Origin of the sequence: Streptomyces sp. PA03-5A, assembly GCF_033792725.1 — a bacterium.
Lineage (GTDB): Bacteria > Actinomycetota > Actinomycetes > Streptomycetales > Streptomycetaceae > Actinacidiphila.
In genome coordinates this window covers 281432-396774 of record NZ_JARAVL010000001.1, presented here as the reverse complement: position 1 = coordinate 396774, position 115343 = coordinate 281432, and the positions used below count along the sequence as shown (strand labels likewise).

Here is a 115343-nt window from a genome sequence, read left to right as displayed (position 1 = left end):
TGGACAAGATGGGCTTCAACCTGGTCGGGTACGGCTGCACCACCTGCATCGGCAACTCCGGCCCGCTGCCGGACGAGGTCTCCAAGGCCGTCAACGAGCACGACCTGGCCGTCACCTCGGTGCTGTCGGGCAACCGCAACTTCGAGGGCCGGATCAACCCGGACGTCAAGATGAACTACCTGGCGTCCCCGCCGCTGGTCGTCGCGTACGCCATCGCCGGCTCCATGAAGGTCGACATCACCAGGGACGCCATCGGCACCGACACCGAGGGCAAGCCGGTCCACCTGCAGGACATCTGGCCCTCCGAGCAGGAGGTCAACGAGGTCGTCGCCGCCGCGATCGGCCAGGACATGTTCGCCTCGTCCTACCAGGACGTCTTCGCCGGCGACGCCCAGTGGCAGTCGCTGCCGATCCCGACCGGCAACACCTTCGAGTGGGACCCGCAGTCGACCTACGTCCGCAAGCCCCCGTACTTCGAGGGCATGAAGGACCAGCCGGACCCGGTCACCGACATCTCCGGCGCCCGCGTGCTGGCCAAGCTGGGCGACTCGGTCACCACCGACCACATCTCCCCGGCCGGTGCGATCAAGGCCGACACCCCGGCCGGCAAGTACCTCACCGAGCACGGTGTGGAGCGTCGTGACTTCAACTCCTACGGCTCCCGCCGCGGCAACCACGAGGTCATGATCCGCGGCACCTTCGCCAACATCCGCCTGCGCAACCAGATCGCGCCGGGCACCGAGGGCGGCTACACCCGCGACTTCACCGCCGACGGCGGCCCGGTGTCGTTCATCTACGACGCCTCCCAGAACTACCAGGCCGCCGGCATCCCGCTGGTCGTCCTGGCGGGCAAGGAGTACGGCTCCGGCTCCTCCCGCGACTGGGCCGCGAAGGGCACCGCGCTGCTGGGCGTCAAGGCCGTCATCGCCGAGTCGTACGAGCGCATCCACCGCTCGAACCTGATCGGCATGGGCGTCCTGCCGCTGCAGTTCCCCGAGGGCGCCTCGGCGGCCTCGCTGGGCCTGACCGGTGAGGAGACCTTCTCGTTCACCGGCATTACCGAGCTCAACGACGGCACCACGCCGCGCACCGTCAAGGTGACGACCGACACCGGCGTCGAGTTCGACGCCGTGGTCCGCATCGACACCCCCGGTGAGGCGGACTACTACCGCAACGGCGGCATCATGCAGTACGTCCTGCGCTCCCTGATCCGCAAGTAGGGATCACCGCGTCCGGACCCGACGAACGGGCCCGCACCCCTGCCGGGGGTGCGGGCCCGTTCGCGTTACCGGCAGGTCTCAACTAGGGAAAGCTGTCCGTCAAAAGCGCGCATGACCTTGCCCACCTCGCGGGAAGTGGACTATACCTGTCGGCGTCCAGGAGGCCCGCTGAACGCGGGCTTGCGCGGGGGGAACAACGGGTGCGTGGCCCGTGCACAGATTCAACTCCGCACCGCATGGGTCCTGGAGAAGGTGAGGACTTGAGCATGAGATCCGACGTCAACCGGCGCGATCTGATCAAGCGGGCTGCAGCGGTGGGCCTGTTGGCCGCTCCGGCCGCGGGTCTGCTGAGTGCCTGTGCGTCCAGCGGCAGCGGCAACAACAAGGCCACCGAGAAGGGCGAGAAGTCCAAGGACAACCCCTTCGGCGTGGCCAACGACGCCCCTCTGGACGTCGTGATCTTCAAGGGCGGCTACGGCGACGACTACGCCAAGGCGTTCGAGAAGCTCTACGGGAAGAAGTTCGACGGGGCGAAGATCAGCCACCTGGGCACCCAGGAGATCACCGGCAAGCTCCAGCCCCGTTTCAACGCCGGCAACCCGCCGGACGTCGTCGACGACTCGGGCGCGCAGCAGATCAAGCTGGACGTGCTCTACAAGAGCGGCCAGCTCACCGACCTCACCCCGCTCCTCGACGCGCCCTACATCGACGACCCGAGCAAGAAGGTCAGGGACGTCCTGCAGCCCGGCACCATCGAGACGGGCAGCTTCGACGACGGCAAGATGTACCAGCTGTCCTACATCTACACCGTCTGGGGCCTGTGGTACTCCGGCAAGCTCTTCAAGGAGAAGGGCTGGACCGCGCCCAAGACCTGGGCCGACTTCATGTCGCTCTGCGCGGAGATCAAGAAGTCCGGCATGGCGCCCTTCTGCCACCAGGGCAAGTACCCCTACTACATCAACATCGTGGTCATGGACCTCATCGCCAAGCAGGGCGGTCCCGACCTGGTGAAGCGGATCGACAGCCTCGACCCGACGGTGTGGGACGAGCCCGCCGCCAAGGCGGCCGTCGAGGCGGTCTACGAGATCGCCGACAAGGGCTACCTGCTCCCCGGCACCAACGGCATGACCCACATCGAGTCGCAGACAGCCTGGAACGAGTACAAGGCGGCCTTCATCCCCTGCGGTTCGTGGCTGGAGAACGAGCAGCTGAAGGCCACCCCCGCGGACTTCGAGATGACCTTCCTGCCGATCCCCTCCCTGGACGGCGACAAGCTGCCCTTCGAGGCGATCCGGGCCGGCGCCGGTGAGCCCTTCATCGTCCCGAAGAAGGCCAAGAACCAGGCCGGCGGCCTGGAGTTCCTGCGGATCATGCTCACCAAGGAAGCGTCGAGCCAGTTCGCCCAGACGGCCAACTCGCTGACCGTGCTCAAGGACGGCGTCGGCTCCGACGTCCAGCTGCGCCCGGGCACCAAGTCCACCGTCACCGCGCTCAGCGCGGCCGGGAGCAACGTCTTCAACTACAACTACCCCAACACGCAGAGCGCCTTCGACACGGACGTGCAGAACGCCAGTGCCGAGCTGATGGCCAAGCGCATCAAGCCCGCCGACTGGCTCAAGCGGGTCAAGGCGGCGGCCGAGAAGGCCAAGAAGGGCTAAACGTTCCCACCGGCCCTTGCGCACCGGGGCCCCGGTGCCCCCTGATGGTCCAGGGGGCGTTCGGGGCCCCGGTGCGACGGTCTACCCGATGGCAGGAGCAGCGCCATGCGATACCGCAAGTACCCGTTCATCGCGGGATTCCTCTTCATTCCGGTCGTGCTCTACGTCGTCTTCGTGATCTGGCCGTACCTGCAGACGTTCGGGTATTCCCTGACGGACTGGTCCGGGCAGTCCCAGGAGATGCATTTCGTCGGTCTGAAGAATTACACGACGCTCTTCGGGGACCACGTCTTCCTGCAGGCGCTCCAGCACAACGTGCTGCTTCTGGTGTTCCTTCCGGTGATCACGATCCTGCTGGCGCTCTTCTTCGCCTTCATGCTCAACGTGGGCGGCCGCGGCGGCACCACGGGTGTCCGCGGGGTGCACGGATCCGCCTTCTACAAGGTGATCTTCTTCTTCCCCCAGGTGCTTTCCGTCGCCATTCTCATCGTGCTCTTCCAGGCGGTCTACCGAAGTGACGGAAGCGGCCTGCTGAACGGCATCCTGATCAAACTGCACCTCGAGGACCCTCAGGCCCCGATCGAATGGCTGAACAGTCCCAACCTGGTGATGTGGTGCCTGCTCGGCGTGCAGATCTGGGCCGGTGTGGGTTTCTACCTGGTGCTGTTCTCCGCGGCCATGCAGTCCGTTCCCAAGGACATCTACGAGGCCGCCCTGCTGGACGGCGCCGGCCGCCTGCAGACCTTCTTCAAGGTGACCCTCCCGCTCCTGTGGGACAGCGTGCAGACGGCCTGGGTGTACCTCGCCATCGCCGCGATGGACTTCTTCGCCCTGGCCTCGGTCCTCACTCCGGGATCGAACTTCGGCGGCGGTCCCGACTACCACGGTGAGGTCATGGCGACCTACCTGATGCGCAACTTCCTCACCTTCGGAAAGAGCGGCTACGCCTGTGCGATGGGCGTCGTCATCCTCTTCCTCACCCTGATCCTTTCCGCCATCGCGCTGCGGGTCTCCCGCCGCGATCGCATCGAGTACTGAGCGGGGAGCGCATCCCATGGCCACTCCCATCAAGCAGCCCACTCCGGTACCGGTCTTCAAGGGGCAGCCCACCACCATCGGCAGCAAGAAGACGGAACGGGAACGCTTCGCCGACGGCGGCGCGTCGCTGAACGTCTTCTCGCACGGTTTCCTGGTCCTGTGGGGCGTGCTGATCCTCCTGCCCCTGGGCTGGATCATCCTCGGATCCTTCAAGAACAATTCCGAGATCGGCGCGAGCGCCTGGTCCTGGCCCTCGCACTGGTCCTTCGACGCGTTCTCCCGGGCCTGGGAGAAGGGCATCGGCGACTTCTTCGTGAACACGGTGATCGTGCTGGTGTTCTCGGTGCCGCTGACGATGCTGCTCGGGTCGATGACGGCGTACGTGCTGGCGCGCTACGAGTTCCCCGGCAACCGGATCATCTTCTACCTGTTCGTCGGCGGCGCGATGTTCCCGGTGTACCTCGCCCTCGTGCCGCTGTTCTTCATGGTCAGCAACCTGGGCATGCTCAACACCTACCAGGGCCTGATCCTGGTCTACGTCGCGTACTCGCTGCCCTTCACCGTCTTCTTCATGCACTCCTTCTTCAGGACCCTGCCCACGGCGGTGCACGAGGCGGCCATGATCGACGGCTGCTCCCACTCCCGGGCCTTCTTCCAGGTGATGCTGCCGATGGCGAAGCCGGGCCTGATCAGCGTGGGCATCTTCAACGTGCTCGGCCAGTGGAACCAGTACATCCTGCCGATGACCCTGCAGCAGCAGCAGTCCAGCAGCGACCCGGACCGCTCGATGCTGGCCCAGGGCCTGGTGAACCTGGCGCAGCAGCAGGGGTACTCCGGTGACTACCCGGCGCTCTTCGCGGGCATGACCATCGCGATGCTGCCGGTGCTCGTGGTCTACCTGTCCTTCCAGCGGCAGGTGCAGGCGGGTCTGACGGCCGGCACCTTGAAGTAACCGGAAGGTCACTCCACGTGGCCCGCCGTCCGTTCGCCCGGACGCCGGAGCGGAAGCGGTCCCGCCGTATGCGGGGCCGCTTCTGGATTTTTCGGGCATTACGTCAGCGGTCTGGTTCTGCCCCTTGACGGGAAGCGAGCCTAAAGGCTTGCTTAGAGTTCACATGTTGTAGACGACGGGGTCTCATCGGCGTGGCTCCCGTCCGGTTCGGCAGGAGTGGAATGGTCGTGGAGACTCCGGGGTCCCAGTCGTCGCTGCACCGGGCCAACCTCGAGCGGGTGGTCCGGGCCGTACGGCTGGCGGGTTCGCTGACGCAGGCGGAGATCGCCCGTACGACGGGGCTGTCCGCGGCGACGGTCTCCAACATCGTCCGCGAATTGCGCGACAACGGGACCGTACAGGTCACGCCCACCTCCTCGGGAGGCCGCCGGGCCCGTGCGGTGGCGCTGTCCGGCGACGCGGGCGTCGTCGTGGGTGTCGACTTCGGGCACTCCCACCTGCGCGTCGCGGTCGGCAACCTGGCCCACCAGGTGCTGGCCGAGCAGTCGGAGCCGATCGACGTGGACGCCTCGGCCTCCGAGGGCTTCGACCGGGCCGAGCAGCTCGTCGCGCGGCTGATCGAGTCGAGCGGCATCGACGCCGACAAGGTGATCGGCGTCGGCCTCGGCGTCCCGGGCCCGATCGACGTGGAGACCGGCGCGCTCGGGTCCACCGCCATCCTGCCGGGGTGGGGCGGCATCAACCCGCGCCAGGAACTGGCCGAGCGGCTGCGCATGCCCGTCCAGGTGGACAACGACGCGAACCTCGGTGCCCTCGGGGAGCTGGTCTGGGGCGGCGGCCGGGGCGTGAAGGACCTGGCGTACATCAAGGTGGCCAGCGGTGTCGGCGCCGGGCTGGTGATCGACGGCCGCATCTACCGCGGCCCCGGCGGCACCGCGGGCGAGATCGGCCACATCACGCTGGACGAGTCCGGCCCGGTCTGCCGCTGCGGCAACCGCGGCTGCCTGGAGACCTTCACCGCCGCCCGTTACGTGCTGGACCTGCTGCGCGGCAGCCACGGGCCCGACCTGACCCTGGCGCGCATGGTGCAGCTCGCGAGGGAGGGCGACCCCGGCTGCCGCCGGGTGATCGCGGACGTCGGCCGGCACATCGGCATGGGTGTCGCCAGCCTCGCCAACCTCTTGAACCCGAGCCGGGTGGTGCTCGGCGGCGATCTCGCGGAGGCCGGGGAGCTGGTCCTGGCGCCCATCAGGGAGTCGGTGGCGCGGTACGCGATCCCCAGCGCGGCCCGTAGGCTTTCGGTGGTCTCAGGGGGCCTCGGGGCCCGTGCGGAGGTCCTGGGCGCCCTGGCGCTGGCCCTCAGCGAAGTGGGCGATTCGTCCCTTTTGGATGCTAACGTTCCCGCAGCGGTTGCTGTGCCGTAGAGATCACTCTGCGTTCATCTAGATAACGAAACGCACCGTTGCCATCTCGTTAAGTATTTACTTCTTGACGTCAAGGCTGTTGCCGAGTTGACTCACGCTCACCTCGGCCGCAGTCTTTTGCGGCCCTGTCAGGGAGGCAACCCCACATGAACGCAATGATGCGTCGCGTCGTGATCGGCACCGCGGCCGTCTCCATGGCCCTTTCCGTTGCTGCGTGCGGCAAGGCCGGTGACGACAAGGCGGACGGCGGCAGCAGCAGCGCCGGCAGCAAGAGCAAGACCATCGGTCTGCTGCTCCCCGACAGCGTCACCGCGCGCTACGACAAGTTCGACAAGCCGCTGTTCGAGGCCAAGGTCAAGGAACTGTGCGCGGACTGCGACGTTCAGTACGCGAACGCCGCGGGTGACTCCGGCAAGCAGGCCCAGCAGGTCAGCACCATGATCACCAAGGGTGTCAAGGTGATCGTGATCAGCGCCCAGGACGCCGCTGCCATCAAGTCCTCCGTCCAGGCCGCCGTCGACAAGGGCATCAAGGTCATCGCGTACGACCGTCTGGCCCAGGGCCCGGTCTCCGCGTACGTCTCCTTCGACAACGAGAAGGTCGGCGAGCTGCAGGGCCAGGCGCTCCTCGACGCGCTGGGCGACAAGGCGAAGCCCTCGGCGAACGTCGTCATGATCAACGGTGACGACGCCGACCCGAACGCCGCGCTGTTCAAGGCCGGTGCCCACAAGGTCCTCGACGGCAAGGTCAAGATCGCCTACGAGCAGAGCGGTCTGTGGAAGGACACCGTCGCCAACCAGAAGGTGACGGCGGCCATCACCCAGATCGGCGCCAAGAAGATCGCGGGCGTCTACGCCGCGAACGACGGCATGGCCGGCGGTATCGCCACTGCCCTCAAGGGCGCCGGCATCAGCGGCATCCCGCTGACCGGTCAGGACGCCGAACTCGCGGGCATCCAGCGGATCATCGCGGGCAGCCAGTCCAGCACGGTCTACAAGGCGTTCAAGCCCGAGGCCGACGCCGCCGCCCAGCTCGCGGTGAACCTGGTCGAGGGCAAGGCGATCGACTCGCTGGCCACCACCTCGCTGACCAGCGGCTCCGGCGACAAGGTCCCGTCCCAGCTGCTGACCCCGGTCTCGGTCACCAAGGCCAACGTCAAGGACACGGTCGTCGCCGACAAGCTGTGGTCCGTCGCGGAGATCTGCACGGCCGAGTTCGCCGAGGCCTGCAAGGCCGCCGGCCTCCAGTAACACGGCAGGCCCTCCCCCCGGAGGCCGCCACGCGAACCTGTCCGGCGCCCGCCCCGTCCAACAGACCCCGCTGACGGGGCGGGCGCCGGACAGACAGTCCGTTCCAGTTCACGCAAAGCTGTGCAGCTTGCACAAAACTCCGCGCCCCTCCAAGCGCGGCATCCCCGCCGGTCAGGCGGCGAAGGAGATGGTTCACGTGTCCGCTACGCCCGTGCTGGCGTTGCGCGGAGTCTCCAAGCGATTCGGTGCGGTCCAGGCACTCACCGATGTCGACCTGGAGGTTCACGCCGGAGAAGTCGTCGCGCTCGTAGGCGACAACGGCGCAGGGAAGTCGACCCTGGTCAAGACGATCGCCGGTGTGCACCCCATCGATGACGGCGTCATCGAGTGGGAAGGCAAGCCGGTCAACATCAACCGGCCGCACGACGCCCAGGGTTTGGGCGTCGCCACCGTCTACCAGGACCTCGCGCTGTGCGACAACCTCGACGTCGTCGCCAACCTCTACCTCGGCAGCGAGATCAAGCGCGCCGGCGTGATCGACGAGGTCATGATGGAGAAGCGGTCCCGGGAGCTGCTCAGCACGCTGTCGATCCGCATCCCCAGCGTCCGCATCCCGATCGCCAGCCTCTCCGGTGGTCAGCGTCAGGTCGTCGCGATCGCGCGCGCCCTGATCGGTGACCCCAAGCTGGTCATCCTCGACGAGCCCACCGCCGCCCTCGGTGTCGAGCAGACCGCCCAGGTGCTCGACCTGGTCGAGCGGCTGCGCGAGCGCGGCCTCGCCGTCATCCTCATCAGCCACAACATGGTCGACGTCAAGGCCGTCGCCGACAAGGTGGCGGTACTGCGGCTCGGCCGCAACAACGGCGTCTTCGACGTCAAGAGCACGTCCCAGGAAGACATCATCTCCGCCATCACCGGTGCCACGGACAATGCCGTGACCCGCCGTCAGGGGCGGCGCACGGAGGCTGCAAAGTGAGCGACACGTCGAAGACCGTAAAGCAGGACGTGGTGGCAGCGTCGGTCGAGGACGCGTCCTCGGCGGCGGTGCCCGTGGTCGACCCGCGGCTGCTCGTGCGTGAAGAGGGCCTCAAGGGCTACCTCACCGAGTTCAAGCGCAAGGTGCGCGGCGGTGAGCTCGGTTCGCTGCCGGTCATCATCGGCCTGATCATCATCTGGACCATCTTCCAGACCCAGTCGAGCAACTTCCTGAGTGCCGGCAACCTGGCCAACATCGGCTTCTTCCTGGCCGCCACGGGCATGCTCGCCATTGGTCTGGTCTTCGTGCTGCTGCTCGGTGAGATCGACCTGTCGGTCGGCTCGGTCAGCGGTCTGGCCTCCGCCGTCTTCGCCATCTTCGTGACCAATCACGGGATGAACCCGTGGCTGGCCATGATCCTGGCCATCGTCACCGGCATCCTCATCGGTGCCCTGCACGGCTGGTTCTTCGCGAAGATCGGCGTCCCCGCGTTCGTCGTCACCCTGGCCGGCTTCCTCGGCTGGAACGGCCTGATGCTGCAGCTGCTCGGCGACAGCGGAAGCCTCTCGATCCCGGACGACGGCCCGCTGCACATCCTGGGCCAGCGTTCCTTCTTCATGGACCAGGACATCTCCGGCGCCTACCTGCTGGCCGGCCTCGGCACCGTGGCCATGCTGGCGGGCTCGCTGATCGAGCAGCGGCGGCGTCGTGCGGCCGGCGTCCCGTTCCGGCCCACCGGCGAGATCGCCTTCCGCGTGGGCGCCCTGGCGGTCGTCTCCTTCGTCGCCGCGTACGTCCTGAACCAGGCGAGCGGCGTGCCCAACGCGCTGGTGGTCTTCCTGGCGGCCCTGGTCGTCACGGACTTCGTGCTGCGGCGTACCTCCTACGGCCGCAAGGTGTTCGCGGTCGGTGGTGGCATCGAGGCCGCCCGTCGCGCCGGCATCAACGTCGCCATGGTCCGCATCTCGGTGTTCGCCATCTCCGGCGGCTTCGCGGCGCTCGGCGGTCTGTTCTTCGCCGCGCAGACCTTCACGGCGACCCTGGGCGCCGGCGGCGGCAACACCCTGATGCTGGCCATCGCTGCCGCGGTCATCGGTGGCACCAGCCTCTTCGGCGGCCGCGGAAACGTTTGGTCCGCGCTGCTCGGCATGCTGGTCATCCAGTCCATCCAGACCGGCCTGGACCTGCTCAACATGAACACCGCGCTCCAGTACATGATCACCGCCGCGGTGCTGCTCGCCGCCGTGGTCATCGACTCGGTGTCCCGCAAGAGCCAGAAGGCCTCGGGTCGCGGCTGAGGTTCCGCACCGCACCAGTGGCGTGACGTGCCCGGCGCAGGGAAGATCATCCCAGCGCCGGGCACGGGTGTGTGCGGAGCTGAAAACGCGAACACATACACTCGGGAAACCGGAAAGCGACAACAAGGAGGCACGGGTGGCTCTGCTGACCCGTATCAAGGGACCGCGCGACCTCGACCGGCTCAGCCCGGAGCAGCTGGTCGAGCTGGCAGGCGAGATCCGTACCTTCCTGGTCGACGAGGTCTCCAAGACGGGCGGGCACCTGGGGCCGAACCTGGGTGTCGTCGAACTGACCATCGCGCTCCACCGTGTCTTCGACTCGCCGCGGGACAAGGTGCTGTGGGACACCGGGCACCAGTCCTACGTCCACAAGCTGCTCACCGGCCGTCAGGACTTCTCCAAGCTCAAGAGCAAGGGGGGCCTGTCCGGCTACCCCTCGCGCGCCGAGTCCGAGCACGACGTGATCGAGAACAGCCACGCCTCCACGGTGCTCGGCTGGGCCGACGGCCTTGCCAAGGCCAACGAGCAGCTGGGCAAGCGCGACCACACCGTCGCCGTCATCGGTGACGGCGCGCTGACCGGCGGCATGGCCTGGGAGGCGCTGAACAACATCGCCACCGCCAAGGACCGCCCGCTGGTCATCGTCGTCAACGACAACGAGCGCTCCTACGCGCCGACCATCGGCGGCCTCGCCAACCACCTCGCCACGCTGCGCACCACCGACGGCTACGAGCGCTTCCTCACCCGCACCAAGGAACTGCTGGAGCGCACCCCGGTCATCGGCCAGCCGCTGTACGAGACCCTGCACGGCGCCAAGAAGGGCTTCAAGGACTTCATCGCCCCGCAGGGCATGTTCGAGGACCTGGGCCTGAAGTACGTCGGCCCGATCGACGGCCACGACGTCGCCGCCCTGGAGTCCGCGCTGCAGCGCGCCAAGCGCTTCGGCGGCCCGGTCATCGTCCACTGCCTGACGGAGAAGGGCCGCGGCTACACCCCCGCCCTGCAGGACGAGGCCGACCGCTTCCACGCCGTCGGCAAGATCCACCCCGACACCGGCCTGCCGATCGCAGCCTCCGGCGCCGACTGGACCTCGGTCTTCGGCGAGGAGATGGTCAAGCTCGGCAGGGAGCGCAAGGACATCGTGGCCATCACCGCCGCGATGCTCCAGCCCGTGGGCCTGGACAAGTTCGCCAAGGCGTTCCCCGACCGCGTCTACGACGTCGGCATCGCCGAGCAGCACGCGGTGGTGTCCGCGGCGGGCCTGGCGACCGGCGGCCTGCACCCGGTCGTCGCCGTCTACGCGACCTTCCTCAACCGCGCCTTCGACCAGGTCCTGATGGACGTCGCGCTGCACAAGTGCGGCGTCACCTTCGTGCTGGACCGGGCCGGCATCACCGGCACCGACGGCGCCTCGCACAACGGCATGTGGGACATGTCGATCCTGCAGGTCGTCCCGGGCGTGCGGATCGCCGCCCCGCGCGACGCCGACCAGGTGCGCGCCCAGCTCCGCGAGGCCGTCGAGGTACCGGACGCCCCGACCGTGGTCCGCTACTCCAAGGGCGCGGTCGGCCCGGCGGTCAAGGCCGTCGGCACGGTCGGCGGCATGGACGTGCTGCGTCGGGCCGAGCCCCAGGGCGAGGACGCCAAGCCGGACGTGCTGCTGGTCTCCGTCGGCGCGCTCGCCCCGATGTGCCTGGAGATCGCCGACCTGCTCGACGCCCAGGGCATCACCACCACCGTCGTCGACCCCCGCTGGGTCGTGCCCGTCGACCCGGCCCTGCCCGGTCTCGCGGCCGGCCACCGGGTCGTCGTCACCGTCGAGGACAACGGGCGCGTCGGCGGTGTCGGCTCCGCCGTCGCCCAGGCGCTGCGCGACGCCGGCGTGGACGTGCCGCTGCGTGACTTCGGCATCCCGCAGGAGTTCCTCGACCACGCCAGCCGCAAGGAGGTCATGGCCGAGATCGGGCTGACCGCCCCGGACGTCGCGCGCCAGGTGACCGGCCTCGTCAGCCGGCTCGGGGGCCGCTACGCCGACGAGCCCGCGCCCCAGGTCGCGGGCGACTGACGGCCGCTCCCCGTCCTTGGCACCACCGGGCCGGGCGACACCCCAATGGGTGATCGCCCGGCCCTTCTGTTGATGTGTAGGCGCGCCAGATCCGGTCACAAGCATCTGCGGGTGCTGTGATGCAGGAACAACTGTGGAGGTGCGCCGGTGGACGTGGGCGGTAACGCTGCGAAGGGTCGGAGCGGTTTCTTCCGTACCAAATCGGTCGAGGACTCCCTGCGGGACACCCAGGAGCCCGAGCACGCGCTCAAGAAGTCGCTGTCCGCCCTCGACCTCACGGTCTTCGGCGTCGGCGTCGTCATCGGCACCGGCATCTTCGTCCTCACGGGCAAGGTGGCGAAGGAGAACGCGGGCCCGGCCGTCGCGCTGTCCTTCGTCGCCGCGGGCGTCGTGTGCGCGCTCGCCGCCCTGTGCTACGCGGAGTTCGCCTCCACGGTGCCGGTGGCCGGATCCGCGTACACCTTCTCCTTCGCCACCCTCGGCGAACTGCCCGCCTGGATCATCGGCTGGGACCTCGTGCTGGAACTGGCGCTGGGCTGCGCCGTGGTCGCCGTCGGATGGTCCGGTTACCTGCGCTCGATCATGGACAACTGGGGCTGGCACCTGCCGTCCGTGCTGTCCGGCGGCGAACAGAGCGGCTTCCACTTCGACCTGCTGGCCTTCTTGCTGGTGGCCGTGCTCACCGCCGTCCTGGTCGCCGGGATGAAGCTGTCGGCCCGGGTCACCTCCGTGGTGGTCGCCATCAAGGTCACCGTGGTGCTGATCGTCATCATCGTGGGCGCGTTCTTCATCAAGGCCCACAACTACACCCCGTTCGTCCCGCCCGCCGTGCCGTCCGAGGGGGCGCAGGCAGGCATCAAGGCCCCGCTCATCCAGCTGATCTCGGGCTTCACGCCGTCCCAGTTCGGCGTCATGGGCATCTTCACCGCGGCGGCTGTGGTCTTCTTCGCGTACATCGGCTTCGACATCGTCGCCACCGCCGCCGAGGAGACCAGGAACCCGCAGCGGGACGTGCCGCGCGGCATCCTCGGCTCGCTGATCATCTGCACCGTGCTCTACGTCGCCGTCTCCATCGTCGTCACCGGCATGCAGCACTACACCCGGCTGACGGTGGACGCGCCGCTGGCCGACGCCTTCAAGGCGGTGGGCCACCCCTTCTGGGCCGGGCTGATCGCCTTCGGCGCGGTGGTGGGCCTGACGACGGTCTGCATGATCCTGCTGCTCGGGCAGAGCCGGGTCTTCTTCGCGATGAGCCGCGACGGGCTGCTGCCGCGCTTCTTCTCCCGGGTGCACCCCACCCGGGGCACGCCCTACCGCTCGACGATCCTGCTCGGCGGCATCGTGGCGATCGTCGCGGGCTTCACGACCATCGAGGAACTGGCCGAGCTGGTGAACATCGGCACCCTCTTCGCGTTCATCGTCGTCGCCATCGGCGTCGTGGTGCTGCGCCGTACCCGCCCCGACCTGCCGCGTGCCTTCCGTACCCCGCTGGTGCCGTGGCTGCCCGCGGTGTCGGTGCTCGCCACGCTGTGGCTGATGCTCAACCTCCCCGCCGAGACCTGGCTGCGGTTCGCCATCTGGATGGCCCTCGGCTTCCTCGTCTACTTCCTCTACGGCTACCGGCACAGCCGGGTCCGCACACCGTCCCGGCAGAGGTGAGCTGACGCACCCGGAGGGCGCCCGGTACCTTGGGCGCGTGCCGACCCGCCCCGAGACCGCCCGCGCCGCCGCGCCCGCGCTCCCGGACCGGCGGGCGGACGGCGCCCCGTCCCGGGCGCCCTCGCCGTTCACCCGGTTCTCGTGGCCCGTGCTGCTCCCGCTGCTGACGCTGGTGGCGGCGCTGGTCCATCTGCCCTCCTTCGTACGTCCCGTCTGGAACCCCGACGAGGGGTTCCTCGCGACCCAGGCACGCGTGCTCGCCTCCGGAGGCGTCCTCTACGACACCGTCGTGGACCGCAAGCCCCCGCTGCTGCCGTGGCTCTACGAGGGGGCGTTCGCGCTCTTCGGCGACGGCTCGCTCCGGCCCCTGCGGGCGGCGGCCGTCGTCGCGCACGTGGTGACCGCGGCGCTGCTCGTCGCCATCGCCCGGCGGCGCTGGGGCGACCGGTGGGGCGCGGCCGCCGGGTTCGGCTACCTGCTGCTGTCGGTGGGGCTGGCGCCCGAGGACACACAGGCGGCCTCCTTCGAGGTCTTCACCCTGCCGTGGACGGTCGCCGCCGTGCTGTTGGCCGACCGCGGGCGCTGGGGCGCGGCCGGGGTGGCGGTGGCCGGGGCGGCGCTGACCAAGCAGACCGGCGCGGTGGTGCTCCTCCCGGTGCTCTGGATGCTGTGGCGGGCCCGGCGGGGGAGTGCGGCCGGGTCCGTCTCCGTGTCCGCCGGAGCGTGGGCCCGGCTGACGGCGGGGTGCGCGCTGCCCGTCGTGGCCGTGGCCCTGGTGACCGGTGCGGGGCGCTTCGTCTTCTGGACGGTCACCGGCTCTGGGGCCTACATCTCGCCCGAGGGAGCCTGGCTGCTCGCGGCCGGGCGGGGGCTCGGCAACGCCGCGATCATCACGGCGGCCGGGGCGGGGGTGGTGCTGCCGGCCGTCTGGCTCGCCGTGCGCCGGAGGGCCGGCGCCGGAGCCGAGCTGTGGATCTGGCTCGGCGCGGCCGCCGTCGCCGTCGTGGCGGGCTTCCAGTTCTACGGTCACTACTACCTGCAACTGCTGCCCCCGCTCACGCTCGTCGGGGTGGCCGCGCTGCGCCGGCTGCCCGCGCGCGGTCCGGCCCGAAGGGCCGCCGCGGTCTGGACGGTGCTGGCGGCGGCCGTGTTCACCGGCTGGGGCTTCGCTGCACCGCGCGCCGAACTCGACCACGCCCGGACCGTCGCCGCCGCGATCCGCGCCCACACCGGCGCGGACGGGACCGTCCTGGTGTGGGGCATGCACCCGGAGCAGTACTGGCTCTCCGGGCGCGCACCGGCCGGCCGGTTCCTCACCGCGGGATTCCTCACCAACTTCAGCGGTGGCCGCGGCGGGGCCCGGGTCGGCGAGGAGTACGCCGTACCGGGCGCCTGGGCGGCCTTCCGCCGGGAGTTCTCCGCCGCGCCGCCGGCCGTCGTGGTCGACGACTCGCGGGGCGCCCCCTACGGCGCGGCGCACGTGCCCGGTCTGCGCCGCCTGCTCGACGGGGGCGGCTACGAGCGCGTCGCCACCGCCGACGGCGCGGTGCTGTACGCCCGGCCGCCCGGCCGGTAGTCAGGGACGCACCGACCGCGGCCCCGCGACGGCCGCGCCGCGGGCGGTCACGCGGCGGCGCAGCTCGCGGTCGGCCGTCACGACCAGGCACGGCAGTTCCGGCGGACGGGCCGCGACGAGTTCGGCGATGAGGTCGTCACCGCTGCCGGGCGCCGCCTCGACCCGTACCCCCGGCACGGGTGCCACCCCCCGGGCCGCGCCCTCCACGACGAGCACGACGTCGAGCGGCGCCCGCCGGGCCCATTCCGGCACGTCCGCCCGTTCCGGGAGCCCGGTAGCGGCCAGCCCGGCGAGGGCGTCCCGCAGGCGCTCCGTCGCCCCGTGCCGGTCCCGCCACCACCCGTCGGGGACGGACCCCACGGTGTTGGCGGCGTCGACCACGACCAGGGGCGCTGTCCCACCGTTCACCGGCCCACCCTGTCACAACCGGGCCGGGGCCGGTCGTCCTGCCCGGTGACCGGCCGGCAGGACAGGTGCACGGGGCGGAGGCCGTACCCTCCCACGGGGCGTGTTCGTACGCGGTGGTAGAAAGTCCCGGTGAAGCAGACGAAGTCCAAGCGCTGGCGGTCCTACGCCGGGACGGTGATCGTCCTGGGCGTGGTGTTCGGGGGTTCGGCCGTCCTCGGGGCGCATGTGCGCAGTGAGAAGCAGCACGAGGTCAAGGCACCGGCCGGTGCCTCGGGCGAGGAACAGCTGGCGGTGCCGGTCAAGCCGACCAAGCTGCCGGTGACGCTGACCGTGTACGAGGACCTGCGCAGCCCGGAGTCGAAGGCCTTCGCCGCCGAGTACGGGGACACCCTCGCGAAGCTGGTCGCCACCGGCCAGGTGGGGATCGACTACCGCCTGGTGACGCCGACCGACACCGCGGACGGTGGCACCGGCTCCCTGGCCGCCGCCAACGCGGCCGCGTGCGCCCAGGACGTGGGCCGGTTCCAGGAGTTCGTCGCGCAGGTGTGGGACGCCCAGCCCGCCGACGCCTCGGACGACCCGTTCACCAGTGACACCTTTCTGAAGGGCCTGGCCAAGAAGGCCGGCGACGTGGACGAGACGCACTTCGTCCCATGCGTCCAGGGCGGGGACCACGACGGGTGGGTGCGGCGCTCCCAGGAGGAGTTCGCCGCGGCCGGGTTCACCTCCGCGCCGGTCGTACAGGTGAACGGCGAGACCGTCACCGATCCTTCGGGCGGCGCGTCAGGGCTCACTCCCGAGGGACTGACGCAGCTGGTCGACAAGGCCGTTGCCGAGGTCGTGAAGAGCACCACCGCGACAGGCTGACCACATCACCCGCTGTCATTCCATCAGATTTATGTGGAAATCGGGTAATAAGGGCATGTGGCACTCGATCGCGAGGAGTGGTGGTGCGCATGTCCACACCGGTGTTCGACGAGGTCGGGCCGCAGCCGGGCTGCGTCTGTGAGGACTGCGCACGGCGGCGGCTGATCCGGGCGGCGACCCGCGCCACGCCCCCGTGCGCGCCACCGGTCGCCGCTCCCGCCGCGCTGGTCCTCCTGGCCACGGCGGGCGCGGCCGTCATGGCGCCCGCCGCCGTGGCGGCCCCCGCGGAGGACGCCGGCCAGGCCGCGTCCACCGGCCTGACCGAGCAGGCGCAGCCCGACCGGATCGGCGCCGTGGCCCCGCTCCGGCTGACCCGCGACCAGATCCTGGAGCGGGCCCAGCGCTGGGTCGACGCCCGTGTCCCGTACGACATGCGCCGCCGCTGGCGGGACGGCTACCGGCAGGACTGCTCCGGATTCGTCTCCATGGCCTGGGGCCTGGGCAGCAGCCAGTGGACCGGCACGCTGCCGCGCTTCGCGGAACGGATCGGCCGCAGTGATCTCGAACCCGGCGACATCCTGCTCTTCCACAACCCCCGCGACCCCGTCGACGGCTCCCACGTCACGATCTTCGGGGGCTGGGCGAACGCCGCGCACAACCGCTACGTGGCCTACGAGGAGACCCGGCCGCGCGCCCGGGTGCGCACGACCCCGTACGCCTACTGGGACCATTCCAAGCGCTACGTCCCCTACCGCTACAAGTACCTGAGCGACGAGGGCTACGACGACTTCTACGACGACCTGTACGGGGACCTCGACCTCGGCGACCTGGCCTCCGGCTACCCGGGGAGCGTGTCCTTCGGCCCCGGCGCCTCCAACGGCTACGTCACCCGGCTCGGCCGGATGCTGCGGCAGCGGGGCGCGGGCGCGTTCTACCACGACGGTCCGGGACCCCGCTGGAGCGACGCCGACCGCGAGGCCACCCGCGCCTTCCAGCGCGCCCAGGGCTGGAAGGGCGACCAGGCCGACGGCTTCCCGGGCCCCCTGACGTGGCGTTACCTGACCGAGGGCGCCGGGGCCGACGTCGGCGGCGGCCGCCCGACGGCGCCCCCGGCCCGAACGGCCCACCTGGCCAGGCCGGCCTACCCGGGCATCGGGGGCTTCCGGCCCGGCCAGTCGGGCCCGCACGTGCTCGCGCTGGGACGGCGGCTGGCCGTCAAGGGCTTCGGCCGGTTCTACGCGAAGGGGCCCGGCCCGCGCTGGGGCGAGGCCGACCGGCGCGCGGTGGAGGCCTTCCAGCGGTCCCAGGGCTGGTCGGGCAGCCAGGCGGACGGCTACCCGGGTCCCGAGACGTGGAGGCGGCTCTTCTCATGACGATCACCCCCCAGGGGAGCCGGGCCGAACGTCCCGTCCCCGCCCAGGCCCCCATTGCCTACGGCACCCCCGGCCAGGCCGGCGTGGTGCCGCTGCCCGAGATCGCCGAGCGTCCGGGACGCTGCCTTCCCGGCGGCCTCGCCGTGCTCACGGCCCTGGCGGCGGCCGGAGGCACGGCAGCGCTGTTGCTCGGCCCCATCGGGACCTCCCCCGCCGTCCGCGGCGGCGCCGTGGCCGTCCTCGTGGCGCTCACCGCTCTGACCGCGCTGGGCCTCGCCCGGGGCCGACCCGGCTCCGTGTGGATGCTCACCCGGCACGGCGCCTACCACGGCACCGTCCGCCGCACCGGACTGCTGTGGATCAGCCCGCTGCTCGTCCGCCGCCGTGTCGACACCAGCCTGCGCCACTGGCGCAGCAGCCCCATCGAGGCCACCGACGCGGGCGGCACCCCGCTGCAGATCACGGTCCTGGTGGTGTGGCGGGTCCGCGACACCGCGCGGGCCGCCTTCGGCGTCCACGACCACGTCCGCTACCTGCGCGAACAGGTCGAGGCCGCGGTCGTCCGCTGCGTGTCGCGGCTGCCCGCCGACGACTTCCACGGCCCCGGTCCCACGCTCCGCGCCACCGACCGCCTCGCGGACGACCTCACCCGGATCATCGTCCAGGACCTGCGGCCCGTCGGCGTCGAGGTGTTCTCCGCCCAGCCCGTCCGCGTCGACTACGCCCCCGCCGTGGCCTCCGCCATGCGCCGCGCCCAGCTGGCGGCGCTCGACGCCCGCCACCGCCGGGCCGCCCTCGACGACGCCCTCACCGCCGTCGGCGAGACCGTACGGGGCCTGCTCGAGCGCGGCCTGGTCGACCTCGACGACTACGAACGCAAGGCCCTCGTACGGGACCTGACGGTCGCCTACTGCACCGCGCACGTCCCCGACGGCGGCGCGCAGGCCTCCTGAGCCGCGCACGCGGAAGGGGCCCCCGCCGGACGGCGGGGGCCCCTTCCGCGTACGCAGCCGGAGTTACGCCGGGACGGAGGCCACGCCCGGGGCCAGGAACGGCTTGCCGTTCACCCGCTCCGAGACGCCCTCACGGTCCAGGTACGGCGTGATGCCGCCCAGGTGGAAGGGCCAGCCGGCACCGGTGATCAGGCACAGGTCGATGTCCTGCGCCTCGGCGACGACGCCCTCCTCCAGCATGATCCCGATCTCCTGTGCGACGGCGTCCAGGACGCGGGCGCGCACCTGCTCCTGCGTCAGGACGCTGTCGCCCTGCATCAGGAGCGCGGCGACCTCGGGGTCCAGCTCCGGCTTGAAGCCGTTCTCGGCGGAGTAGACGTAGAAGCCGCGCTTGCCCGCCTTGACGACGGCCGCGAGGTTCGGGGAGACCGTGAAGCGGTCCGGGAAGGCGCGGTTGAGCGTCTCAGAGACGTGCAGACCGATCGCCGGGCCGACCAGCTCCAGCAGCACCAGCGGGGACATCGGCAGGCCGAGCGGCTCGATGGCCTTCTCCGCCGTCTCCACTGGGGTGCCCTCGTCGATGACGTTCTGGATCTCGCCCATGAAGCGGGTGAGGATGCGGTTGACGACGAACGCCGGGGCGTCCTTGGTCAGCACTGCGGTCTTCTTCAGCTTCTTCGCCACGGCGAACGCGGTGGCCAGCGACGCGTCGTCGGTCTGCTCGCCGCGCACGATCTCCAGCAGTGGCAGCACCGCGACCGGGTTGAAGAAGTGGAAGCCGACGACCCGCTCGGGGTGCTTCAGCTTCGAGGCCATCTCGGAGACCGAGAGGGAGGAGGTGTTGGTGGCGAGGATCGTCTCCGGCTTCACCACCGCCTCGACCTCGGCGAACACCTGCTGCTTGACGCCGATCTCCTCGAAGACCGCCTCGATGACGAAGTCCGCGTCGCCGAAGGCGGCGGCCTTGTCGAGGGAGCCGGACACCAGGCCCTTGAGGCGGTTCGCCTTGTCCTGGTTGACCCGGCCCTTGAGCAGCAGCTTGTCGATCTCGCCGTGGACGTAGCCGACGCCCTTGTCCACGCGCTCCTGGTCGATGTCGGTGAGGACCACCGGCACCTCCAGGCGGCGTGCGAAGAGCAGCGCCAGCTGCGAGGCCATCAGACCGGCGCCGACGACGCCCACCTTGGTGACCGGACGGGCCAGGTTCTTGTCCGGGGCACCGGCCGGGCGCTTGCCGCGCTTCTGCACCAGGTTGAAGGCGTAGATGCCGGAGCGCAGCTCGCCGCCCATGATGAGGTCCGCGAGGGCCTCGTCCTCGGCGTCGAAGCCGGCGGACAGGTCTCCGTCCTTGGCGGCGGCGATGATGTCCAGCGCGCGGTACGCGGCCGGGGCGGCGCCGTGCACCTTGGAGTCGGCGAAGGCGCGGCCCTTGGCGACGGCCTCGTCCCACGCCGCGCCGCGGTCCACCTCGGGGCGGACGACCTGGATCTCGCCCTTGAGGACGGCGGCCGTCCAGGACAGCGACTGCTCCAGGAAGTCCGCACCGTCGAACAGCGCGTCGGCGATGCCCAGGTCGTAGACCTGACCACCCTTCAGCTGCTTGTTCTGGTTGAGCGAGTTCTCGATGATGACGCTCACCGCGCGCTCGGCGCCGATGAGGTTCGGCAGCAGCGCGCAGCCGCCCCAGCCCGGGACCAGGCCCAGGAAGACCTCGGGGAGGGAGAACGCCGGGATGGCCGAGGAGACGGTGCGGTAGCTGCAGTGCAGGCCGACCTCGACGCCGCCGCCCATGGCCGCGCCGTTGTAGTACGCGAAGGTCGGGACCGCGAGGGACTGCAGACGGCGGAAGACGTCGTGGCCGCCCTTGCCGATCGCCAGCGCGTCCTCACGCCGCTTCAGCAGCTCGACGCCCTTCAGGTCGGCGCCGACCGCGAAGATGAACGGCTTGCCGGTGATGCCGACACCGGCGATCCCGCCGTCCGCGGCCTCCTTCTCGACCTGGTCGAGGGCGGCGCTCAGGTTCGCCAGCGACTGCGGTCCGAAGGTGGTCGGCTTGGTGTGGTCCAGGCCGTTGTCCAGGGTGATGAGCGCGAAACGCCCGGCGCCCTGGGGGAGGTCGAGGTGGCGCACCTGCGCCTGCGTCACGACCTCGTCCGGGAACAGCTCGGCCGCTCCCTTGAGGAGCTCGGCGGTGGTGGTCACTTGCTGCCTCCGTCGAAGTGCGGGTTCTCCCAGATCACGGTGCCGCCCATGCCGAAGCCGACGCACATGGTGGTCAGGCCGTAGCGGACGTGCGGCTGCTCCTCGAACTGGCGGGCCAGCTGCGTCATCAGACGGACGCCGGAGGAAGCGAGCGGGTGGCCGAACGCGATGGCGCCACCGTACTGGTTGACGCGCGCGTCGTCGTCGGCGATGCCGTAGTGGTCGAGGAACGACAGCACCTGCACGGCGAACGCCTCGTTGACCTCGAACAGGCCGATGTCGGAGATCGACAGGCCCGCCTTGGCGAGTGCCTTCTCCGTCGCCGGGACCGGGCCGATGCCCATCACCTCGGGCTCGACGCCCACGAAGGCGTAGGAGACCAGACGCATCTTCACCGGGAGCTCCAGCTCCCGGGCGACGTCCTCGGCGGCGATCAGGGAGGCGGTGGCACCGTCGTTCAGACCCGCCGAGTTGCCCGCCGTCACGTTGCCGTGGGCGCGGAACGGGGTCTTGAGGCCCGCCAGGTTCTCCAGCGTGGTGCCCGGGCGCATCGGCTCGTCGGCCGTGGCCAGGCCCCAGCCGGTCTCGCCGCCCTCGGGGGAGGTGCGGCGCACCGAGATCGGCACCAGGTCCTGCTGGATCTTGCCGTTCGCGTACGCCTTCGCCGCCTTCTCCTGGCTGCGCACCGCGTATTCGTCGGCGCGCTGCTTGGTGAGGTGCGGGAAGCGGTCGTGCAGGTTCTCCGCCGTCATGCCCATGAACAGCGCGGACTCGTCGACCAGCTTCTCCGACACGAAGCGCGGGTTGGGGTCCACGCCCTCGCCCATCGGGTGCCGGCCCATGTGCTCCACGCCGCCCGCGAGCGCCACGTCGTACGCGCCGAAGGCGATGCCCCCGGCGACGCTGGTGACCGCGGTCATCGCGCCCGCGCACATGCGGTCGATGGAGAAACCGGGCACCGACTTGGGCAGTCCCGCCAGGATCGCGGCCGTACGGCCCAGGGTCAGGCCCTGGTCGCCGATCTGGGTGGTCGCGGCGATGGCGACCTCGTCGATGAGCTCCGGGGAGAGCGCGGGGTTGCGCCGCAGCAGCTCCCGGATGGACTTGATGACCAGGTCGTCGGCACGGGTCTCGTGGTAGATGCCCTTCGGGCCCGCCTTGCCGAACGGGGTGCGGACGCCGTCGACGAAGACGACGTCCCTAGCGGTACGAGGCACGTTGGCTCTCCTCAAGATGCGGGTTCGCTTGCCGCGGGCAGAAGACGGCGGCTCCGCCGTACATGCTACTCGCGGGTAACCGATGTGCACAGTGCGGGTGTGCGGGGTCACACGTTCGGTCTCCCCCCGGGTTCCCGCGTGCGGCCGTTCCTGCTTTCCGTGGGGTTTCTCCCCACCCTCCCGCCCTCCCCCAGCCGAAGGCTGGGGGAGGGCGGGAGGGTGGGGAAACCCCAAAGCGCAACCACAACGGTGCCGCACACGACGACGGGCCGCGAGGGGCACCCCCTGGGTCACACCGCCGGCGTTGCCGCGAGCGCCGCCGTGAGGATGGGCGTGGTGAGCTCGACCTGCCAGGGGCGCGCGCCGGCGTCCTGGAGGAAGGCCGACACCGACTCGGGGCTGCGGTCCCGCGGGGGCGCCCAGCACAGGCGGCGGACGGTGTCCGGGGTGATGAGGTTCTCCTGGGGGAGGTTCAGCTGCTCCGCCAGTGCCGAGACCGCCGCGCGGGCCGCGGAGAGCCGGGCCGCGGCGGCCGGGTCCTTGTCGGCCCAGGCGCGCGGGGGCGGGGGGCCGGTGTAGGCGGGGCCGGGCTGCGGGAGGTCGCGCTCGGGGATGCTGCGGGCGTGGTCGATCGCGGCCTGCCACTGCTCCAGCTGGCGCCGCCCCATGCGATGCCCGAACCCCGGGAGCGCGGCCAGCGCGTGCGCGTTGGGGGTGGCCTCCAGCGAGGCGGTGACGATCGCGGCGTCGGTGAGGACCCGGCCGGGGGAGACGTCCCGTTCGCGGGCGAGCCGGTCCCGGAGGTTCCACAGTTCCCGCACGACCGCCATCTGACGGCGCCGGCGCACCTTGTGCATGCCGGAGGTGCGGCGCCAGGGGTCGACGCGGGGCGGGGGCGGCGGGGCCGCGGCGATGGCCGCGAACTCCTGCAGTGCCCACTCCAGCTTGCCCTGGGCGCGCAGTTCCTCCTCCAGCGCGTCGCGCAGGTCGACCAGGAGCTCGACGTCGAGCGCGGCGTACCGCAGCCACGGTTCGGGGAGCGGCCGGGTCGACCAGTCGACGGCGGAGTGGCCCTTCTCCAGGGCGTACCCGAGGACGTTCTCCACCATCGCGCCGAGCCCGACCCGGGCGAACCCGGCGAGGCGGCCGGCCAGCTCGGTGTCGAACAGCCGGGCGGGCCGCATGCCGGCCTCGTCGAGGCACGGCAGGTCCTGCGTGGCGGCGTGCAGCACCCATTCCGTGCCGTCGAGCGCGGCGCTCAGCGCCGACAGGTCCGGACAGGCGACGGGGTCGATCAGCGCGGTCCCTGCCCCGGTGCGGCGCAGCTGGACCAGATAGGCCCGCTGACCGTAGCGGTAGCCGGATGCGCGCTCGGCGTCGACGGCGACAGGTCCGGAGCCCGCGGCGAAAGCCGCGACGATGTCGGCGAAGGCCTCCGGGCTGGCGGTCACCGGCGGGATTCCCTCGCGCGGGTCCAGCAGCGGGACCGGCGCCGGGGGTGCTTCTGTTGCGGTCTCTCGGGCGTCGGTCACCAGTCAAGAGTATCTGTGTACAGCAGCCGCCCGCCGACGGAACGTTCCGTCGGCGGGCGCACGCGGGATATGACTTCGATCAGTGGATGATGCCGGTACGCAGCGCTACCGCGACCATGCCCGCGCGGTCACCGGTGCCCAGCTTGCGGGCGATCCGGGCCAGGTGGCTCTTCACGGTCAGCGCCGACAGCCCCATGGAGACGCCGATCGCCTTGTTCGACTGGCCCTCCGCGACCAGCCGCAGCACCTCCACCTCGCGGCCGGACAGTTCGCGGTAGCCGCCGCCGTGGCCGGGGGCACCCGGTGGGCGGCGCTGCAGCCGCTGGCCGGCCGGGCCGAGGGGTACGGCGCCGGGGCGGCCCGGGATGCCGAGGTTGGTGCGGGTGCCGGTGACGACGTAGCCCTTCACACCGCCCGCGAGGGCGTTGCGCACGGCTCCGATGTCGTCGGCGGCGGACAGGGCCAGGCCGTTGGGCCAGCCCGCCGCCCGGGTCTCGGCGAGCAGGGTCAGCCCGGAGCCGTCGGGGAGGTGTACGTCGGCGACGCAGATGTCTCGGGGGGTGCCCACCCGGGGCCTTGCCTCGGCGATGGAGGACGCCTCGATCACGTCGCGTACTCCGAGCGCCCACAAGTGGCGCGTGACGGTGGAACGTACGCGGGGATCGGCGACCACCACCATCGCCGTCGGCTTGTTGGGGCGGTAGGCGACCAGGCTTGTGGGGTGCTCGAGAAGAACCGACACCGGGCCTCCTGGGACATTGGCGGGAAGGGTCACAGGTTCCTTCGGCAGCAACTTCGCCCGGCTTTAGAGAATGATCACGACTTGTTTAGTAACAATTCCGGCAATTCGGACGCGCTGTCGACCAGGGTCGATCGAAGGTGTGAAGATCGCGGTCACCGGGTGTCAGACCTTGTTGACGGCGGTAAAGCGAATGGTCAGCGCGGGCGCGGCGGCCCTCAGCGCGTCTGCTGCGGACCGCGCCGCTTCGGCAGCGGCACCACCGAGGGGCCGCCGCCCGGCTGGGGGCAGGAGGGGTCCGAGGGCGCCGGCGGCAGCCCCGCGCAGGTGCACACCAGGTCGCACCAGGCCGCCAGGTGGGTGGCCATGTCCGGTACGCCGCCATTCACGGCGAGCGGCGTCCACGAGGCCCGGATCTCGATGCGGGTGGAGTCCTCCCGCCCGGCCAGGGCGCCGAAGTGGTGCGAGGAGCTGCGCGAGACCGTGCCGCCCGCCGCGGTGAAGGCCGCGCCGCGGCCCTCCAGGGCACCGGTCAGCCACGACCAGCTGACCTCGGGCAGCAGCGGGTCCGCCGCGATCTCCGGCTCCAGCTCCGCCCGGACGAGGGTGACCAGCCGGAAGGCGCCGTGCCAGCCCTCCTGCCCGTCGGGGTCGTAGAGCAGCACCAGGCGCCCGTCCCCGATCTCCTCGTCGTCGACGACGACCGCCGCCTCCAGGGCGTACGCGTGCGGTGCCAGGCGCTTGGGCGGGGGCACCGGATCGAGCTCCACCTCGTGCCGTACCCGGGCGCGCAGCAGTGCGTCGACCGCGTGCTGGAACGGGAGGGGGGCGTCGTTCCCGTCCGAGAGGTGCCCATGAGCCGCTGCCATGCCCGGAAGCGTAGGCCGAAGGGGGCCCGCAGTGAGGGAGGACACCCGGTCGGGCGGGTCGCCCACTTGGCGCATGCGAAGATTCGGGGGTGAGTGCGCACCAGCAGACCGCTGCTTCCCCCTTCATCCTGGCGTGCCGGCGCCGGCCCGTGCCGCACACCCCCGTGTGGTTCATGCGCCAGGCCGGGCGCTCCCTCCCCGAGTACCTCAAGCTGCGCGAGGGCATCCCCATGCTCGAGTCGTGCATGCGGCCCGACCTCGTCACCGAGATCACGCTGCAGCCCGTACGGCGGCACAAGGTCGACGCGGCGATCTACTTCAGCGACATCGTGGTGCCGCTCAAGGCCATCGGGCTCGACCTCGACATCAAGCCGGGCGTCGGCCCGGTCGTCGAGCAGCCCATCCGCACCAGGGAGGACCTGCAGCGCCTGCGGCCGCTCGACCCGGACGACGTCAAGTACGTCACCGAGGCGATCGGCATGCTCACGGGTGAACTCGGCACGACGCCGCTGATCGGCTTCGCGGGCGCGCCCTTCACCCTGGCGAGCTACCTCGTCGAGGGCGGTCCGTCGCGCAACCACGAGCGCACCAAGGCCCTCATGTACGGAGAGCCCGAGCTGTGGGCGGAGCTCCTGGACCGCCTCGCGGACATCACCTCGGCCTTCCTGAAGGTGCAGATCGAGGCCGGCGCCAGCGCGGTGCAGCTCTTCGACTCCTGGGTCGGCGCGCTCGCCCCCGAGGACTACCGGCGCTACGTCATGCCCGCCTCCGTCAAGGTCTTCCGGGCCGTCGCGGACTACGGCGTGCCCCGCATCCACTTCGGCGTCGGCACCGGCGAGCTGCTCGGGCTCATGGGCGAGGCCGGCGCGGACGTGGTCGGTGTGGACTGGCGCGTCCCGCTGGACGAGGCCGCCCGCAGGGTCGGCCCCGGCAAGGCGCTCCAGGGCAACCTGGACCCCGCGGTGCTCTTCGCCCCGCGCGAGGCGGTGGAGAAGAAGACCCGCGAGGTCCTGTACTCGGCCGGAGCCGCCCCGGGCCACATCTTCAACCTGGGCCACGGCGTCCTGCCCACCACGGACCCCGACGCCCTGACCCGTCTCGTGGACTTCGTCCACACCGAGACGGCCCGCTGACGGCGGTGTCCCCGCGCCGCCCGGCGCGGGGACACCGGGGTCCGCCGCTACTCCCGCGGCTGTGCCCCGCCGTCGCCCGCACCGATCGGCGCGGGCACGGTCACCGGCTGCGGGGGCGCGGCGACGGGGCGCCGGGCGGGCAGCACCCGGCGCAGCAGCCGGAAGCCCAGGTAGCCGAGGAGGGCCAGCGCCGCGAACGGGGCCAGCACGGCGAGGGCGACCAGGAGGGCCCGCAGGGTCAGGTAGAAGGCGTGCCAGCCGCTGCCGAAGGCGCTGCCCACGGTGGCCCAGAAGCCGTCGTCCTCCTTCTCCGGCGCCTCCTTGACGGCCGGCTCCTGCACCTCCAGCGTGATCGTCGCCATCCCGGTCCGCTCCTTGAGCGAAGCCTGCTGGGCCTCCAGCGACTCCAGGTCGGCCTGGCGGGAGCTGAGTTCGCTCTCCAGGGAGACGATGTCGCTGAGCCTCGTCGCCCGGTCCATCAGCTCCCGTACCCGCGCCACGCTCGCCCGCTGCGTCTTGAGCCGGCTCTCGACGTCCACGACCTGGCCGGTGACGTCCTGGGCGTCCACCTTGCGGTTGCGCAGCGTGCCCAGCTCCGACAGGTCGCGCAGCACCCGGTCGTAGCCGTCCGGCGGCACGCGGAGGGTGATGGTGGAGTACTCGCGGCCGTCGTCGTCCAGGCTGGTGCTCTCGTTGCCGACGTAGCCGCCCGTCCCCTCCACGAGCGTGCGCGCCTTGGCCACGGCGCCGGAGACGTTCTTGGCCTCGACCGTCAGCGTCGCCGTGCGCACGATGTAGGACTGCGCCAGGGTCGGGGTCCTTCCCGCCCCGGTGCCGGACCCCTTGCCGGTGGCGTTCTTCGCGTCGCCGTCCGCCCCGGTGGCCGCGGTCTGCGCGCCGGGACGCTCGGCCAGGTCGGGTGCGGCGGCGCCCGCCTTGCCGCCCGCCTCGCTGGAACTGCTGTCGGTGCTGTCGGCGCCGCAGCCGGTGAGCGTGAGGGCGGCGGCCAGTGCCAGGGCGCCGAGGACGGCGGCAAGTGGTCTGCGGGCGGTGGTGGTTGACGTGCTCACAGGGCGTCCCCCCGGGGTCGTTGCGTCTGTTGCCGATTCGACGCGAGGGGCGCGGGGCGGGTTTCGGGTCCGTGATCCCGAAGAGGTCACGGTTAGGGCTCGTTCCGGCGTCTGAGACAGTGGAGCCATGAGCAATACGCAGCCCCGGGCCGGGCATGTGGTGGTCGTGGGCGGCGGGGTCTCCGGACTCGCCGCGGCGCATTTCCTGCTGGAGGACGGCGTGGCACGGGTGACCGTGCTGGAGTCCTCCGGGCGCCTGGGCGGGAAGCTGTACGCGGACGAGATCGCGGGCGTCCCGGTCGACCTGGGCGCCGAGTCGATCCTGGCGCGCCGTCCCGAGGCGGTCGACCTGGCCCGCGCCGTCGGCCTCGGCGACGACCTGGAGGCGCCCGCCACGACGAACGCGGGCCTGTGGACGCGCGGCCGGCTGCGCCCCATGCCCAAGGGCGGCGTCATGGGCGTCCCCGGCGACCTCGGCGCGCTCGCCGCGTCCGGGGTGCTCTCGGCGGCCGGCCTCGCGCGGCTGCCGCTCGACCACGTCCTGCCCCGCACCAAGGTGGGCGAGGACGTGGCGGTGGGCGCCTACGTCGCCGCCCGGCTGGGCCACGAGGTCGTCGACCGGCTCGTCGAACCGCTGCTCGGCGGGGTGTACGCGGGCAACGCGTACGAGATCTCGCTGCGCGCCGCCATCCCGCAGCTGTACGAGGGCGCGCGCGGCGGCCGCTCGCTGATCGAGGCCGTCCGCGAGAGCCAGCGCAAGGCCGCCGCCGCGCGGCAGAACGGCCCCGTCTTCGCCGGCATCCGCGGAGGCGTCGGGCGGCTGCCGGTCGCCGTCGCCACGGCCTGCCGGGCCGCCGGTGCCCGCATCGAGACCGACGCCCCGGTGCGGACGCTGCGCCGCACCCCCGACGGCTGGGAGGTCGCCTTCGACCACGACGGCACCCGCGAGACGCTGTCCGCGGACGCGGTCGTGCTCGCCGTGCCGGCCCCGGCCGCCGCCAAGCTGCTGGCCGCCGAGTCACCGGGCGCCGCCGCCGAGCTCTCGACGGTGGAGTACGCCAGCGTCGCCCTGGTCACCATGGCCTTCCGGCGCCGCGAGATCGCCCACGCGCTGCCCGGCAGCGGCTTCCTCGTCCCGCCGGTGGACGGGCGCACCATCAAGGCGTCCACGTTCTCCGCCCAGAAGTGGCACTGGAGCGGCGCCGCCGACCCGGACGTCTACGTCCTGCGCACCTCGATCGGCCGGCACGGCCAGGAGGCCGACCTCGCGTGGGACGACACCGACCTCGTCCGCCTCTCCCGCCAGGACCTCGGCGAGGCCGTCGGGCTCACCGCGGCCCCGGTCGCGGCCCGTGTCACCCGCTGGGACGGCGGCCTGCCGCAGTATCCGGTCGGCCACCTGGCCCGGGTCGCGCGGCTGCGCGAGCACGTCGCGAAGCTGCCCGGCCTCGAGGTGTGCGGCGCCCTCTACGAGGGCGTCGGCATCCCGGCCTGCGTCGCGAGCGCGCGCGGCGCGGCCACGCAGGTCCTGGGCACCCTGCGGCGGGCGGCGGAACCGGACGCGGGACAATAGCCCCATGACCGACTCCACTGCATCCGCCGCCCCCGCCAAGGCCCCCAACGCCGGCAAGAAGGCCAAGGACCTCAACGAGGTCATCCGCTACACCCTCTGGTCGGTGTTCCGGCTGCGCGACGTCCTGCCCGACGACCGCACCCGCTACGCGGAGGAGGTGGAGGAGCTCTTCGAGCAGCTCGCCGAGAAGGACGTCACGGTCCGCGGCACGTACGACCTGTCCGGGCTGCGCGCCGACGCGGACGTCATGATCTGGTGGCACTCCGAGACCGCCGACGCCCTCCAGGACGCGTACAACCGCTTCCGCCGCACCATGCTGGGGCGCCTGCTGGAGCCCGTCTGGTCGAACATGGCCCTGCACCGCCCGGCGGAGTTCAACAAGAGCCACATCCCCGCCTTCCTCGCCGACGAGACGGCCCGCGACTACGTCTCCGTCTACCCCTTCGTCCGCTCCTACGACTGGTACCTCCTCCCCGACGAGGACCGCCGCCGCATGCTGGCCGACCACGGCAAGATGGCGCGGGGCTACCCGGACGTGCGGGCGAACACGGTGGCGTCGTTCTCGCTGGGCGACTACGAGTGGATCCTGGCCTTCGAGGCGGACGAGCTGCACCGCATCGTGGACCTGATGCGTCATCTGCGGGCCTCGGAGGCGCGTATGCACGTCCGCGAGGAGGTGCCGTTCTACACGGGTCGTCGTAAGTCGGTGGCGGATCTGGTGGCGGGTCTGGCCTGAGGCCCGGCCCCGCGCGGGGGCTTTCCGGGGTGGCGGGTGCCGGGCGGAGTCCGGCGGGCCGGTCGAAGCCCGGGAGGCCCCTTGGGGCCGAGCGGTGCGAGGGCGGCTGTGGGGGAGGGGCCACGGGTCGTTAAGTCCGTGGCGGATCTGGTGGCGGGTCTGGCCTGAGGTCCGGCCCCGCGCGGTGCGTCAGCTCAGGGCGGCGCGGAGGGCGGGGTCGGGGAGGGCGGAGGGGCCCCGGACGGCGACGGCGGTGAGGAGCTGCCGGCGGTCGTCGGGGGCCGGGCCGTCGGGGACGTCGACGGCACGCAGCAGCTCGCGGCCCGCGCGGGCGGCCCAGTGGGTGTAGGGGTGGATCTCGAAGCGCGCGATGGCCAGGCAGCCCAGGGTGACCAGCAGCGGGAGCGCGAACCACGGCAGCAGGGACCGGCCAGCGGGGCTGAGGGTCGTCGCGGCGGCCAGCATGGCCAGGATGAGGGCGGAGGCCGCGCGGACCTCGCGGATGCCGGTGGAGATCGACTCCCGGGCCGCGGGAGGCACCGCGAGCCCCGCGTCGGCGAGGCCCTGCGCCAGGGCGCGGACCCCGTCGGAGGTCGCGTGCGCCGTGCGTATCGCGGGGACGGGGGCCTGACCCTCGGGGCCGGTGGCGGCGATCAGGGAGCGCTCGATGGCGTCCCGGCCGTCCGGGTCGACGACGGTCGCCCATCCCGTCCTGGCGAGCAGCAGACGCCGTTCGCGCCCCATCGTGACCATCGCCAGTTCGGTGACCCGGCGCGGTCCGCCGGACAGGAAGGCCATCTCGTAGAGCCCGAGCGCATGGTCGGCGGCCGGTGCGGCGGCCCCGTCAGGCAGATCGGCCGCGGCGACCGCCGCCCTGCACAGGCGTGTGCAGGAGGCGATCGCCGCGGCCCAGGCCACGAGGAGGAAGAGCATCCACATGGGGGAGTTGTAGCCGACCCCCGTGGGGGTCCGCCCGCGGTTTCCCGAATCGGGGGCGGCGCGGGCTACCGCGTCAGCCGCAGTTGCGGTTGCCGTTGATGCAGCTGACGACCTGGTTCATCAGGCGGGTCGGCATGAAGTTGGCGAAGTCCGCGTGGTCCGTGACCGGCTTGTGCAGCTGCTCGGGGAAGCTGTCGAGCGCGTAGTTCGGGCCCTGCGGGACCTTGTAGGTGAGCCGCATCTTCAACTGGGGCACGGCCTTGAAACCGGCCTGGCACTGCCCGGCACCGTCGGGGAAGACGATGTGCGTGCGGTGGTTGGCGCTGTCGACGTTGGTCCCGTCCCAGCAGCTGGGGAAGTTCAGCGTGCGGACCACCCGGCTGCCCTGCGGGCACAGCGGGTACTTGTCGGTGAGCTGGCGGTTCTCGAAGCCGGTGCAGCTCCACGACGCCTTGGCGTTGGCGACGCCGTTGGTGAAGGACTTGGCGTCACCCATGATGATCCGCAGCGTGGACGGCATCGCCACCACCTTGGCCCTCGGGTTGCCCCCGAAGAGCAGCTGCACCGAGGTGGCCTGCAGGATGGTGCCGGTGTTGCCGTCGGCGTCCGGCGCGTCGTTGGCGGAGCGGGTGCGCAGCACCGGCCAGAAGTACGCCGACTTGTCCCCGCGGGCGCAGGTGGTGCCGGCCGCGGCCAGGGACTCGTTGGTCGAGAAGCCGTCGGTGCTCAGGTTGCCGACGTAGTCGTGGACGTGGTGCGCGCCGTTGGCGACGCCGGGGGCCACGATGAAGTTGTCGGGGTTGTGGTGCTTGTTCTCGTTGCGGCCGCAGCGCGCCGTGAACGTGCCGCGCGAGGCGCCCCGCTGGTTCGCCGCCCGCTGGACGTTGGGCTGGACGGAGCGGATGTCGGCGAAGTCCTCGGGGGCGGGGCCGTTGGTCTGCGTGCCGCCGCCGGCGGGCGCGGACGCAGAGGCCGAGGCCGAGGCGGACGCCGAGGGGGCCGCGGAGCCGTTCTGGCCGCCGTTGTTCTGGCCCCCGTTGTCCGCCTTGGTGCTGTTCCCCGGGCTGGGGCTCTGCCAGCCGCCCGAGTGACCGGAGTTGGACCGCCAGTGGGCCGAGGCCGAACCGGTGACCAGGGCGAAGGTGCCGCCGGAGCCGAGCAGTGCCAGCACGGCTATCAGCACGAGTTGCTTGGTGCTCAACCTGCGCCGGTGGTTCATGTGTTGTCGTGTGGGCATCGGATCGCTCATTTCTACTGCGACGGCTGGGGGGACGAAGCCGCTGGGGGAAGTGAGTACGTCGGGGACGGGGTGACGATGAAGGTCGGCTCACCGGGAGCGGGGGAGACCGGCACCGCCGCACCGGGGTTGGTGGGGCTGGCGGTCGTGTCCACGGCGACCTGGTCGAAGTTGACCAGTCCGGTCTTCTCCAGGACGGTGATGTGGTCGAGCACCGTCGCGTTCGCCTGGTCCGCCAGTTCGCGCACCAGCGAATTGCGGGTGGTGGCGCGTACCTGGGCCACGACCGAGAACACCTGGCCGTGGGCGAGCCTCAGGATATTCGCGAACTTCTGGTCGAAATCCGGTCCGGTCGCCGCGGACATGGTGGCCAGAAAGCCCATTTGCTGTGCTGTGGGCTGGTTGGGCAGAGTGATGCCCAATTGGGGCGCGATCGTGCGGCACGTCGAGTCGAGGTTCGTGTGCCCGTCGATCAGGTGCTGCCCCGCGCGCTTGACCGCAGGCGTCGTCCCCTTCTGCAGGGCCATCTGCCCGGCGGGGAACTCCCACAGGCCGGCCAGCCGGACCTTGGTGACGAAGGTGCGGTCCAGCTGGGTGAGCGGACCGTACTGCGTGGACACGGTCTGGGCGCCGGCCGCGGTCACGGCGGGGCTGTTCAGCCCGGACATGACGGGGTAGGCCAGCGCGGCGAGGGTGACCACGAGAGCCCCGACCACGAGGCTGAGTCCGGTGGCGTAACGGGTGGATCGCATGGGACCGCACGTTAGTGCGTTTGAAGCGTCCAAGGCGAGGAACAGTCACGTATTCGCGAATTCCAGGAATCCGGGCCCGGTCCTTGGTACGTTGTTGCCTTTTCGCGCTCGATGGGCTCCGCCGCCATTCCCGCCGCAGGTCGGAGGCCCTTGGAAAAAGATTATGGCAGCTTTGAACGGAGCGTGTCCCGCATACGTATGAATACGTGTGAGGGCTGTCGCGGCGCCGGGAAAACCCTTCCGCGCAGACGCTGCCGCCAGGCCGCGAGCGGTGCCGGACCCGAGCGTTCGCGCCACCACGCGGCCAGCCGCCTGGTGACCGCGGGGTCGTGCGGGCCGTCCCCGTCGAGGACGTACGCGGCGAAGGCCATGGCGTCGTGGCGGTAGCCCCCGTCGAGCGGCCGCAGCGCGGCGTAGCGCAGGAACTGCGGCCGGTACGCGGCCCCCAGGATCTCCGGCAGCTCCGGCGCCACCTTGGCGACGATGCCGGCGCGCTTGGCGGCCAGCGCGCGGCTCTGCACACCGATCCGGGTCCGGTCGAAGCCCTCCGGCACCGGCGTCCCGGCCACGAGAGCCGACAACAGCGCGGTCTGGCGCAGCGCGAGGCGCTGACGGGCCGCCCCGGGCGCCGCGGCGACCCCTGCGGGCACGGCCGGCGGCACGTCCGCCCGCCCGCCCGTGCCCGCGTCCACCACGCGGCGTATCGCGGCCAGTTCGCGGGCCAGTTCGCCGCCGGCGGGGAAGTCGTCGTCGCGCTCCAGCAGCACGCCGGGCGGGCAGGCCCGCTCGTACAGCGCCGCCAGCACGTCCAGGACGGCCTCGGGGACGGGGTGCGCGTGGCTGTCGTGCCACACGCCGTCCTTCTCGACACCGCCCGCCACGTGGACGTAGGCGATGGCGTGCACCGGCAGCGCGTCGAGTGCGGCGAGGGGGTCCTCGCCGCGGTTGACGTGGTTGGTGTGCAGGTTGGCGACGTCGATCAGCAGGCGTACCCCGGTCCGCTCGACGAGCTCGGCGAGGAAGGCCCCCTCGCTCATCTCCTCGTCCGGCCAGGCCACCAGCGCCGCGATGTTCTCCAGCGCGAGCGGCACCGGCAGCGCGTCCTGCGCGATGCGCACGTTCTCGCACAGGACGTCCAGCGTGTCCCGGGTCCGCGGCACGGGCAGCAGGTGCCCCGCCTCCAGGTGCGCCGAGCCCGTCAGCTCCCCGCCGCCGCGCACGAAGGCGATGTGCTCGGTGACCAGCGGGGCGCCCAGCGCCTGCGCGCGCTGCGCGAGCGCGGTCAGCCGGTCCGCGCCGGGCCGCTCGGCGCCCCCGAGGCCGAGCGAGACACCGTGCGGGACGACTGTGACACCGCGCTCGCGCAGCCGCAGCAGGGAGTCGGGGAGATGACCCGGGCAGACGTTCTCGGCGACCGCCTCGACCCAGTCGACACGGCCGGCCTCCGCCAGCGCCTCGACCGCCGCCGCGATCTCCGGCCGCCAGCCGATGCCCGTGCCCAGATACGAGTGCTCCATGCGCCCCCCTTCCTCCTGCCGGGGTTCTGGCCCCGCGCACGGCGGGTGAACCCCGCGGGGGCGGGTTTCAGAGCTTGATTTGAGCTTGGGGCCTCAGCGGCGCAGCGCCGGGTGGTCCGCCACGACGGTGCACGACCCCGGGGCGATCTCGGTGAACCCGGCGTCCCGCACCACGGGCAGCCCGGAGGCGGTGAGCGTCTCCCAGCCGGCCTGCGGCGCCGTGCGCACGGCCAGCGGGAAACCGGCCTCGCGCCACTGCGCGCGCTCGGCGGGGGGCAGTGCGAGCCAGGCGAGCTGGGCGCCGTGCCCGGCCTGCGCCATGGTCTTGCCGGCCGACATCTGCACCCCGGGGTTGAGCCAGAGCACCGGCGTCCCGGTCTCCGGCCCGGCGGGCGGCTCCGGGTCCTCCAGTTCCGTCCCGGACACCTGCAGCCGCGCCAGGTCCTTGGGCCAGCCGTCCAGCGGAACCGGCGGGAAGACGCGGACCTCGGCGGACTTGCCGGTGACCGTGATGCCGGGCAGCGCCTCGGCCCGCTGCCACTCGGCGCCGCGCGCCCGCCGTACGACCTTGCGGATGCGGGCGTCCTCCCAGCCCCGTACCGCCCCGGCCCACTCCCCGTCCGCGGCGGTGGCGCGCTCGTCGGAGCGCAGCAGGAGCACGGCACGGGCGGCCGTCTCCAGCGCGTCGGTCCGCGCCGGCGGGGCGGTCCGCTCGATGCGGACGACCAGGGGGAGGACGAACTGGGGAGCGGCGTCGCGAGGATCGGTTGTCACCTCGACAGTCTGCCACCCGCCCCGCAAGAGCTTGTCGGAGCCGATCCCTCCGGGCCAGGATGCCGGGGTGCACAGCGACCTCTTCGCGACCGAGAACACGGCGCAGCCGGCCACCGAGCCCGGCATGACCCTCCAGAACGCCAAGTCGATCAAGTACGCGGTGAACGGCGAGTGCCTGGCGCGCCAGGGCTCGATGATCGCCTTCCGGGGCAACCTGCAGTTCGAGGTGAAGGGGCAGGGCGTCGGCAAGTTCCTCAAGCGCGCCTTCACCGGTGAGGGCCTGCCGCTGATGTCGGTGCGCGGCCAGGGCGAGGCCTGGTTCGCGCACGAGGCCGCCAACTGCTTCGTCATCGACCTCGACCCCGGCGACAGCCTCACCATCAACGGCCGCAACGTGCTGGTCTTCGACTCGACCCTCTCCTACGAGATAAAGGTCGTGAAGGGCGCGGGCATGGCCGGCGGCGGCCTGTTCAACAGCGTCTTCACCGGGCACGGCCGGCTCGGCGTGATGTGCGAGGGCAACCCGATCGTCATCCCGGTCACCCCGCAGGCCCCGGTGTACGTCGACACCGACGCGGTCGTCGGCTGGAGCGCCCAGCTGCAGACCTCCCTGCACCGTTCGCAGAGCTTCGGCTCGATGCTGCGCGGCGGCTCCGGCGAGGCGGTGCAGCTGATGCTGCAGGGGGAGGGCTTCGTCATCGTCCGGCCGAGCGAGTCCCAGCCCCACCAGCCGTCCAACTGACGTGCGGCTGGAGGCGGTCGGCCGCCGGTACGGGGCGCGCGGGCCCTGGGTGCTGCGCGGCGTCGATCTCGACGTGCCCGGGGGACGGGTGCTGCGCGTCGAGGGGGCGAACGGCAGCGGCAAGTCCACGGTCCTGCGGATCCTCGCCGGCATCGACCGCCCCACCACGGGCCGGGTCAGCGGTCGCCCGCGCACCGCGTACGTGCCCGAGCGGTTCCCGCCGGCACTGCCCTTCGACGCGCACGGCTACCTCGTGCACCTGGGGCGGGTGCACGGGCTCGGCAGCCGCACCGCCGCCCGGCGGGCCGAGCAGTGGCTGGAGTGCTTCGGCATCGCCGGGTACGCCCGGACCCCGCTCGCCGAGCTGTCCAAGGGCACCTGCCAGAAGGTCGCGGTGGCCCAGGCGCTGGTGGCCGAGCCGGAACTCCTCGTCCTCGACGAGGCGTGGACGGGGCTCGACCGGGACGCGCGCACCGTCCTGGACGACGCCGTGCGCGCCCGCAGCGCCGCCGGCGGCACGGTCGTCCTCGTCGACCACGACCCGCGCCGGCTGGCCGGCGACATCACGGAGGTCCACCGCGTCGAGGGCGCCCGGCTCGTGCCGGTGCCCCTGGACGCCGCCGCCGGGCCGCGCGTCGTCATCGAGGCCACCGGCGGCGGGCAGCCGCCGGCCGGGCTCGCGTACGAGCCCGCCGCGCCCGGCACGCTCCGGGTGACCGTCCCGGCCGCCGGGTCCGACGCCGTCCTGCGGCGGCTCCTTACCGCCACGCCGCCCTGGCACATCCGGGCGGTCCGCCCCGCGGAGCCGCCCGCGCAGCCGTCCACGGAGTCCTCATGACCGCCCTGCTGCGCTACCGGACCGCCGTGCTCCTGCGGTCCTTCCGCTGGCTGCCGCCGCTGCTGCTCCACGTCGCCGTCATGGGGATCGGGCTGGCCGGGGGACCGCAGCCGCTGCTGGACTCCCTCGGCTGGAGCGCCGCCGCGCTGCTCCCGGCCGCGGCCTGGCTGGTGCGGGTCAGCGTGACGGCCGAGCCGCCGGCCGCCCGCGCCTGCGTGGCGGCCGCCGCCGGGCCGGGGCGGGCCCACACAGCGGGCGTCCTGGCGGCGCTGCTGTGCTCGGTGGTGCTGGGCACCGCGGGCACCGCCGTGGTCCTCGGCATCGCCGACCCCCGCACCACGGACCACCTCAAGGCCATCCCGGTGGTCCCGGCGGCCGTGGCCGGTCTCCTGGCCGCCCTGGTGAGCGCGCTGCTCGGCACCGCCGTCGGCGCGCTCACCAACCCCCCGGTGCTGCTCCGCCCCGGATGGGCGGTGCCCGTCACGGCCCTCACCGCGGTCCTGGTCCTCGTCGCCGCCGGATCGCCCGCCAACGCGGCGGTCACCGGGCTCGTCACCGGTTCCCGTACCGGCGCGGTCCCGTTCCCGCTGGTGCCCCTCCTGCTCGCGGCGCTCGCCGCCGCGGGCGCCGGCCTGCTCGCGGCGACGCTCAGCGCACGCCGCGGGTGAGGGGCGGGGGCGCGGCCGCTCAGCCCTCCAGGGCCATCCGGACGCCCAGCGCGACCAGCACGCCACCGGACACCGCCTCCAGGCGGCGCCGCACCGCGGCGCGACTGAACACCGCCCTCAGGCGGTCGACGAACCAGACGTACGCCCCGTAGTAGCCGACCTCGTAGACCGCCCACAGCGCCGCGAGCGCCACCATCGCGGGGAGCTGGGGCGCGCCGGAGGGCACGAACTGCGGCAGGAACGACATCGCGAAGACCGCCGCCTTGGGATTGGCCAGGTTCATGCCGAGCCCGGCGCGGTAGGCCGCCCACGGCGTCAGCGTCACGTCCTCACCCGCCGCGGCCCGCTCGGGATCCGGGCCGCGGCGGGCGGCACGCAACGCCTGGACGCCGAACCAGATCAGGACGGCGGCGCCGACGACCCGCACGACGTCGTAGGCGAGCTGTGAGGCCGCGAGGAGCGCGGTGAGGCCGAAGGCGGCGCACAGCCCCCAGACGAACACACCGGTCTCGTTGCCGAGGACGGTCGCGAAGCCGGCCCGGCGGCTGCGCAGGGAGTGCCTGATGATCAGCACCGTGCTCGGCCCGGGGGCCGCGGCGATCAGGGTGCAGGCACCGAGGAAGGGCAGCAGGACGCTCAGCATCCCGTCATGGTGCTGCAGCGGGACCCTCGCGCACCAGCCGGTTTCCGTGCGCCGTGGCGTCCTGCCGGCCCTGCCCCGCGCCGTCGCCGCCGGCGGGGCCACCGCCACCGGACAGCCGCATCGCGACGCAGGCCCCGGCGTACAGCACGGCCACCAGGATCAGCAGCGCGCGGTAGCCGGTGAGCAGCGCCAGGTACTCCAGGGTGCCGCCGGTCAGCGCGCCCAGGAGGTTGGCGCCGAAGGCGGCGGTCGGGTCCGGTGCCTGGGCGAGGCGGTCGGAGAAGATCAGGTTGGCGCAGAAGATCGGCGCGAAGGCGAGCGCGACGGCCGCCGCCAGCCGTGCCGCGAAGGGCAGCGACAGCACGGCCTGCGCCGGGACCAGCCAGCCGACGGCGAGCGTGACGAAGAGCAGGATCTGCAGGGCCGTCTGGTTGAGCCGGCGCATGCGGCGCCGCACCTCGACGGCGGCCAGCACCGCCAGCAGCACCCCGATGAAGACCAGCGCGTTCACCAGCCAGGTGGTGCCGAAGTACAGGGCGAAGCCGATGACGTTCTTGGTCTCCAGCAGCAGGAAGGCCGCGCCCATCAGGAACATGTCGGCGTAGCGCAGCGTCCCGCGCAGCCGCACCCCGGCCAGCCGCACCGAGATCACGGTGACCAGCAGGATCAGGCCGAGCGCGCCGAGGTAGAGGCTCGGCACGGTGCGGTGCAGGAGGTAGGGGAACGGGTGGTCGTCGTCCGCGGGCGGCGGCACCGCCCCGCTGGCCCGCCAGACCGTCCCGCACGTCTGGTCGGCCGGCGTCAGCCCGGCCACGAGGACCGCGGCGCGCTTGCTGTACTCCGTCATGCACGGGGCGTGCCCGAAGACCTGGTCCAGGCTTCCCGCGAAGCGGTCGATCAGCCAGTTCTGGCGGTAGTAGTTGTACATCGCGAACGCGCCGCCGGGCGCGAGGTGGTCACGTGCCGACTCGAAGGCCTGCTTGGTGAAGAGGTAGCTCTCCAGCCGCAGGTTGCTCGCGCCCGACACCAGCGTCAGCGAGTCGGGCAGCGCCAGCACGACGAGGTCGTACTTCGTCTTCGTCCGCTCCAGGAAGGCCCGCCCGTCGTTGATGTGGACGTGCACCCGCGGGTTCTCGTACGGCCGCGCGGGGTGCAGCTGCGCCCCGATCTCCTGCAGCCGCGGGTCGATCTCGACGGCGTCCACGTACTGCGCGCCGTTGGCCAGGGCGACGGCGACGTCGTTGCCGTTGCCCGCGCCGATCACCAGCACCTTGCGGTGCGGATTGTCCGGGGTCTCCCGGTAGGCCTGCTCGTACGGCGAGTTGGGCTGCTGCAGCACCTTCAGCGGCGCGATGCTCTGGTGCGGCACGCCGTTGGCGGCGATCTTGTACGTCCGGGAACTGGTGCCCGGCTCCGGGCGGGTCAGCTCGATCTTGTAGTACGGCGACCAGGACACCCCCGGCGCCAGCGACTCGAAGAGCAGCGCCAGGACCATCGCCGCCAGCGGCAGCGCGTACCGCAGCGTGTTCCGCCGGCCGCCGAGGACCAGCAGCGCCGCAGCGGCGATCAGCCCCCACACCAGGGAGGGCGCGCGCAGCCAGGACACCCCCGCGAAGGCCACGGAACCGGTCAGCGAGCCGAGCAGGTCCCACCGGTACGCCTCCAGCGACGGCAGTTGCCGGAACAGATCGGCGGTGATCTTGCCGATCGCCATCATCGCGAACGCCACCAGCAGGAAGAGCACCGGCAGCGTCACCCACTGCGGCAGCCCGGTGGTCCTCACCGCCGTGAAGTAGATGATGTCGCCGCTGCTCTGCCGCACCTGGACAGGGAACTCCCGCACCAGCACCACGAGCACGGCCAGCGGCAGCGGCGCCCACCGCTTGAGCCACCGGCCGCGTTCCGCCGCGATCAGGAAGCCCAGCCCGATCCCCAGGAACGAGCCGAGCAGGATGAAGTTGGAGAAGTAGCTCAGATGGACGACGTTCGCGCCCGCCCACCGGATCAGCGCCAGTTCGACGAAGAGCATGGTGGCGCTGGCCAGCAGCAACCTGGCCCGTACGTGGTGTTCCATGCCGGGCCACGTTGCCACCCGGTGGGCGGGGAGTCGACGTACGCGCCCCGCGTGGCGCGTCCGCCCCACGCGAGGGGCCTAGCCGTCGGATTTCGTGATCAGTCCTCCACGGGGGCCAGCCGCAGCGAGATCGAGTTGATGCAGTACCGCTGGTCCGTCGGGGTGTCGTAGCCCTCGCCCTCGAAGACGTGGCCCAGGTGCGAGCCGCAGCGGGTGCAGCGGACCTCGGTGCGGACCATGCCCATCGAGCGGTCCTCGATCAGCTCGACGGCCTTGCTGTCCTTCGGGTCGTAGAAGGACGGCCAGCCGCAGTGCGACTCGAACTTGGTGTCCGAGGTGAACAGTTCGGCGCCGCAGGCGCGGCACGAGTAGACGCCGCGGGTCTTGGTGTCGGTGTACTCGCCCACGAAGGGACGCTCCGTGCCCGCCTGGCGCAGGACCGCGTACTCCTGTGGCGTCAGCTCCTGACGCCACTGCTCCTCGGACTTGTCGACTTCGTACGCCATGGTCCTCCCTCTCCTCAGTTCTCCAGGCGCGCGAGGATGCGCGGACCGAGATCGGTCACGTCGCCCGCGCCCATGGTGAGAACAAGGTCACCGGGCTTGGCCATTCCGGCGACGACCTCGGGGACCGCTTCCTTGTCGTGTTCCGCGGTGACGTCGGCGCCCGCCGCGACGGCCGCGTCGATGATCAGGTCGCTGGTGATGCCGGGGATCGGGTCCTCGCGGGCCGGGTAGATGTCCAGCACCACGGAGGCGTCGGCGAGCGCGAGGGCCCGGCCCATTTCGCGGCCCAGCTCCTGGGTGCGGCTGAACAGGTGGGGCTGGAAGACCACGACGATGCGCCGGTCGTCCGCCGCCTCGCGCAGGGCCTGCAGGTCCGCGGTCATCTCGGTCGGGTGGTGCGCGTAGGAGTCGATCACCTGGACGCCCGCGGCGGTGCCCTTCAGCTGCAGCCGGCGCTTCACCCCGGTGTAGGTGCCGAGCGCCTTGGCCAGGCCCTCCGCCGGGACGCCCAGCGCGACGCCCGCGGCCAGGGCGGCGACCGCGTTGTGGGCGTAGTGGCGGCCGGGCACGGAGACGGTGAAGGTGTGCTCCTCGCCGCCCAGGCGGACGGTGACCTCGCTGGACATCCCGTGCGGGGTGATCCGCAGGATCCGCACGTCGGCCTGCTCGTCCTCGCCGACGCGCACGATGGTCAGCCCCTCGCGGCCCGCCACCCGGGCGGCCAGCTCCCGCGCGCCGGAGTGCTCGCCGACGACCAGGGTGCCACCGGGGACGATCTTGCCGACGAAGACCTCGAACGACTCGTGGATCTCGTCCATCGACGCGTAGTTCGCGTGGTGGTCGAGCTCCACGTTGAGCACGATCGCCACCTCGGGGTCGTACTTCTGGAAGCTGCGGTCGCTTTCGTCCGCCTCCGCCACGAAGATCTCGCCGGTGCCGTGGTGGGCGTTGGAGCCCGGGGCGTCCAGGTCGCCGCCGATGGCGTACGACGGGTCCAGGCCCAGCGCGGACAGGCTCACCGCGAGCATGGAGGTGGTGGTCGTCTTGCCGTGCGTGCCGGCCACCGCGATCGGGCGCGAGCCCCCCATCAGCGCCGCCAGCGCGTCCGAGCGGTGCACCACCGGGATGCCGCGCCCGCGGGCCGCCACCAGCTCCGGGTTGTCCTCACGGATGGCGCTGGAGACGACCACGCAGGTCGCGTCCTGCGCGAGGTGCGCGGCCGAGTGGCCGATGTGGACGGTCGCGCCCAGCGCGCGCAGCGCCCCGGCCGTGTCGGAGTCCTTCGCGTCGCTGCCCGCGACGGCGGCGCCGCGCTGGGTCAGGATCTTCGCGATGCCCGACATCCCGGCCCCGCCGATCCCGATGAAGTGCGGTCGGTCCATACCGGGGGGAAGGGTGGGGCTCATGCGAGGTGCTCCCTGGAACTCACGAGGTCGGTCGTCGGCCGTCCCCGATTCTTCCACCAGTCGGGGACACGGCGTCCGCTCAGTCCTCCGCGTTGTGGGCGAACAGCTTCAGCACCGGCACGCCGACCTTGTGCCGGGCCCGGGAGGTCCAGTCGCGGTGGAAGAACTCCTCCACCAGGTGCGGGGCGGTCAGCACGATGACCTCGTCGGCGTGGGTCTGCTCGACCACCGACTTCATCAGCTCGATGGGGTGCCGCTCGACCACCTCGCCCACGGCCTCGCAGCCCGCCTCGCGCAGGGCGGTCAGGCTGTGGCTCAGCGCGCGCTCGGCGGGCATCAGGGCCTTGTCGCCCTCGGGGCGCTCGCGCTCGTGGACGGCCTTGTCGAGTTCGCCGAGGGCGACGTCGTCGATGGCCCGCAGCAGCCGGTCCTGGTCGCCGCGTGGCTGCATCAGGACGACGAAGGAGACGGGCTCGTCACCGTGGAGCGTGGTGACCAGATCCACATCGGCGGGGACGAGCGGCTGCTCGATCATGAGTACGGTCGTGAACACGGACGCGTCCTTCTCTCTCGCGGGCCGTCGGGCCTGCCACGGAAACCATCCTGCCCCGTCCGGGCGCGGGGCACGCGGGGACATCCGTTCCCGGGCCGTGGCACGCGGACGAGTGCGGGGCGGGCAATCGGCGCCATCCGGGTGAGGCCGGTGGCGTGGGCGGCCGGTGGCCGGTCCCGGTCGCACCGGGGGGCCGGTCAGCCGCGTACGTAGCGGGTGAACAGGAAGCCGTCCTCCTCCAGGATCGACACCGGGGTGTAACGGACGGGGTCGGTGATGCCGGGTCCGTTCATGATGCGCATGGCGTCACCGGCGGTCAGCAGCGGCGCGATCGTCAGGCACAGCTCGTCGACCACCCCGGCGGCGGCGAACTGGGCGAGCAGCCGGGGCCCGCCCTCGGTCAGCATCCGGCGCAGCCCCAGCGCGGCCAGCTCGCGCACCACGCGCGCCGGCTCCACGCCCGTGCCCGAGCCGGCCCGGACGACCCGTGCCCCCGCCTTCCCGGCCGCCGCGACCCGGTCGGCCGGGGCGTCCTCGCCGGTCAGCAGGAGGGTCGGCACCAGCGGATCGGTGAACAGCGGCAGCGAGAAGTCCAGGTCGAGCCGGGCGCTCACCACGGCGATCGCGGCGGCCGGGCCCTGTCCCGCCGCGGCCCTGCGGGCCGCGAAGGCCTCCCGGGCGCGGGCCGGGCGGTAGCCCTCCTGCCGCACCGTCTCCGCGCCGACGACCACCACGTCGGCCAGGGCCCGCAGCACCCCGAACACCCGCATGTCGGCGTCCGAGGAGAGCGGCTGGGAGCGTCCGTCGTGCCGGGCCGCGCCGTCCAGCGACGACACCATGTTCGCCCGCAGCCAAGGCTCCCCGCCTGCCGGTTCCGGGTACGCGTAGGCGTCGGCCAGCGCCTCCGGCGTGTCCAGGGTCTCGGCGGGTGCCGGTGCGGCAGCGGTCGCGGGGGCGGGGAAGAGGCGGCGCATGGCTGCAGTCTTCCACGCCCCCCACGCAGTGGGGTCGGCCACACGGCGGCGGGAGGACCACCGGCGAGGCACTAGGCTGGAGTGCTGTGTCCTCGTCCTTCGCCGCCGCGCAAGCATCCAGCCCGATACCCGGCGGGACGCCGCCCGTCTCGCTGAGCGGACGCGAGCCGCACGTCCCGGCGGACCGGCTGGTGGCCGAGATGGTGCCGCCGCCGCGCTTCGACTCCGTACGGTTCGACACCTACCTCCCGGACCCGAAGCAGCCGAGCCAGGCCCAGGCCGTCGGCACGCTGCGGGCCTTCGCGGAGGGGCTGGGCGCCCCCGCCGACGGCGGGCGCAAGCGCTGGTTCCGGCGTCAGGCCGCACCCGCCGCCCCGGCCGGACCCGGCGGGGTCTACCTCGACGGCGGCTACGGCGTGGGCAAGACCCACCTGCTCGCCTCGCTGTGGCACGCCACGCCCGCGCCGCGCGAGCAGAAGGCCTTCGGCACCTTCGTGGAGCTGACCAACCTCGTCGGCGCCCTCGGCTTCCAGCAGGCCGTGCAGGCGCTCAGCGGGCACCGGGTGGTCTGCATCGACGAGTTCGAACTCGACGACCCCGGCGACACCGTGCTCGTCTCGACCCTGCTGGGCAAGCTGGCCGACGCCGGGGTGAAGCTGGCCGCGACCTCCAACACCCTGCCCGGCAAGCTCGGCGAGGGCCGGTTCGCGGCCGCCGACTTCATGCGCGAGATCCAGGGCCTGTCCGCCCGCTTCCGGTCGCTGCGCATCGACGGCGAGGACTACCGCCACCGCGGCCTTCCCGAGGCCCCCGCGCCGTACACCGACGAGCAGGTCACCGCTGCCGCGGGCCGCACCCCGGGCGCCTCCCTGGACGACTTCGGCGCCCTCCTCGCCCACCTCGCCCGGGTCCACCCCAGCCGCTACGGCGCGCTCTGCGACGGCGTCGAGGCGGTCTTCCTGCGCGGCGTCGGTCCCGTGGAGGACCAGGCCACCGCGCTGCGCCTGGTCGTCCTGGCCGACCGGCTCTACGACCGCGAGGTCCCCGTCATGGCCTCCGGCCGGCCCTTCGACGGCATCTTCAGCGAGGAGATGCTCGCCGGCGGCTACCGCAAGAAGTACTTCCGGGCCATCTCCCGCCTCACCGCCCTCGCCCGCGACGCCGAGCGGCTCGCCACCCCGGACGCCTGAGCTCCGCTCCCGGCGGTGCGCGCGGCGCCCGGGCCGTGACACCCGTGGCTCCCGGACGCGTTGGCGGCGCCGGGGGATCCGGCGCACCATCGGATCACCGGACCGGAGCCCGCGGGGAGCGGGGAGGGTCCCCCGGAGGGAGGCGCGGTGACGAAGAGGAGCCCGGACACCGCATCCGGAACCAGGCCCGGGCTGCGCGCGAAGCTGCGGGTCCCGTCGGGCGGCGGCCCCGTGCGGCTGCGGTCGTACGACCCCCGCGCCACGCCGGGCGGCCCGGCCGGCAAGGCCGAGGCGCTGGCGTGCGTGCCGTACGCACGCGGCCGGATCACGGCGCTGCAGGAGCGGCTCTTCGCACAGAGCACGGCGGGCGACCCGCGTTCGGTCCTCGTCCTGCTCCAGGGCATGGACACCTCGGGCAAGGGCGGCGCCGTACGGCACCTCGCGAGCCTGCTCGACCCCGCGGGGTGCCGCATCACCGCCTTCAAGGCCCCGACGGCGGAGGAACAGGCCCACCACTTCCTGTGGCGCGTCGAGCGGGCCCTGCCCGGTCGCGGGCGGATAGGGGTCTTCGACCGCTCCCACTACGAGGACGTCCTCGTGCCGCGGGTCAGGGGCCGGGCGCCGCGCTCGGTGTGGGAGGAGCGCTGCGAGACCATCAACTCCTTCGAGGCCTCGCTCGCCGACGACGGCGTCAGCGTCGTCAAGGTCTTCCTGCACATCAGCCGCGAGGAGCAGCGCACCCGCCTGCTGGAACGGCTGGACAACCCCTGCAAACACTGGAAGTTCGGCCCCGGCGACCTGGAGGACCGGGCGATGTGGCCCTCCTACCAGCAGGCGTACGAGGACGTGCTCGGACGCTGCTCCACGGAGGCCGCGCCCTGGTACGTCGTCCCCGCCGACCGCAAGTGGTACCGGAACTGGGCCGTCGGGCGGCTGCTGATGGAGCACCTGGAACTGATAGACCCGGTGTGCCCGCCCGCGTCCTTCGACGTCGAGGTCGCCCGCAAGCTGCTGCTGGAGGACTGACCCCACCGGGCCGCGCGGTTCAGCCGCTGCAGGCCGTGCGCTGGGCCTCGTGCCAGGCGCAGACCGGGCAGAGGGTCGCGCCCGGCTGCGAGTCGGGGTACTCGGTCGGGTCGCCGCAGTGGACGCAGATCGCGCGGGGCTCGTCGTCGGTCGTCACCCGATCAGGGTAATCAGCGCTCACGGAGCACGGCGACCGAGTGGCCGGGCAGGTGGAGGCAGCCGGTGTCGGCGGGCGGTGGTCCGGGACGCCAGGCGGCGACCGGGACGTAGCCCGGAGGGTCGGCGCGGCCGGGGTGGTGGAGGGGGACCAGCGCCTCCTCGGGGGAGAAGTTGACGGCGATCCGGAAGCGTCCGCGGTCCAGCCGCAGGGTGTGCTCGCCCACGGTGACGTGGACGGCGTCCAGGGCGGGGTCGGTCAGCTCGGGCTCGGCGTGGCGCAGCGCGATGAGCCGCCGGTACCAGGCCAGCAGTTCCGCGTGCGGCTCCCGGGCGGGTTCTGACCAGTCCAGGCAGGAGCGCAGCCGGGTCGCCGGGTCCTGGGGGTCGGGGATGTCCTCGGCCTTCCAGCCGTGCTCGGCGAACTCGCGGCGGCGGCCCCGGGTGATGGCGGCGGCGAGCTCGGGGTCGTCGTGGTCGGTGAAGAACTGCCAGGGCGTGCGGGCGCCCCACTCCTCGCCCATGAACAGCATCGGCGTGTACGGGGAGGTGAGGACGAGCGCGGCGGACGCGGCGAGCAGCCCCGCAGGGACGCTCGCGCCGAGGCGGTCACCGGTGGCGCGGTTGCCGATCTGGTCGTGGGTCTGGGTGTAGGCGAGGAAGCGGTGGCCCGGGGTGGTCGTCAGGTCGACGGGGCGGCCGTGGGCGCGGCCGCGGAAGCTCGAGTGGGTGCCGTCGTGGAAGAAGACCCGGCGCAGTGCCTTGGCCACGGCGGTCACCGGGGAGACGGCGAAGTCCGCGTAGTACGCCTGGGCCTCGCCGGTGACGGCGGTGTGCAGGGCGTGGTGGAAGTCGTCGTTCCACTGGGCGTGCACACCCAGGCCGCCGGCCTCGCGCGGGTCGGTGGTGCGCGGGTCGTTGCGGTCGGACTCGGCGATCAGGAAGAGCGGGCGGCCGACCGCGGCCGACAGGGCGTCGACGGAGGTGGAGAGCTCCTCGAGCAGGTGCACCGCGCGGGTGTCGACGAGGGCGTGGACGGCGTCGAGCCGCAGCCCGTCGAGGCGGTAGTCGCGCAGCCAGGACAGGGCGCTGCCGACCAGGAAGTCGCGCACCTCGTCGGAGCCGGGGGCGTCGAGGTTGACGGCGTCGCCCCACGGGGTGTGGTGGCGGTCGGTGAAGTACGGCCCGAAGGCGGGCAGGTGGTTGCCCGAGGGGCCGAGGTGGTTGTGGACGACGTCCAGCACCACCCCGAGCCCGTGGCCGTGCGCGGCGTCCACGAAGCGCTTGAGCCCGTCGGGGCCGCCGTAGGGCTCGTGCACGGCCCACAGCGACACGCCCTCGTACCCCCAGCCGTGCGTGCCGGGGAACGGGCAGAGCGGCATCAGCTCGATGTGGGTGATCCCCAACCCGGCCAGGTACGGAAGGTGTTGGACCGCGGCGTCGAAGGTCCCGTCGGTGGTGAAGGTGCCGACGTGCAGCTCGTAGAGGACCGCGCCGGGCAGCGGGCGGCCCGCCCACTCGTGGGCCCAGGCGAAGCGGTCGTGGTCGACGACCGCGCTCGGGCCCTCCGGCCCGTCCGGCTGCCGCCGGGAGCGGGGGTCGGGCCGCGGTGGGCCCCCGTCCAGCGCGAAGGCGTAGCGCGTACCGTGCCCGGCGGGCACGTCCGCGTACCACCAGCCCTGGCGTTCGGGGTCGCGCTCCATGTCGTGAGCCCGGCCGTCGACCCGTACCTCCACCTCACCGGCGTCCGGTGCCCACACGTCGAAGCGCATGGGCACCATGCTGCCCGCCGTCCGGGGGGTCACACCAGGTTGACGCGCTCCCCGGCGACCGGATAACCCGCCTTGGCGAAGTGCGCCGCCATCGGCGCGTTGCCCTGGTCGGTGGCGGCGGCGATCCGCTCGGCGCCGTGTCCGGCCAGGTCGTTCGTGCACTCGACCAGCAGGTCGTAGGCGTAGCCGTGGCCGCGCTGCTCCGGCAGGACACCGATGAAGCCGACGCAGAACGCACCCGGGTTGCGCCCCGGCACCTGGATGCCGGCGAGCTCGCCCTCCGGGGTGTACGCCAGGCGCCACCACTCGCGGGGCGACTGCAGCCAGTTGAGGAACTCCAGCTCCTCGCGGGCGGCCGCGTCCGGGCCGTGCAGCCGCACCATGCGGCGGGTGTGCGCGTCGAGGCTGCCGACCCCGATGCGCCTCAGTACGTCCAGGATCACGCCGTCGTCCGGCTCCGGCCGGTACTCGAGCCGTCCGGTGCGCTCGGGCAGCCCGCACTCGGGGGTCCAGACGTAGCGGTAGCGTTCGACGAGCAGCTCCATGCCGGAGACGATCGCCGCGTCGATGCGGGACTGGGCGGCCTCGCGGACCTCGCGCCGCTCCCGCCAGCCGGGGGGCAGCACCAGCTCGTACTCGGCCTTGAGCGGCGCCGTCCGCAGCAGCCGTACGGCCGCGTCGGCGTCGGTGAAGTCGAACCAGTCGAGCGCTATCGGCTTCTCGTCGGCCGGAGCCGCCCACCAGGCCGCGCGGGCGACCACGACGCCGTCGCGCAGGGCCACCCAGGTCCAGTCGGGACGGTACTCGCCGCCCTCGTCGGTCATGGCGTAGGAGTGACCCATCAGGGACCGGCCGACCAGGCCGTGGTCCTCGGGGGTCAGGGAGTGGAAGAGGTGCGATTCGCCCGCGACGAGCGGGCGGAAGACCAGATCGGTCATGAAGGAGAAGTCCTCACGGAAGAGCGGAGCGCTCCCGGTCAGACGGAGTACGCCCTGCGGACAACGGGGCGGGAGCGCGGAACGGTGAACAGGCACATGGCTTCCGCCTCCTTCCTCGGTCAAGGGCGTGTGCCCACCGTAGCCATCAGCCTCCGCGGCGTCCACGCAATTAACGGCGCGGCCGCACGGGCCGCACCTTCTGGACACCCCGGCCTCCGCGGCCCGACAATCACGCAGGTGAGCTATGAGTTCCCCACGCACCCGGCGCGTCCCACGGACGCCGAACGCGAGCGCGCCATCGAGGTACTCCGTGAGGGGGCCGTCGACGGGCGGCTGTCGCACGACACCTTCGTGCGCCGCATGGGACTCGCGCTCAAGGCGCGCCACTCCGACGAGTTGGCCGCCCTCGTCGCCGACCTGCCGCCCGCACAGGGACGTTGGGCCCGGCTGACCGGTTCGATCGTCCGCGCCGTCACCAAGACGTCGGCCTTCCGCGCCCGTATGCGGCAGGCCTGGGCCGTCCAGCAGCTGCCGCCCCTGCTGCTGCCCGCCCCCGGGCCCTTCCCGGTGCGGATCGGCCGGGACCTGTCGTGCACCTTCCGGCTCAGCCACTCCTCGACGTCCCGTTTCCACGCCGAGCTCAGCCACGAGGGCGGGCTGTGGGTCCTGCGCGACCTCGGTTCGATGAACGGCACGTGGGTCAACGGCCACCGCGTCATGGGTGCCGCGGCCGTCCGCCCCGGTGACCAGGTCACCTTCGGCGCGATGAGCTTCCGCCTCACCACCGCCTGAGGCCGCGCCGGCTTCGGGCTTCCGGGCCTCAGGGCCGGAACAGCGGCTCGTACGGCTCGTGATCGTCGTCGTCCACGTACGGCAGGAAGTCCGGCGCCGTGCGCGCAGCCGTCGCCTGCAGCCGGGCGACGACCTCCTCGACCGGAGGGAGCGTCAGCCCGAGGGCCGCAGCCACCTCTTCGCGCTGCCGGTCCAGGTCCGGGTGGTCCTCGCGCACCTCGGCCTCCAGCTCCTCCAGGGGGAGTCCCGAGTCCACCTCCCGCCACCACATCGGGCAGGACACGATCAGCTCGACCGCTTCCGCCAGGTCCTCGCCGATCAGCGCCGCCTGCCCCTCGGAGTCCGCGTACACCACGGGCCGCCCGGCGTCGCCGGGCTCACCGCAGAGGAAGAACGTGCCGCCGGCGCCGTCGCCGGCTATGGGGCGCATCACGAGGCCCGAGGGCAGGCGCACGTCCTCGACCGGGTCGCGGCGGGTGATGTCGAAGTCACCGGGCCAGGCGAGGTGCTGTGCCGCGACCGGGTCGTTCTCGATGCGGATGAGCAGGGCTTCCGAGGCGTCCATGGCAGGACGTTAACAGCGGGGTCCGACAGTGAGGCCCGCGTCGCTCAGGCGGTGCGGGACCGGAGCAGCGGCTCGCGGCCGCCCGCGAGGCGCAGGACCTGCCCGCGGCACGGCGGCGGCCCCTCGTCGGCGGTCGCGAAGCGCAACTCGTGGCCGTCCGGGTCGTGCAGCTGCGCCAGGAGCCAGCCGCGGGCGGTGCGGACGACGGCGCCGCGCGGCTCGCCGAGCGCGTCCAGACGGGCGGCCAGCGCCTCCAGCGCGGGGAGGTCGGGGACGCCCAGCGAGAACCACGCGAAGCCCGCGGAGGCGGCGGCGAGGGCGGGGTCGTGGCGCAGGCACAGCACGGGTCCGCCGCCGGGGTGGGCCATGGCGATGCCGGCGAAGGCGCCGCCCTCCGTGAACTCCGCGATCCGGTGGTGGCCCAGCACCCGTTCGTACCACGCCTCCGAACGGGCCGGATCGCCGACGGGCAGCGTGACGTGGTGCACCCCGGCGAGACGCGGGATGAAGGGAATATCGGTATACATGCCGCATACCGTACAGCGCGCCCGGTCGTGCGACTCGGGGTCAGCAACGGCGTGCCGCACGGCGGTTGACGGTCCATCAGTGGCCAGCGGCCGTGCCGCCGGGGTCGACGACGACGTCGTAGGCCGGCGTGGTCAGCGAGTGCAGGGGCGAGTCGAGCTTCTCCGTGCGCAGGATGCAGGATGCAGGTGCCCGGCGCCAGGTCGGCGATCGGCTGGTACCGGCCCGTGAACCAGGGCTCCGTCCCCGTCCAGTAGCCGGACCCCAGGCTGTGCTTGAGGACCCACCCGCCGGGCAGGACGACGGCCGGGTACACCGGTCCCAGCGCGTCCTGGGTGAGGGCGAACGACGGTCCGGCGTGCGCGTCCGCGCCGGGCGCGGCGGGCAGGGTGAACGAGAAGTACCGGACGTTGAAGGGCGAGCCCGGGTCAGCGGCGCGCAGCCCTCGGCGACCACGGGACCGTCGACGACGCCGAGCTGCAGCGGGTCGGTGAAGGTGCCGCTGCCTGGCAGGGCGTCGCAGCTCGTCGCCCGGGGCCGCCCGCCGGCGCCCCGTCCGGGTCGACGGACGGACCGGCGCCGTCGGAGGGGGTTCCGGCCGGCGTGCCGTCCTCGGTGACCACCGCGTCGGACGGCTCCACGGCGGACGGCGACGGCGCGGTGCTCTCCGGGACGGGCGGGGTGCCGTCCGGAGCGTTCACGGAGGATCCCGTCGACGGTGGTTCCGCGGCAGCCGTGCGGACGGGGGCGGACCCGCCGCCGCAGCCGCCCGCCAGCAGCACGGCGGCGAGCGCCGGCACGCACTTCCGGAGCATGGACGTCCCTTCCCCCGCGCCGCCGGGGGGTGCCCCGACGGCGCTCAATGGGCGGGACATTACCGGCTTTCGTGCTCCGTATCCGTCTGTACCGGAAATCTCCCGCCCCCGGGACCTCACTCGTCGACGTCACGCACCAGCAGGCCCACCGGCAGGCGGTCCAGCAGCTCCGCCAGCGGCACCACGGCCTGGAACGGACGGCCCGTCAGCACCTCCGTCCAGGCCCCCTCCGGCAGCACCAGCTCCGTTCCGCGCCAGCCCCCGGCGTGCGCGAGCCGCCGGGACAGCCGGGTGACGACCGTGAGCGCCCGCCCGCCGCGGACGAAGGCCACGCAGTGCTCCCCGGCCGGGCCGCGCGCGTACAGCGGCTCGTACGAGGCCTCCGGGCCGGTGAACCACTGCGGGCGGGCCCGGCGCAGGCGCAGCGCGAACTCGGTCACCCGCCGCTTCTCGCTCGGGTCGCCCTCCGCGGTGCCCGGGTCGTACGGGTGGCGGTTGGCGGGGTCGACGAGCAGCAACTGCCGTTCCTCGTCGCCCTGGTAGACGTCGGGCACGCCCGGCATCGTCAGGTGCGCCAGGTGCGCGCCGAGGACGTTGACGCGTTCGGGCCCGCGCAGGGCGCGGTCGATGCGCCCGGTGGCGAAGGCGGCCGGTCCGCCGACCAGTTCACGGACGAAGCCGGTCAGCTCCTGCTCGTACTCCGGACGCTGGTCGGTCCACGAGGTGCGCAGGCCCGCCTCGCGCTCCGACTTGAGCATGGTGGCGGTCACCGGCTCCGCGGCACCGGGGTCACAGAAGACCGCCGCGTACTGCCAGGCCTGGTACTCCGCATGACGCGCCGGGAGCGGTACCCCGCGGTGCTCCAGGTACTCCCGCAGGTCCGCCGAGACCTCGCCCAGCCAGCCGGACCACTCGCCGGGCAGCTCGCTCAGCGCGGCGAGCCGGGCGCGGACGTCGGCGCTGCGCTTGGTGTCGTGGGTGGAGCGCACCGTCCCGGTCAGCGGCCAGTCGCGCCGCAGCCGCTCGCAGAAGGCGTGGAAGTCCTCGGGCGAGGTGGCGGGACGGTCCGGCTCGCGGCCGACCTCGTTGAGGCTGAGCAGGGGGTGGTAGCGGTAGAAGGCGGTGTCCTCGGCGGACTTGGCGCGCAGCGCCGAACAGACCTGGGCGAAGCGCACCACGAAGTCCGCGGCGGCCTCCCCGCCGCCCGGGTGCCGGCCCAGCGCCAGGTCGCACACCGTCCCGGCCGCCGGGTGCCCGGCGGCACCGGCCGCGGCCTCCAGCAGGGCGGTGTCCTCCGCGTCCGCGGGCTCGCCGGGGACGACGTACGGGCGGTAGCGCGGCAGCCGGACGAGCGTCGCCTCGATCGCCTCGCGCAGTGCGGCGGGCTCCAGCCCGGTGGCGCGGACCGCGGAGCGGGTCAGCCGGTCCACCTCCGCGGCCAGGTCGTGCGTGACGATGCGTTCGGCGGCGGCCCGTACGGTCGGCTGCCACTCGCCGCCCGCGTCGGCGGGGGCGGCGGTGAACGCGCGGTAGAAGCGGGTGATCTCCTCGACGCCCGCCGGGTCGGTGAACAGCCCGTCGAGGCGGTCCAGGGCGTCGTAGCCGGTCGTGCCGGAGCAGGCCCAGTCGGCCGGCAGCCGTTCGTCGCCGGTGAGGATCTTCTCCACGACCGTCCAGCGGCCGCCGGAGGCGTCCGCCAGCCGCCGCAGGTAGCCGGCGGGGTCGGCGAGGCCGTCCGGGTGGTCGATGCGCAGTCCGTCGGCGACACCTTCGTCCAGCAGGCGCAGCAAGGTGGCGTGGGTGGCGGCGAAGACCTCGTCGTCCTCGACGCGGACCGCGATGAGCTCGGAGATGGTGAAGAAGCGCCGGTAGTTCAGCTCGGTGCGGGCCTGCCGCCACCAGGCGAGCCGGTACCACTGGGCGTCGACCAGCGCGCGCAGCGGCAGCTCCTCGGTGCCGGGGCGCAGCGGGAAGGCGTGGTCGTGGTAGCGCAGCACCCGCTCGCCGGCGGCGCGGTCGCGTTCGACGCGCAGGTCGGGCAGTACTTCCTCCAGCGGGCCGCCCAGAACCGGCAGCAGCAGCCGGTCGCCCTGCGCCGCCCAGTCGACGTCGAACCAGCGCGCGTACGGGGACCGCGGCCCGTCCCGCAGCACCTCCCACAGCGGCCGGGCCAGATGCTCGGGCGCCGGCACCGCCATGTGGTTGGGGACCACGTCCAGGACGAGCCCGAGGCCGTGCGCCCGGGCGGTGCGTGCCAGCGCGCGCAGCCCCTTCTCGCCGCCGAGTTCCTCGCGCACCCGGGTGTGGTCGACGACGTCGTAGCCGTGCGTGGAGCCGGGCACGGCCTGCAGCACGGGGGAGAGGTGCAGGTGGGAGACGCCGAGCGCCGCCAGATGGGGGACGACGGCCTCGGCCGCGGCGAAGGGGAAGTCGGGCTGGAGCTGGAGCCGGTAGGTGGCGCTCGGCACGGAGGGGACGACAGCGGTCGGCGGGGTCGCGGCGCTTTCTGTCATGGTGGACTGACTACCCCGCCGACCGGTGCGCCCATCACATCGGGCGGCCGGTTACGCCGGGCGCTGCAGGACCATCATGCTGCGGTCGGCCAGCCGCAGCCGGTCGCCCTGGGTCACCTTGCGCCCCGAGCCGGGGGGCACGCCCTCCGACCGCTGGGTGTCCACGACCACCTGCCACTCCTTGCCGTGGTTCACCGGGACCACGAAGTCCAGCGGTTCGTACCAGGCGTTGAACATCAGCAGGAAGGAGTCGTCGCCGATCCGTTCCCCGCGGTCGCCGGGCTCGGAGATCGCGCTGCCGTTGAGGAAGACCACCAGGGCGTTGGCCTGGGTCTCCTGCCAGTCGTCCTGGGCCATCTCCTCACCCTCAGGGGTGAACCAGGCGATGTCCGAGAGGTCGTCGTGCGTGCCCTCGACCGGCCGCCCGTGGAAGAAGCGGCGGCGGCGGAAGACGGGGTGGTCGCGGCGGAGCCAGACCATCTGGCGGGTGAAGTCGTGCAGCCGCTCGGTGTCCGCGTCGCCCTCCTTGGGCCACGGTACCCAGGCCAGCTCGTTGTCCTGGCAGTAGGCGTTGTTGTTGCCCTGCTGGGTGCGGCCGAACTCGTCGCCGTGGGCGAGCATCGGCACCCCCTGGGAGAGCATCAGGGTGGCGATGAAGTTGCGCATCTGGCGCTCGCGCAGGGCGAGCACGTCCTCGTCCTCGGTCTCGCCCTCGGCGCCGCAGTTCCACGAGCGGTTGTGGCTCTCGCCGTCCCGGTTGTTCTCCCCGTTGGCCTCGTTGTGCTTGTCGTTGTACGACACCAGGTCGCGCAGGGTGAAGCCGTCGTGGCAGGTCACGAAGTTGATGGAGGCGAGCGGCCGGCGGCCGTCGTCCTGGTAGAGGTCGGAGGAACCGGTCAGCCGGGAGCCGAACTCGGCCAGCGTGGCCGGTTCGCCGCGCCACAGGTCGCGCACCGTGTCGCGGAACTTGCCGTTCCACTCCGTCCACAGCGGCGGGAAGTTGCCCACCTGGTAGCCGCCCTCGCCGACGTCCCAGGGCTCGGCGATCAGCTTCACCTGGCTGACCACCGGGTCCTGCTGCACGAGGTCGAAGAACGAGGACAGCCGGTCCACCTCGTGGAACTGCCGGGCGAGGGTCGCCGCGAGGTCGAAGCGGAAGCCGTCGACGTGCATCTCGGTGACCCAGTAGCGCAGTGAGTCCATGATCATCTGCAGCACGTGGGGACTGCGCATCAGCAGCGAGTTCCCGGTGCCGGTGGTGTCCGTGTAGTAGCGCGGGTCGTCGGCCAGCCGGTAGTACGAGGCGTTGTCGATGCCCCGGAAGCACAGCGTCGGCCCCAGGTGGCTGCCCTCGGCCGTGTGGTTGTAGACCACGTCGAGGATCACCTCGATGCCCGCCCGGTGCAGCTCGCGCACGGCCGTCTTGAACTCCAGCACCTGCTGGCCGCGGTCGCCCATCGAGGCGTAGGCGTTGTGCGGGGCGAAGAAGCCGATCGTGTTGTAGCCCCAGTAGTTGCGCATCCCCGCGTCCACCAGCCGGTGGTCGTGGACGAACTGGTGGACCGGCATCAGCTCCAGCGTCGTGACGCCCAGCTCCGTCAGGTGCGAGATCACCGCGGGGTGGGCGAGCGCGGCGTAGGTGCCGCGGATCTCCTCCGGGAGCTCCGGGTGGAGCATCGTCAGGCCCTTGACGTGCGCCTCGTAGATGACCGTGCGGTGGTAGTCGATGCGGGGGCTGCGGTCCTCGGCCCAGTCGAAGTACGGGTTCACCACCACCGAGGTCATGGTGTGGGGCGCCGAGTCCAGGTCGTTGCGGGACTCGGGCTCCCCGAAGCGGTAGCCGTACACCGCCTCGTCCCAGTCGATCGTCCCGCTTATCGCCTTCGCGTACGGGTCCAGCAGCAGCTTCGCGGAGTTGCAGCGGTGGCCCCGGGTCGGCTCGTGGGGGCCGTGGACCCGGAAGCCGTAGCGCTGACCGGGCATGATGCCCGGGAGGTACGCGTGGCGGACGAAGGCGTCCGCCTCCCGCAGCTCGACGGCGGTCTCCGAGCCGTCGTCGTGCAGCAGACACAGCTCGATCCGTTCCGCGGTCTCCGAGAAGACCGCGAAGTTGGTGCCGGCGCCGTCGTACGTGGCGCCGAGGGGATATGCCTGACCCGGCCAGACCTGCATGTCGTCGACTCTTCCACTTGTCCGCCGGGCGCCGGTAGGCCGCACCCCGGCCACTTCGGTGCCGAAAAGGGCATCGTCACGCAATTGGGCCCCTCCGGGCGTGGAATCGCCAAGATCTTCCCCGTTACGGGTGTCCCAATTCCCCTGCCTGCCGCAAGAATCCACCGTCCCGGGGCAACCTGTGCCGTCGAGGTCCCGTCGATAAGAGTGACAGTACGACACAGGGGAGATCTAAGTGACAGATCAGGGGGAAAGCCGCTCCTTACCGCGAAAGGGAGGGGCCGGGCGCGGTCTCAGGCGCGCCCTGTGGGGTGGCGGCGTCGCCGTCGCCGCCACCACGGTGATGATCGCCGTCACCCTGCCGCGTGACGCCGCCGGCGACGACCACTCCACGACGGGCGGCCCCGCCGCCGCGTCGGGAGCGCCGGGGCAGCAGGACGCGGGCAGCGGTGGGGTGATCGAGGACGACGCGCCCCAGGGTGGACAGCAGACCGGTCGCGGGCCTCTGACCAAGGCCGAGGTCGACCGGGCGAAGTCCATAGCCCTGCAGCGCGACGCGCTGCGCAGCGCGCAGGACGTGGACGGGGAGCGTGGACCGGAGTACCTCGACACCGACCTCGCCGAACCGGCCGACGCCACGCAGGCGTCCGCGGACCAGGCCCGCCGGGTCGAGGTGCTCTTCTACGACTACGGGCACGACCGGCTCGTGAAGAAGACCGTCAACCTCACCGCCGGCACCGTCGAGCACACCGACACCGCCACCGGCATGCAGCCGCCGCCCTCGAACGACGAGACCCGGGAGGCCGCGGAACTGCTCATCCGGGACGCCCTCGGCAAGGGCCTCCGCGCCGACTTCACGGCCGCCACCAAGGGCCGGGAGCTCACCTCGCCCGACCAGCTGCGGCTGCGCGGCATCTCGTTCAACACCGCCGAGCAGTCCGCCCCGGCCGGTTTGGCCAAGTGTGGCGAGCACCGGTGCGTACGGCTGTTCACACAGGTGAAGGACGGGCCGTGGATCGATACGACCCATCTGGTCGTCGACCTCAGCGATCGCACCGTCGGCCGAATCCACTAAGAGCGGAGACCCAGCAACCATGCGCACCACCAACGTGCGCCGGGCCATCGGTACGGCCTCGGCGCTCCTGCTCCTGCCCGCGCTCTTCGCGGGCTCCACGGCCGGCGAGGCCGGCGCGGCCCCCCGGGCCGGCACCGCGGCCGCGGTGGACTGCGGCACCGCCACCGCCATCACCAAGGCCCTGCCGAACGGCACCAGCTGGAGCATGTGCTGGCGCATCAGCGGAACCAAGGGCCTGGTCCTGGAGAAGATCGCGTACAAGCCGAAGAGGGAACCGCAGCCGCTCAAGGTGCTGACCTCGGCCACGCTCGCGCAGGTCAACGTCCCGTACGACTCGGGGCTGACCGAGTACAACGATCTGTCCGACATCGGCTTCGGCAACACCGCGGTCGACATCGGCCCCGAGGAGTGCCCCGGCGGGACGATCAGCTCCGCCTACGTCCCGCAGCAGCAGCGGAACGTCAAGGCGCTGTGCACCACCACCGCCCCGCACGGCTACGCCTACCGCAGCGACGTGTACGACGACCAGGGCAACTCCACGAAGTACACCAAGCAGGGCAGCGACCTGGTGGTCTTCTCCGTCTCCCAGCTCGGCTGGTACGAGTACGTCACCCAGTGGAACTTCTCCGACGACGGCACCATCACTGCCAAGATGGGCGCCACCGGTGACCTGTCGCCCGGCGACTACAGCGGAGAGGGCACCGGCTGGCCCATCGGCACCGGCGACCACGACCACTCCACCAGCCACTACCACTCGGTCTTCTGGCGGCTGAACTTCGGCCTGGACGGCTCCACGCAGGCCAAGGTCGAGCAGTTCGACACCAAGAAGGCCGGCCAGGGCTCCGGCTCCGCCGTCCTGAAGACCACCAGGACCCCGGTCACCAAGGAGCTGGCCGCCTCCTCCGCGCTGCGCCGCTGGTGGCGCGTGGTCTCCACGGCCGGCAAGAACGCCGACCGGCATCCGCGTTCCTGGGAGCTGGTCCAGCAGCACTCCGACCACTACGACGCCCACGCCTACACCTCGAAGGACGTGTACTTCACCCAGTACCGCGCCTGCGAGCAGCTGGCCAGCGGGAACAGCGACCCGGCCTGCAACGGGCGGGGGACCTCGGTGGACAAGTGGGCGGACGGGGAGGCCCTCAAGCACCCGGTGGTGTGGGTCAACGTCGGGTTCCACCACGTCCCGCGCGACGAGGACCAGAGCCCCATGCCGATCCACTGGCAGGGGTTCCAGCTCGCGCCACGCGACGTGACGGCCATGAGCCCGCTCACACCGGACGAGCTCTCGGGCCACAACGGGCAGGGACACTGAGCGTCCCGCCGCGCCGGACCCGGTAAGCATGTGGTGAAGTAGCGTCGTTACGGCTGCACCGCCTCCCGCCCCGCAGTACCCTTCCTTGATCGTGGACGGGGGCGGGAAGGCGGGTGCAGTCGTGATGTCGGGAGGTCTGGTGCTCCCCGGTGGTGGTGATCAGGGGGACCCGGGCGGCGGCATCGGCGAGGGAACCACCGGCACCACCTCCCTGGCACTGCCGTTGGAGATCGGAGCGGAACTGGACTGGGGCGCCGACGAGTGGTCCGAGGTGCGTACCCGCGCCCGGCGCGCCGGACGGGCCTACGTGTGGCTCAACCTCGTCGAACAGCGCCTGCGCGCCGTCGTCAACGCCGTGCTGCGCCCGATCTACGAACCCGTGCACGGCGACGAGTGGGTGGTCGCGGCCGCCGGCCCGGCCGGCCACGAGTGGGTGCAGCGGGCCGCCGCCGTGCGCGAGGTCAGCCGCCGCAAGGGGTTCCTGCTCGACCCGGCCGACGACAACATCCTCAGCTTTCTGACGCTGCCGCAGCTGCGTGAACTCGTCGTCCAGCACTGGCCGTGCTTCGAGCCGTACCTTGACGACCGCCGGGAACTCGAACTCGCCCTGGACGAGCTGGAGGTGGCCCGGCACGTCGTCTCCCGCAACCGTGCCCTGTCCCGCACCGTGCTGGACCAGGCCGAGCGGGCCGCCGCCCGGCTGCTGGACATGCTCGGCTCCGGACCCGGCTACCCCTCCGCCGAGCGGCTGCCGGTGGACGCCGTAGAAGAGCTCGTGGCCGACCGCTACGCCGACGTCGTCGGCGTCTACCCCGACCGGGTGCGGCTGCAGCGCCAGCTGCCCGCCGAGGACCTGTTCGGGGGCGCGCGACGCCTCGACGCCGTGGGCATCGGCCTCAACCTGCTGGTGCAGAACTACTCGGGCAAGCGGCTGGTGCGGCTGGCGGAGTCCGGCTGCCGGGTGCGGCTGCTCTTCCTCAACCCGGCGAGCAGCGCCGTCCGCCGCCGTGAACGCGAACTCGGCCTCGGCCGCGGCGAGCTCAGCCGCTCCGTGGAGATGAACATCATGCACATGCGGCGGGTCCGGGCCCGGCTGCGGGACACCGCCGCGTTCGAGATCCGGGTCTTCGACGAGACCCCGCGCTTCACCGCCTACCTCGTGGACGGCGACACCTCGGACGGCATCGCGGTCGTCCAGCCCTACCTGCGCAAGGCCCGCGGCATGGAGGCGCCGGTCCTCATCCTGCGCGGCGGGCCGCGGGAACTCGTGCAGATCAGGGCCGGCGAGGCCCCCGAGGCCGAGCACGGGCTGTTCGAGATCTACCGCGAGGAGTTCGAGGGCGTCTGGGCCGACTCCCGGCCGGTCTCCTGACGGCCCGGCGGCCGCCGCGGCCGGACCTCCCCCGCAGCCCGGCCGCAGGAGTGTCAGTGGCGCGCGGGATGATGGAGCGGCACACGGGGGAACTGCGGGAAGGACGTACGCCACATGGGCATGGGACGACGCCGGGCATGGCGGGCCGGCTCCGGACGGGGGAGAACCGCGGGCGACCGCCCGCGCGGCGCGGTGAGCGCCACGGTCACGGGGGGCGCGCGATGAGCTGGATCAGCGACGCGCTGGTCGCGTTCGACCTGGAGACCACCGGCACCGACGTCGAGACCGACCACATCGTCACCGCCGCCGTCGTACGGCTGGAGGCCGACGGGGCCGTCTCGCGGGAGTGGACCTGGCTGCTCGACCCGGGCGTGGCCATACCCGAGCAGGCCTCCGCGATCCACGGCATCTCGACCGCCCACGCCCGTGCGCACGGCGCCCCGGCCGGTGCGGCGGTCGAGGAGATCGCCCGCACCGTGGCCGAGGTACTGCGCTCGGGCACACCGCTGGTGGTGATGAACGCACGCTACGACCTGTCGTTGCTGGACCGCGAGTGCCGGCGGCACGGCGTCGCGTCGGTCAGCGAACGGCTGGGCGGCGTGCCGTCGCCGGTCATCGACCCGCTGGTCATCGACAAGCACGTCGACAAGTACCGCAAGGGCAGGCGGGCGCTGCAGGCGCTGTGCGCCCACTACGGCGTGCAACTGGAGGGCGCCCACGACGCGCGGGCCGACGCGGTGGCCGCGGCCCGCGTGGTGCGCCGCATGGGGGAGCGGCACGAGCCCGTCGGCCTGATGCCGCTGGCGGACCTGCACGCCCTTCAGGTCCGGGCGGCGGCCGAGCAGTCGGCCTCCCTCCAGGCGTACCTGCGGCGCACCGCCGACCCGGCGGCCGTCGTCGAGCAGGCCTGGCCGGTCATCCCCCGGCCGAGGTGACCTGGGGGTCCGCCGGCGCGACCGGGGCGCAGTCGAGGATCCGCCCGTCCACGGTCCCGACCAGGAACCTGCCGGCACCGGCCGCCGCGAGGGACAGGGGCACGACCACCTGACCGTCGACGCGCAGCCGGTGCCGTCGGCGCGGGCTGCCGGTGCGTGCGTCGAGCGCCACGACCTCCCCGGACCGGTGCGCGGCGTAGACGGTGTCCTCGTCGGCGTCCAGGGCCGTGACCGGCTCGTCGGCGGCGAACACCCACTCCGGCGTGCCGTCCGGGAACCGGCGCCGCACCACGAAGGCGTTCCGTGCCGGGGCCTCGCCCGCGTCGCGGACCACGGCGGCCTGGACCAGCGCGTCGCCGTCCAGCCGGACGGCCGGTCCGGGGAAGAGGTGGGAGCCGCGCCCGGGTTCCCAGTCGAGGGGGAAGAGCCTGCGCAGCTCCGGCTCGGCGTCCGCTGCCCCGCCGTCGAGCGCGCCGACCCACGCCCGGCCCCGCGGCACACCGTGGAGGTCCCGCACGAAGAGCAGTTCAGCGCCGCGCCGCAGACGGAAGTCGCTCGCCGTCAGCGTGAAGCGCGCCGCCTCGGTGCCGTCGGGGGCCAGCAGCCGGGTCGCGCCGCCCCCCTGATCCGGCCCTCCCTGCCGGACGGCGAGCCGGCCGTCACGGCTGCCGGTGAACGTCACCGCGTGACCGGGCTCGAAGGCCTCCAGCAACCGCCCGTCCGCCAGGGACACCCGCTGCACCAGCGTGCCGGAGCGCTGCCACCCCTGCCCCGACGGGCGCAGGGTGTGCCGGACGTTGACCCAGGCCGACCGCTGGTCGGCGGCCACGTGGATCTGCTGCCCGCCGTCCGGGTCGGGCACCGACCACTGGAGCTGCCCCGTCGGCAGCCGGCACTCCAGCAGCGCGCCCTCGGCCGTCGCCAGCACCCGGCCGTCGGCGAGCACCTCGACGGCCCGCACCTGACGGCGCGGCGCCCACGCCGTCCCCAGGGCGGTGCCACGCTCCGTCAGCAGGTCGCGGGCGTCGCCGCCCTCGGGGTACGCGTACGGCACCCGAGGGCCCATCACTTCGCGGTACCCGACGGAGCGGGCGGGCACCGCCCGCCAGTCCTCGCGCTCCAGGACGGACTCGAAGCCGTGGCTGAAGGCGTACTCGTGGTCCTTGTCCTCGGGGGTGACGACCAGCCGCAGGCGCCGCCCGTCCACCCACCGGACGGAGGTCACCTCGCGGCCGCCGTCCAGGACCGGCCGCACGTCGCCCGACTCCAGGTCCATCAGCAGCAGCTGGCCCTCGAAGTCCCAGCTGCCGTCGTAGCGGCCCACGCCCACGGCCACCAGCGGGAGGAGCGGATGGAAGGCGACGGAGTTCACCGGCCACGGGCACTCGTACACGTGCCGGCAGCGCAGGTCCCGGGCGTCGTAGACGCCGACGCGGTACCGGGGCCAGCGGTCGGTCCCCGCCCGCCCCGACTGCGGCCAGGAGATCCACCCCATGTCGCCGCCCACGACCAGGCGCCCCAGCCGCTCGTCCGCGACGGCGACGCGCGGTTCACCGACCTCCGCGAAGGGACGGTCGGCGAGGACACGACGCACGATCGAGGAATCTGACATGGACACCGCCCAGGCCGAAGGGGTGCCCATCCTCGCAGCCCGAGCCGGACGGCGAGGCAGGAAGGGTCAGAAGGGGTACCAGCGCACGGCCGGATCGCCGTCCCGCAACGAGGCCACCCGCCGGCGGAACTCCGCGAGCGCCGCCGGGTTGCCCGGCGCGTGCTGCGCCACCCAGGCACAGCTCGCCGTCTCCCGCGCCCCGCGCAGCACCGCGCAGCCGTCCCACTCGCGCACGTCCCAGCCGTAGGCGGCCGTGAAGGCGTCGTAGGCGTCCGTACCGAGGCCGTAGCGGTCACGGCTGAGCGCCATGACGACCAGGTCGTGCTCGCGCAGGTCGGCGGAGAAGGTCTCCAGGTCCACCAGGACCGGACCGTCCGGGCCGACGTGCACGTTGCGCGGCAGCGCGTCGCCGTGGATCGGCCCCGCGGGCAGGTGCGGGGTCAGTGCGGCCGCCGCGGCGGCGAAACCGTCCCGGCGTTCGCGCAGGTACGCCGCGTCCGCGGGGTCCACCGCCGGCCCGGCCAGCCGCAGCCACCGCTCCACCCCGTCCAGCAGGTCACGGCGCGGCAGGGCGAAGTCCGGCTCGGGCAGGGCGTGCACGAGCCGCAGCAGCGCGGCGAGGTCGGCGGGTTCCGCAGGCCGTACGGTGTCCGCAAGCCGCTCCCAGTACGTGACCGGGTGCCCCTCGACCAGCCGGGCCTGCGGCGCCGCCGCCCGTACCGCAGGAACGCCGTGCGCGGCCAGCCAGGACGCCGTGCGCACCTCGCGTGCGGCCCGGTCCAGCAGTTCGGGACCGCGGCCGACCTTCGCGACGGTCACGCCGTCCGCGAGTTCGAGCACCGCGTTCTCGCCGAGCGCGATCAGCTTCGCGCCGTCCTGTCCGTCCGCCGCGAGCACGGCCCGGGCGAGCTCTTCGGTGAACGCCATACGGCAATGATCGCAGATCAGTAGGCTGGTCCGGTGACCGAGGACGACGTCATGGCCTTCTGCGAGACGCTGCCGCGGCTGCGGCGCGCCGCGAGCGGCGACCCGGCCGAAGCGGCCGAGCTCGAGGCCGTCGCCGAGACCGTACGGCAGGGCGCCGGCGACATGGAGCTGGTCACCGACCTCGGGCTCCGGCTCGGCGTACGGTTCGACTCCCGCAAGGACGCGGGTGGTTACGCCCAGGTGCCCGGCATGACCGGCGGGGGCGGCGGCCTCCTGCGCCACCGCTGCCCGCGCGGCGTCTGCGCCCGCAGCGAGGACCCGACGGCGTCCGTCACCGCCCCGCACTGCGCGATGTTCGACGCCGAACTGCGGCCCGTCTGGTACTAGGCCTGTCGTCCCGGTCCCTGCGGGTGAAGGAGGAGCGTCCGGTGCGCGCAGTCCCACGGTGGAGGAAGCGTCCGGCACGGGCGGCCGGTCCCTGCGGGCGACGCGGCGGATGCGCCCGCCGGGCGGCGCGGGGCCGCAGCGGCCCGGAAGGCGGGTACTAGCGCGGTGGCGGGTCTGCTGGACGAGATCGGCGGGAAGCTCGCCGAGCGCTGGGTGTCCCTGCTCGCGCTGCCCGGATCGCTCTTCCTCGGCACCGCATGGGCCGCCCATGTGCTCGGCGGACGAGGGCCGTTCGACGCGGGCCGCCTGCTGCACGAGGTCGAGCGCTACGCGGACTGGACCGACGCCCACGGCGGCGCCGCGCTCTTCCTGGCCCTGGTGGCCGCGCTCCTGCTCGCCGTCGTACCGGGCCTGGCGGTGCAACTGCTGGCCCGCGCCGTCCAGGTGCTCTGGCTCGGGCCCTGGCCGGGAGGATCGGGGGAATGGCTCGTGCGCCGGCGCCGCGTCCGGCGCGAGCGCGCCGACGCGGACGTCGCGGCCCACCTGCGGAACCACGAACGCGACGGCGACGAGGCCGAACTGGCCGCCGCCCGGGCGGCCGAGGCACGCCGCGACCGGATCGCGCCCCTGCCCCCGGCCCGTCCCACCCGCATGGGCGACCGGATGCACGCCCTGGAGCACCGCGTCGGCGGGTACTACGCGGTGCCCTTCACGGCGGTCTGGCCGCGCCTGTGGCTGGCGGCCACGGAGGCCGACCGCGGGGAGATCCGCACGGCGGCCGGTGCCTTCGAGGCGTCCACCCGGCTGTGCGGATGGGGCCTGCTGTACGCGGCGCTGGCCTGCGTCACCGCGTGGTGGCCCGCGCTCGTCGTCGGCGCCGTGCTCGTGTCCGCCGCCTGGTGGCTCGGCCGCGAACGGCTCTTCGCCCTGGCGGACCTCGCCGACGCCGTCGTGGACCTGCGTCTGCGCTCCGTCGCCCGTGCGGTGGGGATCCCCGTCCCGCCGGGGCCCGTCGCCCCGGCGACCTGGCAGGAGCTCGACCTGGTGCTGCGCCGCCGCAGATGACCCCGCGGGAGCGGGCGCTGCCATGATGTGGCGGGCCGCCCGGCCCGCCACGAGATCGGACGAGCATGCTGCACCTGCTGTTCCTGACGTACACCGGATCGGAAGCGGACGCCGGGCCTTTCGTCGCCGCCCATGTCGCGTTCCTGGAACGCCACCACCGTGCCGGCACGTTCCTGCTCTCCGGGCAGACGGTGCCCTCGTCCGAGGGCGGCGTGATCCTCGCCCGGGGCACGGACCGGCGGACGATCGAGCGGATCGCGGCGGAGGACCCCCTGGTGACCTCGGGGGTCGCCGCGTACACCGTGACCACCGTCGACCCGGCCCGTGTGCACCCGGACCTGGCCGGACCGCTGGGCGGCGCCTGACGTCCCGTCGCGGGCCTCAGCGGCCGATGTGGACGAAGGGCGCCCAAACCGCCGGGGAGCGGGCGTAGCGGGTGCGCAGGGCGCGGATGACGTGGTTGAGGGCGCGGCCCGCGTCCGCGGGGGCGACGGCGCCGGGCGCCGGGCCGCGGAGCGCTGCGTACAGGCGGGCGGCCAGGAGGGCGCAGACCGCGTCGTCGGCCTCCCAAAGGGCGCCGACGACCTGGGGGTAGCCGGCGGTCTGGAAGGCGGAGGCGAGGTGGACGGCCTCGTCCGGCAGCTGCCCGGTGTGCGCGGTGTGGCAGGCGAGCAGCACCGCCAGCTCGGCGTAGAGCAGTTCCTGCCGGGAGACGTCCGCGGCGCTGAGCGGCCCGCCGTGCAGGAGCAGGTGACTGGCGGACGGGTCCCGCGGGTCGCTGACGCCGTGGCAGGCGAAGTGCACCCAGCGGGCCGTGCGCAGGGCCGACAGGACCCGTTCCGGCGTGGCCGCCTCGCCCTCGACGGCGCGTACGCCGCCCAGCGCGTCCGCGATCGCGGCGACCTCACGGGCCGAGGCGCCCGCCGAGCCCGCCGTGCCGGTGGGCCGGCCGACGGCGAGCAGCCGTCCGCCGGTGCGGCCGGAGGAGACCTGCCGGGCGTGCCGCAGGGCGCGCAGGGTGGGGGTGTAGGAGGAGGCCACCCGGTCCAGGACGGTGCTCGCGTCGCGCAGTTGGTGCCGCCGCTGCAGTCCGGCCGCGTGCAGCGGCAGGTACGCCAGCGGCCCGGAGGCCGACCACCACAGCCGGGGCGCGGCCGACGCGGGGGCGTCCGCGGGGAGCGGCCGGGTGAGGCCGAGGGCGGTGAGCACCGGCTCGGCCACGGTGCGCCAGAGCCAGGCGAGGGTGTCCAGGACGAGTTCGCGGGCGCGGTCGTGCTCCTCGTCGGGCGCGGTCCGCGGCAGGCTGACCGCGCCGAGGAACTCCTGTGCCCGCAGGGCCAGCTGTCCTTCCGTCAGCTCACGCAGCGGAACGGAGAAGATGCGCTCCTGCGTGACGACGAGCGCGTCGCACCGGAGCCGGTCCACGTTGACCGCGACGACCGGTCCCTGCGCCGCCACGGCGCGCATCTCTCGTTCCGTGGGCGGCATCAGGAACCGCTCGAAGCCCGGCTTGCCGCGGACGCGCATCAGCAGCGCCTCCCACTCGGCGGCCGGCACGTGCCGTTCCATGAAGTCCTCGCCCGCCTCGGCCCGCCGCAGGCGTCCCCCGAGCCCGGCGAACTCCCGGGCCAGCAAGGGGTGCGCCGCGGACAGGGCGGTCAGATCGGCGCGGGCCTCCAGGTCCTGGCCCATCAGGACGGCCCGGCCCCGCTCCAGCAGCGCCAGCGCCTGCGCGGGGCGCCCGGCGGCGAGCGCTGCTGCGCAGCCGGTGCGGCCGAGGCTCGTACCGGTCAGGGGATCGGGCCGGCCCGCCCCCGACGGGTCGGCGCCGTCCACCCCCAGGTGCGCCATGGGGTAGCGGCGGCCGAGCAGCGCCCCGCCGACGGTGGCCCGGCGGTCCTCCCGCGCCAGGGCCCGCGAGGCCAGCGACGGCAGGGTCTCCAGGGCCCGTGCCGCCGCGTCGGCCGCGGCCGCCCAGTCGTGGTGCTCCAGGGCGTCGGCCATCGCGATGCGCGCCACTTCGAACCGCAGCGCCGGCATCTCGCCCGCGGGCGACGCCACGAACGCGACCTCGGCCGCCCGCGCCGCCCGCCGGTCCCCGCGGACCGTGGCGTCGGTGTAGTCCGCCCAGTGGCCGTACGAGGTCACCATCCCGCCCAGCAGGTCCGTCAGGCCCGGGGTCCGTTCCACGCGCCGTGAGGCGTCGGCGATCCTGCGGCGCGCCTCGGCGGCCAGGACGGGGTCCTGGGTGAGCCCGGCGAGGTTGGTGAGCGCATTGGCGTACTCGACCTCCCCGGCGGCGCGCTCGGGCGCGTCCCCGGGCAGCAGGTCGAGCGCCGCGCGCAGCTCCCGGCAGCAGGCGCGCAGGGCGCCGGTGTCCATGGCGAGCACCGCCCGCATGTGCTGCCACGGCGCCGAGGCGAGGACCAGGCGGACGTGCTCCGCGCAGCCGTGGGGGAGTTCGGCCAGGACGCGGTCGCCGAGCGCGGCCGCCTCCTCGATCACGGCGGCGTCCTGGTCGGCCATGTAGCGCATCCCGATGACCGCCATCAGCAGGCCGGCCGTCCACGCGCGTTCGGCGCTGCCGGCCTCCGTCCGCTCCAGCGCCTCGCGCAACCGCCGCTCGGCGTCGGCGACGAAGGCGGGATCCATGCCCTGGGGCGTGCCGGGGCCCTTGGCCAGGGCGTCCAGCAGGGGCCGCATGTCGGGCGGGACGGGGAAGGCGGTGGTGAAGCGCGCGTACAGGTCGTCGGCTGCTCCTTCGCCCTCGCTCTCGGCCTCGCCGTCGCCCGTGCCCGTGCCCGCGCCCACGCCCGGTTCCGGTCCGGGCCCGGGTTCCGGGGCGGGGGTGGGGGCGGGGGTGACGGGGTCGGTGGGGAAGCCGTCCGGCGGCAGGGCCGACCGCAGCTGCACCGGCGGCAGCGCGGGCGCGAACCGCACCATCATCGGCAGGAACCGGGTCGCCACCGAGCCGAGGGCGCGCGGTACGAGCCGCATCCTGCCGCGGAGTTCGCCCACCGCGGCGGCCTTCTCGGCGACGTGCGGCAGCAGTGGATGGCCCGGTGGCAGCCGCTCCACGAGCGCGCGCAGCATTCGCTCGGCCTCGGCGGCGTCCGCGGCCTCCCAGTCCACGACCGCGCGGGCGGCCAGCAGCGAGGCCCGGTTCACCTCGTAGGTCCCGTTGTCGTCCGGCAGGCCCTCGGCCCGGTACGCCTCCAGGTGGCCCATCGCCTCGTCGATCGTCGCGCGGGCCGGCGCCCAGGGCAGCGTGCACATCAGCGCCGCCGCCAGCGCGAAGTGGACGCTGCGCATCTCGTGCCGGTCCCGGAGCCCGCCCATGGTGCGCCCGCTCGCCGCGGCCAGCGCCAGCCGCCCGCCCCGCACGGCGACGTCCACCGCCTCCCGGTCCCGCGGGTGGGCCCGGACCCAGGCGATCCCGGCGAGCACCGCCACCCGGCCCGCGTCCGGGGCGTCGACGTGCCCGGGGGTGACCGCGGCGAAGGCCTCCCGGGCACGCGCCCACAGCGCAGGCAACTCGTCCGTGGCCCCGCACTCGTAGCGGATCAGCGCGCAGTGCGCGAGCCGGGCGAGCAGCCCGGGACGGCACAGGTCGTCCGCAGGCAGCGTCGCCAGCAGCGCCGCCGCCCCGCCCTCCAAGGGGTCCGCGGGATGGAACGGCTGCTGGGCGGGGCCGGACGGGTAGCGGGCGGCGACGGCCACGAGGTCGTCGGGCGAGCGGTGCTGGGTCTGCGCCCCCAGGTGGTGGCGGACCTCGGGCGCGGTGCGGAAGTCGCCGTGCAGGTGCGCCAGGGTGCGGTCGGCCAGTTGCAGGTGCAGGACGAGCCGGGCGCGCAGCGGATGGTCGCGGGGCGCCGTGTCCAGGCCCAGCACGATCAGCGCGAGGGCGGCGGCGGCCGGGGCGCGGCCGTCCTCGCCCCGCCAGGACTCCCGCAACAGGTCCTCCGCCGCCCGCAGCAGGCTCCCGGGCGCCGGTCCGGCGCCGTCGACGAGGCGGCCGGTGCCCGGCGGCTCCGCCAGCGCGAAGCGCCTCAGCATGCGGTCCACGGCCGCGCGCGCGTCCGTCATCAGCCGCCCCCGATCCCCGTTGCCGGCGTCGCGGCAGGATAGCGCGCCGCCCGTGACCGGCCGCTCACTCCGGGGTACGGCGGAGCAGGCTTCGCGGCCGATGAGAACCGGCGCCCCAGGCCGCTTACGATCGGTGCAGAGCCCACACCTCGTGGCGGCCTCGGGGCCTCGTCGAGGCCGTCCATGGATCATCCGACGATTCCGCAGCCGGAGGGGCGCGATGGAAGACCGCGGTATCCGACAGGCGCTGGACCGGCACTGGGCAGCGTCCGCCGCCGGGGACCAGGACATCGAGCACGAGATCTATCACGACGACGTGATCACGGACTATCCCCAGTCGGGTGAGCGCATCCATGGCCGGCGCAATCTCCAGGCACTGCGCTCGGGTCACCCCGCCAAGCTCGACTTCACCATCCGCCGGATCCTCGGCAGCGGGGATCTTTGGATCACCGAGTACGAGATCGCCTACGACGGGAAACCGACACCGACCATCAGCATCATGGAATTCCGCGACGGCAAGGTCGCGCACGAGACCCAGTACTTCGCGGACGCGTTCGCCCCGCCCGCCTGGCGGGCCCGATGGGTGGAGCCGATGCCCTGCTCCTGAGTCCGCGGCGATCCGCCCGCGTGGTGCGCTCGCCGGTGCGTGGTCACGCCGCGGTGCGGCGGACCGCGTCCCGCAGGACCGCGGCGGCGCCGCCGTGCGCGTACACCTGGCGCTGCCGGCGGGCGCCGGAGCCCTGGGAGGTCAGGCGGTCCACGCCGGCGCGGACGGTGTACAGGTCGCCAGCGTCCTTCAGGGCGTCCTCGACGTGGGCGACCAGGGACTCGACGACGTCGTGCGCGCTCGCCGGACGGAAGGTACGCGGATGGAGCAGGGCGCCGTCCAGCCCGGAGCGGCTGGCCCGCCATGAGGCGAGCCGGAGCAGGGACACGTCGTCGCCGGGCGCGGGGCACCCGTCGGCCCACTCGCGGGCGGCGGTCTCGACCAGGCCGCGCACCAGCGCGGCCAGCACCACCGCGTCCTGGTACTCCGGGCACACGTCGCAGACGCGCACCTCCACCGTGGGGAACTTCGCCGACAGCCGGGCGTCGAAGTAGAGCATGCCCTGGTCGAGCAGGATCCCCGTGGCCAGCAGCCGCGACACCGCGGCGCGGTACCCCTCGGCGGAGCCGAAGCCGCGGGTCGGCCCGGCGGTGGGCCAGCGGCCGAAGACCTGGTAGCGGTAGCTCGCGTACCCCGTGTCGGCGCCCTGCCAGAGCGGCGAGTTGGAGCTGAGCGCCAGCAACGGCGGCAGCCAGGGGCGGATGCGGTCGACGACGGCCACGCCCTCCTCGTCCGACTCGACCCCCACGTGGACGTGACAGCCGCAGGTCAGGGTCTCCTGCGCGGTGAGGCCGAAGGACTGGGCCATCCTGCGGTAGCGGCCCCTGGGGGTGAGCCGGGGCGGCACCGCCATCGGGGAGGTCCCCAGCGCCGCCACCGCGACGCCCTCCGAGCGGGCGAGCCCGGCCGCCCGGCGGCGCCAGGAGCGCAGCTCCTCCCGGAGCTGGTCCAGGGTGACGCAGGGGGAGCTGTTCAGTTCGAGCTGCTGTTGCTGCAGCTCGGCCACCAGTTCCCGGGGCCAGGGGCCGCCGTCCAGCACCGCGTCGGCCACCGCGCGCGGTTCCCCGGACCGCGCGTCCACCAGGAGAAGCTCTTCTTCCACTCCCACGGTGCGTGCCACGTCCTTCCGATACCCGCTGAGCCCGCGGCTATCCGTCGGCGGGCCTCACCCGGCGGACAGGAGGTGGTCCATGGCGCGCCGGCACAGGTCGGCGGCCTCCTCGCCCACCGTGGACGTCACGCTCAGGAACAGCCGCCCGCCCAGCCCCACCACGATCACCAGCGGCGCCCCGGACAGGCTGGTGTGCGCGGCCCCGTGGACGGCGGCCAGCCGCAGCGGCCCGTACGTCCCGGGAAGGTCCAGGCGCGTGTTGCTCACCGACACGTCGAACCGGGGGCCGCGCGTCTCGCCGCGCCGCAGGAGGGCGCCGACGGCGCGGTGCGGCAGGAACGAGGTCAGCCGGAAGACGCGCACGAGCGGCCGCAGCTCCTCCGGGGTGAGCCGGGCGTGGATCCCGGCCCGCGCGGCGCGCGCGGCAGCCCACAGGTCGTCGGTGCCGCCGTCCACGGGGACCACGAAGCTCGCCGCGTACAGGCCCATGGCCTCACCGGGCGACGGTTCCAGCACCCGGCGCAGGTCCGCCGCGACCGCGATCCGCGCCGGGCGGCCGGGCGCGGCGGCCCGTGCGAAGGCCGCGCACAGGGCGGCCTGCAGCGTCGCGCCCTGCGCCCGGCACCGCTTGAGCAGCAGCTCCGTCTCCTCGCGCTCCAGTGACCACGCGTGGTAGGCGAGCCGCCCGTCCGAGGGGTAGGGCGGCCGTACGGGCCCGCCCAGCGCGCGGGCGGTCTTCAGCAGGTCCCCGGGGTGGGCGCGGGGGCCGGGGATCAGCTCGTCCGCGGGTGCCGCCAGCACCGGCACCGGGCCCGCGTCCGACGCGTCCGACGCTTCCGCCGCGGCCCTCCGGTGTGCGCCGGGCGGCCGTGCCGGGCCGGGCAGGGGGGTGCCCGCCGGATCGGGCCCCCCGAGGTGGGTCAGCAGGTCGCGCATGACGACGCCAGCGGAGACGGCGTCGGCCACCAGGTGGTGGTAGACGGTGACGAGGTCGAAGGCCTCGCCCGCGTCGACGAGCACGAAGCGGGCGAGGGGACCCGTACGGGTGTCGAAGGGCCGCTGGAGCTCCTCCTCCACCACGCGGGACCAGGCGCCCGCACCGGCGTCCGGGACCACCCGCACCCCCGGGTCCGGCACCCCGGCCGTGGTGAGCCGCCCCTGCCACGGCCCCGGGTCGGCGATGCGGACGCCGAGCAGGGGGTGGCGGCGGCGCACGGACGCCACGGCCGCGCGCACGCGCCCGGGCGTGGTGCGGCCCTCCACCCGGGCCACGGCGGCGATGTTGACCGGGAGCCGCTCGCCCGCGGCCCAGATGACGCGTTCGTACGGGGACAGTCGGCGGCGCATGGGGGTGCTCCCCCTTCCGGGGTTCCTGGTGGGGTTCCTGGCGGGGCGGTCAGCGCTTCAGGGCGCCGCGCAGCCCCTCGGGCAGCGTGACGGCGGGCCGGTACGGGAGGCGGCCGCCGGGGGCGCAGGTCCACGCGGGGTGCAGCGCTTCGGCGACCTTGTCGGGGTTGAGCGCCGACGAGCTGCCGAACAGCCGTGCCGCGGCCATGGCCAGCGGCCCGGGGATGTGCACCACCCGCGGCGCCCGGCGCCCGAGCGCGGCCGCCACGGCGGCGCCGATGTCCTCCCAGCGGTGCTCGGTGCCGTCGCAGACGTGGTACGTGCCCACGTCCGTCGTGCCGGGGTCGGAGGCGGTGATCAGCGCCCTGCACAGGTCGTCGACGTGGATCAGCGAGTAGTGCCGCGGCCCGGGCCGGCCGACCGCGGGCAGCAGGCCCGTACGCACCGCCGCCACCAGCCGCGGCAGGAACTCCGGGTCACCCGGGCCGTAGACGATCGGCGGCCGGACCACGACGGCCGGCAGCCGGTCCGCCGCGTCCCGCACCGCCCACTCGCCGCCGAGCTTGCTGCGCCCGTACGCGGAGACCGGCTCCGGCGGCGCGTCCTCGTGACGCCGCCGCCCGGGGCCGGAGGCGGCCAGCGACGAGCAGTACACCAGGCGCGGCGGCACGGCGGCGACCGCGGCCGCCTCGCACAGCCGCCGTGTGCCGGCGGCGTTGACGGCGGCGTAGGCGCGGGGGTCCCCGGCCTTGGTGACCCCCGCCAGGTGGACGACCCGGTCCACGCCCCGCAGTGCGACGGCCAGCCCCTCCCCGGTGGCCAGGTCACCGGGCACGCTGCGGGCGCCGGGCACGTCGCGGCCGCCGCGGACCAGCGCGGTCACCTCGTGGCCGCGGGCGGTGAGGTGGCGTACGAGGTGGCCGCCGATGAAGCCGGTGGCGCCGGTCACGAGGTACCTCACCGCAGGCCCCCGCCGTCGCGCTCGTACAGCCGGTGCGTCCTGAAGTGCACCCCGCCCATGGCCTGCGCGTGCCGGTTGGAGCCGCGGTTGTCCTCCAGGATCCAGGACAGGTCGGTCTCGGTGTAGCCGAGCCGGAACGCGGCGCGCTGCGCGTCGGCGAGCAGCACCGCCACCAGCCCCCGGCTGCGGTGCTCCTTGCGCACGCCCGAGGTGCCGCCCCTGACACGGGTGATGCGCCCCATGGCGCGGCTGATCCGCAGCATGCCGACCGGCAGTCCCCAGGTGGTGAGCCTGCCCCGCGCGGTGCGCAGCGCCTGGTTCACGTCCGGCACCCACAGCGTGAAGGCGGCCGGCTCGCCGTCCACCTCGGCGATCCGCACCAGCTCCGGGTGGAGGACCGATTTCAACTGTGCGGCCATGTGCAGGAACTCGGCGTCGGTCAGCGGCACGGAGGCGTAGTTCTCGGCCCAGGCGTCGTTGTAGATGTCCTTGATGACGGCCATGTCGGCCTCGTAGCGGTCCGGGTCGAGCGGCCGCACCCGCACGGCCGGGTCGGCCAGGGTGCGCGCGGCGACCCGGGCGATCGCGGCGGGCGGCTCGCCGTCGGGGGGCATCGGCACCAGCCAGGACAGCAGGTCCTTGGCCTTGCCGAAGCCGCAGCCGGTCAGCAGGTCCGCGTAGTACGGCGGGTTGTAAGGGATGCCCACGCTCGGCGGCCCGTCGAAGCCGTCCACGAGCAGTCCGCACTCGTCGTTGACGGAGAAGCTGAGCGGGCCCAGCATCCGGGTCAGCCCTCGCCCGGCCAGCCAGTCGGCCACCGCGTCGAACAGGGCCCCGGCGGCCTCCAGGTCGTCGGCGCACTCGAAGAGCCCGAAGTGACCGCACTTGTAGTCGTGCCGCTCGTGGAAGCGGGGGTCGGTGACGGCCGCGATCCGGCCGACGGTCCGGCGCCCCCGGCGGGCGAGGAAGAGCCGCGCCTCGGCCGTCTCGAAGAAGGGGTTGCGGCGCGGGTCGAGGAAGGCGCGCACCTCGCGCTCCAGCGGCGCGACCCAGTGCGGTTCGTCGCGGTAGAGCGCGTACGGCAGCCTGATGAAGGCCGTCGTGGCGGCGCGGTCCTCGACGGGGGTGACGGTGACGGCGTTCACCGGGCCACCGCCTGGGCGGGCAGGTCCGGGACGAGGCCGACCCGGCGGCCGGCGGCCGCGAAGGCGCCCAAGATCCGCTCCAGATGGGCGTCGGAGTGCGTGGCCTGCACGGTCACCCGGATCACGCAGCGGCCCTCGGGGACGGCGGGGGCACCGACCGCGTTGGTGAACACGCCCTCGTCGAGCAGGGCCTGCCACATGCGGGCGCACACGGTCGCGTCCCCGATGAGGACGGGCACGACCGGGGTGACCGAGTCGCCCGTGTCGTAGCCGAGCGCGCGCAGCCCCGCCCGCAGCGCCTCCGCGAGGGCGAGCACGCGCCGGCGCCGCCAGGGCTCGGCCGCGGCGATGCCGAGCGCGGCGATCCCGGCGGCGAGGGCGGCCGGCGGCATCGACGCGGAGAAGAGGATGGAGCGGGCGCTGTAGCGCAGGTAGTCGATGACGTGCGCGGGACCGGCGAGGAACCCCCCGGTGGAGCCGAAGCACTTGGACAGGGTCCCGGTGAACAGGTCGACCCGGTCCATGAGGCCGAAGTGGTCCGCGACACCGCGCCCGCCAGGGCCGAGCAGCCCGATGTCGTGGGCGCCGTCGACGACGAGGCGGGCGCCGTGCCGGGCGGCGAGCTCCGTCAGCTCGGGGAGCCGGCACAGGTCGCCGTCCATGGAGAACATCCCGTCGGTGACGACGACCTTGCCCGCGGCCGGTTCCGCGGCCGTGGCCTGCTCCAGGAGCGTGTCCAGCCGCACGGTGTCCGAGTGCGGGTACAGGACGCGGCGGGCCGCGCCGAGCCGGATGCCGTCGACCAGCGAGGCGTGGTTGGACATGTCGCTGAAGGCGATGTCGCCGCGGCCGAGCAGGGCGGCCACGGCGAGGTTCGCCTGGAAGCCGGTGGTGACCACGGCGGCCGCCTCGGTGCCCAGGAAGTCCGCGATCCGCTCCTCCAGTTCGCCGTGGAGGGGGAGGGTGCCGTTGAGGGTGCGCGCACCGGAGCAGGAGGCGCCGTAGCGGGTCAGCGCCTCGGCCGCGGCCGCCGTCACCCGGGGGTCCGTGGACAGGCCCAGGTAGTCGTTGCAGCCCGCCATGACGACGTCCCGCCCCTCGACGACGGCCTCCCCGTCGCCCGCCATGTGCAGGGATCGGTAGAAGGGCCGGACGCCCGTCTCCACCATGGCCCGCACGAAGGTCGACGACGACAGGTCCTTGCGGAACGCGTCGGTGGCGTCCTGGATTTCGGTCACTGGCCTTCGGTCTCCCTTAGGTGAGGGGCGAGTGGATGGTGAGCCGGGCGATGTCGGCCATGCTCGGCCCGGTGTGCCGCACCGGCGGGGCGGCGGCCCGGGCGCCGGGCAGCTCGCGGGCGAAGGCCCGGGCGAAGGCGAGCGCCTGCGCGCGGGCCAGATGGGACCCGAGGCAGTAGTGCAGGCCGCCGCCGAAGGCCAGCAGCCGCTGCGCCGGCCGGTCCGCGTCGAAGACGTGCGGGGCGGGGAAGCGCGCCGGGTCGCGGTGCGCCGCGCCGATGAGCGCGTGGACGACGCGTCCGGCGGGCACCGGGCGGCCGCCCAGCTCGGTGTCCGCGTCCGCCACGCGGGTCACGACCCGTCCCGGCGGGTCCCAGCGCAGCAGTTCGTCCGTGAGCGGCCCGGCGAACCCCGGGTCCTGGCGGATCCTTTCGGCAGACGCGGGGTCGGTGATCAGCGTCAGCGCCGTGCCGGCCAGCAGGGCGGCCGTGGTGGGCACCCCCGCGGAGAACAGCGTCAGCAGCAGATAGCGGGCCCCTGCCGGGTCCTCGGCGGCCCACCGGGACAGCAGGTCCCCCGTGGGGTGCCGGCGGCGCTCGGCCAGCGCGCGGTCGTACGCGTCGAGCAGGGACAGCGCGGCGGCGTCCGCCCGCCGTACGACGCTGGGCGGTGCGGCGAGCTCCTCCACGCGCACCATGGCGGCGCTCTCGGCGGCGAGCCACCCCCGGTCGATCCACTCCGGCAGCCCGGCCATCTCCGCCAGGACCGCGGTGGGCAGCGGCCGGCAGACCCGGGCGACGACGTCGGCGGCGCCGTCACGGCGCACGGCCGCGGCGAACTCCCGCACATGGCGGTCGGTGAGCGGCTCCACGAGCCGCTCCGCCGCCTCCCGCACGACCCGCGGGGCCAGCACCGCGTTGAGCGGACGCCGGCGCGCGGTGTGCTCCGGCGGATCCTGCTGCAGGGGCGTCTCGCACAGCCCGACCGTGCTCTCGCTCTCCCGCCACCCGGGGCGGTGGGCGTCGCGCCACCGGGCCCCGAGGGTGAGCCACTCCCGCCCGGTCAGCACCTGCCGGCACTCCTCGTACCCCGTGACCAGGAGCGCGCCCCACGGCGTCGGCACGAGCGGGCCTGCCGCGGCGAGTGCGTCGTACGCCGTTGCGAGCGCCTGCGGCTCCACGGCTCTGCGCCACTGCCGGACGAGGCCCGCCGCGGAACGCGCGTCAAGGGCGGTGGGCTTCGGGGACAGCATCACGTGGCTCATGTGTCAGGAAACGGACTTCGGCTCGGAGGCAGGAGGGGGAGCGTCGCGGGGCGCACGGGGCGGCGTACGCCGGACTGGCGCCCCTGAGAGTGCTCTGCCGGAGGTGTTCCGATCCAGTCACATAGGCACTTTTCACCCACCCGTGAACGTAATTCGCCTTTCCCCCGCGCGGTCCGCTACGGTCGACCGTCCGTGTCCGGACCGCCCCGTGTCCCCCGCAGGTGCCATGGGCGCGGATGCGTGTACGGCGTATCCGTGACGGGGATCGCCGGCGGTGCCCCCGCCGGCGGGGAAGCGATGTGCCGGGCGGACCGTGGGGCCGGTGCCCGTGGTCAGCGCCCGATGGGGCCGCTCGCATCCGTCGAGGCCGCGCCGCCCGCTCGCGACCCCCTTGCGCTGCGATCGGGGCCTCCCGCGCCCCGCACGTCTGCCGTGCTGGTCACCGCCACCTGTCGCACCGCCGCCCGGGGTGGCGCCGGGGGAGGAATAGCCCGATGAGGCATCTCGTTGGAAGGGGTGGTTGAATAATCAACAACATATCGTGAGACGACGGAGGAGGGTGAAGCCGGTGCAGTTCGGGATCTTCACTGTGGGTGACGTGACCATGGACCCCACGACCGGCAGGGCGCCGACCGAGCACGAGCGGATCAAGGCCATGACGGCGATCGCGCTCAAGGCCGAGGAGGTGGGCCTCGACGTCTTCGCGACCGGTGAGCACCACAACCCGCCGTTCGTGCCCTCGTCCCCGACGACCATGCTCGGCTGGATAGCCGCCCGCACGGAGAGGCTGATCCTCTCCACCTCGACCACGCTGATCACCACGAACGACCCGGTGAAGATCGCCGAGGACTTCGCGATGCTGCAGCACCTGGCCGACGGCCGCGTCGACCTGATGATGGGCCGCGGCAACACCGGACCGGTCTACCCCTGGTTCGGGCAGGACATCCGGCAGGGCATCCCGCTGGCGGTCGAGAACTACGCGCTCCTGCACAAGCTGTGGCGCGAGGACGTCGTCGACTGGGCCGGCCGCTTCCGCAGCCCGCTGCAGGGCTTCACCTCCACGCCCCGCCCGCTGGACGACGTGGCCCCCTTCGTCTGGCACGGCTCCATCCGCTCGCCGGAGATCGCCGAGCAGGCCGCGTACTACGGCGACGGCTTCTTCCACAACAACATCTTCTGGCCGGCCGACCACACCAAGCGGATGGTCGAGCTGTACCGCGCGCGCTACGCGCACTACGGCCACGGCACCCCGGAGCAGGCCATCGTCGGCCTCGGCGGCCAGGTGTTCATGCGGAAGAACTCGCAGGACGCCGTCCGCGAGTTCCGGCCGTACTTCGACAACGCGCCGGTGTACGGGCACGGTCCGTCGCTGGAGGACTTCACCGAGCAGACCCCGCTGACCGTCGGTTCGCCGCAGCAGGTGATCGAGAAGACGCTGGGCTTCCGCGAGTACGCCGGCGACTACCAGCGCCAGCTGTTCCTGATGGACCACGCGGGACTGCCGCTGAAGACCGTGCTGGAGCAGCTCGACATGCTCGGCGAGGAGGTCGTGCCGGTGCTGCGCGAGGAGTTTGCCAAGGGCCGTCCCGCGGACGTGCCCGAAGCCCCGACGCACGTCTCGCTGGTCGCCCGCCGTGACGCGCAGGTCCTGGAGGAGAAGGAGAAGGAGGCCGCGAAGTGACCGCCGCACCCCTCAAGCTCGTGGTCGTCTCGGCCGGCCTGAGCACGCCGTCGTCCACGCGGCTGCTCGGCGACCGGCTCGCCGAGGCCGTACGCCGGGCCGTCGCGGACGGCGGCCGCACCCTCGACGTGCGGGTGGTCGAACTGCGCGACCTGGCCGTGGACATCGCCCACAACATGGTCACCGGTTTCCCCGGTCGCGCCCTGGCGGACGCCGTCGCCGCCGTCACGGAGGCGGACGGCCTGATCGCGGTGACGCCGGTCTTCTCGGCCTCGTACAGCGGGCTGTTCAAGTCGTTCTTCGACGTCATCGACAACGACGCGCTGGCCGGCAAGCCCGTGCTGATCGCCGCCACCGGCGGTACGGCCCGGCACTCGCTCGCGCTGGAGCACGCCCTGCGGCCGCTCTTCGCCTACCTGCGGGCCGTGGTCGTCCCGACCGCCGTGTACGCGGCCTCGGAGGACTGGGGCGGCAGCGGCGACGCGCTCACCGACACCCTGCCGACCCGTATCGTGCGCGCGGCGGGCGAGCTGGCGGCGCTGCTGGTGACGCGGCCCCCGGCCCCGGTGACCGCGGCCGATACGGTCGTTCCGTTCGCACAGCAACTGGCCGCCCTGCGGCCCGAGTAGGAGAGACGATGGCACTGCGCGTCGCCGACAACCCCGGCAAGTCCCGTTTCGAGATCTTCGACGCGGCGGAGGAGGGCGGTGCCGAGGAGGTGGCCGGCTTCGCCGAGTACCACCTGTACCGGGACCAGATAGCGTTCATCCACACCGAGGTGGACCCCCGTTTCGGCGGTCGCGGGCTCGGCGGCGCCCTCGCCCGGGCCGCGCTGGACGCGGCCCGCGAGCGGAAGCTCGCGGTGCTGCCGTTCTGCCCCTTCATCCGTGCGTGGATCGGCAAGCACCCTGAGTACGTGGACCTGGTGCCGGAGGGCGAACGCCCGCGCTTCGGCTTCTGAGGCCGGCGGGGTCTCCGGGGGCCTCCACGGCAGACGGCGGGCGGGCCGGAATGGATTCGGTTGGTTGAATGTTAAACCGACCGTGCGAGGCCCGGACCGGGCCCGCCGAGACTGCCGAGGAGGGCGTCATGCCTGCCGTGACCGTGGAGAACACCCTGCTGCTGCCCCGTGTCGCCGGGCCCGACCCGCTGACCGCCGAGCAGCGCCCGGTGCGCAGGGTGACCGCCGCCCCTCAGGGCTTCGAGGGCGAGGGCTTCCCGGTGCACCGCGCCTTCGCCGGTGTGCCGACGCGGGAGCTCGACCCCTTCATCCATATGGACCAGATGGGTGAGGTCGAGTACGCGCCGGGCGAGCCCAAGGGCACGTCGTGGCACCCGCACCGCGGCTTCGAGACCGTCACGTACATGATCGACGGCCGCATGGAGCACCAGGACTCGCACGGCGGCGGAGGCACGATCACCGACGGCGCCACGCAGTGGATGACGGCCGGCAGCGGCATCCTCCACATCGAGGCGCCGCCGGAGGAACTGGTCGTCTCCGGCGGGCTGTTCCACGGCGTCCAGCTGTGGGTGAACCTGCCGCGGGCGAACAAGTGGAACGCGCCCCGCTACCAGAGCATCGAGGGCCCGGAGGCGGCGCTGCTGTCCTCGCCCGACGGCGGCGCGCTGGTCCGCGTCATCGCCGGCGAGGTCGCGGGCCACGCGGGACCGGGGAGCACCTTCACCCCGATCACGCTGGTCCACGCCACCGTCAGTCCCGGCGCGCGCCTGGTCCTGCCCTGGCGGCCGGACTTCAACGCCCTGGCCTACGTGCTGTCCGGGCGCGGTACCGCCGGAGCCGAACGGCGCCCGCTGGACGCGCACCAGCTGGCCGTGTTCGGCAGCGGCGACACCCTGACCCTGGAGGCGACCGACCACCCCGACAGCCGCACCCCCGCCCTGGACGTCCTGATCCTGGGCGGCCGCCCGATCCGCGAACCGGTCGCGCACTTCGGCCCGTTCGTCATGAACACCAAGGCCGAGGTCATGCAGGCCGTCGAGGACTTCGAACGGGGCCGGTTCGGACGGGAGCCGGCCGGTCACATGCCGCACACCGCACCCGGAGAGGAGCTCGCGTGAACACCACCACCAACCACGGGTCCTACGCCGCCTACGAGGAGACCACGGCGGAGCGCTGGGCGCGCGCCGGGCTCTACTTCGAGGCCAAGGAGTACACCGAGGCGGCCCGGCTGCTCACGGCCGTCGTCGACGAGGTGCCCGAGCAGGTCGCCCCGCGCCTCCTGCTCGCCCGCGCCTACTACCACTCCGCCCAGCTCGGCCGTGCCGAGGAGCAGTTGCGCGTGGTCGTCGAGCGCGACCCGGTCGAGCACTACGCGCACCTGATGCTGGGCCGGACCCTCCAGCGGCAGGGGCGCGAGGCCGAGGCCGCGCCCTGGCTGCGGCTCGCCGCGGCCTTCGCCGGGGAGCTGCCCCCGGAGGACTGACCGGTGCCGGGCCCCGGACCGGGGCCCGGTGGCACACGCGGCGCCGCCGCCCTAAAGCCTGGGCAAAGAGCCTGGCCGGGGCGGCGGCGCCGGGCGTATGTTCCCCTGCGGCTTCGGCAACTACTACGGGGGGAAAGCCGTGTCCGCACGTTCCGGCACGTCGTCCGCGCTCGGCTGGGCGCTCACCATCACCTTCAACATCGTCCTGCCCATCCTCACCTACGGCCGGCTCACCGACGCCGGCTGGAGCGAGTTCTCCGCCCTGCTCGTCTCCGGCGTGTGGCCGGTGCTCGACACCGCCATCACGCTCGCCTGGCGCCGCAAGGTGGACGAGTTCGCCGTCATCACCCTCGTGTTCCTGGTGATCACCGTCGTCGTCACCGTCGTGGGCCCGCACTCCACGCGCCTGCTGCTGGTCAAGGACTCCGCGGTCACCGGCCTGTTCGGGGTGGTCTGCCTGGCCAGCCTGCTCGCGCCCCGGCCGCTGATGTTCTACTTCGGGCGCAAGTTCGGCACCAACGGCACCAAGGAGGACGCCGAGCGGTTCGACGGCCTGTGGCAGTACGAGGGCTTCCGCCACGTCATCCGCACCATGACCGTCGCCTGGGGGGTCGGCTACATCCTCGAGGCACTCGCCAGGATCGGCCTCTCGTACAAGCTGTCGACCGCCACCATGGTGACGGTCAACTCGGTGATGGCGTACGCCGTCACCGGTGTCCTCATCGCGTGGACGATCCTCTACGGCCGGCGCGCCGCCGCCCGTGGCAAGGAGCGGGAACGGCAGGCCGCGGAGGCGGCGGCGGAGGCGGAGGCCGTCCGGGCCGGCGAGGCCGCCGGGGCGCCAGGCGCACCCGGGGCCTGACGGTAACCGCCGCGCATCGCGCACGTCCGGCGGTCCGGGCGGCATCGGGGGCACGTGCCGCCACGTCGGCCGGGGCAGGTCGTGGCCACCGGCCGGTCGTTGCCGGTAGACCGGCTGCCATGGACAGTGAGACCGAAGGACAGCGGCGGCCGGTGGTGGTCACGGAGCGCGGCTCCGTGCGCGGGGTGACCGGGGAGGGGGGCGTGGCGGCCTTCCGCGGGATCCCCTACGCGGCGTCGCCGGTGGACGCGTTGAGGTTCGCCCCGCCCGCACCGCACCCCGGCTGGGCCGGCGTGCGCGACGCGGCCCACGCCGGCCCCGAGGTGCCGCAGGCGCCGTCCCGGCTGGCGGTCGTCATGGGCCCGCGCGAGCCGCACGGGGACGAGGACGGCTGCCTCACCCTCAACGTGTGGGCGCCCGAGGGGGCGCTCGAGGCCGGTGCCGATCCCCGGGCGGTGCTGGTGTGGTTCCACGGCGGCGGCTTCACCACCGGCTCGGGCGGCTGGGACTGGTACGACGGCACGCGGCTCGCCGCCCTCGGCGGCATCGTCGTCGTCACCGCCAACTACCGCGTCGGCCCGCTGGGCTGGCTGTACCTGCCGGAACTCGGCGCGGACAACCTCGGCAGCCGGGACCAGGCCGCGGTGCTGCGCTGGGTCCGCGACAACATCGCGTCCTTCGGCGGTGACCCCGCGCTGGTCACGGTGGGCGGGCAGTCGGCCGGCGCGTATTGCGCGCTCTGCCTCGCCGTCGACCCGGGCACGCACGGACTCGTCCGGCGGGTGCTCGCCGAGAGCGGGCCGTGGGGGCTCGCACCGCGGGAGCCCGCCGAGGCGGCCGAGGTCACCGCCGCCTATCTGCGGCTCCTGGGCGTCACGCACCCGCCGGAACTGCGGGAACTGCCCGCGGAGCGGCTCGTGTCGGCGTACGGGCGGCTGTCGGCCGAGCGCGCCCGGCCCGGCGACGTCGCCCCACCGATGCACCCGGTGCTCGGCGGGGCGGGCCTGCCCCGCGCCCCGATGGCGGCGGTGGCCGCGGGCGGCCTGGACGGCACGGACGTCCTGCTGGGCAGCACGCAGGACGAGATGACGGCCTTCCGTGCCGCCTCGCCCGCCGGCTTCCCCGACGCGGCCGGGACCGAGCGGGTCTTCGGGGCCGGGGTCACCGCGATCGCGGCCCACTGCGCCGAGCGGGGCCGGCCCGCGTACGCCTACCGCTTCACGCGGCGCCCGCCCGGGGACGACGGCACCCTGGGCGCCACGCACTGCGCCGAACTCCCCTTCCTCTTCGGCGATTTCGCGGCGTACGCCGACGCCCCGATGCTGGGCCCGGTGGACGACGCCGACCGCGCCCTCGCCCGGGCCTTCGGCGGGGCGCTCGCCGCGTTCGTGGCGACCGGCCGCCCGGACGGCGGGGAGGACGGGGAGGACGGGGACGGGGACGGCGGGGAGGGGCGCGGGCCGTGGCGGCCGTACGAGCCGGGGACGGCCGCCACGGTGAGGCGGTTCGGGCCGCCGGTTCATTAACTCTTCCGGGGGATCGCACAAATATTCGAACACGGGATACGCTGCGGGCATGTCGACTTCAGGCGATGAGCGAGACCTCTTCTCGGATCCCGACCGGACCGCGCCCCTCACGGCGCGCGGTCCGGCGCCCGCCCTCGACCCGTTCCGGACCCCTGGCTCCGCGGGCGCGTCCACGGCCCCGGCCGCGCGCGCGGTGGAGGGCCCGGGGCGCGGGGCCATAACCCCGCGCCCCGGCGCCGAGCGCTGAGCCCGACCCCGCTGGGCGGCCTTGCGCGGACTTTCGGTGGGGAGTGGCCGCCCTGGTCACGCCGCCTCCGACAGGACGGTGAGGTACATGGGCGAGGCTCCGGCCGTCGGCCCGGCGCCGCGGCGCACGGTGCGGGACGAGTTGTCCGGCTCGCTAAACATCACCCTGCCGGGCGTTCACGCGGCCCTGGCCCGGGTGGAGGGCCCGGGGCTGCCGACCGCGACGATCGTCCGCGAAGGGGAGGCACGGGACCACGCCCAGGCCCCGGTGGGCACCCGCGCCGCGGGACGGCTGACCTTGACGGTCGGCGGCGACGCGGCCGGGCTGCACCTCGGGCCGAGGGGGCTGACCCGCTCCTCGTCCGGCGTCCGTGCCGAGCTTCCGGGCGGGGCCTGCCGTTTCGAACCGGTCAGCTCCCACAGCAGTGTGGTGTGGTGCGACGGGCAGCAGGTGGCCGCGTTCGGGAGAGCTCCCCGTCGCCGCAGGACGCCGCCGTGGGCTACCTGCCGGCGACCGCCTTCGGCACGGGTGCCGCGAGCACGGGCACGCTCATCGTCGAGGCCCTGATGGGGATGTTCGGCGCCTGCGGGCCCTGAGCCGGGTGGGGGTACGCCGGGGCCCGGCCCCCGTGGCGACGGGGGCCGGGCCGGAGCGTCCTCGTGGCGTCCGCCGGTTCAGCGGCCCACGCCGGAGGGCTCGACCGGTGCCGGGGCGGTGACCGGCCGCACCGGGGCGGGCTCGACGCCGGCCTCGTCGTGGGTCATGTCCGGCAGCCAGCCGAGCCACTTGGGCAGGTACCAGTTGCGCTCGCCCAGCAGGGCCATCACCGCGGGGAGCAGCACACCGCGGATGACGGTGGCGTCGATGAGCACCGCCGCGGCCAGGCCCACGCCCATCTGCTTCATGCTCTGCATGGACAGCGTGCCGAAGATCGCGAAGACCGCCACCATGATGACCGCGGCGCTGGTCACCACACCGGCCGTCGTCGTGATGCCGTGCCGGATCGCGCCCTGCGTGGTCAGCCCCCGCACCCGCGCTTCCCGGATCCGGGAGACCACGAAGACGTGGTAGTCCATGCTCAGCCCGAAGAGGATCACGAACAGGAACAGCGGCAGCCAGGCCACGATCGCACCCACGCCCTCGGCGCCCACCAGGCCGGCGCCCCAGCCGTGCTGGAAGACGATGGTGAGGATGCCGTAGGCGGCGCCCACCGACAGCAGGTTGAGCACGATCGAGGTGACCGCGATGGTCAGCGACCGGAAGGAGAGCAGCATCAGCAGGAAGGCGAAGGCCACGACGAAGGCGAAGACCGGGGGAACCGCGTCGCCGATCTTGTCGGTGAAGTCCATCGAGGCCGCGGTCGAGCCGCCGATGGGCGCCGTGACGCCGGCCACCTCGCCCAGGGTGCCCGGGCGCACCTCGTCGCGCAGGACCTTCAGCGAGGCCTCGGCCCTCTCCTCGTCCGTGCCGCCCGTCAGCGGCACCTTGAGGACGGCGACGCCCGCCTTCTCGTGGAGCTCCGTCTCCACCGGCCCGGGGGAGGCGCCCTTGGCCACGGCCTCCCGGGAGAAGGCGTCGATGGCCTGACGGACCTCGGGCGAGGTGATGTCCGAGGCCTTGACGACCACCTGGGCCGGGTCCGGGCCGCCCGGGAACGCCTTGTTGATGTCCTCGTACGCCCGCACGACCGGCAGGCCGTCGCCCAGTTCCTGGCTCAGCGTCAGGTTCGCGGTGTTCAGGCCGACCGCCGGGACGGCCAGCGCGACCAGTGCCCCACCGGCGACCGCCGCCGCCACCACCGGGCGGCGCAGCACGCCCGCGAGGACCGCCCGCCAGATGCGGGACTCCCCGCTCGGCCCCTTGCCCCGGCGGCGCAGGAAGGGGATCCGGCCCTTCTCGACCCGTTCGCCCAGCAGGGACAGCAGCGCGGGCAGCACCGTCACCGAGCCGAACATCGCCACGGCCACCACCATCATCGTGGCCAGGCCCATCGCCTTGAAGTCGCCGATGCCGGTGAAGAGCATGCCCGCCATCGCCACGATCACCGTCACGCCGGAGACCAGCACCGCCCGGCCGCTGGTGGCCGCCGCGATCCGCAGCGCGGTCTGCGCGTCGTGTCCCGCCTCCCGCTCCTCGCGCTCACGCCGCAGGTAGAACAGGCAGTAGTCGACGCCGACCGCCAGGCCGACCAGCAGCATCACGGAGTTGGCGGTGTCGCTCATGTGCACCCCGTGGCTGACGACGGCCACCAGGCCGGTCGTCGCGAGGAAGGCCGTCATCGCCAGCGCCACCGGAAGCAGCGCCGCCACCAGCGCGCCGAAGGCGATCAGCAGGATGCCGAGCGCGACCGGCAGAGCCGAGTACTCGGCGCGCTGGAAGTCGCTGCCGAAGGCGTCGTTGAAGACCTTCTCCGAGCTGGCCTCGCCGAACTGCTCGACCTTCAGGTCGCGGTGCCGGTCCTGGACGCCCTGGACGGCGTCGACGACCGGCTCGACCCGGTCGGGCGCCGTCTGCGGGTCGCCGCGCAGGTCGAACCTCACCAGTGCGGACCGGCCGTCCTCGGAGACCGCTCCGACGTCGTACGGCGACTGGACGGAGGCGACCTCGCCGGTGCCCTTCACCGCGGCGACGACCTCCCCGACCACGGCCCGGAACGCCGGGTCGGTGGCCTTCAGGGAGCCCCCGGCCGCCTGGACCAGCACCATCTCACCGGCCGGCCCGTCGTTCAGCCCGGCGTCGTCCAGGATGGCCACCGCCTGCCCGAACTCCCCGGGCACCTCCTCCCGGTCCGTCAGGTCGACCCGCCCGGCCATCGAGCCGATGACCAGCGCGAGTACGACGAAGAGCAGCCAGCTCCCGACCGCCGTCCAGCGGTGCCGGGCGCTCCAGCCGCCCATGGCGGCGGCGATGCCCTGCCCGCGTACCGTCCCCGCGGTACGTGCCCTGCCGTGTGCGCTTGCCACGGTTGCGAACCCCCTCGAAGCCGGGCGGTGGAACCTCACCACCGCCTCGCCCTCGACGCTATGGGTCCACGGGACGGCACCCCATCCGGCTGACAGGTGAACCGGCGGAGGGTTTCTCCTCCCCAGGGAGTGGGGAAAACCCCCGCCCACGGGAGTGTTGCCCCCTACAACGACCGCCGTCGCGGAGCCCGGCCGCACGCAAACGGGATGCGACGGCCCCGGGGTGCGGCGCCCGGCCCCGGGCTACTGCCGGTAGCCCGCGAGGAAGCGGCCGATGCGGCTGATGGCGGCGTCCAGGTCGTCGGCGCGGGGGAGGGTCAGGATGCGGAAGTGGTCCGGGCGCGGCCAGCTGAAGCCGGTGCCCTGGACGACCTGGATCTTCTCGCGGAGCAGCAGGTCGAGCACGAACTTCTCGTCGTCGTGGATCCGGTGCACCTTCGGGTCCAGCCGGGGGAAGGCGTAGAGCGCGCCCTTGGGCTTGACGCAGCTGACGCCGGGGATCTCGTTCAGCTTCTCCCAGGCCTTGTCGCGCTGCTCGTGCAGCCGTCCGCCGGGCAGGATCAGGTCCTTGATGCTCTGCCGGCCGCCGAGCGCGGCCTGGATCGCCTGCTGGGCCGGGACGTTGGGGCACAGCCGCATTGAGGCCAGCATCGTCAGCCCCTCCAGGTAGCTCCTGGCGTGCTGCCGGGGCCCGGTGACGACCAGCCAGCCGGAGCGGAAGCCCGCCACGCGGTAGGCCTTGGACAGCCCGCTGAAGGTCAGGCACAGCACGTCGGGGGCGAGCTGGGCGGCCGAGTGGTGGACGGAGTCGTCGTAGAGGATCTTGTCGTAGACCTCGTCGGCGAAGACGACCAGGTGGTGCCGGCGCGCCAGGTCGAGCATGCCTTCGAGCAGTTCGCGCGGGTAGACCGCGCCCGTGGGGTTGTTGGGGTTGATGATGACCAGCGCCCGCGTACGGCTGGTGATCTTGGAGGCGATGTCGTCGAGGTCGGGGAACCAGTCCGCCTGCTCGTCGCAGAGGTAGTGCACGGCCTTGCCGCCGGCCAGGTTCGTCACGGCCGTCCACAGCGGGAAGTCGGGGGCAGGGATCAGCACCTCGTCGCCGTCGTCCACGAGGGCCTGGACGGCCATCTGCACCAGCTCGGACACCCCGTTGCCGAGGAAGACGTCGTCCACGCCGACGTCGGCGAGCCCGCGCTCCTGGTAGTGCTGGGCCACCGCCCGGCGGGCCGACAGGATGCCGCGCGAGTCGCTGTAGCCGTGCGACGTGGGGAGCGTGCGGATGATGTCCTGCAGGATCTCCTCGGGCGCCTCGAAGCCGAACAGCGCAGGGTTGCCCGTGTTGAGACGCAGGACGCTGTGCCCGGCCTCCTCCAGCGCGTTGGCGTGCTCGATCACCGGCCCGCGGATCTCGTAGCAGACGTCCGCCAGCTTGCCCGACTGCTTGTACTCCATGCGACGGCCTCCCGACCCGGTCCCGCGATCCTGCTCGGTACGCTGCTCTCCTTGGTTTTACCAAGTACACGCTTGGGAAGTCCAACCACTTGTCTACACTGGGGATCATGCCGCGCCGAAGTTACGACCAGTACTGCGCCGTCGCCCGCGCCCTGGACACCGTCGGGGAGCGCTGGACGCTCCTGATCGTCCGGGAGCTGCTGGCGGGTCCCCGCCGGTACACCGACCTCCACGCCGACCTGCCCGGCGTCAGCACCGACGTCCTCGCCTCCCGGCTCAAGGAGATGGAGCGCGACGGCCTGGTCACCCGCCGCCGCCTCGCGCCGCCCGGTGCCGCGTACGTCTACGAACTCACCCGGCGCGGAGAGGAACTGCTCCCCGTGCTCGGCGCCCTCGCCGAATGGGGCGCGCCGGAACTGCAGGACCCGCGGCCCACCGACGCCGTCCGCGCGCACTGGGCGGCCGTGCCCCTCATGCGGCACCTCGCCGCGCTCCCCGGGGTCCCCGCCGGAGTGGTCGAGGTCCGCCTCGACGAGGGCGCCTTCCACATCGAACTCGGCGGTGGGACCCCCTCGTACGCCGACGGCCCGGCCAAGCGCCCCGACGCGGTGCTCGCCGTGCCCGCGGGCGCCGTCCGCGGCATCGCGGAGTCCCTGCGCGACGGCGGCGCCGAGGTCACCGGCGACGGGCCCCTCGCCGACGCCCTGCGCGGTGCCTGACCGCTGTACGGTGCGGGCATGGAACGTCGGCGCGTCGAACTCGGCCCGGTGCAGGAGACCCTGCTCATACCGCTGCACGCGAGGGCGGCCGAGACGCGCCGCAGGCGGCCGCTGACCCGCGACCCGCGGTCGGTCGAACTGGCCGGTGCCCTCGACTACGACATCTCGCGCATCGGCGGCCGGCTGAGGCTGCTCGGCCCGGTCTTCCGGGGCGTCGTCCTCGACGACTGGGTGCGCGAGTTCCTGGACGAGCACCCGTCCGGCACCGTCGTCGAGATCGGCGCCGGCCTGAACACCCGTTACGAGCGGGTCGACAACGGCACCGCCACCTGGGTCGAGGTCGACCTGCCGGACGTCATCGCGCTGCGCCGCGAGCTCTTCGCCGAGCACGCGCGCCGCCGCATGGTCGCCGGTTCGGCCGCGGAACCGGACTGGGCGGCCGCCGTCGTGGCGGCGCCCGGCCCCTACCTCTTCGTCTCCGAGGCCGTGCTCATCTACCTCACCGAGGCCGGGGCCCGTTCCGCCGTGGACGTCATCCGCGACCGGTTCCCCGGATCGGTCCTCCTGATGGACACCGTCGGCTCCGCCGAGGCGCGCCGACCGCGCGCCGTCAACGTCGGCTGGAGCTGTGACGATCCCCGTGAACTGGCCGCGTGGGGCCTGCGGTTGCGCGACTCCCGCACGCTGTGGGACCTCCCGCCGCAGGCCCGCGCCCGGCTCACCCCGGGCCGCCGCGTCCTGAGTGCGCTGCTCGACCGCGCCTCGCGCGCCGGCGGTTCCCGGCTCAACCGCTTCGACGTCGGGGCCTAGGGCACCGGCGGAGCGGCGCCCCAGACCGGTGGTACGGCCGGGTGCCGTTCGCGGAGCCGGGCGACCCGGGCGGTGATCCCCAGGACGAGGCCCGTGATCGCCAGCGTGAGGCCGAGCAGCGCCGCCAGGGCCGGCAGCAGCGCGCTGCCGCGGTCCTCCAGAACCCGGGCCCGCACCCCGGCGGCGGGAAGGGTGCCCGACTGCTCGCGGAGGAACCAGCGGGAGTCCCTGGAGTCCGCGCGATGGTCGCCGAGCAGGAAGAGCCGCCCCTCGGGCACCGTGACGTCGAACGCGGGCGCGCCGCCCGACGGATCCCCGTCCTTCACGTACGGCTCGGACAGCTCCTTGCCGTTCACCGTCACCGGCCCGCCGCTCCGCTCCGCGACGCGGTCGCCGCCCGTGCCGATCACGCGCTCCAGCACCAGCCCGCCGTACCGGTCCTGACCGTCGATCAGCACCACGTCGCCGCGCCGGACCTCGTTCCCGCCCACCCGCTCGAACAGGAGCCGCTCACCGGGGGAGTAGGTCGGCTCCATGGCCGCGCTCGAGACGGTGCCCGTCGTGTAGCCGGTCCGGGCCGTCACCACCGCACCGACCGCGAGCACCAGCCCCACCGGTCCGAGCACCCACGCCGCGATGCGCCGCCGTCTTCCCGCCGCCTCTGCCATGACCCCTCCCGAATCCGTGCACGGCACACTAGACGACCGCCGTCCGGCCGGAACCGTGGCCCCCCGGGCACCGCCCCGGTACCGTCGTCCGGGAACACCGGGGGGTGGGGGTTGTCCGCTACGCACGTCCGCGCGCAGGTGGCGTCCTTCGCCGCGGCGCCCGTTCTGGCGGTCGCGGCCGCGGTCGCCGCCGTGCTGACCGCGCTGTCCGGCCGTTACGGCTTCCACCGCGACGAGCTGTACTTCCTCGTCGCCGGCGACCACCCCGCCTGGGGTTACGTCGACCAGCCCCCGCTCACCCCGCTCGCCGCCCGCCTGTCCACCGCGGTCTTCGGCGAGACGCCCGCCGGGCTGCGGGTGGTGGCCACCCTCGCCTGCGCCGCGACGGTCGTGGTCGTCGCCCTCGTCGCCAGGGAACTGGGCGGCGGGCGTCCGGCGCAGGTGCTCGCGGCGGTGTGCACGGCGGTCTCCGGCTTCGTCCTCGCCGTCGGCCACCTGGTCTCCACCGCCACCTTCGACGTGCTCGCCTGGGTGGTCGTCTGCTGGATCCTGCTGAGGCTGCTGCGCACCGGGGACGGCCGGCTGTGGCTCGCGGTGGGTGCGGCCCTGGGCGTCGGCCTGGAGAACAAGTACCTGGTCGCCCTGCTGGCCGTCGCCCTCCTCGCGGCGCTGCTCGCCACCGGCCCCCGGCACGTGCTGCGCGGTTGGTGGCCGGTCGCCGGAGCCGCGGTGGCGCTCGCGGTGGCCCTGCCCGGCCTGTGGTGGCAGGCGGCGCACGGCTGGCCCCAGCTGACCGTCGCGGGCGGCATCAGCGCGGACGACGGCGCCGAGAACCGCGTCCTGTTCGTGCCCCAGCAGATCCTCTTCCTCTCACCGGTGTTCGTGCCGGTGTGGATCGCGGGCGGGCTGCGGCTGTGGCGCGATCCCGCGCTGCGCTGGGCCCGTGCCTTCGCCCCGGCCTACGTCCTGCTCGCCGTCCTGGTCGTCGCTTCCGGCGGCAAGCCGTACTACTGCCTGCCGTTGCTGCTCGTGCTGCTCGCCGCGGGCTGCGTCACGTCCGTCTCCCGGCCGCGCGCCATGTGGCCGGCCGTCGCGGTCACGGCGGTCATCAGCGCCCTGATCTCGCTGCCGGTGCTCCCGCCGCGCGGTGTGGCCGTCGTGAACGCCGTCAACAAGGAGCAGGGCGAGCAGATCGGCTGGCCGCAGCTCGCCGCCGCCGTCGCCGACGCCTGGTCGGACCTGCCCGCCGCCGACCGCTCCCGTGCCGTCGTCCTCGCGCAGAACTACGGCGAGGCCGGCGCCCTCGCCCATTACGGCCCCGCCCGGGGCCTGCCCGCCCCCTACTCCCCCCACATGAGCTTCGCCGCCTGGGGCCCGCCACCGGACTCCGCCACCGGACCGGTGCTGCTGGTGCGTCAGGAGGACGCCGACGGCGTCGAACGCCACTTCGCCGGCTGCCGCCAGGTCGGCCGCGTCGACAACGGACAGCACGTCGACAACGAGGAGCAGCACGCAGCGATCGTCCTGTGCACCGGCCCGGACGAACCGTGGTCGCGGCTGTGGCCGTCGCTGCGCCACTACTACTAGGCCGGTCCGACACGGGAGAAATGAAGGGGCGAGGCGGGGGCGCCGGGTTACGGTGGCAGCACTCGACGAACAGGCTCCCTGAAGGACGCCGCAGAACGGGAGCGGCCCGCACGGTCGGTCGTGCGGTCACGGAGGGGCGGCACCACTTGCCCCTGCCCTTCCGGAGGAGTTCCCCATGAAGATCGGTCTCGGCCTTCCCGTCGACGACCCCGCCGTGCTGACGACCTGGGCCCGCAGCGCCGACGACGGTCCGTTCAGCACCCTCGGCCTGCTCGACCGTCTCGTGTACGACAACCCCGAACCGCTGGTCACCCTCGCCGTGCTCGCCGGGGCGACCCGCCGGATCCGGCTGCAGACCGAGGTGCTCATCACCCCGTTCCGCGACGGCGCCGTCCTGGCCAAGCAGGCCGCGACGCTGGACCGGCTGTCCGCAGGCCGCTTCACCCTCGGCATCGGCGTGGGCGCCCGCGAGGACGACTTCCGCGCGGCGGGAGCCGACTTCCACCGCCGCGGCCGCCTGCTCGACGAGCAGATGACCGTGTTGCGCCGCCTCTGGGCTGGTGACCCGTACGGCGACGGGGCCGGGCCGATCGGTCCCGCCCCCGCGACCCCGGGCGGGCCCGAGGTGCTCTTCGGCGGCTTCGCCCACGCGGCCATCGACCGGGTCGGCCGCCACGGCGACGGCTTCCTCGGCGCCGGGCTGCCGCCCAAGGCGATGGACCGGCTCTTCCGGGAGGCGGAACGGAGCTGGGAACGGCACGCACGGCCCGGCCGGCCCCGCCTGGTCGCCCAGGCCAACGTCGCGCTCGGTCCGGACGCGGTGGTCACCGCCGCCCGCGCCAACGTCCGCGCCTACTACGCCTTCACCGACTTCGCCGACCGCGTGGCGGAGGGCCTCCTGGCCACTGCGGAGCAGATCCGCGACGCGGTCGCCGGGTACGCCGGCATCGGCGCCGACGAAGTGGTGCTCTACTGCTGGTCGTCGGACCCCGCCCAGGTCGAACGCCTGGCGGACGTCGTGTCCTGACGGCGCGCCGCGCCTCAGGCCAGCGCCAGCGCGAACCGGGGTCGCAGCGCCTCGTCGAAGCGGCGCAGCAGCAGCCGGGCGACCTCCGGGGCGTCGCCGAGGACGTCGGCGAGGACGTCCGCCCCGGAGGCCACGGCGCCACGGGCGATGCGGTCGGGCAGGAAGCCCGGCGCGATGACGTACGGCGCGACGGCGACGTGCCGTACGCCCTCGGCGCGCAGCGCGCGCACCGCCTCGTCCGTCGTGGGAAGGGATGCGGAGGCGAACGCAGGCCGCACGGCGCACCAACCGGTACGCCGCCACTCCCGCGCGATTTCTGCGATCACTGCGATCGCCTCCGGGTCCGAGGAGCCCGCCGACGCCAGGACGATCCCGGTCGAGGGGCGGTCGCCGGGGCCGAGCCCGGCCTCGCGCAGCCGCCGCTCCAGCGCGGCGAGCAGCAGCGGTGAGGGGCCGAGCACGTCGGCCCGGCGCACGCGCATCCGGGCGTGCCGTGCCGCGGACTCGCGCAGCACGGCCGGGATGTCGGCCTTGGCGTGGAAGGCCCGGGTGAGCAGCAGCGGCAGCGCCACCACCTCGCGCACGCCCGCCGCGGCCAGCCGGTCCAGGACCCGCGGCACGTTGGGCGCGCAGTGGTCGAGGAAGGCCGTCTCCACGCGCAGCCCGGGACGGGCCGCCCGGACCCGTTCGGTCAGCGCGTGGACGGTCGCGGCGTGCCGCGGGTTGCGGCTGCCGTGGGCGATGACGAGGAGGACGGGGTGCGCGGTCATGTCAGCCCCGTGCGAACAGGCCGCGGCTGCGCAGCACCGAACGCTCCAGCGGCGCGAACACCAGCAGTTCGATGCCGATGCCGACGATCAGGATCAGCAGGATCGCCGCCAGCACGCTCGGCATGTCGGACAGTTCGCGCCCCTGCTCCAGCAGCTGGCCCAGGCCCACGCCGAGGTCGGGGGAGGTGGCGATGAGCTCGGCGGCCATCAGGGAGCGCCAGGAGAAGGCCCAGCCCTGCTTGAGGCCGGCGAGGTAACCCGGCAGGGCGGCCGGCAGCAGCACGTGCCGCACCGCGTGGATGCCGGTGGCGCCGATGGTGCGGCCGGCCCGCAGGAACAGCGGCGGGATCTGGTCGACGCCCGCGACCAGGCCGTTGGCGATCGAGGGCACCGCGCCCAGCAGCACCACGCAGTAGATCGTGGCGTCCGACAGGCCGAACCAGATGATCGACGCGGGCACCCACGCCACCGACGGCAGGGACTGCAGGCCCGACAGGATCGGCCCGATCGCGGCCCGCACCACCCGGACCCGCGCCACGAGCAGGCCGAGCGGCGTGCCGATCGCGACGGAGGCCACGAAGCCCAGCGCGCCGCGCGACAGGCTCGTCCAGACGTAGCCGAGCAGGGTGCCGTCGAGCCACTTGTCCTGCAGGGCGCGCCCGACCTCCGCCGGACTGGGCAGCTGGTAGTGCGGCTTGAGCTCGAAGTGGTACGCGAGCTGCCACACCACCAGCACCAGCGCGATGGCGACGAGCGGGGGAACGGCCTTCTGCAGCAGCACACGGGCCAGCGGCACGCGGGTCGCGGACCGGGTCTCCAGGGCGTCGAGCCCGGCCTCCAGCCCCGCGAGGTCGCCGCCCGGCCTGACGTCCGCCTTCGTCTCAGTGCTGGCCATGGCGCCGGATCTCCCCCCGGAGGTGTTCGGTGATCTCCACGGAGAGCTCGGCGACCGCCGAGTCCTCGATGCGGCGCGGCTGCGGGATGCCGACCGTCCACTCCCGGGCGATCCGTCCCGGCCGCGAGGAGAGCAGCACGACCCGCTGAGCGAGCCGCACCGCCTCGCGGACGTTGTGGGTCACGAAGAGCACCGACAGGCGGGTCTCGGCCCAGATGCGGGTGAGTTCCTCGTGCAGGACGTCACGGGTGATGGCGTCGAGCGCCGCGAACGGCTCGTCCATCAGCAGCAGCTGGCTGTCCTGCGCCAGCGCCCGGGCCAGCGCGACGCGCTGCCGCATGCCGCCGGACAGTTCGTGCACCCGCTTGCCGTACGCGCCCTTCAGGCGCACGAGCTCCAGCAGCCGCTCGGCCTCCGGGCGCCGCTCGGCGCGGGGTACGCCGCGCATGCGCAGGGCGAGTTCGATGTTCCTGCCCGCGGTGAGCCACGGGAACAGGGCGTGCTCCTGGAACATCAGGGCCGGACGGCCGCCGGGGGTCTGGATGCCCCCGGCGGACGGCCGGTCGAGTCCTGCGACCAGGTTGAGCAGCGTGGACTTGCCGCAGCCCGAGGCCCCCAGGAGGCAGACGAACTCGCCCGGCGCGACATCGATGCTGATGTCGTCCAGCACGTGCGTCTCCGCGCCGGGACGGCCGAAGGACTTCGAGACGTGCTCGAGCCGTGCGGCGTACGGGGCCGCGTCGACCGTCACGGCGGGCTGCTTGGTGAGTGCGGTGGCCATGGCGTCACCTCCTGAGGGCTGGGGCTGCGGTCTTCATCGGTGCTGCCGGGCCTCAGCCGCCGAGACCGGCGTCGTCGATCCCGGTCTTGCCCTCGCCCTTGAGGATCTTGTTGAGGATCGTCAGGTCGTAGATGCCCTTGAGCGAGGGCTTCTCCAGCAGGCCGGCGGTGACGGCGTGGTCGGCCTCGGTCTGCAGCGTGGACGCCAGCGGGTCGTCGATGACCTGGATGCTCTCCCAGGCCGGGTCGATGACGTCGGCGGGCAGCGGCTTGCCGGAGAGCTTCTCCAACTGCGCGTTGGCGTCGGCCTTGGCCTTGTCGGGGTTGGCGCTGATCCAGGCGTTGGTCTTCACCGAGCCGCGCAGGACGGCCTCGACGACGTCCGGGTGGTCCTTGAGGAACGCCTGGGAGACGATCACGTTCGTGATGACGAACTTCTTGTCCGGCCACAGGTCGCGCTCGTCCAGGAGCACCTTCGCGCCCTCGGCGACCAGCTTGGAGGCGGTGGGCTCGGGCACCCAGGCGCCGTCGATGGAGCCGGTCTTGTAGGCGTCGGGGGTGACCTTGTTGTCCGTGCGGACCACGGAGACGTCGCCCTTGCCGCTGGTCGCGTCGACCTTCCAGCCCTGCTCGGCGATCCAGTTGAGGAACGCCACGTCCTGGGTGTTGCCGAGCTGCGGGGTGGCGATCTTCTTGCCCTTGACGTCCTTCAGGGTCTTGATCTTGTCCGGGTTGACGACCAGCTTGACGCCGCCGGAGGCCGAACCGGAGATGATCTTCAGGCTCTTGCCGCCGGACTTCGTCCAGCCGTTGACCGCGGGGGAGGGGCCGATCCAGCCGATGTCGATGGAACCGGCGTTGAGGGCCTCGATCTCGGCGGGCCCGGCGTTGAACACCGACTCCTTGATCGTGGTGCCCGAGCCCAGCGCGTCGGCGAAGAAGCCCTCCTTCAGGCCCACCAGCGGGGTGGCGTGGGTGAGGTTCGCGAAGTAGCCGATCTTCACCGTCGAGGCGGACAGCTTCTTGCTGGTGCCGCTGCTCGCGGCCGCGTTGGTGGTGTCGTCCTTCTTGTCGGAGCCGTAGCCGCAGGCGGCCAGGGCCAGCAGCGGCAGAAGGGCGGCGCCGGCTATGAGGCGGCGACGGGCGGACGTTCTCGGGGCGGTGGTGCGATCGGCAGTCACGGGAGGCGGTCCTCTCGATGGCCCCGGCTCGCGCTCTCTATGGCGCGCCGGGGTGGTGGCTGTCTGGTGGTCGGTGGTGCGGTGCCGCGTACGCGGCGCGGGTGCGGTGCTCGGACGGGGTCAGCGCGCACATCGCGTGACACCGCCCGTGCCGCTGCCCAGACAGCCGCTGCCGACGCGACCGCCCTCCTTGGCGAATCCGGCGAAGGCGTCGTCGAACGCCATCAGAAATCCCACCCCTCGTCGTCACCGGCCGCGTCGCCCGCGGCCGTGGCGGTGCGGGCGGCGAAGGCCTCGCCCGCCATGCCGGCGGTCAGCGTGGTGCCGTCCGCCGGGTCGATCAGCAGGAAGGAGCCGGTGAGCCGCGAGTCGGCGTACGCGTCCAGCGGCAGCGGCTCCGAGGTGCGCAGCACCACCGTGCCGATGTCGTTGACGCGCAGCTCGCCCGGCTCGTCCTCGTGCTCCAGCCCCCGGGTCAGGTCGATCCGGTACGGCAGCCGCTTCACGACCGCCTTGACCGTGCGCGTGCTGTGCTTGAGCAGCACGCGCGCGCCGACCTTCAGCGGCCGCTCGTGCAGGTGGCACACGGTCGCCTCGACGTCCTGGGTGGTCGCCGGGGCGGCGTCGGACGGCGCGATCAGGTCGCCGCGCGAGATGTCCAGGTCGTCGCCGAGCAGCAGCGTCACCGACTGCGGGGCCCACGCCACGTCGACCGGGGTGCCGAGCGCGTCGATGCCGCTGATCGTGCTGGTCAGCCCGGACGGCAGGACCGTCACGGGGTCGCCGACGCGCAGCACGCCCGAGGCGATCTGCCCCGCGTAGCCGCGGTAGTCGGGGTGCTCCGCGGTCTGCGGGCGGATGACGTACTGCACGGGGAAGCGCGCCGGGTACGCGCCCGGGTCGCTGCCGACGGGGACGGTCTCCAGGTGCTCCAGGATCGTCGGGCCGCCGTACCAGTCCATGTTCGCCGACGGCGACACGACGTTGTCGCCGGCCAGGGCCGAGATGGGGATCGTGGTGATCTCCGGGACGCCGATGGAGGCCGCGTAGGCGGTGAACTCCTCGGCGATGGCCGCGAAGACCGGCTCCGACCAGTCGGCCAGGTCCATCTTGTTGACCGCGAGCACCACGTGCGGCACCCGCAGCAGCGCCGCCAGCGCCGCGTGCCGGCGGGTCTGCTCCACGACGCCGTTGCGGGCGTCCACCAGGATCACGGTCAGCTCGGCGGTCGAGGCGCCGGTCACCATGTTCCGCGTGTACTGCACGTGCCCCGGCGTGTCCGCCAGGATGAACCGCCGCCGCGGCGTGGCGAAGTAGCGGTACGCCACGTCGATGGTGATGCCCTGCTCGCGCTCGGCGCGCAGGCCGTCGGTGAGCAGTGCCAGGTCCGGCGCATCCTGCCCGCGGCGGGCGGAGGCCAGCTCGACGGCCTCCAGCTGGTCGGCGAGCACCGACTTGGAGTCGTGCAGCAGCCGGCCGACCAGCGTGGACTTGCCGTCGTCGACGGAACCCGCGGTGGCGAAGCGCAGCAGGGAGGTGGCCGAGAGCTGCTCGGCGGTGGTGCCGGTGGTCATGGCTAGAAGTACCCCTCGCGCTTGCGGTCTTCCATCGCGGCCTCGGAGAGCTTGTCGTCCGCCCGGGTGGCGCCCCGCTCGGTGAGCCGGGACGCGGCGATCTCGGCGATGACGGCGTCGATGGTGGCGGCGTCGGAGTCCACCGCGCCGGTGCAGGACATGTCGCCCACCGTGCGGTAGCGGATCAGCCGGGTCTCCACCGACTCGCCGTCCTTCGGCCCGCCCCAGTCGCCCGCGGTCAGCCACATGCCGCTGCGCCGGAACACCTCGCGCTCGTGGGCGTAGTAGATCTCCGGCAGCTCGATGCCCTCGCGGGCGATGTACTGCCACACGTCCAGCTCGGTCCAGTTGGACAGCGGGAAGACGCGCACGTGCTCGCCGGGGGCGTGCCGGCCGTTGTAGAGCTGCCACAGCTCGGGCCGCTGGCGGCGCGGGTCCCACTGGGAGAACTCGTCGCGCAGCGAGAACACCCGCTCCTTGGCGCGGGCCTTCTCCTCGTCACGGCGGCCGCCGCCGAAGACCGCGTCGAAGCGCAGCTCCTGGATGGCCTCGGTCAGCGGCACCGTCTGCAGCGGGTTGCGGGTGCCGTCGGGGCGCTCGCGCAGCCGGCCGTCGTCGATGTAGTCCTGCACCGAGGCGACGTGCAGCCGCAGGGAGTGCTCCGCCACGGTGCGGTCCCGGTACTCCAGCACCTCGGGGAAGTTGTGGCCCGTGTCGACGTGCAGCAGCGAGAAGGGGACCGCGGCGGGGGCGAAGGCCTTCAGCGCCAGGTGGAGCATGACGATGGAGTCCTTGCCGCCGGAGAAGAGGATCACCGGCCGCTCGAACTCCCCCGCCACTTCACGGAAGATGTGCACCGCCTCGGACTCCAGTGCGTCCAGGTGCGACAGCACGAAGGGATTGCCGGTGCTCTCGTCGACTGCGACTACCGTGGTCACGCTGTGCCCCCTTCGTTCTCCCCCAGAGCTCGCGCCTGGGTGGTGCCCCCATCTCCGCCCGCGCGGCGAACGCGCTGCTGGCCGGTCGGGTGCGGCCCGGTGGCCGCGCGCACGTCGCTCACAGGAGTCCCCTCTCCACCAGCAGCGCCGTCAGCAGCGCCGCCGAGTCCTCGACGGTGTGGTCCTGGGTCTCGATCCGCAGATCGGGGGTCTCGGGTGCCTCGTACGGGTCGTCGACGCCGGTCAGCCCGGATATCTCGCCCGCGGCCTGCTTGGCGTACAGGCCCTTCACGTCACGCACGGTGCAGACCTCCACCGGGGTGGCGACGTGCACCTCCAGGTACGTCGTGCCCCGCGCCTCGTGGCGCTTGCGGACGGCCTCCCGGCTGTCGGCGTACGGCGCGATGACCGGGACCAGCACCTTGACCCCGTTGGCGGCCAGGAGTTCGGCGACGAAACCGATCCGCTGCACATTGGTGTGCCGGTCCTCGCGGCCGAAGCCGAGGCCCGCGGAGAGGAACTCGCGGATCTCGTCGCCGTCCAGGACCTCCACCCGGTGCCCGTCGCCGCGCAGCCGCCCGGCAAGCGCCCGGGCGATCGTGGTCTTGCCCGCGCTCGGCAGACCCGTGAGCCACACCGTGGCCCCTGTGCCCGTCCCGCCCATCCGCCCCTCCCGGGAAGTCCGTTCCGTCGTCATCAGCCGTGCAGCCCGCACTCGGTCTTGGCCCGTCCCGCCCAGCGGCCGGCCCTGGCGTCCTCGCCCTGAAGCACCCGGCGGGTGCAGGGGGCGCAGCCGACCGAGGCGTAACCGTCCGTGAGCAGCGGATTGGTGAGCACCCCGTGCTCCGTGACGTAGGAGTCCACGTCGTCCTGCGTCCAGCGGGCGATGGGCGAGACCTTGACCTTCCCGCGCCGCGCGTCCCAGCCCACGACCGGGGTGTTCGCGCGGGTGGGGGACTCGTCGCGGCGCAGGCCGGTCGCCCAGGCGTCGTAGCCGGTCAGGCCCTCCTCCAGCGGCGTGACCTTGCGCAGCGCGCAGCACAGGTCGGGGTCGCGGTCGTGGAGCTTCGGCCCGTACTCCGCGTCCTGCTCGGCCACACTCTGACGCGGCGTCAGCGTGATGAGCTGCACGTCCATGACGGCGGCGACCGCGTCACGGGTGCCGATGGTCTCCGGGAAGTGGTAGCCGGTGTCGAGGAAGACGACGTCGACGCCCGGGGCGACGCGCGAGGCCAGGTGCGCCACGACCGCGTCCTCCATCGAGGAGGTGACGCAGAACCGGGAACCGAAGGTGCCGGTGGCCCAGCGCAGGACGTCGAGCGCGGGGGCGTCCTCCAGGTCGCGGCCCGCCTGCTCGGCCAGCGCCCGCAGTTCGTCCGCGGTGTGCTGCTGCGCGGTGGTCACGAAGGGTCTCCCTCACGGTGCTCGGTCCGCAGCCCCCGGGCCAGCAGGCCCAGGAACTTCAGCTGGAACGCGCGGTTGCACGACCGGCACTCCCAGGCGCCGTGGCCCTGCTCCGCGGGGTGCAGGTCCTCGTCCCCGCAGTAGGGGCAGTAGAACGGTGCGGCGCGTTCGCTCACGACAGCGCCTCCTCGCTCGCCCGCGTCACCCACTGCGCGAAGCGCTCGCCGTCCGTACGCTCGGCCTGGAAGCGCTTCAGGACGCGCTCGACGTAGTCGGGCAGCTCGTCCGCGGTGACCTTCAGCCCGCGGACCTTGCGGCCGAAACCGGCCTCCAGGCCCAGCGCGCCTCCCAGGTGCACCTGGTATCCCTCCACCTGGTTGCCCTCGTCGTCCAGCACGAGCTGGCCCTTGAGGCCGATGTCGGCGACCTGGATCCGGGCGCAGGCGTTCGGGCAGCCGTTGATGTTGATCGTGATCGGCTCCTCGAACTCCGGCAGCCGGCGTTCGAGTTCGTCGATCAGCGAAGAGCCGCGCGCCTTGGTCTCGACGATGGCCAGCTTGCAGAACTCGATGCCGGTGCAGGCCATCGTGCCGCGCCGGAACGGGGAGGGCTTCACCTGCAGGTCCAGCGCCTCCAGACCCGAGACGAGGGAGTCGACCCGGTCCTGCTCGACGTCCAGCACGATCATCTTCTGCTCGACAGTGGTCCGCAGCCGGCCGGAGCCGTGCGCCTCCGCCAGCTCGGCGATCTTGCTGAGCGTGGTGCCGTCCACCCGGCCGACGCGCGGCGCGAAGCCGACGTAGTAGCGGCCGTCCTTCTGGCGGTGCACGCCCACGTGGTCCCGCCACTGCTGGACCGGCTGGTCGGGGGCCGGGCCGTCGGCCAGCTTGCGCCCCAGGTACTCGTCCTCCAGCACCTGGCGGAACTTCTCCGCGCCCCAGTCGGCGACCAGGAACTTCAGCCGGGCGCGGGTGCGCAGCCGCCGGTAGCCGTAGTCGCGGAAGATCGAGATGACACCCTCGAAGACGTCCGGGACCTCCTCCAGCGGCACCCACGCGCCCAGCCGGACGCCGATCTTGGGGTTGGTGGACAGACCGCCGCCGACCCACACGTCGAAGCCCGGCCCGTGCTCGGGGTGGCGGACGCCGACGAAGGCGACGTCGTTGATCTCGTGGGCCACGTCCAGCAGCGGGGAGCCGGAGATCGCCGACTTGAACTTGCGCGGGAGGTTGGAGAACTCCTTGTTGCCGACGATGCGGCGGTGGGCCTCGTCCACGGCCCAGGTGCCGTCGAGGATCTCGTCCTCGGCGATCCCGGCGACGGGCGAGCCGAGGATGACGCGCGGGGTGTCGCCGCACGCCTCGGTGGTGGACAGGCCCACGGCCTCCAGGCGCTGCCAGATCTCGGCGACGTCCTCGATGCGGATCCAGTGCAGCTGGATGTTCTGCCGGTCGGTGATGTCGGCGGTGCCGCGGGCGAACTCCTGGGAGACCTCGCCGATGACGCGCAGCTGCTCGGTGGTGAGGCGGCCGCCGTCGATGCGGACCCGGAGCATGAAGTACTTGTCGTCCAGCTCCTCCGGCTCCAGGATCGCGGTCTTGCCGCCGTCGATCCCGGGCTTGCGCTGGGTGTACAGACCCCACCAGCGCATGCGGCCGCGCAGGTCGGCTCCGTCGATCGCGTCGAAGCCGCGGTACCGGTAGATCGTCTCAATGCGTGTCCGCACGTTGAGACCGTCGTCGTCCCGCTTGAACTGCTCGTTGGCGTTGAGCGGTGTCATGTGGCCGACCGCCCACTGGCCCTCGCCGCGGTGGCGGCTCACCTTGCGGCGCGGCGCGGCGGCGTTCGGCTGGTCAGGGGTGGAGGCCATGGCGATGCAGTCCTTCTGGCAGGCTGGACAGAGTCGGGCGTAGCGCGAAGAGTCCCCTTGGCCTGCGGATACGCCGCAGCGCTGGGAACAGCGCGGGACGTGGGCGCGTCATTGCGCCCGCGGGGCCGGGGACGGCCGGGTCAGTCCTGGACGGGGCGGCGGCGAGTGCTCAGCACGCCTGACAGATGGCGCTGGACATGCGTCCGAGGTCGACGTGCAGCCGACCTACCAAGGCGATTCCAGTGCGCGACATGTCGAAAGCGTGTCACGGGGATCTCGGGCCAGTCCACCGTTATCCAGAATGTGGACGCGTTCATCCCGCATGGCGAGATGCGTCGATTGTCCGTCACCTGACAGGACTCGCCGGGCGCAGGAAATCGGCCGCGATGGCCCGGAACCCACCGTGCCCGCGGGTCCCCACATGACGCAGCTTGTGGCCCGCCAGCGCCGAACCCAGCCGCACCCCCGCACCGAGCGGGGCGTGGTCCGCGACCAGCGCCGCCAGCAGCCCCGCCGCGAAGACGTCGCCCGCCCCCGTCGCGTCCTCCACCTCGCCGCCGGGGAGCGGCCGGTGCGCGTAGCGCTCCACGGTGCCGGGCCGGTGCACCTCCACGCGGTCCGGGTACTTCACCACGGCCGCGCCCTCCGCCCGGGTCCGCACCCGGACCAGCCGCTCGAACTCCCGCCCGTTGACCAGCAGGTAGTCGCTCATCGCCGCCATGGCCAGCACATCGGCGGTCGGCTCCGCCGACCAGACGTGCCCCGGGTCGAAGCTGATCAGCGTGCCCGGCGAACGCCGCCGCACCTCCACCAGCAGCCGGTGCAGCACCGCGCCGCCGTCCGGATCCAGGAACGAGGTGACGTGCACCGCCCGCGCCGCCGCCAGGTAGCCGGCGATCTCCTCGAACCGCTCCCGCACATGGGCGGCGATCCGCGTGTTCGCCCCGGTGTGGGTCAGCAGCGTGCGCTCCCCGCCGTCGTGCACGGACAGGCAGATCCCGCACAGCCGGTCCGGGTCCAGGGCCACCAGCCGCCGGTCGATGCCGAGCCCGTCCAGGACGGCGAGGGGGCCGGCCGCGCCCAGCGGGTCGCGGCCCGCCACGCCCACGTACCCGAGCCGCAGCCCGCGGCCCAGACGGCCCAGCGCATGGAGGGTGTTGAAGGCCGAGCCGCCCGGTTCCGGCGTGAGCGGCACCCCCTCGGCCCGCAGCCACTCCAGGCCCGCGCGGACGGCGGGCTCGTCGACCATGCGTTCGCCGCCGCTCTCCGGCGGCGGGCGCAGCCGCATGTGCGCGCCGAGCCGGGCCAGCACCGGGCCGCCGTTCAGGGCGGACGCGCCCGTGATGAGGTCCAGGTTGAGCGCCCCGACCCCGACGACGTCCATGCCCGCCCCTTCCCGTCCGCCGGTCCCTACCGGGCTCCGGGCCAGGGCCCGGTGACGGGCCTCTCCTCCTCTTCCCCCGTCTCGGTGCGGAAGATGCGGAAGCCGCGGTTCTCGTAGTTGGCCAGCGCGTGCGGCCCGTCCAGGCTGCAGGTGTGCACCCACACCCGCTTCGTCGGGGTGCGGTCCGGCCGGCGCTCCGCCAGGTCCCAGGCGCGGGCGATGCCGACGGACAGCAGGTGCCCGCCGATCCGCCGCCCCCGGAAGGCGGGCAGAAGCCCGAAGTACGCGATCTCGACCTGGCCGTCGTCCTGCGGGTCCAGTTCGATGTAGCCGGCCGGGGTGTCCCGGTCGTACGCCACCCAGGTCTCCACGCCCGGGCGCTCCAGGAAGGTCCGCCACTGCTCGTACGACCACGGCAGGCGGTCCGTCCAGGCGCAGTCCGCGCCCACCGACGTGTAGAGGAAGCGGCTGAACTCCGGGGACGGCACCTCGGCCCGCGCGATGCGGATGCCCGACGTCGCGGGGTCCGGCTCCAGGGAGGGCCGCAGATCGGCGTGGGAGGTCTGCTCCAGTGACCACGTGGTCACCGTGACGCTAGTGCTCATGCGCCACATTCTGCGGCCTCGCGGACCCGGCGGGTTCCCGGCTCGCTGCCGCGGCCCGTCCGGGTCGCCCCCTCACTCCCCGAAGCGCGCCCCACGCACCGCCGGCGCCGTCGAGTGCGGCAGCAGATCCGCGGGGTGGGCGGGGCGGACCACCTCGACCTCGACGCCGTCCGCGAAGCGGTAGGGACGGTGGTCGAGGACCCCGGCCAGGGTGCGGCGCAGGCGGGACATCTCGGCCCGCACCGTCACCGTGCGGGAGGGGTCGCCGAACAGGTCGCCGGCCAGTTCCGCGGCGGTGCGGCCGTCCCGGTGCAGGGCCAGCACGAAGAGCAGTTCGGCGTGGCGCGGGCTGAGCTCCTGCGACCAGCCGCCGGCCGCACCGGAGACGTTCACCGTCCACGTGCGGGGACGGCCGAGGTCCAGCACCACGTGCCCGGCCCCGGGCACCTCCTCCTCCGGCGTGGCGACCCGCACCAGCCAGCCGCCCGGCAGCGGCTCCAGGGTGCAAGTGCCCAGCGCGGGCACCCACGTACGTCCGGCGCTCGGCGCGGCGGGCAGCGTGATCCGCTCCACCGGCGGCATCCCGGTCACCGCCGCCGTCCACCCGTTGGGGTCGACGACCGCCGCCCGGCCCGGCATCCGGGCGAGCAGCGGGGCGGAGACCGAGCGCAGCCGGTCCACGGCCGCCCAGTGCAGGCTGCGCAGTTCGGCCTCGGCGACCTTGGTCACCGCGGTCACCAGCGACAGCATCGCGGGGTGCATCCCGGCCGCCGGCCCGCTGACGTCCACCGCGCCCAGCAGCCGGCCGTCCCGCGGGTCGATGAGCGGGGCCGCGGCACAGGTCCACTGGTGGTGCACCCGGACGAAGTGCTCCGAGGAGTGCACCTGCACCGGCCGTCCGGTGACCAGGGCGGTGCCGATCGCGTTGGTGCCGACGGCCTCCTCCGACCACGAGGCACCCTCGGCGAAGCCGAGCCGGTCCGCGCTCCTGCGGACGGCCAGGCTGCCGTCCCGCCACAGCACCCGGCCCTCGGGGTCGGTGACCACCATGATGTGCCGGGCCTCGTCGGCGACCGAGACCAGGCCGTCGCGCAGCGCGGACATCACGTCGTTCAGCGGGGTGTGGCGCCTGCGCACCTCGATCTCGTCGGCGGTCAGCATGCCGGCGTGACTGCCGTTGTCCGGGTCGACACCGAGGTCCAGGGCGCGCCGCCAGGAGTCCTGGATGACCGGTCTGGGCACCGTGCCACCCGATCCGCCGCCCAGCGCGGCGTCCCGCATGCCGCCCAGCAGCCGTGCGGAACGGCGCGGTTCCTGGACGGACTGGACCGACAACGACCGTGCGTCGTTCGGATCCTGGCTCATGGTGCTCCCCGCGTCCGTGTGCGCAGCGCTTTCTGCGCTCGGGCAGTGGCCGCGCCGATTCTCCGCTGCCACACCATGTGCATATGGTGCCGCCGGGCCGGTCCCTCCGGTGGGATATCCGGCCAATACCTTGCAACTGTCTGCAACGGTTGCGAATATGCGCGCATTCGACGGACAGTGACGGCGCATCACGCTATTCGTACGGAACCCTGATTCCGTGCGACGGTGAGGCGAGACCGGGGGTGGTGCCGAGTCGGCGCGGCACCACCCTCAGTGCGGCGCGGCGGCGGAACGTTTCCCCGAAGATCCCGGTCCTTCCGTCGGGACCTCGGGCGGACCGCCGCCGCATCCGCCCCTCACCCCTGAGGGCGTGCCCGCTCCACGATCGCCGCCAGGTCCAGCCCGCGCGGCAGCGTGCCGAAGGTCGCCCCCCAGTCCCCGCCGAGCCGCGAGGCACAGAACGCGTCCGAGACCTCGACCGGGGCGAACCGCACCAGCAACGAGCCCTGCAGCACCAGCGCCATGCGCTCCACCAGCCGGCGCGCCCGGGCCTCGACGCCCTCCAGGTCGGCCAGTTCGGTCAGCAGCGCCTTGATCGCGCCGTCCAGCCGGTGGTCAGCGCCGCGCGCCAGGCCGATCTCGCCGAGGAAGGCGTTCAGCGCGCGCGGCTCCCTCTGCAGTACCCGCAGCACGTCCAGGGCCTGCACGTTGCCCGAGCCCTCCCACACCGAGTTCAGCGGCGACTCCCGGAACAGCCGCGGCAGCCCCGACTCCTCCACGTAGCCGTTGCCGCCCAGGCACTCCAGCGCCTCGGCCACCAGCGGCGGGCAGCGCTTGGTGACCCAGTACTTGGAGACCGCAACCGCCAGCCGCCGGAAGTGCCGCTCCTGCTCGTCGTCCGCGTCATCCGCGTCGTACGCCGCCGCCAGCCGCAGCACGGTCGTGGTGGCCGCCTCCGACTCCAGGGCAAGGTCCGCCAGGACGTTCCGCATCAGCGGCTTGTCGACCAGCGGCCCGCCGAACGCGCTGCGGTGCGTCGCGTGGTGCACCGCCTGCGCCACCGCCTGCCGCATCAGCGCGGCGGAACCGGTCGCGCAGTCCAGCCGGGTGGCCGCCACCATCTCGATGACGGTCGCCACCCCGCGCCCCTCCTCGCCGACCCGGCGCGCCCACGTGCCGTCGAACTCCACCTCCGCCGAGGCGTTGGAGCGGTTGCCCAGCTTGTCCTTGAGCCGCTGGATCAGGAAGACGTTGCGCGAGCCGTCCGGCAGCACCCGGGGCAGCAGGAAGCAGGTCAGGCCCCCCTTCCCCGAGGAGGGGGACGCCTGCGCCAGCACGAGGAAGGCGTCGGACATCGGCGCCGAGCAGAACCACTTGTGGCCGGTGAGCAGGTACGTGCCCTCCTCCGCCAGCGGCTCCGCCCGCGTGGTGGTGGCCCGCACGTCCGAGCCGCCCTGCTTCTCGGTCATCCCCATGCCGAACAGCGCCCCGGGCTTGCCTCCCGGCGCCACCAGCTGCGGGTCGTACACCCGGGACCCCAGCCGGGGCTCCCACTCGGCGGCCAGCGCCGGGTCGGCCCGCAGCGCCGGCACCGCCGCGTGCGTCATCGACACCGGGCAGCCGTGCCCGGCCTCCGCCTGGGACCACACCAGGAAACCCGCCGCGCGCCGCAGGTGTCCGCCGGGGCGCGACCAGGCGTCGGTGAGCCCCGAGGACACCGCCCGCCCCAGCAGCCGGTGCCAGGCCGGATGGAACTCCACCTCGTCGATCCGGTGCCCGTACCGGTCGTGGGTGCGCAGCACCGGCGGATGGGTGTCGGCGGCCTCCGCCCACCCCCGCGCCTGCGCGGAACCGGCGGCCCGGCCGATCTCGCCGAGCTCCCGGTGGACCTCCTCCCGGAGCCCGGGCGCCACGTGCCGTGCCACCCCCTCCACCAGGGCGGTGTCGGCGGCGTACACGTCATACCCGACCAGGGGCGGAGCCTGGTTGGTCACGGTGTGTGTGGGGGGACTCATGACGGTTACGGTAGGCGCGTGCAGGCAGCAGACGAAACACCCGAGCGGCCCAGGCGAGGCCGACTCCACCGGGCGCGGGCCCTCTACAGGAACGTATCCAAGCGCAAGGTGGGCTGGCTGCTGCTCAAGGACACGGTCGACTCCTGCATGGAGTACCGCGTCACCGGCCTCGCCGCCGAGGCCGCCTTCTTCGTGCTGCTCTCCCTGCCGCCGCTGCTGCTGAGCCTCGTCGGCGCCATCGGCTACGTCGACGAGATCATCGGCACCGACACGATCGACAACATCCGCGGCAACATCCTCACGGCCGCCGCGACGGTCCTGTCGGACAAGGGCGTCGACCAGTTGATGCGGCCGCTCGTCGACGACGTCTTCGGCGGCGGACGGCCCGACGTGATCTCCATCGGCTTCGTCATCGCCCTGTGGTCCGGATCGCGGGCCCTCAACGTCTTCGTCGACACGATCACGATCATGTACGGGCTGGAGGGCAGGCGCGGCATCGTCAGGACGCGGCTGCTGGCGCTGCTGCTCTACATCGTCGCCCTGGTGATCGGCGCGGTCGTCATGCCGCTGATGGTCGTCGGGCCGGACGCGGTGGTGTCGTTCCTGCCGTGGAGCGAGGCCGTGATCCGGATACTGTACTGGCCGGTCGTCAGCGTGCTGTCGATCGCGTTCCTCACCACGCTGTACCACGTCTCCGTACCGGTGCGCTCGCCCTGGTACGAGGACATGCCCGGGGCGGCCGTCGCCCTGCTGATGTGGGTCCTCGGCAGCTTCGTGCTGCGCATCTACCTCACCCACACGGTCGAGGGCCCGACCATCTACGGATCGCTGGCCGCGCCGGTCGCCGTCCTGCTGTGGATCTTCGTGTCGGCCTTCGCGGTGCTCGTCGGAGCGGCCGTCAACGCCGCCATCGACCGGGTGTGGCCCTCGATCGAGACCGCGGCCGCCCGCGAGGAGAACGCACGGGCCAGGGAACGTGCCGCAGCCGACCTCGTCGCGGAGGCCGCCGCCCGTCGGGCCGCGTTCGAGTCCGGCCCGGACGACGAGGTCGGCCCGGAGGACCCGCCCGCCGAATTCCCCGAGCGCTGGGCGGGCTTCCTGCCGCCGGAGGACGTGCGGTCCCGGCTGCGCGGGCGCCGGCCCTCGGGCAAGAACGACGGCAAGCCCCCGCACTGAGGCGCACCCGGCGCGCTGTCGGTGGCGGGTGCCATGCTGGAGCGGTGTACCGGGAACAGACCTCGACGGTGCCCGGCGCCGTGCTGTGGACGAGGACAGCGGGTGCCGCGGCGGCCCGCGTGCTGCCCGACGGCTGCATCGACCTGATCTGGGGCGAGGACACCGGTCTGTTCGCGGCGGGCCCCGACACCGCCGCCCACCTCTCCGGCAGCCCGCCCGGCACGCGGTACGCGGGCCTGCGCTTCGCCCCCGGCGTCGGGCCCGCCGTCTTCCGGCTGCCCGCGCACGAGCTGCGTGACCGCCGTGTTCCGCTGGACGCGCTGTGGCCCGGCGCGCAGGCCCGCCGGGCCACCGAGCGCGTCGCCGCGGCCGCCGACCCCGGCGCCGTCCTGGAGTCCCTGGTGCTCGCACGGGACGTGCGGCGCGCGGCGCCCCCGTGGGGCCCGCAGATCGCCGCGAGCCTGGCGGCCGGCGCCCGCGTCGGCACCGTCGCCGAGGACACCGGGCTGAGCGAACGCCAGCTCCACCGCCGCTGCCTGGCCGCCTTCGGCTACGGGCCCAAGACCCTCGCCCGCATCTTGCGCCTCCAGCGCGCACTGGGACTGGCCCGCCGCGGCCATCCCTTCGCCGACGTCGCCGCCCGCGCCGGCTACGCGGACCAGGCCCACCTGGCCCGCGACGTCCGCGCCCTCGCCGGCGTCCCGCTCGGCGACCTGCTCCCCTGACCCCGGCCGGGCCGTGTCGTCACATGCCTTCCCCCTTCGGCCGGGGGTGCCCCCACCCCGCGCCGCTCCCCCAGCCGGCGCTGGGAGGTGCCCCCACGCTGCGTTGTCGAATCGTCCGGGCAGCCCACTACGAGGACGGCTCTCCGCCTTGCGAGTGCACCGCACCTGGGGGCACCTCCCAGCGGAGCTGGGGGAGCTCATGTGACGACACGATCTAGCCCTGCGGCAGCGCCGCGAAGAGGTCGACCGGGTTCCTGTCCGGGTCCAGGACCACGGCGTACCGCATCCCCCAGGGCGCGTCGAAGGGCTTCAGGTGCCCCGCGTACCCGGCCCCGGTCAGCTCGGCGAACGTCGCGTCCACCTCCTTCGGCCCGTCGCAGGTGAAGGCCAGCGCCATGCGGTGACCGCCCTGCGGCGGCGCCCAGGAGGAGTCGAACGACCGGACGGTCTCCACGGTGTCCCACGCCATCCGCAGCCCCCCGGGCAGCGCCACCTCCACATGCGGGTCCGCCTCCACCCCGGCGGGGATCTCCAGCCCCAGCCTGCGGTAGAAGGCCAGCGAGGCGGCCATGTCGGCCACGACGATCTCGACGACATCGAAACGAAGGGTCATGCCGCAACCGTAGGGTCGCGCCGCCCGGCCCGTCTTGAACGAATCGGACACGCACCGCCCCCGCCTCACGCGTCTTGCGCGGCGGAGCCGGTCAGCCGCGGGGGCGGGCCGGGGGGTCGTCCGTGGCACGGCCGAGCGGTGTGGCCGAGACGGAGTCGGTCTGGCGGGCGGAGGAGGCTGCGCGGCGCGGATCGGGGGAGCCGGTGCGGCGGTCCGGGCCGGGGGTCTCGGACGGCTCCGGGACGGGTGACGTGGTGGGGCGCGGCGAGGGCGGCGGGTCGGCCGCAGGGGGGACGGACACCGCGGGCACGGCCGGCCCGACCCCGGGGCCCTGCCCCGGGGCGGACAGCAGGTGCAGCGGCACGGCGACGACCGCCGCCACCGCCAGGGACACCCCGGCTCCCGCGGCGGCCCGCAGCAGCCTGCGCCGCGCCGCCACGCGGCGGACCTCCCGGAACCGGCCGGGCGGCGGCCCGAGCAGGACCGTGCCGGGCCGCAGCAGGGCGCTCAGCTCCGGGTCCCGTTCCTCGTCCGGGCCCTCAATGGGTGTGATCAAGGCTTCTCCTCAGTCCGGCTCGCAGCATTTCCCTGGCCGCGTGGAGGTCGGCCTTCACGGTTCCTTCCTTCCGCCCCGTCGCGGCCGCCACCTCCCGGACCGGCATGTCGGCGTAGTAGTACAGCAGGATGGGCACCCGCAGCCGCTCGGGCAGCGACTGGACGAGCATCCGCACCGAGGGGTCGGTCTGCCCGTTGCGTCCCTCGCCCTGACCGTCGACGAGGACCTCCGCGGTGGCGCGCCGCATGGCCCGGCGTTCGCGCTCCACCTTCCGCCAGTGGTCGCGCACGATGTTGGCCGCCGTGACGTAGAGGAAGCCGCGCGGTTCGTCCACGCTCGTCCAGCGCGCCCACAGCCGGGTGAAGGCCTCCGAGGCGATCTCGTGGGCCGTCTCGTCGTCGTCGACCAGCCGCCGGCACCAGCCGGCCAGGCGGGGGTAGAGGGCGGCGAACAGCTCGGACGCCGCTTCGTCCCGGGAAGACCGTTTCAACACTCTCCACATTCCGTCGTTCATCATGCCGCAGGCGTGCCACCGCACGGCCGGGCCGGATGGCGCACCGCCATCCGGCCCGGCCGCCGCTAGTCGCGGTCCCCCGAGGTCAGGGAGGCGAACACCACGACGTTGTCGCGGTATCCGCTCCCGTCGGCGGTGCGGGGGCCGCCGCAGGTGATCAGGCGCAGTTCGGGGCGGTCCACGTCGCCGTAGACCTCCTGGGCCGGGAAGTGCGCCTTGGCCACCGTCCGCACCCGGTCCACGGTGAACTCCGCCGACGCGCCGTCCCGCAGCCCCGCCACGACCCGGTCGCCCGGGCGCAGCCGTGCCAGGTCGCGGAAGACCCCGTCGCCGAACCGGCCGACGGTGACGTGGGCCAGGAGCACGGACGGGCCGAGCTGTCCCGGCGTGGGGGAGTGGCGGTACCAGCCGGCGGGCGAGTGACGCGCCACCGGCGGGACCTCCACCGTGCCGTCCGGGGCCAGCCCCAGTTCCATGACCGGGGTGTCGACCCCGATCGCCGGGATCCTCAGCCGTACCGGGACCGAGCGGGCGAGCGGGGCCGGCGGGGACGGGCGCGTCGGTGCGGCCGCGGGCGGCGCGGAGACGACGGGCGGCGCGGCGACGGGACCGTCACCGGAGCCGCCCGCGCACCCGCCCGCCCAGGGCAGCGCGGCCAGGGCCGCCAGGACCGCGGCCCACCTCGCCCCCGGGGTCATCCGGCGGTGGTGCGCCTGCGCCGCGTCACCACGAACGTGCCGCCGGCCAGGAGCAGCAGGCCGCCCCCGGCCGCCGCCACCACCGTGCCGTCCGGCCCGTGCGCGCCGGCCGGGGACTGCACGCCGGTGTCGGGCGCACCCGCCGGCACCCGGTCGACCTGACGCGGGGACGGCACCGCGGACGGCGCTTCGCTCGGCGCGGCGCTCCGCGCCGGGGCGGGCCGGGCGCTCGGCCCGTCGGCGAACGCGGGCGCCGTCCCCGCCAGCACCGCGGCGCACGCGACGGCCGCGGCGGTGAGAACACTGCTGCGCATGTATCGCTCTCCTTCGTCACCCCGCCCTGCCCCCGGTGGGGCACGGGCGGGTGGTGGCAACTGATCGCGCGGAGAGACGAGGCGGCCCGGAGGCGGGTTGTAAAGAACAGGCAAAGTCGCCCTCGGGAGCTCCTCGCGGGACCCTCGGTGAACGGCGGGCGACGCGGCGGCGACCGGCCGGAGCCGCCGTCCGGCCGGGCGTCACGGTTGGGCAACACCCAGCTCACGGCAGCAGCCGCAGGCCCTGGCGAACGCATCATGAGATCCGGTGGGGGACGTCAAAGGGGGCGGGGAACGGTGGAGTTCACGGTAGAGCGGACGCTCAGGAGACGGGGCCGGCGGTGGCTGATCGGAGGTCTGACGACGGTCGCGCTGGCGCTGGTGTGGCTGGTCGCCTCGCGGAGCGCGACGGGCCCCCTGTTCCTGGGGTTCCTGGCGGCCGTGGGGGCGTGGAACGGGGCGAGGGACCTGCGAAGGGCGCGGAAGCCGTTCCGGCTGCGGGTCGACGCGTTCGGCATCACGCTGCACGACGCGGAACTCGCCTGGGAGCAGATCGAGGCGGTCTCCCTGTGGCACCTCCCCAACACCGGTGAGGACAGCGAGACCACCACACCGCCCAAGCCGCGGCTCACGCTCTGGACGGCGCCCGGCGTCACGTTCCCCCGCAAGCCCGACCGCACCTGGGACGACCGGCTGCGCTACACGCTCGTCGACTGCGAGGACCTCGACCAGAGCGTCCGGGAACTGACGGCCGCGCTCGCCGAGCACGGCGGCGCCGCCTTCGAGACCGCGCCACGGGCCGTGCGCCCGCCGATCCCGGTGACCGTGTCGGGGCCGGAATCGCGCGTGCCCGGCGGGGAGCGGCAGTTCGTCGACGCCCGGCGCGCCGGCACCTGGGTCCTGGTCTGGGCGGCGCTCGCCGTCGTCTTCAGCTACTCGTTCTGGGAACTCGTCCAGGGCGGCTTCACCGGCCCCGTGCCCCTCGGCGCCTTCGGTCCGCTCGGCGCGATCGGCTGCTGGGTCCTCACGGGCCGCTCGTACCGGCGCTGGCGCAAGCCGCTGCGGCTGCGCGTGGGGCCCGCCGGGATCGGCATGCGCGAGGTCACCGGCGAGGAGTCGTTCTTCTCCTGGAAGGACATCGCGGCCGTCACGGTCGGCCGACCGCCGACCACCACCGACACCCGCCCCTGGCTGGTGGTGTGGCCGCTGCCGGGCAGCCGTCCGGACAGCAACCCCTCCTACCTGGTCGACGGCCACAAGGCCTTCGCCCTGGTGCGTCTGGACCGGCTGCCCGGCGGCGCGGAGGCCGTCGTCCCGGTGGTGCGGGAGTACGCGGGGGAGCGGTACGCCGAGACGGCGTGAGCCGTCCGCGGAAAACCGGTTGCGGGGTCTCCCGGAGCACCGGCTAAGGTGTCGCCGTCGGACCGCGAGCAAACCGGGAGGTGTTGGAACGATGACTGCCGTCGAGCTGGGCGCTGCCCCCATCCAGAAGATCATCACCCCCACCTCAGCGGTCGCCGGCTGACCCTGCCCGTCGCGAAGCACCCGACGGCACAGCCGCGCGCGACCGCCCTCCCGAAGGGCTCTCCTCCGTTGACCAACGGATCCGTCCCGCAGCCGTCCACCGCGCTCACCGCCTACGGCTGGGACTCCTCATTCGACTCCGACTTCGCCGTCCACGCGGAGCGGGGACTCACACCCGGCCGCATCGTCCGCGTCGACCGCGGGCTGTGCGACGTCGTCCTCCCCGACGGCTCCGGCGGCCTGAAGGCCGTCCGTGCCGACACCGAGGACGTCTTCACCCGCGACCCCATGGGGATCGCCTGCACCGGCGACTGGGCCGCCGTCGACGAGACGCCGGCGACCGGTCCCGCGGTACGCGCCCTGCTGCCGCGCCGCACCACCTTCGTCCGTTCGACCTCCTCCAAGCGCTCCGAGGGACAGGTCCTGGCGGCCAACGTCGACCTGGCGGTCATCGCCGTGTCGATCGCCGCCGAACTCGACCTCGGACGGCTCGAACGCTTCGTGTCCCTGGCGTGGACCAGCGGCGCGCAGCCGCTGGTCGTCCTCACCAAGGCCGACCTCGTCGACGACCCCGGCCACCTGCTGGACGACGCCCGCGGCGCGGCGCCCGGCGTGGAGGTCCTGGTCGTCAGCGCCGCCACCGGCCAGGGCGTGCCGGAGGTGGCGATGGCGCTGGCCGGCACCACGTCCGTGCTGCTCGGGCAGTCGGGCGCGGGCAAGTCCACGCTCACCAACGCCCTGCTGGGCCGCGAGGTCCAGGAGGTGCAGGCCAACCGCGACAGCGACGGCAAGGGCCGGCACACCACGACCACCCGCGACATGCTGCCGCTGCCCGGCGGCGGGGTGGTCATCGACACCCCGGGGCTGCGCGGCGTCGGGCTGTGGGACGCCGACTCCGGTCTCACCCGGACGTTCTCCGACATCGAGGCGCTGGCCGGGGAGTGCCGCTTCCCCGACTGCTCGCACGACTCCGAGCCCGGCTGCGCGGTCCTCGCCGCCCTGGAGGACGGCGTACTGACCCACCGCCGGCTGGACAGCTACCGCAAGCTGCTCCGTGAGAACGCGTGGATCGCCTCCCGCACCGACGCCCGGCTCCGCTCCGAGATGCGCCGCGAGTGGAAGCTGCGCTCCGCCGCGGGGCGCGAGATGTACGAGCGCAAGCGCGGCGGCGGCCACCGCAAGGTGTACTGACCGGACCCGGCCCGGCTCCCCGGCGGGGAGCCGGGCCGGCGGTCATCCGGCGCCGTTGTGGCGTTCGCCGCTGCGGCGCAAGGTCAGCGGACTGCCCTCGTGCCAGAAGGTGTAGACGATGCTGCCGAGGCCGAGTGTGACGATGACGATGCCGAGGACGATCGAGTAGACCATGGCTCCTCCAGCCCGTTCGGGGCGCGTTTTACCGCACCTTCACCTTCGATGTCCGAACGTGACCTTCCCCTGGCCGTACCGTCTCACACGCCGTGCGGCCCAACTCGCGTTCCTGCGACCCGAGTTGTCCGCATGTGCGGCTCATGTCGACGGCAGGCCGCCCCGGGCGACGACCCCGGCGTACCAGCGGGCGCTGTCCTTCGGCGTACGGCGCTGGCTCGCGAAGTCCACGTGCACCACGCCGAACCGCTTGCCGTAGCCGTAGGCCCATTCGAAGTTGTCCAGCAGCGACCACAGGAAGTAGCCCTGGACGTCGGCACCGTCCGCGATCGCCCGGTGCACCGCGGCCAGGTGCGCGCGCAGGTACGCGATCCGCTCCGGATCGTGGACCTCGCCCTCGGGGTCGGCGTAGTCGTCGTACGCGGCGCCGTTCTCGGTGACCAGCAGCGGCGTGTCCGGCAGTTCGTCCCGCAGGCGGAGCAGGAGTTCGTGCAGCCCGTCGGCGTCCACCGGCCAGTCCATCGCCGTCCGCGGCCCCGGCGCCGGGACGAACCGCACGTGCCCCTCGGCCCCCGGCCACGGCGACGGCCCCGCATGGCCGCCCGCGGCCACCACGGTCGGGGCGTAGTAGTTGAGGCCCAGCACGTCCACCGGACGGGAGATCACCGCCAGGTCACCGTCGGCCACGAAGGACCAGTCCGTCAGCGCGGCCGTGTCCCGCAGCAGGTCCCGCGGGTAGGAGCCGCGGAACACCGGGTCCAGCCAGATC

106 protein-coding genes (2 of these 106 running past the window's edge) are annotated in these 115343 nt (G+C 73.3%); 47 read left to right on the top strand and 59 right to left on the bottom strand.

Translation table 11 applies throughout. The features are described 5' to 3' along the window. The 11 genes from acnA to PV410_RS01770 form a co-directional block, all read left to right on the top strand. Window positions 1–1220, top strand: partial view of an aconitate hydratase AcnA gene (gene acnA, locus PV410_RS01820; RefSeq protein ID WP_500321833.1) — the final stretch only. Its footprint begins 1495 nt before the window's first position; only the last 1220 of its 2715 coding nucleotides appear in the window; its start codon lies off the left edge, out of view; its stop codon occupies window positions 1218–1220. Window positions 1221–1486: 266 nt separating this feature from the next. Continuing rightward, window positions 1487–2878, top strand: a complete 1392-nt coding sequence (ngcE, locus tag PV410_RS01815) for an N-acetylglucosamine/diacetylchitobiose ABC transporter substrate-binding protein (protein WP_499514577.1) — start codon at window positions 1487–1489, stop codon at window positions 2876–2878. A 105-nt stretch (window positions 2879–2983) separates the two neighbouring features. Beyond that, window positions 2984–3916: a carbohydrate ABC transporter permease gene (locus PV410_RS01810; protein ID WP_500321831.1), complete on the top strand. Its 933-nt coding sequence runs from the start codon at window positions 2984–2986 to the stop codon at window positions 3914–3916. 16 nt (window positions 3917–3932) lie between these two features. Continuing rightward, on the top strand, window positions 3933–4868 hold the full coding sequence (locus PV410_RS01805; protein ID WP_500321830.1) for a carbohydrate ABC transporter permease: 936 nt from the start codon (window positions 3933–3935) through the stop codon (window positions 4866–4868). Between the two features lie 227 nt (window positions 4869–5095). After that, window positions 5096–6292, top strand: coding sequence for an ROK family transcriptional regulator (locus PV410_RS01800; protein WP_499514580.1), 1197 nt, complete (start codon window positions 5096–5098; stop codon window positions 6290–6292). A gap of 146 nt (window positions 6293–6438) precedes the next feature. Beyond that, window positions 6439–7542, top strand: a complete 1104-nt coding sequence (locus tag PV410_RS01795; protein WP_500321829.1) for a sugar ABC transporter substrate-binding protein — start codon at window positions 6439–6441, stop codon at window positions 7540–7542. Window positions 7543–7729: 187 nt separating this feature from the next. Beyond that, a complete protein-coding gene (locus tag PV410_RS01790) occupies window positions 7730–8518 on the top strand; it encodes a sugar ABC transporter ATP-binding protein (RefSeq protein WP_499514582.1) in 789 nt (262 codons plus the stop codon). Next, a complete protein-coding gene (locus tag PV410_RS01785) occupies window positions 8515–9816 on the top strand; it encodes a sugar ABC transporter permease (protein ID WP_500321828.1) in 1302 nt (433 codons plus the stop codon). The genes PV410_RS01790 and PV410_RS01785 overlap by 4 nt, the downstream gene beginning before the upstream one ends. A gap of 136 nt (window positions 9817–9952) precedes the next feature. Continuing rightward, entirely contained in the window at window positions 9953–11881 is a 1929-nt protein-coding gene (gene dxs, locus PV410_RS01780) for a 1-deoxy-D-xylulose-5-phosphate synthase (RefSeq protein ID WP_500321827.1), read from the top strand. A 147-nt stretch (window positions 11882–12028) separates the two neighbouring features. Further along, entirely contained in the window at window positions 12029–13540 is a 1512-nt protein-coding gene (locus PV410_RS01775) for an amino acid permease (protein WP_500321825.1), read from the top strand. 37 nt (window positions 13541–13577) lie between these two features. After that, window positions 13578–15116, top strand: coding sequence for a glycosyltransferase family 39 protein (locus tag PV410_RS01770; protein ID WP_500321824.1), 1539 nt, complete (start codon window positions 13578–13580; stop codon window positions 15114–15116). Here the strand turns inward: PV410_RS01770 and PV410_RS01765 are convergent, their stop codons facing one another. After that, complete coding sequence (locus PV410_RS01765; RefSeq protein WP_500321823.1) at window positions 15117–15524, bottom strand: NTP pyrophosphohydrolase; 408 nt, start codon at window positions 15522–15524, stop codon at window positions 15117–15119. Window positions 15525–15653: 129 nt separating this feature from the next. Here PV410_RS01765 and PV410_RS01760 point away from each other — a divergent pair, with 129 nt between their 5' ends. The 3 genes from PV410_RS01760 (at window position 15654) to PV410_RS01750 (ending at window position 18717) form a co-directional block, all read left to right on the top strand. After that, window positions 15654–16391: a DsbA family protein gene (locus PV410_RS01760; protein ID WP_500321822.1), complete on the top strand. Its 738-nt coding sequence runs from the start codon at window positions 15654–15656 to the stop codon at window positions 16389–16391. Window positions 16392–16480: 89 nt separating this feature from the next. After that, a complete protein-coding gene (locus PV410_RS01755; RefSeq protein WP_500321820.1) occupies window positions 16481–17764 on the top strand; it encodes a peptidoglycan-binding protein in 1284 nt (427 codons plus the stop codon). Next, window positions 17761–18717, top strand: a complete 957-nt coding sequence (locus tag PV410_RS01750) for an SPFH domain-containing protein (RefSeq protein WP_500321819.1) — start codon at window positions 17761–17763, stop codon at window positions 18715–18717. The genes PV410_RS01755 and PV410_RS01750 overlap by 4 nt, the downstream gene beginning before the upstream one ends. A gap of 63 nt (window positions 18718–18780) precedes the next feature. On the opposite strand, the gene PV410_RS01745 is transcribed toward PV410_RS01750, so the two are convergent. The 5 genes from PV410_RS01745 to PV410_RS01725 form a co-directional block, all read right to left on the bottom strand. After that, window positions 18781–20919, bottom strand: coding sequence for a 3-hydroxyacyl-CoA dehydrogenase NAD-binding domain-containing protein (locus PV410_RS01745; RefSeq protein WP_500321817.1), 2139 nt, complete (start codon window positions 20917–20919; stop codon window positions 18781–18783). Beyond that, window positions 20916–22136 carry a thiolase family protein gene (locus PV410_RS01740; protein ID WP_500321816.1) on the bottom strand — a complete coding sequence of 407 codons (1221 nt, stop codon included), beginning with the start codon at window positions 22134–22136 and terminating at the stop codon, window positions 20916–20918. The genes PV410_RS01745 and PV410_RS01740 overlap by 4 nt, the downstream gene beginning before the upstream one ends. 290 nt (window positions 22137–22426) lie before the next feature. Further along, window positions 22427–23668, bottom strand: a complete 1242-nt coding sequence (locus PV410_RS01735) for an HRDC domain-containing protein (protein ID WP_500321815.1) — start codon at window positions 23666–23668, stop codon at window positions 22427–22429. 79 nt (window positions 23669–23747) lie between these two features. Next, window positions 23748–24410, bottom strand: coding sequence for a response regulator transcription factor (locus PV410_RS01730; protein WP_018563211.1), 663 nt, complete (start codon window positions 24408–24410; stop codon window positions 23748–23750). Window positions 24411–24625: 215 nt separating this feature from the next. Continuing rightward, a complete protein-coding gene (locus PV410_RS01725; protein ID WP_500321814.1) occupies window positions 24626–25276 on the bottom strand; it encodes a DUF3000 domain-containing protein in 651 nt (216 codons plus the stop codon). An 89-nt stretch (window positions 25277–25365) separates the two neighbouring features. Here PV410_RS01725 and hemE point away from each other — a divergent pair, with 89 nt between their 5' ends. Next, complete coding sequence (gene hemE, locus PV410_RS01720; protein ID WP_499514595.1) at window positions 25366–26409, top strand: uroporphyrinogen decarboxylase; 1044 nt, start codon at window positions 25366–25368, stop codon at window positions 26407–26409. 47 nt (window positions 26410–26456) lie between these two features. Here the strand turns inward: hemE and PV410_RS01715 are convergent, their stop codons facing one another. After that, complete coding sequence (locus PV410_RS01715; protein ID WP_500321813.1) at window positions 26457–27479, bottom strand: DUF4349 domain-containing protein; 1023 nt, start codon at window positions 27477–27479, stop codon at window positions 26457–26459. A gap of 127 nt (window positions 27480–27606) precedes the next feature. On the opposite strand from PV410_RS01715, the gene hemG reads away from it, so the two are divergent. Together hemG and hemQ are read left to right on the top strand one after the other, a co-directional pair. Continuing rightward, window positions 27607–29052 (top strand): protoporphyrinogen oxidase, encoded by a 1446-nt coding sequence (hemG, locus tag PV410_RS01710; RefSeq protein ID WP_500321812.1) that lies wholly within the window; start codon window positions 27607–27609, stop codon window positions 29050–29052. A gap of 4 nt (window positions 29053–29056) precedes the next feature. Next, on the top strand, window positions 29057–29788 hold the full coding sequence (gene hemQ / locus PV410_RS01705) for a hydrogen peroxide-dependent heme synthase (protein WP_499514598.1): 732 nt from the start codon (window positions 29057–29059) through the stop codon (window positions 29786–29788). Window positions 29789–29977: 189 nt separating this feature from the next. On the opposite strand, the gene PV410_RS01700 is transcribed toward hemQ, so the two are convergent. The 5 genes from PV410_RS01700 to PV410_RS01680 form a co-directional block, all read right to left on the bottom strand. Continuing rightward, complete coding sequence (locus tag PV410_RS01700; protein WP_500321811.1) at window positions 29978–30727, bottom strand: TIGR04222 domain-containing membrane protein; 750 nt, start codon at window positions 30725–30727, stop codon at window positions 29978–29980. Window positions 30728–30800: 73 nt separating this feature from the next. Then, window positions 30801–31964 (bottom strand): DUF1996 domain-containing protein, encoded by a 1164-nt coding sequence (locus PV410_RS01695; RefSeq protein ID WP_500321810.1) that lies wholly within the window; start codon window positions 31962–31964, stop codon window positions 30801–30803. 14 nt (window positions 31965–31978) lie between these two features. Then, entirely contained in the window at window positions 31979–32716 is a 738-nt protein-coding gene (locus PV410_RS01690) for a DUF4142 domain-containing protein (RefSeq protein ID WP_500321809.1), read from the bottom strand. Between the two features lie 161 nt (window positions 32717–32877). Continuing rightward, on the bottom strand, window positions 32878–34233 hold the full coding sequence (locus PV410_RS01685; protein WP_500321808.1) for an MbnB/TglH/ChrH family RiPP precursor modification enzyme: 1356 nt from the start codon (window positions 34231–34233) through the stop codon (window positions 32878–32880). 93 nt (window positions 34234–34326) lie between these two features. Continuing rightward, complete coding sequence (locus PV410_RS01680; RefSeq protein WP_500321807.1) at window positions 34327–35133, bottom strand: aminoacyl-tRNA hydrolase; 807 nt, start codon at window positions 35131–35133, stop codon at window positions 34327–34329. Between PV410_RS01680 and PV410_RS01675 the strand changes: the two genes are divergently transcribed. From PV410_RS01675 to PV410_RS01665, 3 genes are read left to right on the top strand one after another with little or no spacing between them, the layout of a single operon-like run. Then, on the top strand, window positions 35075–35749 hold the full coding sequence (locus PV410_RS01675; protein ID WP_500321806.1) for an AIM24 family protein: 675 nt from the start codon (window positions 35075–35077) through the stop codon (window positions 35747–35749). The two genes, PV410_RS01680 and PV410_RS01675, sit on opposite strands and share 59 nt — an antisense overlap. A gap of 1 nt (window position 35750) precedes the next feature. Further along, window positions 35751–36587, top strand: coding sequence for an ABC transporter ATP-binding protein (locus PV410_RS01670; RefSeq protein ID WP_500321805.1), 837 nt, complete (start codon window positions 35751–35753; stop codon window positions 36585–36587). Further along, on the top strand, window positions 36584–37255 hold the full coding sequence (locus PV410_RS01665) for an ABC transporter (protein WP_500321804.1): 672 nt from the start codon (window positions 36584–36586) through the stop codon (window positions 37253–37255). Before PV410_RS01670 ends, PV410_RS01665 begins: the two co-directional genes overlap by 4 nt. Window positions 37256–37274: 19 nt before the next feature. Here the strand turns inward: PV410_RS01665 and PV410_RS01660 are convergent, their stop codons facing one another. From PV410_RS01660 to PV410_RS01635, 6 genes are all read right to left on the bottom strand, one after another. After that, a complete protein-coding gene (locus PV410_RS01660; RefSeq protein ID WP_500321802.1) occupies window positions 37275–37898 on the bottom strand; it encodes a LysE family translocator in 624 nt (207 codons plus the stop codon). A gap of 4 nt (window positions 37899–37902) precedes the next feature. Beyond that, entirely contained in the window at window positions 37903–39972 is a 2070-nt protein-coding gene (locus PV410_RS01655) for a spermidine synthase (RefSeq protein WP_500321801.1), read from the bottom strand. Window positions 39973–40070: 98 nt separating this feature from the next. Beyond that, window positions 40071–40478, bottom strand: coding sequence for a peptide-methionine (R)-S-oxide reductase (msrB, locus tag PV410_RS01650; protein WP_499514609.1), 408 nt, complete (start codon window positions 40476–40478; stop codon window positions 40071–40073). A 14-nt stretch (window positions 40479–40492) separates the two neighbouring features. Next, window positions 40493–41884, bottom strand: coding sequence for a UDP-N-acetylmuramate--L-alanine ligase (murC, locus tag PV410_RS01645; RefSeq protein ID WP_500321799.1), 1392 nt, complete (start codon window positions 41882–41884; stop codon window positions 40493–40495). Window positions 41885–41963: 79 nt separating this feature from the next. After that, window positions 41964–42437 (bottom strand): indole-3-glycerol phosphate synthase, encoded by a 474-nt coding sequence (locus PV410_RS01640; protein WP_500321798.1) that lies wholly within the window; start codon window positions 42435–42437, stop codon window positions 41964–41966. 197 nt (window positions 42438–42634) lie between these two features. Then, on the bottom strand, window positions 42635–43411 hold the full coding sequence (locus tag PV410_RS01635; protein ID WP_500321796.1) for a pyrimidine reductase family protein: 777 nt from the start codon (window positions 43409–43411) through the stop codon (window positions 42635–42637). Window positions 43412–43497: 86 nt separating this feature from the next. Here PV410_RS01635 and zapE point away from each other — a divergent pair, with 86 nt between their 5' ends. Continuing rightward, the gene (gene zapE, locus PV410_RS01630) at window positions 43498–44601 is read left to right on the top strand and encodes a cell division protein ZapE (RefSeq protein WP_500321794.1); all 1104 of its coding nucleotides are present in this window, start codon (window positions 43498–43500) and stop codon (window positions 44599–44601) included. A gap of 147 nt (window positions 44602–44748) precedes the next feature. Next, window positions 44749–45627 (top strand): PPK2 family polyphosphate kinase, encoded by an 879-nt coding sequence (locus PV410_RS01625; RefSeq protein ID WP_500321792.1) that lies wholly within the window; start codon window positions 44749–44751, stop codon window positions 45625–45627. A gap of 19 nt (window positions 45628–45646) precedes the next feature. Here PV410_RS01625 and PV410_RS01620 read toward each other — a convergent pair whose 3' ends face one another. Genes PV410_RS01620 through PV410_RS01610 form a run of 3 tightly spaced genes read right to left on the bottom strand, consistent with a single transcriptional unit; the run spans window position 45647 to window position 48493 of the window. Continuing rightward, window positions 45647–45784, bottom strand: coding sequence for a hypothetical protein (locus PV410_RS01620; protein WP_431967014.1), 138 nt, complete (start codon window positions 45782–45784; stop codon window positions 45647–45649). A gap of 13 nt (window positions 45785–45797) precedes the next feature. After that, a complete protein-coding gene (treZ, locus tag PV410_RS01615) occupies window positions 45798–47555 on the bottom strand; it encodes a malto-oligosyltrehalose trehalohydrolase (RefSeq protein WP_500321790.1) in 1758 nt (585 codons plus the stop codon). A gap of 29 nt (window positions 47556–47584) precedes the next feature. Beyond that, window positions 47585–48493 (bottom strand): GNAT family N-acetyltransferase, encoded by a 909-nt coding sequence (locus PV410_RS01610; RefSeq protein WP_500321789.1) that lies wholly within the window; start codon window positions 48491–48493, stop codon window positions 47585–47587. A gap of 237 nt (window positions 48494–48730) precedes the next feature. Between PV410_RS01610 and PV410_RS01605 the strand changes: the two genes are divergently transcribed. Next, window positions 48731–49285 (top strand): FHA domain-containing protein, encoded by a 555-nt coding sequence (locus PV410_RS01605; RefSeq protein WP_499514617.1) that lies wholly within the window; start codon window positions 48731–48733, stop codon window positions 49283–49285. 28 nt (window positions 49286–49313) lie between these two features. On the opposite strand, the gene PV410_RS01600 is transcribed toward PV410_RS01605, so the two are convergent. The 4 genes from PV410_RS01600 to glgX all read right to left on the bottom strand — a co-directional run bounded on the left by PV410_RS01600 (window position 49314) and on the right by glgX (window position 55875). Then, window positions 49314–49850 carry a hypothetical protein gene (locus tag PV410_RS01600; protein ID WP_500321788.1) on the bottom strand — a complete coding sequence of 179 codons (537 nt, stop codon included), beginning with the start codon at window positions 49848–49850 and terminating at the stop codon, window positions 49314–49316. Between the two features lie 44 nt (window positions 49851–49894). Further along, a complete protein-coding gene (locus PV410_RS01595; RefSeq protein WP_500321787.1) occupies window positions 49895–50377 on the bottom strand; it encodes a VOC family protein in 483 nt (160 codons plus the stop codon). A gap of 929 nt (window positions 50378–51306) precedes the next feature. Next, window positions 51307–53703 (bottom strand): malto-oligosyltrehalose synthase, encoded by a 2397-nt coding sequence (treY, locus tag PV410_RS01590; RefSeq protein ID WP_500321786.1) that lies wholly within the window; start codon window positions 53701–53703, stop codon window positions 51307–51309. A gap of 51 nt (window positions 53704–53754) precedes the next feature. Next, window positions 53755–55875: a glycogen debranching protein GlgX gene (gene glgX / locus PV410_RS01585; protein WP_500321785.1), complete on the bottom strand. Its 2121-nt coding sequence runs from the start codon at window positions 55873–55875 to the stop codon at window positions 53755–53757. A gap of 343 nt (window positions 55876–56218) precedes the next feature. Between glgX and PV410_RS01580 the strand changes: the two genes are divergently transcribed. The 4 genes from PV410_RS01580 (at window position 56219) to PV410_RS01565 (ending at window position 60569) form a co-directional block, all read left to right on the top strand. Beyond that, on the top strand, window positions 56219–56950 hold the full coding sequence (locus PV410_RS01580; RefSeq protein WP_500321784.1) for a Tat pathway signal sequence domain protein: 732 nt from the start codon (window positions 56219–56221) through the stop codon (window positions 56948–56950). A gap of 19 nt (window positions 56951–56969) precedes the next feature. Continuing rightward, complete coding sequence (locus tag PV410_RS01575; RefSeq protein WP_500321783.1) at window positions 56970–58262, top strand: copper amine oxidase; 1293 nt, start codon at window positions 56970–56972, stop codon at window positions 58260–58262. 124 nt (window positions 58263–58386) lie between these two features. Then, window positions 58387–59634 carry an SAV2148 family HEPN domain-containing protein gene (locus PV410_RS01570; RefSeq protein ID WP_499514625.1) on the top strand — a complete coding sequence of 416 codons (1248 nt, stop codon included), beginning with the start codon at window positions 58387–58389 and terminating at the stop codon, window positions 59632–59634. Between the two features lie 221 nt (window positions 59635–59855). Next, window positions 59856–60569, top strand: coding sequence for a 3'-5' exonuclease (locus tag PV410_RS01565; RefSeq protein WP_500321782.1), 714 nt, complete (start codon window positions 59856–59858; stop codon window positions 60567–60569). Here PV410_RS01565 and PV410_RS01560 read toward each other — a convergent pair. Then, window positions 60550–62181 (bottom strand): PQQ-binding-like beta-propeller repeat protein, encoded by a 1632-nt coding sequence (locus tag PV410_RS01560; protein WP_500321781.1) that lies wholly within the window; start codon window positions 62179–62181, stop codon window positions 60550–60552. The genes PV410_RS01565 and PV410_RS01560 overlap by 20 nt on opposite strands. Window positions 62182–62247: 66 nt before the next feature. Next, the gene (locus PV410_RS01555) at window positions 62248–63108 is read right to left on the bottom strand and encodes a phosphotransferase enzyme family protein (protein ID WP_500321780.1); all 861 of its coding nucleotides are present in this window, start codon (window positions 63106–63108) and stop codon (window positions 62248–62250) included. 33 nt (window positions 63109–63141) lie between these two features. Between PV410_RS01555 and PV410_RS01550 the strand changes: the two genes are divergently transcribed. The 3 genes from PV410_RS01550 (at window position 63142) to PV410_RS01540 (ending at window position 64925) form a co-directional block, all read left to right on the top strand. Further along, a complete protein-coding gene (locus tag PV410_RS01550) occupies window positions 63142–63495 on the top strand; it encodes a hypothetical protein (protein WP_500321778.1) in 354 nt (117 codons plus the stop codon). 165 nt (window positions 63496–63660) lie between these two features. Further along, entirely contained in the window at window positions 63661–64560 is a 900-nt protein-coding gene (locus tag PV410_RS01545) for a hypothetical protein (protein WP_500321777.1), read from the top strand. Window positions 64561–64625: 65 nt separating this feature from the next. Continuing rightward, window positions 64626–64925, top strand: a complete 300-nt coding sequence (locus tag PV410_RS01540; protein ID WP_500321776.1) for a YciI family protein — start codon at window positions 64626–64628, stop codon at window positions 64923–64925. A 16-nt stretch (window positions 64926–64941) separates the two neighbouring features. Here PV410_RS01540 and PV410_RS01535 read toward each other — a convergent pair whose 3' ends face one another. Further along, entirely contained in the window at window positions 64942–68646 is a 3705-nt protein-coding gene (locus PV410_RS01535) for a CHAT domain-containing protein (RefSeq protein ID WP_500321774.1), read from the bottom strand. A gap of 220 nt (window positions 68647–68866) precedes the next feature. On the opposite strand from PV410_RS01535, the gene PV410_RS01530 reads away from it, so the two are divergent. Beyond that, window positions 68867–69253, top strand: a complete 387-nt coding sequence (locus PV410_RS01530; protein ID WP_500321773.1) for a nuclear transport factor 2 family protein — start codon at window positions 68867–68869, stop codon at window positions 69251–69253. A 43-nt stretch (window positions 69254–69296) separates the two neighbouring features. Here PV410_RS01530 and PV410_RS01525 read toward each other — a convergent pair whose 3' ends face one another. From PV410_RS01525 to PV410_RS01500, 6 genes are read right to left on the bottom strand one after another with little or no spacing between them, the layout of a single operon-like run. Then, a complete protein-coding gene (locus PV410_RS01525) occupies window positions 69297–70373 on the bottom strand; it encodes a carboxylate-amine ligase (protein ID WP_500321771.1) in 1077 nt (358 codons plus the stop codon). 45 nt (window positions 70374–70418) lie between these two features. Next, on the bottom strand, window positions 70419–71711 hold the full coding sequence (locus PV410_RS01520) for a condensation domain-containing protein (protein ID WP_500321769.1): 1293 nt from the start codon (window positions 71709–71711) through the stop codon (window positions 70419–70421). 49 nt (window positions 71712–71760) lie between these two features. Next, window positions 71761–72672, bottom strand: coding sequence for an NAD-dependent epimerase/dehydratase family protein (locus PV410_RS01515; protein ID WP_500321767.1), 912 nt, complete (start codon window positions 72670–72672; stop codon window positions 71761–71763). After that, entirely contained in the window at window positions 72669–73817 is a 1149-nt protein-coding gene (locus PV410_RS01510; protein WP_500321765.1) for a GNAT family N-acetyltransferase, read from the bottom strand. Before PV410_RS01510 ends, PV410_RS01515 begins: the two co-directional genes overlap by 4 nt. Further along, complete coding sequence (locus PV410_RS01505) at window positions 73814–75055, bottom strand: aminotransferase class I/II-fold pyridoxal phosphate-dependent enzyme (protein ID WP_500321763.1); 1242 nt, start codon at window positions 75053–75055, stop codon at window positions 73814–73816. The genes PV410_RS01510 and PV410_RS01505 overlap by 4 nt, the downstream gene beginning before the upstream one ends. Window positions 75056–75071: 16 nt before the next feature. Then, the gene (locus PV410_RS01500; RefSeq protein ID WP_500321761.1) at window positions 75072–76307 is read right to left on the bottom strand and encodes a cytochrome P450; all 1236 of its coding nucleotides are present in this window, start codon (window positions 76305–76307) and stop codon (window positions 75072–75074) included. Between the two features lie 580 nt (window positions 76308–76887). On the opposite strand from PV410_RS01500, the gene PV410_RS01495 reads away from it, so the two are divergent. From PV410_RS01495 to PV410_RS01460, 8 genes are all read left to right on the top strand, one after another. Further along, window positions 76888–78000, top strand: a complete 1113-nt coding sequence (locus PV410_RS01495) for an LLM class flavin-dependent oxidoreductase (RefSeq protein ID WP_500321760.1) — start codon at window positions 76888–76890, stop codon at window positions 77998–78000. Further along, window positions 77997–78629, top strand: coding sequence for an FMN reductase (locus tag PV410_RS01490; protein ID WP_500321759.1), 633 nt, complete (start codon window positions 77997–77999; stop codon window positions 78627–78629). The genes PV410_RS01495 and PV410_RS01490 overlap by 4 nt, the downstream gene beginning before the upstream one ends. A gap of 8 nt (window positions 78630–78637) precedes the next feature. Further along, entirely contained in the window at window positions 78638–78961 is a 324-nt protein-coding gene (locus PV410_RS01485) for a GNAT family N-acetyltransferase (RefSeq protein WP_500321757.1), read from the top strand. A 128-nt stretch (window positions 78962–79089) separates the two neighbouring features. Further along, window positions 79090–80079, top strand: a complete 990-nt coding sequence (locus tag PV410_RS01480) for a pirin family protein (protein WP_500321755.1) — start codon at window positions 79090–79092, stop codon at window positions 80077–80079. Further along, window positions 80076–80444, top strand: a complete 369-nt coding sequence (locus PV410_RS01475) for a tetratricopeptide repeat protein (protein WP_500321754.1) — start codon at window positions 80076–80078, stop codon at window positions 80442–80444. The genes PV410_RS01480 and PV410_RS01475 overlap by 4 nt, the downstream gene beginning before the upstream one ends. 139 nt (window positions 80445–80583) lie before the next feature. Beyond that, window positions 80584–81306 (top strand): VC0807 family protein, encoded by a 723-nt coding sequence (locus PV410_RS01470; RefSeq protein ID WP_500321753.1) that lies wholly within the window; start codon window positions 80584–80586, stop codon window positions 81304–81306. A 119-nt stretch (window positions 81307–81425) separates the two neighbouring features. Continuing rightward, the gene (locus PV410_RS01465) at window positions 81426–82832 is read left to right on the top strand and encodes a carboxylesterase family protein (protein ID WP_500321751.1); all 1407 of its coding nucleotides are present in this window, start codon (window positions 81426–81428) and stop codon (window positions 82830–82832) included. 681 nt (window positions 82833–83513) lie between these two features. Further along, window positions 83514–83675, top strand: a complete 162-nt coding sequence (locus PV410_RS01460; protein ID WP_500321750.1) for a hypothetical protein — start codon at window positions 83514–83516, stop codon at window positions 83673–83675. 78 nt (window positions 83676–83753) lie between these two features. Here PV410_RS01460 and PV410_RS01455 read toward each other — a convergent pair whose 3' ends face one another. Next, the gene (locus PV410_RS01455) at window positions 83754–85976 is read right to left on the bottom strand and encodes an MMPL family transporter (protein WP_500321995.1); all 2223 of its coding nucleotides are present in this window, start codon (window positions 85974–85976) and stop codon (window positions 83754–83756) included. A 309-nt stretch (window positions 85977–86285) separates the two neighbouring features. Beyond that, the gene (locus PV410_RS01450) at window positions 86286–87497 is read right to left on the bottom strand and encodes a pyridoxal phosphate-dependent aminotransferase (protein ID WP_500321748.1); all 1212 of its coding nucleotides are present in this window, start codon (window positions 87495–87497) and stop codon (window positions 86286–86288) included. A gap of 104 nt (window positions 87498–87601) precedes the next feature. Here PV410_RS01450 and PV410_RS01445 point away from each other — a divergent pair, with 104 nt between their 5' ends. Continuing rightward, the gene (locus tag PV410_RS01445; RefSeq protein ID WP_500321994.1) at window positions 87602–88216 is read left to right on the top strand and encodes a winged helix-turn-helix transcriptional regulator; all 615 of its coding nucleotides are present in this window, start codon (window positions 87602–87604) and stop codon (window positions 88214–88216) included. A gap of 18 nt (window positions 88217–88234) precedes the next feature. Then, window positions 88235–89026: a class I SAM-dependent methyltransferase gene (locus PV410_RS01440; protein WP_500321746.1), complete on the top strand. Its 792-nt coding sequence runs from the start codon at window positions 88235–88237 to the stop codon at window positions 89024–89026. Here the strand turns inward: PV410_RS01440 and lepB are convergent. After that, entirely contained in the window at window positions 89023–89694 is a 672-nt protein-coding gene (lepB, locus tag PV410_RS01435) for a signal peptidase I (RefSeq protein ID WP_500321744.1), read from the bottom strand. The genes PV410_RS01440 and lepB overlap by 4 nt on opposite strands. A gap of 111 nt (window positions 89695–89805) precedes the next feature. Between lepB and PV410_RS01430 the strand changes: the two genes are divergently transcribed. Together PV410_RS01430 and PV410_RS01425 are read left to right on the top strand one after the other, a co-directional pair. Next, on the top strand, window positions 89806–91281 hold the full coding sequence (locus PV410_RS01430) for a glycosyltransferase family 39 protein (protein ID WP_500321742.1): 1476 nt from the start codon (window positions 89806–89808) through the stop codon (window positions 91279–91281). Between the two features lie 175 nt (window positions 91282–91456). Beyond that, window positions 91457–92308: an LLM class flavin-dependent oxidoreductase gene (locus tag PV410_RS01425; RefSeq protein WP_500321741.1), complete on the top strand. Its 852-nt coding sequence runs from the start codon at window positions 91457–91459 to the stop codon at window positions 92306–92308. Window positions 92309–92322: 14 nt separating this feature from the next. Here PV410_RS01425 and PV410_RS01420 read toward each other — a convergent pair whose 3' ends face one another. From PV410_RS01420 to PV410_RS01350, 15 genes are all read right to left on the bottom strand, one after another. Next, window positions 92323–93078 carry a sirohydrochlorin chelatase gene (locus PV410_RS01420; RefSeq protein ID WP_500321740.1) on the bottom strand — a complete coding sequence of 252 codons (756 nt, stop codon included), beginning with the start codon at window positions 93076–93078 and terminating at the stop codon, window positions 92323–92325. Between the two features lies 1 nt (window position 93079). Then, a complete protein-coding gene (locus tag PV410_RS01415) occupies window positions 93080–93973 on the bottom strand; it encodes an ABC transporter permease (protein WP_499514653.1) in 894 nt (297 codons plus the stop codon). Beyond that, the gene (locus PV410_RS01410) at window positions 93960–94754 is read right to left on the bottom strand and encodes an ABC transporter ATP-binding protein (protein WP_500321738.1); all 795 of its coding nucleotides are present in this window, start codon (window positions 94752–94754) and stop codon (window positions 93960–93962) included. Before PV410_RS01410 ends, PV410_RS01415 begins: the two co-directional genes overlap by 14 nt. A 52-nt stretch (window positions 94755–94806) precedes the next feature. Continuing rightward, a complete protein-coding gene (locus PV410_RS01405; RefSeq protein WP_500321737.1) occupies window positions 94807–95934 on the bottom strand; it encodes an ABC transporter substrate-binding protein in 1128 nt (375 codons plus the stop codon). Window positions 95935–96158: 224 nt separating this feature from the next. Next, window positions 96159–97508 carry a sulfate adenylyltransferase subunit 1 gene (locus PV410_RS01400; protein WP_500321736.1) on the bottom strand — a complete coding sequence of 450 codons (1350 nt, stop codon included), beginning with the start codon at window positions 97506–97508 and terminating at the stop codon, window positions 96159–96161. A gap of 2 nt (window positions 97509–97510) precedes the next feature. Next, entirely contained in the window at window positions 97511–98446 is a 936-nt protein-coding gene (cysD, locus tag PV410_RS01395) for a sulfate adenylyltransferase subunit CysD (protein ID WP_500321735.1), read from the bottom strand. 118 nt (window positions 98447–98564) lie between these two features. Next, entirely contained in the window at window positions 98565–99110 is a 546-nt protein-coding gene (cysC, locus tag PV410_RS01390; protein WP_500321734.1) for an adenylyl-sulfate kinase, read from the bottom strand. A gap of 32 nt (window positions 99111–99142) precedes the next feature. Beyond that, complete coding sequence (locus tag PV410_RS01385; RefSeq protein ID WP_500321733.1) at window positions 99143–99850, bottom strand: phosphoadenylyl-sulfate reductase; 708 nt, start codon at window positions 99848–99850, stop codon at window positions 99143–99145. After that, window positions 99847–100026 (bottom strand): hypothetical protein, encoded by a 180-nt coding sequence (locus tag PV410_RS01380; protein WP_500321732.1) that lies wholly within the window; start codon window positions 100024–100026, stop codon window positions 99847–99849. The genes PV410_RS01385 and PV410_RS01380 overlap by 4 nt, the downstream gene beginning before the upstream one ends. Further along, complete coding sequence (locus tag PV410_RS01375) at window positions 100023–101720, bottom strand: nitrite/sulfite reductase (RefSeq protein ID WP_500321730.1); 1698 nt, start codon at window positions 101718–101720, stop codon at window positions 100023–100025. The genes PV410_RS01380 and PV410_RS01375 overlap by 4 nt, the downstream gene beginning before the upstream one ends. A gap of 169 nt (window positions 101721–101889) precedes the next feature. Then, on the bottom strand, window positions 101890–101973 hold the full coding sequence (locus PV410_RS01370; protein WP_322975673.1) for a putative leader peptide: 84 nt from the start codon (window positions 101971–101973) through the stop codon (window positions 101890–101892). A gap of 93 nt (window positions 101974–102066) precedes the next feature. Beyond that, the gene (locus PV410_RS01365) at window positions 102067–103104 is read right to left on the bottom strand and encodes a carbohydrate kinase family protein (RefSeq protein WP_500321729.1); all 1038 of its coding nucleotides are present in this window, start codon (window positions 103102–103104) and stop codon (window positions 102067–102069) included. A gap of 26 nt (window positions 103105–103130) precedes the next feature. Continuing rightward, window positions 103131–103709, bottom strand: a complete 579-nt coding sequence (locus PV410_RS01360; protein WP_500321728.1) for a GNAT family N-acetyltransferase — start codon at window positions 103707–103709, stop codon at window positions 103131–103133. Window positions 103710–103781: 72 nt separating this feature from the next. Next, window positions 103782–105074 carry a helix-turn-helix domain-containing protein gene (locus tag PV410_RS01355; protein WP_500321727.1) on the bottom strand — a complete coding sequence of 431 codons (1293 nt, stop codon included), beginning with the start codon at window positions 105072–105074 and terminating at the stop codon, window positions 103782–103784. Window positions 105075–105430: 356 nt separating this feature from the next. Then, complete coding sequence (locus PV410_RS01350) at window positions 105431–107089, bottom strand: acyl-CoA dehydrogenase family protein (RefSeq protein ID WP_500321726.1); 1659 nt, start codon at window positions 107087–107089, stop codon at window positions 105431–105433. An 18-nt stretch (window positions 107090–107107) separates the two neighbouring features. Here PV410_RS01350 and PV410_RS01345 point away from each other — a divergent pair, with 18 nt between their 5' ends. Together PV410_RS01345 and PV410_RS01340 are read left to right on the top strand one after the other, a co-directional pair. Beyond that, complete coding sequence (locus tag PV410_RS01345; protein WP_500321724.1) at window positions 107108–108265, top strand: YihY/virulence factor BrkB family protein; 1158 nt, start codon at window positions 107108–107110, stop codon at window positions 108263–108265. 44 nt (window positions 108266–108309) lie between these two features. After that, entirely contained in the window at window positions 108310–108990 is a 681-nt protein-coding gene (locus PV410_RS01340) for a helix-turn-helix transcriptional regulator (protein WP_500321723.1), read from the top strand. Window positions 108991–109204: 214 nt separating this feature from the next. Here PV410_RS01340 and PV410_RS01335 read toward each other — a convergent pair whose 3' ends face one another. The 5 genes from PV410_RS01335 to PV410_RS01315 all read right to left on the bottom strand — a co-directional run bounded on the left by PV410_RS01335 (window position 109205) and on the right by PV410_RS01315 (window position 111685). After that, window positions 109205–109603 (bottom strand): VOC family protein, encoded by a 399-nt coding sequence (locus tag PV410_RS01335; protein ID WP_500321722.1) that lies wholly within the window; start codon window positions 109601–109603, stop codon window positions 109205–109207. A 91-nt stretch (window positions 109604–109694) separates the two neighbouring features. Next, a complete protein-coding gene (locus PV410_RS01330; protein WP_500321720.1) occupies window positions 109695–110159 on the bottom strand; it encodes a hypothetical protein in 465 nt (154 codons plus the stop codon). Beyond that, a complete protein-coding gene (locus PV410_RS01325; RefSeq protein WP_500321719.1) occupies window positions 110143–110661 on the bottom strand; it encodes an RNA polymerase sigma factor in 519 nt (172 codons plus the stop codon). The genes PV410_RS01330 and PV410_RS01325 overlap by 17 nt, the downstream gene beginning before the upstream one ends. Window positions 110662–110738: 77 nt before the next feature. Continuing rightward, a complete protein-coding gene (locus PV410_RS01320; RefSeq protein ID WP_500321718.1) occupies window positions 110739–111371 on the bottom strand; it encodes a class F sortase in 633 nt (210 codons plus the stop codon). Then, entirely contained in the window at window positions 111368–111685 is a 318-nt protein-coding gene (locus PV410_RS01315; RefSeq protein WP_500321716.1) for an LPXTG cell wall anchor domain-containing protein, read from the bottom strand. The genes PV410_RS01320 and PV410_RS01315 overlap by 4 nt, the downstream gene beginning before the upstream one ends. Before the next feature lie 297 nt (window positions 111686–111982). Here PV410_RS01315 and PV410_RS01310 point away from each other — a divergent pair, with 297 nt between their 5' ends. Both PV410_RS01310 and rsgA read left to right on the top strand, forming a co-directional pair. Next, window positions 111983–113047, top strand: a complete 1065-nt coding sequence (locus PV410_RS01310) for a hypothetical protein (RefSeq protein ID WP_500321714.1) — start codon at window positions 111983–111985, stop codon at window positions 113045–113047. Window positions 113048–113278: 231 nt separating this feature from the next. Then, entirely contained in the window at window positions 113279–114400 is a 1122-nt protein-coding gene (gene rsgA / locus PV410_RS01305; protein WP_500321713.1) for a ribosome small subunit-dependent GTPase A, read from the top strand. Window positions 114401–114442: 42 nt separating this feature from the next. Here the strand turns inward: rsgA and PV410_RS01300 are convergent, their stop codons facing one another. After that, window positions 114443–114574, bottom strand: a complete 132-nt coding sequence (locus PV410_RS01300) for a hypothetical protein (protein WP_500321711.1) — start codon at window positions 114572–114574, stop codon at window positions 114443–114445. A 141-nt stretch (window positions 114575–114715) separates the two neighbouring features. Beyond that, window positions 114716–115343, bottom strand: the final stretch of a protein-coding gene (locus PV410_RS01295; protein WP_500321710.1) for a GH1 family beta-glucosidase. Its footprint extends 782 nt past the window's final position; only the last 628 of its 1410 coding nucleotides appear in the window; its start codon lies beyond the right edge, outside the window; its stop codon occupies window positions 114716–114718.

Coding starts and splice junctions, on each gene's coding strand:
- PV410_RS01575 (WP_500321783.1), top strand. CDS start 56,970: ATGCGCACCACCAACGTGCGCCGGGCCATCGGTACGGCCTCGGCGCTC.
- PV410_RS01555 (WP_500321780.1), bottom strand. CDS start 63,108: ATGGCGTTCACCGAAGAGCTCGCCCGGGCCGTGCTCGCGGCGGACGGA.
- PV410_RS01500 (WP_500321761.1), bottom strand. CDS start 76,307: ATGCTGTCCCCGAAGCCCACCGCCCTTGACGCGCGTTCCGCGGCGGGC.
- PV410_RS01750 (WP_500321819.1), top strand. CDS start 17,761: ATGACGATCACCCCCCAGGGGAGCCGGGCCGAACGTCCCGTCCCCGCC.
- PV410_RS01410 (WP_500321738.1), bottom strand. CDS start 94,754: ATGGCCACCGCACTCACCAAGCAGCCCGCCGTGACGGTCGACGCGGCC.
- msrB (WP_499514609.1), bottom strand. CDS start 40,478: ATGGCGTACGAAGTCGACAAGTCCGAGGAGCAGTGGCGTCAGGAGCTG.
- PV410_RS01540 (WP_500321776.1), top strand. CDS start 64,626: ATGCTGCACCTGCTGTTCCTGACGTACACCGGATCGGAAGCGGACGCC.
- PV410_RS01360 (WP_500321728.1), bottom strand. CDS start 103,709: ATGAGCACTAGCGTCACGGTGACCACGTGGTCACTGGAGCAGACCTCC.
- PV410_RS01695 (WP_500321810.1), bottom strand. CDS start 31,964: ATGCCCACACGACAACACATGAACCACCGGCGCAGGTTGAGCACCAAG.
- PV410_RS01530 (WP_500321773.1), top strand. CDS start 68,867: ATGGAAGACCGCGGTATCCGACAGGCGCTGGACCGGCACTGGGCAGCG.
- ngcE (WP_499514577.1), top strand. CDS start 1,487: ATGAGATCCGACGTCAACCGGCGCGATCTGATCAAGCGGGCTGCAGCG.
- PV410_RS01660 (WP_500321802.1), bottom strand. CDS start 37,898: ATGCTGAGCGTCCTGCTGCCCTTCCTCGGTGCCTGCACCCTGATCGCC.
- PV410_RS01400 (WP_500321736.1), bottom strand. CDS start 97,508: ATGACCACCGGCACCACCGCCGAGCAGCTCTCGGCCACCTCCCTGCTG.
- PV410_RS01565 (WP_500321782.1), top strand. CDS start 59,856: ATGAGCTGGATCAGCGACGCGCTGGTCGCGTTCGACCTGGAGACCACC.
- PV410_RS01450 (WP_500321748.1), bottom strand. CDS start 87,497: ATGGAGTACAAGCAGTCGGGCAAGCTGGCGGACGTCTGCTACGAGATC.
- PV410_RS01810 (WP_500321831.1), top strand. CDS start 2,984: ATGCGATACCGCAAGTACCCGTTCATCGCGGGATTCCTCTTCATTCCG.
- PV410_RS01560 (WP_500321781.1), bottom strand. CDS start 62,181: ATGTCAGATTCCTCGATCGTGCGTCGTGTCCTCGCCGACCGTCCCTTC.
- PV410_RS01375 (WP_500321730.1), bottom strand. CDS start 101,720: ATGGCCTCCACCCCTGACCAGCCGAACGCCGCCGCGCCGCGCCGCAAG.
- PV410_RS01680 (WP_500321807.1), bottom strand. CDS start 35,133: ATGCCGGGCTCGGTGGCCGGCTGCGCCGTGTTCTCGGTCGCGAAGAGG.
- PV410_RS01655 (WP_500321801.1), bottom strand. CDS start 39,972: ATGGAACACCACGTACGGGCCAGGTTGCTGCTGGCCAGCGCCACCATG.
- PV410_RS01595 (WP_500321787.1), bottom strand. CDS start 50,377: ATGTATACCGATATTCCCTTCATCCCGCGTCTCGCCGGGGTGCACCAC.
- PV410_RS01690 (WP_500321809.1), bottom strand. CDS start 32,716: ATGCGATCCACCCGTTACGCCACCGGACTCAGCCTCGTGGTCGGGGCT.
- PV410_RS01440 (WP_500321746.1), top strand. CDS start 88,235: ATGGAACGTCGGCGCGTCGAACTCGGCCCGGTGCAGGAGACCCTGCTC.
- PV410_RS01725 (WP_500321814.1), bottom strand. CDS start 25,276: ATGGCAGCGGCTCATGGGCACCTCTCGGACGGGAACGACGCCCCCCTC.
- PV410_RS01805 (WP_500321830.1), top strand. CDS start 3,933: ATGGCCACTCCCATCAAGCAGCCCACTCCGGTACCGGTCTTCAAGGGG.
- PV410_RS01425 (WP_500321741.1), top strand. CDS start 91,457: ATGAAGATCGGTCTCGGCCTTCCCGTCGACGACCCCGCCGTGCTGACG.
- PV410_RS01685 (WP_500321808.1), bottom strand. CDS start 34,233: ATGGAGCACTCGTATCTGGGCACGGGCATCGGCTGGCGGCCGGAGATC.
- murC (WP_500321799.1), bottom strand. CDS start 41,884: ATGAGCCCCACCCTTCCCCCCGGTATGGACCGACCGCACTTCATCGGG.
- PV410_RS01790 (WP_499514582.1), top strand. CDS start 7,730: ATGGTTCACGTGTCCGCTACGCCCGTGCTGGCGTTGCGCGGAGTCTCC.
- PV410_RS01300 (WP_500321711.1), bottom strand. CDS start 114,574: ATGGTCTACTCGATCGTCCTCGGCATCGTCATCGTCACACTCGGCCTC.
- PV410_RS01350 (WP_500321726.1), bottom strand. CDS start 107,089: ATGAGTCCCCCCACACACACCGTGACCAACCAGGCTCCGCCCCTGGTC.
- cysC (WP_500321734.1), bottom strand. CDS start 99,110: ATGGGCGGGACGGGCACAGGGGCCACGGTGTGGCTCACGGGTCTGCCG.
- PV410_RS01700 (WP_500321811.1), bottom strand. CDS start 30,727: ATGTGGATGCTCTTCCTCCTCGTGGCCTGGGCCGCGGCGATCGCCTCC.
- PV410_RS01455 (WP_500321995.1), bottom strand. CDS start 85,976: ATGGGCGGCTGGAGCGCCCGGCACCGCTGGACGGCGGTCGGGAGCTGG.
- PV410_RS01755 (WP_500321820.1), top strand. CDS start 16,481: ATGTCCACACCGGTGTTCGACGAGGTCGGGCCGCAGCCGGGCTGCGTC.
- hemQ (WP_499514598.1), top strand. CDS start 29,057: ATGACCGACTCCACTGCATCCGCCGCCCCCGCCAAGGCCCCCAACGCC.
- PV410_RS01480 (WP_500321755.1), top strand. CDS start 79,090: ATGCCTGCCGTGACCGTGGAGAACACCCTGCTGCTGCCCCGTGTCGCC.
- PV410_RS01465 (WP_500321751.1), top strand. CDS start 81,426: ATGGACAGTGAGACCGAAGGACAGCGGCGGCCGGTGGTGGTCACGGAG.
- PV410_RS01610 (WP_500321789.1), bottom strand. CDS start 48,493: ATGACCGATCTGGTCTTCCGCCCGCTCGTCGCGGGCGAATCGCACCTC.
- PV410_RS01520 (WP_500321769.1), bottom strand. CDS start 71,711: ATGCGCCGCCGACTGTCCCCGTACGAACGCGTCATCTGGGCCGCGGGC.
- PV410_RS01365 (WP_500321729.1), bottom strand. CDS start 103,104: ATGGACGTCGTCGGGGTCGGGGCGCTCAACCTGGACCTCATCACGGGC.
- treY (WP_500321786.1), bottom strand. CDS start 53,703: ATGACAGAAAGCGCCGCGACCCCGCCGACCGCTGTCGTCCCCTCCGTG.
- PV410_RS01795 (WP_500321829.1), top strand. CDS start 6,439: ATGAACGCAATGATGCGTCGCGTCGTGATCGGCACCGCGGCCGTCTCC.
- PV410_RS01535 (WP_500321774.1), bottom strand. CDS start 68,646: ATGACGGACGCGCGCGCGGCCGTGGACCGCATGCTGAGGCGCTTCGCG.
- PV410_RS01355 (WP_500321727.1), bottom strand. CDS start 105,074: ATGAGCCAGGATCCGAACGACGCACGGTCGTTGTCGGTCCAGTCCGTC.
- PV410_RS01635 (WP_500321796.1), bottom strand. CDS start 43,411: ATGCGCCGCCTCTTCCCCGCCCCCGCGACCGCTGCCGCACCGGCACCC.
- PV410_RS01325 (WP_500321719.1), bottom strand. CDS start 110,661: ATGTGGAGAGTGTTGAAACGGTCTTCCCGGGACGAAGCGGCGTCCGAG.
- PV410_RS01665 (WP_500321804.1), top strand. CDS start 36,584: ATGACCGCCCTGCTGCGCTACCGGACCGCCGTGCTCCTGCGGTCCTTC.
- lepB (WP_500321744.1), bottom strand. CDS start 89,694: ATGGCAGAGGCGGCGGGAAGACGGCGGCGCATCGCGGCGTGGGTGCTC.
- PV410_RS01570 (WP_499514625.1), top strand. CDS start 58,387: ATGTCGGGAGGTCTGGTGCTCCCCGGTGGTGGTGATCAGGGGGACCCG.
- PV410_RS01370 (WP_322975673.1), bottom strand. CDS start 101,973: ATGTCGCGCACTGGAATCGCCTTGGTAGGTCGGCTGCACGTCGACCTC.
- PV410_RS01315 (WP_500321716.1), bottom strand. CDS start 111,685: ATGCGCAGCAGTGTTCTCACCGCCGCGGCCGTCGCGTGCGCCGCGGTG.
- PV410_RS01415 (WP_499514653.1), bottom strand. CDS start 93,973: ATGGCCAGCACTGAGACGAAGGCGGACGTCAGGCCGGGCGGCGACCTC.
- PV410_RS01600 (WP_500321788.1), bottom strand. CDS start 49,850: ATGGACGCCTCGGAAGCCCTGCTCATCCGCATCGAGAACGACCCGGTC.
- treZ (WP_500321790.1), bottom strand. CDS start 47,555: ATGCGCTTCGACGTGTGGGCACCGGACGCCGGTGAGGTGGAGGTACGG.
- PV410_RS01335 (WP_500321722.1), bottom strand. CDS start 109,603: ATGACCCTTCGTTTCGATGTCGTCGAGATCGTCGTGGCCGACATGGCC.
- PV410_RS01485 (WP_500321757.1), top strand. CDS start 78,638: ATGGCACTGCGCGTCGCCGACAACCCCGGCAAGTCCCGTTTCGAGATC.
- PV410_RS01420 (WP_500321740.1), bottom strand. CDS start 93,078: ATGACCGCGCACCCCGTCCTCCTCGTCATCGCCCACGGCAGCCGCAAC.
- PV410_RS01580 (WP_500321784.1), top strand. CDS start 56,219: ATGATCGCCGTCACCCTGCCGCGTGACGCCGCCGGCGACGACCACTCC.
- glgX (WP_500321785.1), bottom strand. CDS start 55,875: ATGCAGGTCTGGCCGGGTCAGGCATATCCCCTCGGCGCCACGTACGAC.
- PV410_RS01320 (WP_500321718.1), bottom strand. CDS start 111,371: ATGACCCCGGGGGCGAGGTGGGCCGCGGTCCTGGCGGCCCTGGCCGCG.
- hemG (WP_500321812.1), top strand. CDS start 27,607: ATGAGCAATACGCAGCCCCGGGCCGGGCATGTGGTGGTCGTGGGCGGC.